The 114,481-nt window shown below is 52.5% G+C and carries 115 protein-coding genes, 3 pseudogenes, 1 riboswitch and 1 other annotated feature (2 of these 120 cut by a window edge); of the genes and pseudogenes, 79 read left to right on the top strand and 39 right to left on the bottom strand.

Going from position 1 to position 114,481, the window contains the following annotated elements; translation table 11 throughout:
- Positions 1 to 356, top strand: partial view of a sugar transferase gene (locus KNP06_RS01780; RefSeq protein ID WP_285800855.1) — the 3' portion only. The gene continues 259 nt to the left of window position 1, outside the view; 356 of the gene's 615 nt are visible here — the last part of the coding sequence; its start codon lies beyond the left edge, outside the window; it ends in the stop codon at positions 354 to 356.
- Positions 357 to 507: 151 nt separating this feature from the next.
- Positions 508 to 1,152, top strand: coding sequence for a thioredoxin domain-containing protein (locus KNP06_RS01775; protein ID WP_214710851.1), 645 nt, complete (start codon positions 508 to 510; stop codon positions 1,150 to 1,152).
- Positions 1,153 to 1,203: 51 nt separating this feature from the next.
- Here the strand turns inward: KNP06_RS01775 and KNP06_RS01770 are convergent, their stop codons facing one another.
- On the bottom strand, positions 1,204 to 1,593 hold the full coding sequence (locus tag KNP06_RS01770; RefSeq protein WP_214710852.1) for a hypothetical protein: 390 nt from the start codon (positions 1,591 to 1,593) through the stop codon (positions 1,204 to 1,206).
- A gap of 102 nt (positions 1,594 to 1,695) precedes the next feature.
- Positions 1,696 to 1,929 carry a hypothetical protein gene (locus KNP06_RS01765; protein ID WP_214710853.1) on the bottom strand — a complete coding sequence of 78 codons (234 nt, stop codon included), beginning with the start codon at positions 1,927 to 1,929 and terminating at the stop codon, positions 1,696 to 1,698.
- A gap of 126 nt (positions 1,930 to 2,055) precedes the next feature.
- Between KNP06_RS01765 and KNP06_RS01760 the strand changes: the two genes are divergently transcribed.
- On the top strand, positions 2,056 to 3,297 hold the full coding sequence (locus KNP06_RS01760; protein WP_214710854.1) for a UDP-glucose dehydrogenase family protein: 1,242 nt from the start codon (positions 2,056 to 2,058) through the stop codon (positions 3,295 to 3,297).
- A gap of 34 nt (positions 3,298 to 3,331) precedes the next feature.
- Here KNP06_RS01760 and KNP06_RS01755 read toward each other — a convergent pair whose 3' ends face one another.
- The gene (locus KNP06_RS01755) at positions 3,332 to 3,805 is read right to left on the bottom strand and encodes a DinB family protein (protein WP_214710855.1); all 474 of its coding nucleotides are present in this window, start codon (positions 3,803 to 3,805) and stop codon (positions 3,332 to 3,334) included.
- Positions 3,806 to 3,929: 124 nt separating this feature from the next.
- Here KNP06_RS01755 and KNP06_RS01750 point away from each other — a divergent pair, with 124 nt between their 5' ends.
- Together KNP06_RS01750 and KNP06_RS01745 are read left to right on the top strand one after the other, a co-directional pair.
- Positions 3,930 to 4,658: a DUF3784 domain-containing protein gene (locus KNP06_RS01750; protein ID WP_034778957.1), complete on the top strand. Its 729-nt coding sequence runs from the start codon at positions 3,930 to 3,932 to the stop codon at positions 4,656 to 4,658.
- Entirely contained in the window at positions 4,655 to 4,921 is a 267-nt protein-coding gene (locus KNP06_RS01745; RefSeq protein ID WP_214710856.1) for a hypothetical protein, read from the top strand. The genes KNP06_RS01750 and KNP06_RS01745 overlap by 4 nt, the downstream gene beginning before the upstream one ends.
- 31 nt (positions 4,922 to 4,952) lie before the next feature.
- Here the strand turns inward: KNP06_RS01745 and KNP06_RS01740 are convergent, their stop codons facing one another.
- Positions 4,953 to 7,661, bottom strand: coding sequence for an EAL domain-containing protein (locus tag KNP06_RS01740; protein ID WP_214710857.1), 2,709 nt, complete (start codon positions 7,659 to 7,661; stop codon positions 4,953 to 4,955).
- 114 nt (positions 7,662 to 7,775) lie between these two features.
- A complete protein-coding gene (locus tag KNP06_RS01735; protein WP_251129628.1) occupies positions 7,776 to 9,404 on the bottom strand; it encodes a C40 family peptidase in 1,629 nt (542 codons plus the stop codon).
- A gap of 299 nt (positions 9,405 to 9,703) precedes the next feature.
- Between KNP06_RS01735 and KNP06_RS01730 the strand changes: the two genes are divergently transcribed.
- From KNP06_RS01730 to KNP06_RS01715, 5 genes and pseudogenes are all read left to right on the top strand, one after another.
- Positions 9,704 to 11,557, top strand: a complete 1,854-nt coding sequence (locus KNP06_RS01730) for a sensor domain-containing phosphodiesterase (protein WP_214710858.1) — start codon at positions 9,704 to 9,706, stop codon at positions 11,555 to 11,557.
- A gap of 171 nt (positions 11,558 to 11,728) precedes the next feature.
- Positions 11,729 to 12,505, top strand: a complete 777-nt coding sequence (locus tag KNP06_RS01725) for a hypothetical protein (protein WP_214710859.1) — start codon at positions 11,729 to 11,731, stop codon at positions 12,503 to 12,505.
- A gap of 13 nt (positions 12,506 to 12,518) precedes the next feature.
- On the top strand, positions 12,519 to 12,683 hold the full coding sequence (locus tag KNP06_RS15250) for a hypothetical protein (protein ID WP_251129629.1): 165 nt from the start codon (positions 12,519 to 12,521) through the stop codon (positions 12,681 to 12,683).
- A 15-nt stretch (positions 12,684 to 12,698) separates the two neighbouring features.
- A pseudogene (locus tag KNP06_RS15245) lies at positions 12,699 to 12,863 on the top strand (YxeA family protein); the annotation flags it as partial.
- A gap of 154 nt (positions 12,864 to 13,017) precedes the next feature.
- A pseudogene (locus KNP06_RS01715) lies at positions 13,018 to 13,772 on the top strand (Fic family protein).
- Positions 13,773 to 13,801: 29 nt separating this feature from the next.
- Here KNP06_RS01715 and KNP06_RS01710 read toward each other — a convergent pair.
- Positions 13,802 to 14,242, bottom strand: coding sequence for a MerR family transcriptional regulator (locus KNP06_RS01710; protein ID WP_214710860.1), 441 nt, complete (start codon positions 14,240 to 14,242; stop codon positions 13,802 to 13,804).
- Positions 14,243 to 14,561: 319 nt separating this feature from the next.
- Here KNP06_RS01710 and KNP06_RS01705 point away from each other — a divergent pair, with 319 nt between their 5' ends.
- The 10 genes from KNP06_RS01705 to KNP06_RS01660 all read left to right on the top strand — a co-directional run bounded on the left by KNP06_RS01705 (position 14,562) and on the right by KNP06_RS01660 (position 23,785).
- Entirely contained in the window at positions 14,562 to 14,774 is a 213-nt protein-coding gene (locus KNP06_RS01705; protein WP_029594867.1) for a hypothetical protein, read from the top strand.
- 68 nt (positions 14,775 to 14,842) lie between these two features.
- Positions 14,843 to 14,983, top strand: a complete 141-nt coding sequence (locus KNP06_RS01700) for a YvrJ family protein (protein WP_016510821.1) — start codon at positions 14,843 to 14,845, stop codon at positions 14,981 to 14,983.
- Between the two features lie 26 nt (positions 14,984 to 15,009).
- Positions 15,010 to 15,222 carry a hypothetical protein gene (locus KNP06_RS01695; RefSeq protein WP_058764453.1) on the top strand — a complete coding sequence of 71 codons (213 nt, stop codon included), beginning with the start codon at positions 15,010 to 15,012 and terminating at the stop codon, positions 15,220 to 15,222.
- 29 nt (positions 15,223 to 15,251) lie between these two features.
- Complete coding sequence (locus KNP06_RS01690; protein WP_034778930.1) at positions 15,252 to 15,464, top strand: DUF2922 domain-containing protein; 213 nt, start codon at positions 15,252 to 15,254, stop codon at positions 15,462 to 15,464.
- 114 nt (positions 15,465 to 15,578) lie between these two features.
- The gene (locus KNP06_RS01685) at positions 15,579 to 18,320 is read left to right on the top strand and encodes an Ig-like domain-containing protein (RefSeq protein ID WP_214710862.1); all 2,742 of its coding nucleotides are present in this window, start codon (positions 15,579 to 15,581) and stop codon (positions 18,318 to 18,320) included.
- A 120-nt stretch (positions 18,321 to 18,440) separates the two neighbouring features.
- Complete coding sequence (locus tag KNP06_RS01680) at positions 18,441 to 20,264, top strand: methyl-accepting chemotaxis protein (protein WP_214710863.1); 1,824 nt, start codon at positions 18,441 to 18,443, stop codon at positions 20,262 to 20,264.
- Positions 20,265 to 20,428: 164 nt separating this feature from the next.
- Complete coding sequence (locus tag KNP06_RS01675; RefSeq protein ID WP_308162250.1) at positions 20,429 to 22,159, top strand: methyl-accepting chemotaxis protein; 1,731 nt, start codon at positions 20,429 to 20,431, stop codon at positions 22,157 to 22,159.
- 126 nt (positions 22,160 to 22,285) lie between these two features.
- A complete protein-coding gene (locus KNP06_RS01670; protein WP_214710865.1) occupies positions 22,286 to 23,032 on the top strand; it encodes an SDR family NAD(P)-dependent oxidoreductase in 747 nt (248 codons plus the stop codon).
- 97 nt (positions 23,033 to 23,129) lie between these two features.
- Positions 23,130 to 23,396, top strand: coding sequence for an AbrB/MazE/SpoVT family DNA-binding domain-containing protein (locus KNP06_RS01665; RefSeq protein WP_214706758.1), 267 nt, complete (start codon positions 23,130 to 23,132; stop codon positions 23,394 to 23,396).
- Entirely contained in the window at positions 23,393 to 23,785 is a 393-nt protein-coding gene (locus KNP06_RS01660) for a type II toxin-antitoxin system death-on-curing family toxin (RefSeq protein WP_236355712.1), read from the top strand. Before KNP06_RS01665 ends, KNP06_RS01660 begins: the two co-directional genes overlap by 4 nt.
- A 61-nt stretch (positions 23,786 to 23,846) precedes the next feature.
- Here the strand turns inward: KNP06_RS01660 and KNP06_RS01655 are convergent, their stop codons facing one another.
- Positions 23,847 to 24,731: a tetratricopeptide repeat protein gene (locus KNP06_RS01655; RefSeq protein ID WP_251129633.1), complete on the bottom strand. Its 885-nt coding sequence runs from the start codon at positions 24,729 to 24,731 to the stop codon at positions 23,847 to 23,849.
- Positions 24,732 to 24,855: 124 nt separating this feature from the next.
- Between KNP06_RS01655 and KNP06_RS01650 the strand changes: the two genes are divergently transcribed.
- A complete protein-coding gene (locus tag KNP06_RS01650; protein ID WP_058764445.1) occupies positions 24,856 to 25,083 on the top strand; it encodes a DUF3221 domain-containing protein in 228 nt (75 codons plus the stop codon).
- Positions 25,084 to 25,102: 19 nt separating this feature from the next.
- Positions 25,103 to 25,267 (top strand): hypothetical protein, encoded by a 165-nt coding sequence (locus tag KNP06_RS01645; RefSeq protein ID WP_034778922.1) that lies wholly within the window; start codon positions 25,103 to 25,105, stop codon positions 25,265 to 25,267.
- A gap of 12 nt (positions 25,268 to 25,279) precedes the next feature.
- Here the strand turns inward: KNP06_RS01645 and KNP06_RS01640 are convergent, their stop codons facing one another.
- The gene (locus KNP06_RS01640; protein ID WP_214787673.1) at positions 25,280 to 26,530 is read right to left on the bottom strand and encodes a hypothetical protein; all 1,251 of its coding nucleotides are present in this window, start codon (positions 26,528 to 26,530) and stop codon (positions 25,280 to 25,282) included.
- Between the two features lie 174 nt (positions 26,531 to 26,704).
- Here KNP06_RS01640 and KNP06_RS01635 point away from each other — a divergent pair, with 174 nt between their 5' ends.
- Positions 26,705 to 26,980: a hypothetical protein gene (locus KNP06_RS01635; RefSeq protein WP_308162252.1), complete on the top strand. Its 276-nt coding sequence runs from the start codon at positions 26,705 to 26,707 to the stop codon at positions 26,978 to 26,980.
- 161 nt (positions 26,981 to 27,141) lie between these two features.
- Positions 27,142 to 27,702 (top strand): AAA family ATPase, encoded by a 561-nt coding sequence (locus KNP06_RS01630; RefSeq protein ID WP_214710867.1) that lies wholly within the window; start codon positions 27,142 to 27,144, stop codon positions 27,700 to 27,702.
- Positions 27,703 to 28,023: 321 nt separating this feature from the next.
- On the opposite strand, the gene KNP06_RS01625 is transcribed toward KNP06_RS01630, so the two are convergent.
- Positions 28,024 to 28,959 carry an IS30 family transposase gene (locus KNP06_RS01625; protein WP_214710868.1) on the bottom strand — a complete coding sequence of 312 codons (936 nt, stop codon included), beginning with the start codon at positions 28,957 to 28,959 and terminating at the stop codon, positions 28,024 to 28,026.
- 219 nt (positions 28,960 to 29,178) lie between these two features.
- On the opposite strand from KNP06_RS01625, the gene KNP06_RS01620 reads away from it, so the two are divergent.
- The 5 genes from KNP06_RS01620 to KNP06_RS01600 are packed head-to-tail and all read left to right on the top strand — an operon-like array spanning position 29,179 to position 31,779.
- Positions 29,179 to 29,397, top strand: coding sequence for a DUF6440 family protein (locus KNP06_RS01620; RefSeq protein ID WP_214710869.1), 219 nt, complete (start codon positions 29,179 to 29,181; stop codon positions 29,395 to 29,397).
- Positions 29,397 to 29,930, top strand: coding sequence for a GNAT family N-acetyltransferase (locus KNP06_RS01615; protein WP_214710957.1), 534 nt, complete (start codon positions 29,397 to 29,399; stop codon positions 29,928 to 29,930). Before KNP06_RS01620 ends, KNP06_RS01615 begins: the two co-directional genes overlap by 1 nt.
- A gap of 15 nt (positions 29,931 to 29,945) precedes the next feature.
- Positions 29,946 to 30,650 (top strand): ABC transporter ATP-binding protein, encoded by a 705-nt coding sequence (locus KNP06_RS01610; RefSeq protein ID WP_214710870.1) that lies wholly within the window; start codon positions 29,946 to 29,948, stop codon positions 30,648 to 30,650.
- A complete protein-coding gene (locus KNP06_RS01605; RefSeq protein WP_034778899.1) occupies positions 30,647 to 31,420 on the top strand; it encodes an ABC transporter permease in 774 nt (257 codons plus the stop codon). The genes KNP06_RS01610 and KNP06_RS01605 overlap by 4 nt, the downstream gene beginning before the upstream one ends.
- A complete protein-coding gene (locus KNP06_RS01600) occupies positions 31,417 to 31,779 on the top strand; it encodes a VOC family protein (RefSeq protein WP_214710871.1) in 363 nt (120 codons plus the stop codon). Before KNP06_RS01605 ends, KNP06_RS01600 begins: the two co-directional genes overlap by 4 nt.
- Before the next feature lie 35 nt (positions 31,780 to 31,814).
- On the opposite strand, the gene KNP06_RS01595 is transcribed toward KNP06_RS01600, so the two are convergent.
- The 5 genes from KNP06_RS01595 to KNP06_RS01575 all read right to left on the bottom strand — a co-directional run bounded on the left by KNP06_RS01595 (position 31,815) and on the right by KNP06_RS01575 (position 33,989).
- Positions 31,815 to 32,228, bottom strand: a complete 414-nt coding sequence (locus tag KNP06_RS01595; protein WP_214710872.1) for a hypothetical protein — start codon at positions 32,226 to 32,228, stop codon at positions 31,815 to 31,817.
- 227 nt (positions 32,229 to 32,455) lie between these two features.
- On the bottom strand, positions 32,456 to 32,809 hold the full coding sequence (locus KNP06_RS01590; protein WP_214710873.1) for a nuclear transport factor 2 family protein: 354 nt from the start codon (positions 32,807 to 32,809) through the stop codon (positions 32,456 to 32,458).
- Positions 32,799 to 33,140: a DMT family transporter gene (locus KNP06_RS01585; protein WP_214710874.1), complete on the bottom strand. Its 342-nt coding sequence runs from the start codon at positions 33,138 to 33,140 to the stop codon at positions 32,799 to 32,801. Before KNP06_RS01585 ends, KNP06_RS01590 begins: the two co-directional genes overlap by 11 nt.
- Positions 33,141 to 33,151: 11 nt before the next feature.
- Positions 33,152 to 33,460, bottom strand: coding sequence for a DMT family transporter (locus KNP06_RS01580; RefSeq protein WP_214710875.1), 309 nt, complete (start codon positions 33,458 to 33,460; stop codon positions 33,152 to 33,154).
- Between the two features lies 1 nt (position 33,461).
- Positions 33,462 to 33,989 carry a TetR/AcrR family transcriptional regulator gene (locus KNP06_RS01575; protein ID WP_214710876.1) on the bottom strand — a complete coding sequence of 176 codons (528 nt, stop codon included), beginning with the start codon at positions 33,987 to 33,989 and terminating at the stop codon, positions 33,462 to 33,464.
- 111 nt (positions 33,990 to 34,100) lie between these two features.
- On the opposite strand from KNP06_RS01575, the gene KNP06_RS01570 reads away from it, so the two are divergent.
- The 8 genes from KNP06_RS01570 (at position 34,101) to KNP06_RS01535 (ending at position 41,527) form a co-directional block, all read left to right on the top strand.
- Complete coding sequence (locus KNP06_RS01570; protein ID WP_214710877.1) at positions 34,101 to 34,673, top strand: zinc dependent phospholipase C family protein; 573 nt, start codon at positions 34,101 to 34,103, stop codon at positions 34,671 to 34,673.
- On the top strand, positions 34,670 to 34,960 hold the full coding sequence (locus KNP06_RS01565; protein ID WP_214710878.1) for a hypothetical protein: 291 nt from the start codon (positions 34,670 to 34,672) through the stop codon (positions 34,958 to 34,960). Before KNP06_RS01570 ends, KNP06_RS01565 begins: the two co-directional genes overlap by 4 nt.
- 555 nt (positions 34,961 to 35,515) lie before the next feature.
- Positions 35,516 to 36,517 carry a siderophore ABC transporter substrate-binding protein gene (locus tag KNP06_RS01560; protein WP_214710879.1) on the top strand — a complete coding sequence of 334 codons (1,002 nt, stop codon included), beginning with the start codon at positions 35,516 to 35,518 and terminating at the stop codon, positions 36,515 to 36,517.
- A 24-nt stretch (positions 36,518 to 36,541) separates the two neighbouring features.
- On the top strand, positions 36,542 to 37,534 hold the full coding sequence (locus KNP06_RS01555; RefSeq protein ID WP_251129644.1) for an ABC transporter permease: 993 nt from the start codon (positions 36,542 to 36,544) through the stop codon (positions 37,532 to 37,534).
- Positions 37,531 to 38,646 carry an iron chelate uptake ABC transporter family permease subunit gene (locus tag KNP06_RS01550; protein ID WP_214710881.1) on the top strand — a complete coding sequence of 372 codons (1,116 nt, stop codon included), beginning with the start codon at positions 37,531 to 37,533 and terminating at the stop codon, positions 38,644 to 38,646. The genes KNP06_RS01555 and KNP06_RS01550 overlap by 4 nt, the downstream gene beginning before the upstream one ends.
- 156 nt (positions 38,647 to 38,802) lie before the next feature.
- Positions 38,803 to 39,894 carry an RNA-guided endonuclease TnpB family protein gene (locus tag KNP06_RS01545; RefSeq protein ID WP_214706798.1) on the top strand — a complete coding sequence of 364 codons (1,092 nt, stop codon included), beginning with the start codon at positions 38,803 to 38,805 and terminating at the stop codon, positions 39,892 to 39,894.
- Between the two features lie 164 nt (positions 39,895 to 40,058).
- Positions 40,059 to 40,811, top strand: coding sequence for an iron ABC transporter ATP-binding protein (locus KNP06_RS01540; protein WP_214706800.1), 753 nt, complete (start codon positions 40,059 to 40,061; stop codon positions 40,809 to 40,811).
- 17 nt (positions 40,812 to 40,828) lie between these two features.
- The gene (locus tag KNP06_RS01535; protein WP_214710882.1) at positions 40,829 to 41,527 is read left to right on the top strand and encodes a dihydropteridine reductase; all 699 of its coding nucleotides are present in this window, start codon (positions 40,829 to 40,831) and stop codon (positions 41,525 to 41,527) included.
- A gap of 3 nt (positions 41,528 to 41,530) precedes the next feature.
- On the opposite strand, the gene KNP06_RS01530 is transcribed toward KNP06_RS01535, so the two are convergent.
- Positions 41,531 to 42,109, bottom strand: coding sequence for an anthranilate synthase component II (locus KNP06_RS01530; protein ID WP_214710883.1), 579 nt, complete (start codon positions 42,107 to 42,109; stop codon positions 41,531 to 41,533).
- Positions 42,106 to 43,437 (bottom strand): anthranilate synthase component I, encoded by a 1,332-nt coding sequence (gene trpE, locus KNP06_RS01525; protein WP_214710884.1) that lies wholly within the window; start codon positions 43,435 to 43,437, stop codon positions 42,106 to 42,108. Before trpE ends, KNP06_RS01530 begins: the two co-directional genes overlap by 4 nt.
- Positions 43,438 to 43,480: 43 nt before the next feature.
- On the opposite strand from trpE, the gene KNP06_RS01520 reads away from it, so the two are divergent.
- Positions 43,481 to 44,053, top strand: a complete 573-nt coding sequence (locus KNP06_RS01520; protein WP_214710885.1) for a DUF3885 domain-containing protein — start codon at positions 43,481 to 43,483, stop codon at positions 44,051 to 44,053.
- Positions 44,050 to 44,282 (bottom strand) — a binding site (T-box leader). It overlaps the preceding gene by 4 nt.
- 73 nt (positions 44,283 to 44,355) lie before the next feature.
- Here KNP06_RS01520 and KNP06_RS01515 read toward each other — a convergent pair.
- Positions 44,356 to 44,637, bottom strand: a complete 282-nt coding sequence (locus tag KNP06_RS01515) for a hypothetical protein (RefSeq protein WP_214710886.1) — start codon at positions 44,635 to 44,637, stop codon at positions 44,356 to 44,358.
- A 180-nt stretch (positions 44,638 to 44,817) separates the two neighbouring features.
- Between KNP06_RS01515 and KNP06_RS01510 the strand changes: the two genes are divergently transcribed.
- The 5 genes from KNP06_RS01510 to KNP06_RS01490 all read left to right on the top strand — a co-directional run bounded on the left by KNP06_RS01510 (position 44,818) and on the right by KNP06_RS01490 (position 53,230).
- Positions 44,818 to 45,192: a nuclear transport factor 2 family protein gene (locus tag KNP06_RS01510; protein ID WP_214710887.1), complete on the top strand. Its 375-nt coding sequence runs from the start codon at positions 44,818 to 44,820 to the stop codon at positions 45,190 to 45,192.
- A gap of 198 nt (positions 45,193 to 45,390) precedes the next feature.
- Positions 45,391 to 46,971, top strand: coding sequence for a S8 family peptidase (locus KNP06_RS01505; RefSeq protein ID WP_214710888.1), 1,581 nt, complete (start codon positions 45,391 to 45,393; stop codon positions 46,969 to 46,971).
- Positions 46,972 to 47,795: 824 nt separating this feature from the next.
- Complete coding sequence (locus KNP06_RS01500; protein ID WP_214710889.1) at positions 47,796 to 49,571, top strand: 5'-nucleotidase C-terminal domain-containing protein; 1,776 nt, start codon at positions 47,796 to 47,798, stop codon at positions 49,569 to 49,571.
- 427 nt (positions 49,572 to 49,998) lie between these two features.
- On the top strand, positions 49,999 to 51,816 hold the full coding sequence (locus tag KNP06_RS01495) for a heparinase II/III domain-containing protein (RefSeq protein WP_214710890.1): 1,818 nt from the start codon (positions 49,999 to 50,001) through the stop codon (positions 51,814 to 51,816).
- Between the two features lie 25 nt (positions 51,817 to 51,841).
- Positions 51,842 to 53,230, top strand: coding sequence for an asparagine synthetase B family protein (locus KNP06_RS01490; protein ID WP_214710891.1), 1,389 nt, complete (start codon positions 51,842 to 51,844; stop codon positions 53,228 to 53,230).
- Here KNP06_RS01490 and KNP06_RS01485 read toward each other — a convergent pair.
- Positions 53,207 to 54,178: a glycosyltransferase family 2 protein gene (locus KNP06_RS01485; RefSeq protein WP_082665718.1), complete on the bottom strand. Its 972-nt coding sequence runs from the start codon at positions 54,176 to 54,178 to the stop codon at positions 53,207 to 53,209. The genes KNP06_RS01490 and KNP06_RS01485 overlap by 24 nt on opposite strands.
- Positions 54,171 to 54,428, bottom strand: a complete 258-nt coding sequence (locus KNP06_RS01480) for a hypothetical protein (RefSeq protein ID WP_214710892.1) — start codon at positions 54,426 to 54,428, stop codon at positions 54,171 to 54,173. Before KNP06_RS01480 ends, KNP06_RS01485 begins: the two co-directional genes overlap by 8 nt.
- A gap of 111 nt (positions 54,429 to 54,539) precedes the next feature.
- Here KNP06_RS01480 and KNP06_RS01475 point away from each other — a divergent pair, with 111 nt between their 5' ends.
- The 10 genes and pseudogenes from KNP06_RS01475 (at position 54,540) to KNP06_RS01430 (ending at position 65,600) form a co-directional block, all read left to right on the top strand.
- On the top strand, positions 54,540 to 57,245 hold the full coding sequence (locus KNP06_RS01475) for a glycosyltransferase (RefSeq protein ID WP_214710893.1): 2,706 nt from the start codon (positions 54,540 to 54,542) through the stop codon (positions 57,243 to 57,245).
- A gap of 17 nt (positions 57,246 to 57,262) precedes the next feature.
- Positions 57,263 to 57,529: a hypothetical protein gene (locus KNP06_RS01470; protein ID WP_214710894.1), complete on the top strand. Its 267-nt coding sequence runs from the start codon at positions 57,263 to 57,265 to the stop codon at positions 57,527 to 57,529.
- 159 nt (positions 57,530 to 57,688) lie between these two features.
- On the top strand, positions 57,689 to 58,981 hold the full coding sequence (locus KNP06_RS01465) for a nucleotide sugar dehydrogenase (protein ID WP_214710895.1): 1,293 nt from the start codon (positions 57,689 to 57,691) through the stop codon (positions 58,979 to 58,981).
- A gap of 11 nt (positions 58,982 to 58,992) precedes the next feature.
- A complete protein-coding gene (locus KNP06_RS01460; protein ID WP_214710896.1) occupies positions 58,993 to 59,790 on the top strand; it encodes an ABC transporter permease in 798 nt (265 codons plus the stop codon).
- A gap of 12 nt (positions 59,791 to 59,802) precedes the next feature.
- Positions 59,803 to 60,579, top strand: a pseudogene (tagH, locus tag KNP06_RS01455) (teichoic acids export ABC transporter ATP-binding subunit TagH); the annotation flags it as partial.
- Positions 60,580 to 60,659: 80 nt separating this feature from the next.
- Positions 60,660 to 61,769, top strand: coding sequence for a non-hydrolyzing UDP-N-acetylglucosamine 2-epimerase (gene wecB / locus KNP06_RS01450; protein ID WP_214710898.1), 1,110 nt, complete (start codon positions 60,660 to 60,662; stop codon positions 61,767 to 61,769).
- Positions 61,770 to 61,794: 25 nt separating this feature from the next.
- Entirely contained in the window at positions 61,795 to 62,331 is a 537-nt protein-coding gene (locus tag KNP06_RS01445) for a hypothetical protein (protein WP_214710899.1), read from the top strand.
- On the top strand, positions 62,321 to 63,751 hold the full coding sequence (locus KNP06_RS01440; protein ID WP_214710900.1) for an MBOAT family O-acyltransferase: 1,431 nt from the start codon (positions 62,321 to 62,323) through the stop codon (positions 63,749 to 63,751). Before KNP06_RS01445 ends, KNP06_RS01440 begins: the two co-directional genes overlap by 11 nt.
- A gap of 18 nt (positions 63,752 to 63,769) precedes the next feature.
- Entirely contained in the window at positions 63,770 to 65,002 is a 1,233-nt protein-coding gene (locus KNP06_RS01435; RefSeq protein ID WP_214710901.1) for a DHHW family protein, read from the top strand.
- A 94-nt stretch (positions 65,003 to 65,096) separates the two neighbouring features.
- Positions 65,097 to 65,600 (top strand): YdcF family protein, encoded by a 504-nt coding sequence (locus tag KNP06_RS01430; protein ID WP_058764363.1) that lies wholly within the window; start codon positions 65,097 to 65,099, stop codon positions 65,598 to 65,600.
- Between the two features lie 35 nt (positions 65,601 to 65,635).
- Here KNP06_RS01430 and chrA read toward each other — a convergent pair whose 3' ends face one another.
- Both chrA and KNP06_RS01420 read right to left on the bottom strand, forming a co-directional pair.
- Positions 65,636 to 66,820, bottom strand: a complete 1,185-nt coding sequence (chrA, locus tag KNP06_RS01425; RefSeq protein WP_214710902.1) for a chromate efflux transporter — start codon at positions 66,818 to 66,820, stop codon at positions 65,636 to 65,638.
- A gap of 5 nt (positions 66,821 to 66,825) precedes the next feature.
- Positions 66,826 to 67,134: a PadR family transcriptional regulator gene (locus KNP06_RS01420; protein ID WP_058764359.1), complete on the bottom strand. Its 309-nt coding sequence runs from the start codon at positions 67,132 to 67,134 to the stop codon at positions 66,826 to 66,828.
- Positions 67,135 to 67,335: 201 nt separating this feature from the next.
- On the opposite strand from KNP06_RS01420, the gene KNP06_RS01415 reads away from it, so the two are divergent.
- The gene (locus KNP06_RS01415) at positions 67,336 to 70,020 is read left to right on the top strand and encodes an HD domain-containing phosphohydrolase (RefSeq protein ID WP_308162254.1); all 2,685 of its coding nucleotides are present in this window, start codon (positions 67,336 to 67,338) and stop codon (positions 70,018 to 70,020) included.
- Positions 70,021 to 70,062: 42 nt separating this feature from the next.
- Here KNP06_RS01415 and KNP06_RS01410 read toward each other — a convergent pair whose 3' ends face one another.
- Genes KNP06_RS01410 through KNP06_RS01400 form a run of 3 tightly spaced genes read right to left on the bottom strand, consistent with a single transcriptional unit; the run spans position 70,063 to position 73,227 of the window.
- A complete protein-coding gene (locus KNP06_RS01410) occupies positions 70,063 to 71,163 on the bottom strand; it encodes an ABC transporter permease (protein WP_214710903.1) in 1,101 nt (366 codons plus the stop codon).
- Positions 71,150 to 72,289, bottom strand: coding sequence for an ABC transporter permease (locus KNP06_RS01405; protein ID WP_251129635.1), 1,140 nt, complete (start codon positions 72,287 to 72,289; stop codon positions 71,150 to 71,152). Before KNP06_RS01405 ends, KNP06_RS01410 begins: the two co-directional genes overlap by 14 nt.
- A gap of 5 nt (positions 72,290 to 72,294) precedes the next feature.
- A complete protein-coding gene (locus KNP06_RS01400; RefSeq protein WP_214710905.1) occupies positions 72,295 to 73,227 on the bottom strand; it encodes an ABC transporter ATP-binding protein in 933 nt (310 codons plus the stop codon).
- Between the two features lie 146 nt (positions 73,228 to 73,373).
- On the opposite strand from KNP06_RS01400, the gene KNP06_RS01395 reads away from it, so the two are divergent.
- Together KNP06_RS01395 and KNP06_RS01390 are read left to right on the top strand one after the other, a co-directional pair.
- Positions 73,374 to 73,772: a hypothetical protein gene (locus tag KNP06_RS01395; protein ID WP_058764353.1), complete on the top strand. Its 399-nt coding sequence runs from the start codon at positions 73,374 to 73,376 to the stop codon at positions 73,770 to 73,772.
- A gap of 55 nt (positions 73,773 to 73,827) precedes the next feature.
- Positions 73,828 to 74,025: a CsbD family protein gene (locus KNP06_RS01390; RefSeq protein ID WP_034778818.1), complete on the top strand. Its 198-nt coding sequence runs from the start codon at positions 73,828 to 73,830 to the stop codon at positions 74,023 to 74,025.
- A gap of 40 nt (positions 74,026 to 74,065) precedes the next feature.
- Here KNP06_RS01390 and KNP06_RS01385 read toward each other — a convergent pair whose 3' ends face one another.
- The 8 genes from KNP06_RS01385 to KNP06_RS01350 all read right to left on the bottom strand — a co-directional run bounded on the left by KNP06_RS01385 (position 74,066) and on the right by KNP06_RS01350 (position 82,162).
- Complete coding sequence (locus KNP06_RS01385) at positions 74,066 to 74,986, bottom strand: CAP domain-containing protein (protein WP_214710906.1); 921 nt, start codon at positions 74,984 to 74,986, stop codon at positions 74,066 to 74,068.
- 113 nt (positions 74,987 to 75,099) lie between these two features.
- On the bottom strand, positions 75,100 to 76,281 hold the full coding sequence (locus KNP06_RS01380) for an exo-beta-N-acetylmuramidase NamZ family protein (RefSeq protein WP_251129636.1): 1,182 nt from the start codon (positions 76,279 to 76,281) through the stop codon (positions 75,100 to 75,102).
- Between the two features lie 215 nt (positions 76,282 to 76,496).
- Positions 76,497 to 78,131: a C39 family peptidase gene (locus KNP06_RS01375; protein WP_214710907.1), complete on the bottom strand. Its 1,635-nt coding sequence runs from the start codon at positions 78,129 to 78,131 to the stop codon at positions 76,497 to 76,499.
- A gap of 113 nt (positions 78,132 to 78,244) precedes the next feature.
- Positions 78,245 to 79,003, bottom strand: coding sequence for an ABC transporter permease (locus KNP06_RS01370; protein ID WP_214710908.1), 759 nt, complete (start codon positions 79,001 to 79,003; stop codon positions 78,245 to 78,247).
- Positions 79,003 to 79,851 (bottom strand): ABC transporter ATP-binding protein, encoded by an 849-nt coding sequence (locus tag KNP06_RS01365; protein ID WP_214710909.1) that lies wholly within the window; start codon positions 79,849 to 79,851, stop codon positions 79,003 to 79,005. Before KNP06_RS01365 ends, KNP06_RS01370 begins: the two co-directional genes overlap by 1 nt.
- On the bottom strand, positions 79,848 to 80,051 hold the full coding sequence (locus KNP06_RS01360; protein ID WP_021066453.1) for a PLD nuclease N-terminal domain-containing protein: 204 nt from the start codon (positions 80,049 to 80,051) through the stop codon (positions 79,848 to 79,850). Before KNP06_RS01360 ends, KNP06_RS01365 begins: the two co-directional genes overlap by 4 nt.
- Before the next feature lie 106 nt (positions 80,052 to 80,157).
- Positions 80,158 to 80,571, bottom strand: coding sequence for a universal stress protein (locus tag KNP06_RS01355; protein ID WP_058764343.1), 414 nt, complete (start codon positions 80,569 to 80,571; stop codon positions 80,158 to 80,160).
- Positions 80,572 to 80,680: 109 nt separating this feature from the next.
- Complete coding sequence (locus tag KNP06_RS01350; RefSeq protein ID WP_214710910.1) at positions 80,681 to 82,162, bottom strand: SulP family inorganic anion transporter; 1,482 nt, start codon at positions 82,160 to 82,162, stop codon at positions 80,681 to 80,683.
- Between the two features lie 224 nt (positions 82,163 to 82,386).
- Here KNP06_RS01350 and KNP06_RS01345 point away from each other — a divergent pair, with 224 nt between their 5' ends.
- The 7 genes from KNP06_RS01345 to KNP06_RS01315 all read left to right on the top strand — a co-directional run bounded on the left by KNP06_RS01345 (position 82,387) and on the right by KNP06_RS01315 (position 88,746).
- Entirely contained in the window at positions 82,387 to 82,704 is a 318-nt protein-coding gene (locus KNP06_RS01345) for an ArsR/SmtB family transcription factor (protein WP_214710911.1), read from the top strand.
- Between the two features lie 13 nt (positions 82,705 to 82,717).
- Entirely contained in the window at positions 82,718 to 83,077 is a 360-nt protein-coding gene (gene arsD / locus KNP06_RS01340) for an arsenite efflux transporter metallochaperone ArsD (protein WP_214710912.1), read from the top strand.
- A 14-nt stretch (positions 83,078 to 83,091) separates the two neighbouring features.
- The gene (gene arsA / locus KNP06_RS01335; protein ID WP_483299230.1) at positions 83,092 to 84,849 is read left to right on the top strand and encodes an arsenical pump-driving ATPase; all 1,758 of its coding nucleotides are present in this window, start codon (positions 83,092 to 83,094) and stop codon (positions 84,847 to 84,849) included.
- Positions 84,846 to 85,124, top strand: a complete 279-nt coding sequence (locus KNP06_RS01330) for a Fe-S cluster assembly protein HesB (RefSeq protein ID WP_214710914.1) — start codon at positions 84,846 to 84,848, stop codon at positions 85,122 to 85,124. Before arsA ends, KNP06_RS01330 begins: the two co-directional genes overlap by 4 nt.
- Positions 85,125 to 85,154: 30 nt before the next feature.
- Positions 85,155 to 86,441 (top strand): arsenic transporter, encoded by a 1,287-nt coding sequence (locus tag KNP06_RS01325; protein ID WP_214710915.1) that lies wholly within the window; start codon positions 85,155 to 85,157, stop codon positions 86,439 to 86,441.
- Between the two features lie 12 nt (positions 86,442 to 86,453).
- The gene (locus KNP06_RS01320; RefSeq protein WP_214710916.1) at positions 86,454 to 88,112 is read left to right on the top strand and encodes an FAD-dependent oxidoreductase; all 1,659 of its coding nucleotides are present in this window, start codon (positions 86,454 to 86,456) and stop codon (positions 88,110 to 88,112) included.
- Between the two features lie 64 nt (positions 88,113 to 88,176).
- Complete coding sequence (locus KNP06_RS01315; protein ID WP_214710917.1) at positions 88,177 to 88,746, top strand: hypothetical protein; 570 nt, start codon at positions 88,177 to 88,179, stop codon at positions 88,744 to 88,746.
- Positions 88,747 to 88,773: 27 nt separating this feature from the next.
- Here the strand turns inward: KNP06_RS01315 and KNP06_RS01310 are convergent, their stop codons facing one another.
- On the bottom strand, positions 88,774 to 89,904 hold the full coding sequence (locus tag KNP06_RS01310; protein WP_214706919.1) for a GGDEF domain-containing protein: 1,131 nt from the start codon (positions 89,902 to 89,904) through the stop codon (positions 88,774 to 88,776).
- Positions 89,905 to 90,118: 214 nt separating this feature from the next.
- Between KNP06_RS01310 and pulA the strand changes: the two genes are divergently transcribed.
- The 6 genes from pulA (at position 90,119) to KNP06_RS01280 (ending at position 97,101) form a co-directional block, all read left to right on the top strand.
- On the top strand, positions 90,119 to 93,040 hold the full coding sequence (gene pulA / locus KNP06_RS01305; protein ID WP_214710918.1) for a type I pullulanase: 2,922 nt from the start codon (positions 90,119 to 90,121) through the stop codon (positions 93,038 to 93,040).
- Positions 93,041 to 93,239: 199 nt separating this feature from the next.
- Positions 93,240 to 94,313, top strand: a complete 1,074-nt coding sequence (locus tag KNP06_RS01300) for a nitric oxide synthase oxygenase (RefSeq protein WP_214706941.1) — start codon at positions 93,240 to 93,242, stop codon at positions 94,311 to 94,313.
- Positions 94,314 to 94,331: 18 nt separating this feature from the next.
- A complete protein-coding gene (locus KNP06_RS01295) occupies positions 94,332 to 94,748 on the top strand; it encodes an RDD family protein (RefSeq protein WP_251129638.1) in 417 nt (138 codons plus the stop codon).
- 133 nt (positions 94,749 to 94,881) lie between these two features.
- The gene (locus KNP06_RS01290; protein WP_214710920.1) at positions 94,882 to 95,733 is read left to right on the top strand and encodes a DegV family protein; all 852 of its coding nucleotides are present in this window, start codon (positions 94,882 to 94,884) and stop codon (positions 95,731 to 95,733) included.
- A gap of 20 nt (positions 95,734 to 95,753) precedes the next feature.
- Positions 95,754 to 96,077 carry a thioredoxin family protein gene (locus KNP06_RS01285; protein WP_214710921.1) on the top strand — a complete coding sequence of 108 codons (324 nt, stop codon included), beginning with the start codon at positions 95,754 to 95,756 and terminating at the stop codon, positions 96,075 to 96,077.
- A 106-nt stretch (positions 96,078 to 96,183) separates the two neighbouring features.
- Positions 96,184 to 97,101 carry a DUF5996 family protein gene (locus KNP06_RS01280; protein WP_214710922.1) on the top strand — a complete coding sequence of 306 codons (918 nt, stop codon included), beginning with the start codon at positions 96,184 to 96,186 and terminating at the stop codon, positions 97,099 to 97,101.
- An 8-nt stretch (positions 97,102 to 97,109) separates the two neighbouring features.
- Here KNP06_RS01280 and KNP06_RS01275 read toward each other — a convergent pair whose 3' ends face one another.
- The 4 genes from KNP06_RS01275 to KNP06_RS01260 all read right to left on the bottom strand — a co-directional run bounded on the left by KNP06_RS01275 (position 97,110) and on the right by KNP06_RS01260 (position 102,332).
- Positions 97,110 to 98,384, bottom strand: a complete 1,275-nt coding sequence (locus KNP06_RS01275) for an RNA-binding domain-containing protein (protein ID WP_214710923.1) — start codon at positions 98,382 to 98,384, stop codon at positions 97,110 to 97,112.
- A 105-nt stretch (positions 98,385 to 98,489) separates the two neighbouring features.
- Positions 98,490 to 99,218 carry a DUF4261 domain-containing protein gene (locus tag KNP06_RS01270; RefSeq protein WP_214706969.1) on the bottom strand — a complete coding sequence of 243 codons (729 nt, stop codon included), beginning with the start codon at positions 99,216 to 99,218 and terminating at the stop codon, positions 98,490 to 98,492.
- Between the two features lie 88 nt (positions 99,219 to 99,306).
- Positions 99,307 to 101,628, bottom strand: a complete 2,322-nt coding sequence (locus KNP06_RS01265) for an ABC transporter permease (protein WP_214710924.1) — start codon at positions 101,626 to 101,628, stop codon at positions 99,307 to 99,309.
- A gap of 5 nt (positions 101,629 to 101,633) precedes the next feature.
- Entirely contained in the window at positions 101,634 to 102,332 is a 699-nt protein-coding gene (locus KNP06_RS01260) for an ABC transporter ATP-binding protein (protein WP_214710925.1), read from the bottom strand.
- Positions 102,333 to 102,500: 168 nt separating this feature from the next.
- On the opposite strand from KNP06_RS01260, the gene KNP06_RS01255 reads away from it, so the two are divergent.
- Entirely contained in the window at positions 102,501 to 103,331 is an 831-nt protein-coding gene (locus KNP06_RS01255; RefSeq protein ID WP_214710926.1) for a DegV family protein, read from the top strand.
- A gap of 121 nt (positions 103,332 to 103,452) precedes the next feature.
- Complete coding sequence (locus tag KNP06_RS01250; RefSeq protein WP_214710927.1) at positions 103,453 to 105,135, top strand: GGDEF domain-containing protein; 1,683 nt, start codon at positions 103,453 to 103,455, stop codon at positions 105,133 to 105,135.
- 390 nt (positions 105,136 to 105,525) lie between these two features.
- Here the strand turns inward: KNP06_RS01250 and KNP06_RS01245 are convergent, their stop codons facing one another.
- Entirely contained in the window at positions 105,526 to 106,167 is a 642-nt protein-coding gene (locus tag KNP06_RS01245; RefSeq protein WP_233004553.1) for a homing endonuclease associated repeat-containing protein, read from the bottom strand.
- Positions 106,168 to 106,617: 450 nt separating this feature from the next.
- Here KNP06_RS01245 and KNP06_RS01240 point away from each other — a divergent pair, with 450 nt between their 5' ends.
- From KNP06_RS01240 to KNP06_RS15380, 6 genes are all read left to right on the top strand, one after another.
- Positions 106,618 to 107,430, top strand: coding sequence for an undecaprenyl-diphosphate phosphatase (locus tag KNP06_RS01240; protein ID WP_214710928.1), 813 nt, complete (start codon positions 106,618 to 106,620; stop codon positions 107,428 to 107,430).
- A gap of 93 nt (positions 107,431 to 107,523) precedes the next feature.
- Positions 107,524 to 107,666: riboswitch (FMN riboswitch) on the top strand.
- 152 nt (positions 107,667 to 107,818) lie between these two features.
- A complete protein-coding gene (gene ribD, locus KNP06_RS01235) occupies positions 107,819 to 108,898 on the top strand; it encodes a bifunctional diaminohydroxyphosphoribosylaminopyrimidine deaminase/5-amino-6-(5-phosphoribosylamino)uracil reductase RibD (RefSeq protein ID WP_214710929.1) in 1,080 nt (359 codons plus the stop codon).
- Positions 108,879 to 109,520 (top strand): riboflavin synthase, encoded by a 642-nt coding sequence (ribE, locus tag KNP06_RS01230; RefSeq protein WP_214710930.1) that lies wholly within the window; start codon positions 108,879 to 108,881, stop codon positions 109,518 to 109,520. Before ribD ends, ribE begins: the two co-directional genes overlap by 20 nt.
- Positions 109,520 to 110,704 (top strand): 3,4-dihydroxy-2-butanone-4-phosphate synthase, encoded by a 1,185-nt coding sequence (gene ribB / locus KNP06_RS01225; RefSeq protein WP_214710931.1) that lies wholly within the window; start codon positions 109,520 to 109,522, stop codon positions 110,702 to 110,704. The genes ribE and ribB overlap by 1 nt, the downstream gene beginning before the upstream one ends.
- Complete coding sequence (gene ribH / locus KNP06_RS01220; RefSeq protein ID WP_034778766.1) at positions 110,701 to 111,165, top strand: 6,7-dimethyl-8-ribityllumazine synthase; 465 nt, start codon at positions 110,701 to 110,703, stop codon at positions 111,163 to 111,165. The genes ribB and ribH overlap by 4 nt, the downstream gene beginning before the upstream one ends.
- A 95-nt stretch (positions 111,166 to 111,260) precedes the next feature.
- The gene (locus KNP06_RS15380) at positions 111,261 to 111,545 is read left to right on the top strand and encodes a ZIP family metal transporter (RefSeq protein WP_214710932.1); all 285 of its coding nucleotides are present in this window, start codon (positions 111,261 to 111,263) and stop codon (positions 111,543 to 111,545) included.
- 85 nt (positions 111,546 to 111,630) lie between these two features.
- Here the strand turns inward: KNP06_RS15380 and pruA are convergent, their stop codons facing one another.
- Entirely contained in the window at positions 111,631 to 113,175 is a 1,545-nt protein-coding gene (gene pruA / locus KNP06_RS01210; RefSeq protein WP_214710933.1) for an L-glutamate gamma-semialdehyde dehydrogenase, read from the bottom strand.
- 172 nt (positions 113,176 to 113,347) lie between these two features.
- Here pruA and KNP06_RS01205 point away from each other — a divergent pair, with 172 nt between their 5' ends.
- Positions 113,348 to 114,163: a nuclear transport factor 2 family protein gene (locus KNP06_RS01205; RefSeq protein ID WP_214710934.1), complete on the top strand. Its 816-nt coding sequence runs from the start codon at positions 113,348 to 113,350 to the stop codon at positions 114,161 to 114,163.
- Positions 114,164 to 114,175: 12 nt separating this feature from the next.
- Positions 114,176 to 114,481: the 5' portion of a thioredoxin-dependent thiol peroxidase gene (gene bcp, locus KNP06_RS01200; RefSeq protein ID WP_214710935.1), read on the top strand. Its footprint extends 132 nt past the window's final position; 306 of the gene's 438 nt are visible here — the first part of the coding sequence; the start codon lies at positions 114,176 to 114,178; its stop codon lies beyond the right edge, outside the window.

The raw sequence follows: 114,481 nt of genomic DNA, 5'->3' as shown, positions 1-114,481 counted from the left end.
AGACGCTCCGGTCGCTCAGTCTCGATGAGCTGCCGAGTCTGCTCAATATCGTCAAAGGTGACATCGCCATCGTCGGACCGCGCCCGTTGCTCGTCGAGTATTTGCCACGTTATAACGAGGAGCAGCGCCGACGACATGACGTCCGTCCCGGACTGACGGGCCTCGCGCAAGTGAATGGCCGAAACCGGTTGTCGTGGTCTGACCGTTTCGCGCTCGACGTGAAATACGTCGAAAACATCACGTTTTTCAATGACTGGAAGATCATCCTGCAGACGGTTGGAAAAGTCGTGAAGAAGGACGGCATCTCGTCAGATACGGCGGTGACAATGGAGGCGTTTATGGGGAATGAAAGATAACACGTCTTATAAATGAAACGAGCGGGCAGGGTCCGCTCTTTTTCTTGTGTGCCGTTTCTTTTGGCCATCTTCATCAGAACGTCACTCGAGTCTGCCGGGCAGACATGGTATAACTAAAAATGTGAATAATTGAACATAAGGAGGTTTATACATGAAACGATTTTATCTACTATTCGTCGGACTCATCCTAATCCTTTCTGCCTGCAGCCAAAGCGAGGCCGTCGAGTCGACGAAGCTGCATACATACACGAAGTACGAGCTCCCGCTCGAGGACAAGGTCGCGCTCGGAGAAGGGAAACACGAGATTGTGTTCGTCTTCGACTACAGCTGTCCGTGGTGCAAGAAGTGGATGGAAGAGGTACTACCGGAGATCGAGGAGCGCTGGATTGACACGGGCGAGGTGACGTTCAAAGGACAGCCGCTTGTCCTGTTGAACGAACAGTCACAACTGCTCGCGAACGTGGATTATAACGTGGAACGGCTCATCCCGGACCGTTACTATGAAGTGCAGCGCGCCATCGGACACGACTCGGGGTCGGACGGCTTCGGGACGGAAGACTACGCCCGAAAACTCGCGTCCGAGTTTAATCTCAATGCGGACGAGTTGCTTGCGAACCATGTCGACGTCGGCATCCAAAACTTACGCCTGTTCACGCGCGACTTCGGCGTCGCCTACGTGCCGACGGTGTACGTCGACGGCATCCAGCTCGTGGACGCGTTCAGCTTAGAGGAAATGGAACACGTCATGGATGGGACCATCAAATCCGGTAATCAAGTAGAATTGCCTGGAGACTAAAGTAACCCCTCGTCAATGCGACGAGGGGTTAAGTTATTTTGAAGTAGCGCATCATTTCAACTCTTTCACCGGTTTTTTCTCGAAGACGATGACTTTATCGGACTGGAGGCGATGGATGTCCTCCGGCTCCATCAAATCGAGGGCGAGCCAATCATCGAGCGTCGTATCTTTCGGCATCTGACGCCGGTTGAGCGGTCCATATTTCCGTTTGTTGTACGTCCGCCAAATGAACAGAAGGAGAGCGGCGACGAACGAGGAGACGAGCCCGAAGAAGAGCAGCTCGCGGATGTCGGCGTTCGTGACGTTCTTCTCTTTCTCTCGCGTCAAGCTGAACAAGAGGGCGCCCGAGATCCAAAACAGCGCCATGAAGAACGGATACCAAAACACGAACTGGGCCAGTGGTTCAATCCAAGGTGCGATGTCGAGCCCGTAAAAAGTCATAGAAGTCTCCCCTTATTTTTCAATCACCTATATCATCATATAAAATATTATTCCATATCTATTGGAAAAAATATACATATAAAAAAGCACTCGACGTTGCTGTCAAATGCTTTGTTTCTTTTGTCTGTCTCTGCGCCACTTCCAAACGAACAAACCGATGAGCGCGAGGACCGGGGCAGCGACCCATGGACGGGCTTCAATGATCGCAACGAGCTCGAAAATCGACAGCCATCCGCTGATCATGATTAAGATAAGCAGGAAAGTCTTGAGTCCACCTCGAATAGGAAACCAGTAGAATACGAACAGCGAAATCAAAAAGAAAGCGAGCAATCCCATGCGGTTATTCCTTTCTAGCCTCATTTTGACTCATTATAGCAGAGAATATTCACAGAGTGTTAGAGCCTTCCCTTGCTCGCCGCTTTTCGTTACTGTTAGGAGAAGACTATTGAAGGAGGAACTATCGTGAAATTTGGAATCATCGGCCTTGGCTATGTCGGACTGGCCACCCTGTGCGGACTGGCGAAAGCGGGGCATGAGGTCATCGGTGTCGAGAAAGATCAACCGAGACTGCTTCGTCTCATGAGCGGGGACGTTCCGTTCCACGAGCCGGGCATGGCAGATGTGTTACGTGACTATCCTGAATCGATTACGTTCACAGACTCGATCACCGACACAGAAACGGTCGACTACCTCATCCTTGCTGTCGGTACGCCGAGCAAGAGCGACGGCAGCTGTGACTTGACGTTCGTCGACGCGGCCTTGTCCGAGGTGAAGTCGAAACAAAAGATCATCATCCGTAGCACCGTGCCACCGGGGACGACCGACATGCTGTCGATCATGTACCCGGCCCACACGTTCGCCGTCGTCCCCGAATTTCTCCAAGAAGGGCGCGCGCTCGCCGACGTGTTGAAACCGCACCGTGTCGTCATCGGCAGTGACAACTTCGAGATGTGCGAGGAACTCGCGGGCATCTATGGACGCCTCGGTGTCCCGCTCGTCTGCACGTCGCCGATTGACGCGGAGTTCATCAAGTACGCCTCGAACGCGTTTCTCGCCACGAAAATCAGTTTCATCAACGACTTGGCGCGTCTCGCCGACAAGGCGGGAGCGGACATCACGACGATCGCCGACGGGATGGGTCTCGACCCGCGTATCGGACGTTCGTTCTTGAACGCCGGCCTCGGTTACGGGGGCTCGTGCTTCCCGAAAGACATGCACGCGCTCTTGAACGTCGCCCACGAGAACGAGCTCGACTTGCCGGTCATCAGTGCCGCCATGCACTCGAACGACGCCCAGATGGGTTACGTCGCCTCGAAAGTCGAGCACAAGAGCGGCCTCAAGGTCGCCTTCCTCGGTCTCGCCTTCAAACCGGGTACGGACGATATGCGTGACGCACCGTCGGTCACGCTCGCTCGCCACTTGGCGTTGCGTGAAATCGATATCGTCGGCTATGACCCGCTCGCCAAGTGGGACTATCCACAGGCGATGACGGTCGAGGCGGCGCTCAAAGGAGCGGACGTCGCCATCCTCGTCACGGAATGGGACGAGCTCGTCAACTTGAAGCCGGAAGCGTTCGACGGGATGCGGACAAAACGGTTGATCGACGCTCGTAACGCGTGGAAATATGCACGCGACCCGGGTACTGTCCAATACGAAGGGATTGGCCGGATGCAAAACAAGGCGAATACGCCGTCATCGATGTGACGAGAGGCGAGACCCCGCGGGGCCTCGCCTTTTTTCACGCCTTCATCTGTTCTTTCGTCGGGCCCATGGCGCCAGGGACCGTGAGTCCCGCTTGACGGAGGAGCACCGTCATTTGGCCGCGGTGTTCCGTCTGATGGTCGATCATCATGCGCAAGACGGCACCGCGCGGTTGCTTCGCGCCGTGGACGTCGACTTCTTCGAGCAGGTACTCGTCCGAGAACTGTTCGGCCGCCTTCGCAATCTCATCGGCGTAACGCGCATATTGATCGGCGATCAGTGCCGCGTCGGTCGGTTGTGTCAAACTCTTCAGGGCCGACAGCCGGAAGCCGAGCAAGTTCGTGAAATAACCGAGCGCGGTCGTCACGTGCCAACCGATCCAGCCGAGTGAGTTATGACCGGGAACGATCTCCTGGCCGAGCGCCTCGTCGGTGACGGCGCGAAGCACGTCGAGCGTGCCGGTCGAGGACTTGGTCCAATCTTGTAGAAAGTCTGCTTTTGTCCGATACATCGAATTCCTCCTTGAGCGTTCTGACTCCAGTATAAGATATCGTCCAAGTCATTGGCACGCCTTATGATTTTGAAACATTTGGTCCGTTTTTCTCGTACACTATAGTAGAAAGGGGGACACCTCTATGTGGGGACTCGTGATTGCAGCACTCATTTTATTCTTGCTCGGATTTGCCGTCCATCGCTTGGGCTGGCATTTCCTCATCTCGGGATATAACACGATGAAGCGCGAGGACAAGGCCCGTGTGGACATCAAGGCGGTGGCACGATTGCTCGGCTTCATGTGTTACGGCATCGCAAGCATCTTTCTCGTCATCGCCGCCATCGACATGTCTGGTCTCGACATTCCGCTCGAGCCGTTCTTCCTGCTCATCGTCTTGCTCGTCGTCGTCACACTTTGGCGCAGCCAAAAGTATGACGGGAATATATTTGATGAGCGCGGGAAACTTCGTCCCGGCGGCAAAAAACGGCTCATCCCGCTAGTCCTCGTCTTGACGCTCATCTTAGGCTTTGTCGGAGGTCTCTTGTTCTGGTTCAACCAACCGACCGAGGTGACGTTCACCGACTCGGCGCTCGTCATCGAAGGCAGTTACGGCGAGACGGTGCCATACGATGAAATCGAAACCGTCACGTTGACGTATCGGCCAAGTCTCGACCGCCGGACGAACGGTGCCGCCGTCGGCTCACGCTTGACCGGTCACTTCCGGACGACAGGCGGGGAAGATGTGCTCGTCTTTCTCGACCGGGACATCGAGGCCGCCGTTCGCATCGACTGGAGCGGCAAGCCGATCTACGTGAACGTGGAGTCGAACGAAGCGACGGAAGCGTTGTATGAGGAGGTACGATTGAAATGACCCACCCCTGGTATACACGGCATATGCCGTTCTTCTTCTTGACGTTTTTGTTCGCGCCGCTGACGTTACTGCTTCTCGTCTGGCGCTGGGAGAAGTTCGAGGGACACGAGCGAGGCGTCAAGCTGTTCTTCGCCATTGGGATGACGATGTTCATCGTGTTCGGTCTGTTGCCGCGCGGTTCGCTGCCCGTCATCCTGCCTGTTGTCGGACTGTTGATCGCGCTGAAGCTCGTCTTCAATCTCCTCAAACGAAAAACCGGCTGACATGTGTCAGCCGGTCGAACGGGGCCCTCGCTTAGGCGAGACGGCCTCTTTTTTCATTCACCCATGCCTCGAACGCAATCGTGTCGAGGGCCGGGGCGTAGTAGTAACCTTGGCCGAGCTCGACGCCTTCGGCGAGGATGCGGTCCAAGTCTTGCTTCGTCTCGATTCCTTCGGCGAGCGACGTCAGTTCTTGTTCGCTCGCGAATCGGGAGACGGCGCGGAGGAACGACGTGCTCTCCTTCGCTTTTCCGCTGACGTACATGCGGTCAATCTTCACTTCTTGGATCGGCAAGTGCCAAATCGCTTCGAACGAGGCGTAGCCGGTACCGAAATCGTCGATCGACAGGCAATAGCCGAGGTCGGCGATATCTTCGAGCCGCTCGAGCTCGTTCGTGTGTGACATGATGTCGGCCGACTCGGTCAGCTCGATTTTCAACCGGTCCGGGAGCCATGGATACGTCTCGACCAAGTCACGCAGCTTCGTGACGATCGACGGGTCGACGGAATGGGCCGACAAGTTGTACGACAACGAGATGTCGGCGAACGGGGTATCGCGCCAGGAAACGAGCTGTTGCACGACCAAATCAAGGATCGAATGCGATAACCAAAGGATTTGATCGGACCGCTCGGCGATGCGGACGAACTCGTTCGGCGGCACGTAGCCGATGTCCGGGTGCTGCCAGCGTGCGAGCGCCTCGGCCCCGACGACACGGCCCGTCTTCAACTCGACTTGCGGCTGATAGGCGACGGTGATATGGCCTTGTTCGATCGCCTCCGGGAGCGCCTGTTCGATCAAGGCGGCCCATTGGAGCTGGGCGAGGATGCTCGAGTCGTACCAGACGAACGGCGTCCGCGTCTCTTTGGCGTGTTGGAGCGCCTTCGTCGCCTCGAACAGGCAGTCGTTGTAGTTCGGCGTCGTATGGGTCGCCCCGATTTGAAGATGCACGGTCTGGCGTTTCTGGTTGATCAACAGCTCGGTCGGGAACAGCTCGAGCAACTCGGTCTCGTCGACGTTACGGAGCCCTTTCACGTACAGCATGAGCGTATCGTCACGGTAGCGGCCGAACAAGTGGTGCGCGTACTTCTCGAGCCGGTCCTCAACGTGCCGGGCGAACTCGGTCATGAGCAGGTCGGCATACGTCGGGTCATACCAGTCGACGAGGTGATGGAAGTCGTTCAGTTTGATCAACAGGAACGTGCCGTCGATGTCTTGTTTCTCCCATGCGCGGAGGAAACCGTACTCGTTATAGAGTTCGGTGGCGAGGTCGAAGCGGACGAGCCGGTCGACTTTGCGCTCACGCTCGACACGCTCGGTCTCATCTTCGAGGATGAGGTAATACGTGAGCGTCTCGCCGCGCTTGAGCGGGATGATTTTGACGTTCAAGAAGCGGACGTGCTCACCTTTCAAGTGCAAGATGAACTGCGCGCTCGTCCCGTTCTCCGTCACCCCGGCGAGCGCCTCGCGCAACAGGCGGCGTCCCGTGTCGGTGAACAGTTGGTTGATCTCATACAAGTTGCGTTCCCCAAAGAACTGGCGGAACACATCGTTTCGTTCGATGAAGTCGTACGTGTCATCGATCAAGGCGATGGCGAGTCCCGTCTCGGAGAAGAGCGACGACCAGCGCTCATGATACCGGAGCAGGTCGTCCGATTGTGTCTCGAGCGTGTGCACCGTCGAGTGGACACTGACGGCAATCTCTCGGAGTTCGTCCTCGATGCCGCGGAAGTCATGATTCGGCGGGAACGATTCTGCGACCGGTTCCGTGCTCGGGTCGATGGCGAGGGCACGGGCCTTCAAGTGTGCCAAGTCGTGGGCATACATCTTGCGTGTGTAGCAGAGGGCGAGCAGAAGACCCGCCGACAACAGCATCGTGATGAGAAGGGCGGCGATGGCGAGCGTACCGTAACGGTCACGCTCGGCCATGAGCGTGTCATCTGCCGTCGACCGCACGGTTTGAAGGGCGGCGTGTGAATCCTCATAAAAGCTCGTCCCGTTGACGTAACGGGCCTCGAGCGTCGAATTGGCGGCCGTCACCCGTCCGAGTGCGAGCGCGCTCTCGATCAAGTCTTCGACCGATTTGGTTTTCAGCGAGGGATCGGTCGCGACGATGTCTTCGATCAACCGGGCCTCGTTCGCGATCGTCGAGACCTCGAAGTCGAGCTGGTCTCGGTCCGGCGTCTCAGCGAGCAGGTTCGTCACACCTTCGACGAACGCCATCTGCATCCGCATGACGGCATCGGTCAATTCATAGGCGGTGTTCGCCTGGGCGGTCCGCTCGAGACCTTGGTAGAGCCAGCGCCGGTTGATCGACTCGATGACGTCGAACGGTACGGCCTCGAATCGGCTCGACCCGTCTTCGTTCAACGTGTCCTCGAGCTGTTCGGAGAAACGGAGCAGGGCGTCCCGTTCCCGTTCATCGACCCCGGTCTCGAAGTCGTCGAGCAGTTGAAGATTGTATTGGAGCGCCCGTTCACGGTACGGGGCCGACAACAGGGCGGTCGGTTGCTCGGAGTTCGTCTCGTACAGTTTGGCCGCGTGATGCAAGACGAGGTACGACTCGACCCCGGCCAAGTCAGAGGCATGATTCAAGTCGCGCACCGTTTCATCGACGGCGACGTGCTTTTCTTTCCAGTAATAGCTCAGTCCGAGCCCGAATAACAATACGCCGATGAGACAAGCGACGGCGAGGGCCATCGTGTAAGTTCGGTACGGAATTTTAGCGAATCGATTATTTCCCATCGGACACCTCCTTCTTTCTCTTCCCATTCTATCTTTCGTGTTCGAGTCTTTCGAGGGAAATCCTGCCCCACGAAAAAAACCCGACAAAGGTCGGGTCTTCCAATGCGCCGAAGGTCACGGTCGTTTGTAGCCGATGACGCGTGATTTCCAATATGGCTCTTTGCTGATCGTGTTGTAGCCGAGTCCGTACGTCCCGGCATGGATGAACGTGTCCGAATCGATCATGATGCCCATGTGTGACGGGCCGGCCGTGTACGTGTTCTCGAAGAAGACGAGGTCGCCTGCTTTCGGGACGAACGTCTTGCTGAGCTGTGTTCCGAAATAAGACCCGGCCCAATACGTGGCGACGTTCGTGCGGGGGACGCTGTAGCCTGCCTGATTGTAGGCGTAATAGATGAGTCCAGAGCAGTCGAACCCACCGTTAGCCGGGTTCGAGGATGCCCAGATGTAAGGCGTGCCGACATATTTCTTGGCGACCGCGATGGCGGCAAGACTCTTCGCTAGTCCATCAGACGAGCCTGAAGGTGCCGTCGTAGAACCTTTCGGCACCGCTTTGACGTATGAAGCAGCGACGAAACCGGTCGTGTTGCCGATATAGATTTGATGCCATCCGTTCGACGTTTGGACGACCCGGAGCGTCTGTCCGGCCGTGACGCTGCCGATGACGGCAGAGCTCGTTGAGGCTGAGGCGCGGACGTTGAGCGATGGCGTATTGACGACATAGTCGAACGATTCGTTGCCCGCACCGCCATCTCCGGCGTTCGGAGTGACCGGCGCGCTCGGTGCCGTCGTCGTCTGTTTCAAGTAACCGGTGCTAACGTATCCGCTCTTGCCGTTATACGTGACGTACACCCACGTGCCGCTCTGTTTCGTCGCTTTGACGGTCGTGCCGTTCGGGATGCTCGTGACGAGGGCGTAACCGATCCCTGGGCCTTGACGGACGTTCAAATTCGCCGTCGTGACGTAAGACTGGTTGATGCTCTCTTCTTTGATGGCCGGCTTCGACGGTGCGACCGGTTGGCTCGGCGTCGTTGGAGCAGTCGGTTTGACGGATGAATTCGTCAAGTAGCCGTTATGTACCCACCCGGTCTTCCCGGCATAGCTGACTTTCGTCCAAGTGCCGCTCGTTTTGATCGGTGTGAGCGCTTGACCTTTCGGGATGGTGACGAGTACGTCGTGCCACGTCCCAGCGGCGCGGCGCAGGTTCAAGTCGGCTGTCGTCACGGTAGCATCGCTTGATGTGACCGGTGTAGACGGTGTGGCTGGAGTCGGTGTGCTCGGTTTGACGGATGCGGTCGTCAAGTAGCCGTTATGTACCCAACCGGTCTTTCCGCCATAGCTAACTTTCGTCCAAGCGCCGCTTGTTTGGATTGGACTGAGCGTCTTGCCTTTTGGAATCGTGACGAGCACTTTATGTGATGTACCTGCGGCGAGGCGCATATTTAAATTGGCCGTTGTAACGGTACCTGGTCCTGGCGTGGCCGTCGTAGCGGCGGGTTTTAATGTGCTCGGGGCGCTCCCGCTCAATTTGAGCGTTTGGCCGATGGCGAGACGGTCAGAGCTTAAGTTGTTGCTTGCTTTCAACTGGGCGACAGACACGTTATGTGTTTGGCTGATCGACCAAAGCGTGTCACCGGCACGGACGACGTGTGTGCTGGCTGCAGCGGCTTCATCGGCCTGGGCGATGATGCTTACGGCGGCGATGGCTGCGAATGAGTACATGAGGCCGGACTTAGGGGACATGGGGTCACTTCCTTCTCTTGATTTCAATTGACAATTATCGACAGGTGAAACGATACATTTTTATTGTAGGGTTTACACATACGGCAAGCAATGGTAGAAATGGGTCAATTAGTGGATTCTGTTGAAAATAAGGTCAATAATTTTGGACGTGGACGAAGAAGAAGTACTAAAGAAACAGGGGAATCGAAAATTGACTTTCTGTTGAATTTTGGAAACCTATTTATATATCTTTTCGTGCTATCATGAATGCAAAACGTTTGAACGAGAGTAGGGGACTTATGAACGAGAGTAGGGGACTTATGAACGAGGGGAACAATTCATCACAAACATACCGACAACATCAAGAGAAACTGTTCGAACTCGTCCGGATGCCCGACGTGACGGAGGAAGCGGTGCGACAGACGCTTCATTACATGTGCGAAGTCGTCTCCGATATGCTCAACGTCGATACGGTCTCGATTTGGCACTTTGACGAGACGTACGCATCGATCAGTTGCCAAGTTGCCTATTCGAAAGAGAGTGGCCCGAGTGAACCGGCATTGACGGTCATGCGTGGGGACGCACCTGTCTACTTCGACGCCCTGCGGACGAACCGGGTGTTGCCGTTTGAGAACGTCCGGACCCATGAGTGGGTGAAGGACTTGTACCAGCAACATTTCGTGGAAGGGCAGCGGGTGTACTCGATGCTCGACGCGCCGATCTATGCGAACAATCGGGCCAAAGGGGTCATCTGTTGCGAGACGTTTGCCCCGCGCCAGTGGACGTTCATCGAGGAATTGATTGTCAGCACGCTATCCGATTTTATCGCCATCCTCTATCTCCGGCTCGACCGTCAAGAGATCGACGACCATCTCGCCAAGCTCGCCTATACGGATGAACAGACCGGACTCATGAACTTGAACGGCTTCATCGAACGGGTGGACGCGCTCCGGGAACAGACGCCGCATCAGCTCGGGTCATTGATTTATTTTCGGGCGGACGAGTTCCGCTCGGTTGAGACGGCAATCGGTATCCAACGGGCAGACGAGATTGTCCTCGAACTGTCAGAACGAATCCAGCAAGTCGTCGATCCGACATTACTCGCGCGCATCTCCCAGTCTGGCTTCCTGCTATGGACGCCTTACGGGGACCGAATCAAAGTCAAAGGATATGCCGATTTGATTTGCGAGACGGTGACGAGCGAGCCGTTCGCGGTCGGGGAACTCGATGTCGTCTTGACGATGAGCGCGTTCATCTCGATCGAGGACAAGTCGCGTTCGACGCTCGAGATGATGGATACAACTCGGATCACGGCCAATGAGCGTCACGTGCAACGTGGAGGGATCGCTTTTTACGAAGAAAAGATGAGCGAGAAGGCGACGGCACGCCTGACGCTTGAGATGAACCTCCGTAAAGGGCTCGCCTTGAACGAATTCACGCTCTATTATCAGCCGAAGATCGAAGCGGCGACCGGAAAACTGAATGGGTTTGAAGGATTGATGCGTTGGATTCATCCGAAACACGGATTGATCCCGCCGCTCGACTTCATCCCGATCGCCGAGTCGACGGGCGTCATCATCGCCCTCGAGGAATGGGCACTCGCCGAGGCATGCCGTCAGTTGAAAACGTGGCACGCCTCGGGACGGATGTATCAACTCGCACTGAACTTGTCGGCTCGTCATTTTCTATCGGACGGGGTCGTCGAGAAGTTGGGCCAAATCGTCAAAGAGATGGACGTCTGTCCGAACTATTTGACGTTCGAGATCACCGAAAGCGTCGGGATGGAGAATCAACAGCACGTCATCGAACGTTTCATCGCCTTCCGGGAACAAGGGTTCTCGATCTCGATTGACGACTTCGGGACCGGATTCTCGGCGTTCGTCTATTTGAAGCACTATCCGATCCACGAGATCAAAATCGATCGTCAGTTCATCCAAGTGACGGACAACGACCCGACCGGCAACGTCATCGTCCAGTCAATCATCGAGCTCGCTCGTGGGCTCGAATTGAAGACTGTATGCGAAGGCATCGAGACGCCGGAACAGCTCGACACGCTCCGTTCGCTCGGTTGTGACGAGATGCAAGGATATTATTTCTCGCGTCCGCTCCCAATCGACGAACTCGAGATGTGGATCGAGGATTATGAAACGACAAAAAAGGATTCGCTCCGTTGAGCGGATCCTTTTGACTGGACCGTAGACATATCAAATGTCTGCGGTTTTTGTTTGCCCCCTAGACACGACTCACTTTTCTGGGGCAAGCAGGTAGCCGCACCGCGACTTTGCCGCTGCTGGGTCTCCCTTTGCTTGCTAAGCCCCTAGAAGTCGATCCGTATCGCTGGAGAGATGGGAGAACGCGAATATGGCGTCATCGACGAGTCGACGTTCCGTGACGTCGCGTCCGACATGGGCTGGGATACACCTGAAACGCTAGCCTCCGACCAGGTCTACTTGATCGATCCGTTCTATGATGAGTGGTTCTCAGAAAACGTGACCGCGGTCGTGACCGCGGTCGAGCTTGATGGCGTGACACATGAAGTCGCCTCCCGTTATGAGAAGACACCGCTCAACCTCATGACATTTGACGGTTTGCTCCTCGTTACGCCAGACGACGTGTTCACGGCACTGCCGGGAGAGGCGTTGGCGTATCAGGCTGTCTCGGTCGCCGATTATAAAGAGCAGACCGCCTTATCCGAGTCGTTGTCGATTGAGGCGAACTTCTCGAGCGCGACAGCGTTGTATAGCGAGGCGATGACCGTGCACGGCGCGCTGTTGTTCGTCGGCAGTTTCCTCGGACTCATCTTCCTCGTCGCCACCGGCAGCATCATCTATTTCAAGACGATGACCGAGGCCGAAGAGGACCGGGCCAAATACGCGGTGCTGCGGAAAGTCAGCATCTCGAAGCGGGATGTGAAACGGACGATCCGTCAACAGATTGCCGTTGTGTTCCTGGCGCCGTTCTCACTCGGGATCGTGCACGCCTCGGTCGCCCTCGTCGCATTCTCACGATTGCTGGTGATGGATTTCACGGTGCCGGTGCTCGTCTGGATGGGTGTATACAGCGCGATTTATGCGCTCTACTACGTGTTGACCGTACGTCGGTTCACGAAACAAGTGATATGAAGGAGAGAACATCATGAAAAAAGGAATCATCGCGAGCCTCACGCTCATCGTCGTCATCATTGGGCTCGTCAATATCGATTGGCAACGGATTGGGAAGGATCATGTCTACGTGCAAGTCGGGGAGGTCACGGAAGTGGAAGAGACGACGCTCGACTCGGGTGACGTCGTCCGCCGCTAAGTCTACTCGACAGAAGCGCTGACGAAGGATGGGGACTCGCAAACGGTCACGTTCACGGCGGCGAAAGAGCTTCGGAACGGGGCGTACTTGAAGTTGTACGTCAAAAACAAGGATGAGGTCACGTCATACGATGAAGTGTCGGTCGCGGACGTTCCCGAAGCGGCACGAGAGAAGTTATAAAAAATAAAGTACGATGCATAACCCGTCTGTGGGAATTGAGGTGTCGTGCTTTTTCGCATGTGTCGTGAATTGGGGCGTTCCATCGAAATCGACTTGCTCTGGGTAACAAGCGTATAATAGAATCACTAACACTTTAAGAAAGGAAGCGGGCTATATGTTTGAGCAACTGACGAATAAAAAAGAGCAACTAGATCAAAGCCGACCGCTGCCGACGTATACGCTTCAAAGTTTGAGAGCAAAACTATTTTTAGAGTGGACATATAACTCGAATGCCATTGAAGGAAATACGTTGACAATCAACGAGACCAAAGTGGTGCTGGAAGGTATACGGTTGGCGGGAAGACAATGCGAGAGCATCTAGAAGTGATCAACCACCAAGATGCCATTTCCTACGTAGAAGAAATTGTTCGACGTGAAGAGCCGCTGACCGTATGGCAAATCAAAAATTTGCACCGTCTCGTCTTGAAAGGCATTGATGATGCGTATGCAGGCGTCTATCGGGATCAGCAAGTGTTTATTGCCGGAGCCGCTCATGTGCCGCCGCCTCCTTATCTCATTCAAGAACAGATGGAGCAGCTGATAAATTGGTATGAAACAGAGACGAATACGATGCATCCAGTTGAACGGGGTGCTTTATTGCATGCTAAGTTCGTGGGGATTCATCCGTTCATTGATGGAAATGGTCGTACGTCTCGGTTATTGCTCAATTTGGAGTTGATGAAGTCCGGTTATCCGCCTGTCGTCATCAAAGTCGAAAATCGCCTGAGTTATTACAATGCGCTAGATCGGGCGCATACGACAGAAATGTACAACGACTTTATCAATCTGGTCGCTACAGAGGTCGAAACATCGTTTGATTTGTATTTGAGCGCCATCGCCCCTCGTCCATCCAAAAACAGCCCTTCCTGAATCGTCAGGAAGGGCTGTCTCATGTCCGCTCATTCATGCGGCAGTTTGGTTTTTAATTCTAACTGGAGTATGTACGCCAATTCTTTATGGGCCAACTCGGAGAAGTTCGTCTTTTTGACGTGTGTCCGGGGCCGTAGTCCGCATTCCAATGCGATGTCGACGATAGTCCGAATCTGATTTTCCGTATAGAAGCGCTTGCGTCCCATCGTGAACGGGGTCGGTGGCAAGACGCCGTCGGTTTCCCATTTGATCAGCTGTTGCTGGCTACGGGGAATCCCGGCGACATGAAACGCACGGCTCAGTTCTTTGAGTGGATAGACGGTCAATGGGCGTTCGTTGTACAGGAGCGGCTTCGCGTTTTCCGGGCGATAAGCATCCCAGTCAGTCGCATAAAACGTCAGGTCGGTGTGGTCGAAGTCGAGTTGAGCGGAAGGAATAGAAGTGTTGAGTGCGAAGTCTAAGCTGTTCATCTAGAGTATCTCCTTCTTCAAGTCAAACTGGTCATTTCGAAAATGCCCTCCTCCGTATAGTAACCCATTTCTAAGCAATTAACTGCCAGTTTTTTCAAAGTGGGGAAATGAATTCGTGGGACTTTAGGCGTGTTTTCGAAATGCGATTGACGTCTATTAAGATACCCTAATTGGTATGATAATTCAAGGAATAACGCCGATTTTTACCGATGAATACGCCTTCATTAGAATAGGTCTATAGTCGTTACGAAAAGGTTACAAGGAAATATGAGCAAACATTCACCAACTTCGGTTAATAGGGGCGAAGGAGGTGAGACATATGGCAGTGTATCGAGAATACGCAAGCGTCTTTTATCTGGACACGAAGCGGCTCGTTGACGGCAAAGAAAAGCGTCAGCTCGTCCGGTTCGGTCCACTCGGTGCGCGGATGGAGACCGAGGAGATCAAGCAGTTCGGTGATCTGTTGATTCCGCTTCTCGCGGTCGAATCCGCCGCATACGTCGTGTCGCGTGAGTTCCACGTGACGTTCTAATTGGAGGAACCCCTGATGCGTGTACTAATGCGTTCCGCCGGAGCCTTGTCCGATGAGCGGGTGGGCCCATGAGCTGGCCCGAACTCATCTCGAACCTCGGCTTCCCGATCGTCGTCTCGCTCTATCTGCTCCACCGGATTGAGACGCGCCTTGAGCGCATGATTCAATTGCTCGAGCGTCTCGACTCGACCTATCCATCCGAATCGTAATCCATCCCTGAAAGGAGCCATCCACAATGGCCGTATTGACTGAAAAGAAAGCGACGCTCGTCTTGACGACGCACCATGATTTGAACAGCTTGAAACCGACGAAGAAAACGCAGCGCTTCGGTCCGATCCGGGCGGCGCTCACGGCTGACAACGCCGAGGCGTTCGGCCACCTCATGCTCGACTTGACCGAGCAAGAAGATTTCACCGTGTCGGTCGTTCGCGAATACGATCTCGTCTAATCACACCCACATCCAAGGAGGACTAACCCATGACTGAGACTAAAGTAGAAATCGCATTTTTGGATATGTTCAATAAAGTATCACGCTTCCGTTTGAATAACGTGAAACAACCGGTCGATCCGTTAAAAGTCCAAGCACTCGCCGACTTCATGGTCGCCAACGACCCGCTCGGCAAGAGCGTCGTCAAATGGACAGAAATCAAGATGATTGAAGGCACGCAAACCGTGTTGAACGTCCAATAATCCAAAGGCATCGTCTCTCAAAAAAAGAGACGGTGCTTTTTTCCTGTTTTGCTTCTAAAAATCACAAATTGAAGGTATATTTTTAATATATTGAATAAAAGGCAGGTATTGTAAATGAAGGAATGGCACTATGCAATTTTATTCGTCGCGCTGTTGTTCGTGATGTTCCCGATGGATCAAGCGAACGCGACTCCGAAGTTCGAGCTGGGCACGCTGCTCGAGCAAGAAGTGAAGACAATTGAAGGGTCTCCCTTCTATTTGGACTATCAAGACGGAGCCACGCGGCTTCATGATGTAGAACGACAGACCGTCGTACCCATCGATTACAACGGCAATCTGACGGCGGATCGGTCGCATGATGAAGAGGGGTCATATGGAGATTTCTATACGTTCAAGCCGAGCTTAGACGGTGAATCATTCATGGCGACGCATCATCGGACGGGGGATATGATTCACGTTAACCGTGATGGGTCGACGCGTACATTCAGCCCTCCATTCGACACAGAGTCGATTCGACTTATCACGTACGATGCGAGTCGCGACATCATGTTGTGGGAGAACAAAGGCTCGAAGCAACTCGTGACGACTGAGTCGGATGGCGTCACGAAGTGGGAGCGTACTCTCTCCGATCGTGAACAAGTGATATTGGCGACAAATTCGAACGAACTCATCGTTGCGGACACGTACTCGGACGTCCTGCTCCATCTGAATCCAGATACAGGCGAGATAATCGAGACAATCAAGATGCCGAATACGGTGACAGCGGTATTTGCTGAACCTACGACAGATCACCTTCTGTTAGAAGGGGTTAGTGACTTACACGTGTATGATTGGAAGCAACGTACCATCACGACGCTTGATTTGAAAAATCAGTCGTTCTATGAAATCGAGTCGTTTACCTATCACAACGGCACGTACTACGCGATGACGGAGTTCGATTATTTGCTCACCATCGATTTAGCCACGAAGACATTGAACAAACTGCGACTGGATTCATTCAATTCACGGCTTGACTACAAACTGTTGCACGGAGGCTACTTGCTTCGAAACGACCAGCGCTTACTGGCGGCAGAGCGTGCCCACCTCATTCCAGGTCAGCTGTACACCTCGCCGAAAGCTACAAAACCGTCTGGAGCCGGCAACACCTGGTTAGGCGAGTCCTATCAACTGATGGCGACCGTCGTGACAATCGATCGCGTCTACCATGAAATCCCTGTCGCCGACTTGGGATCAGACGCGGAAGTGGTCGATGCGACACGCTCATTCGAGGATGGATACATCGTTCCATCGTTCGATGAATCGTTCAGTTATGCGCTTCGATTCAGAAACCTCACGAGCAACAGAGTCACCTTGAATCCGGTGACGAAAGTGCCGCTTCAAATCGAAACATCATTTGATAACGGGCCGGTAGGGGATATCGTCGGTACGACAGCCCCAAACATGACGGTGTATGTGACTTGTGAAAACAACAAATACGCGAGCTGTGACGGTTCGGTCACGGCCGATGAGACAGGACGTTTTACGTTCTCACGCGGTATTCTCTGGGGAAATCAAACCATCACGGTTTGGGTAGCAGACAACGCGACGTATAACCAAGCTACAAAAGCATCGGTCAAACAGACGTTCCAAATGAATGAACCGACCGATACGAACATTGCCGAAGTGTTGAGCGAGACGGCGATGGAAGGTGTGACGATTCGGACAAAACCAAATGCCCGAGTCGAGGTGCGTCAATTGTTCTCACCGACAAACTATGAAGTTCGTGAAGTCCAAGCAGACGCATCGGGAGTCGCGAAGTTAACGGAGTACAATCGAGACAAGCCGATGTACTACCGTGTCATTTATCGCATTCTCGACACGAACAGTCAGTATGCGAATCTTTACGTATCAACAGATTATCCGGTGCCTGACGTCACGTGGACAAAACCACCGAAGACAGGTGATACGACTGTGACTGTTCATTATAACGGGACACTCTCTCCACTGCTCGCGGTAGCGCGAAATGGCCGAGATGAATCAGCAAAACGTCTCGTTCCTGGAACGAACGTCATCGCGTTGAAAGGACCACTCTGGGAAGGACAGACGATTCGACTCATCGCGAGTTTCCGCCCTGAACTCAGTACAACGTTCGAACAAAAAGTGACGAGTGACGCACCGAAGACACTCAGCATCAAAGATGTGCTCGTCACATCGTCTACTTCAACGTTTACAGTGTTGAAAGATACACCGGCATACTTGAACTTCATCGTGAATGGGAAGCCAATCTCATACACTGAGGTTGGAAAAGACCGCTACCGGATCTCGGTGAAACCAGGCACGTCGGTTGTCGTCGAGTCGACGATTGGGTCGAAGAAGAAGCGGACGACGTACAAAGTCCCGACGGCTTCGTTGACGTCGTTCGCGCCGTCTGACGAAGTGAGCACGTGGAAAGGGAAGACACTCCCGAACGCCACCGTCACCGTGAAGGCGGGGACGAAAGTGATCGGACGGACGAAGGCGAACTCGACCGGCAGCTATCAAGTGAAGTTCGCCCGTCAGCGTGCGGGCACGAAGCTCGTATTCGAGGCGAAAGTCGGAGTGGCCCGTGACGCGAAGAGCGCGACCGTCAAAGCAGGCGTTCGTCCGACGGTGAGCACCGGCACAATCCGCTCGACGACGAAATCGATTGCTGTTCGCACGAACGTCTCGTACGGCACGGTGACGATTTATAACGGGAAGACGCTCGTCGCGAAGAAGACGAGCACATCGACTTCGACGAACGTGTCCATCAAACCGCAAAAACGCGGCTCGAAGTTGACGATTAAAGTCGTGACGCCGGCCAACCGAAGCGGCCAGACTGTAAAGTCCGTATTATAATGTAGAGAAAAGGTGACTGATTTTTCAGTCATCTTTTTTTATTTTGGTCAATCCCCTTTAGATTCCTCGACGTCAAGACGATATAGGAAGAAACGTTGCATGCGAGAGGGGAAGATACATATGTCAGTGAAACAGAAGTGGATAGCGTTACGGAACCGGTTAAACGTCCGGCGCTTTCAATGGAAACCGAAACGACGAAAGCCAAGCACGCGTGAAGGGAAGCGGGTGACCGGCACGAACCTGACCATCCGTCAAAAGCTGTGGGGACTCGTCATCCTCGCGCTCCTCATGGTCGCAGGTGTCGGTGGCTACTCGCTCTTGTCGCTCGCCGATGCGAACCGTCAAGGCGATGACATCGTCAACAACTGGAACAAAGGGCTCGACTACGCCCACGAGCTGAACACGCTCGCGGCGAACTATCGCGCGCTCGAGCTCGAACACATCGTGACGGACGACATGGCCGCGAAAGAAGAATTGATGTCCGTGATGAAAGAGATTCGGACACGGATTAATGAAATTGCCCCGAAATATGAACAGACGGCGACAGGTGAGACGGACAAGGAGCTGTTCGCCAACTTCAGCCGCCAGTGGGAGATGTATCAACGCGTGTCGGACAATATGCTGATTTTCAGCACGTCCGGCAACAACGGTATGGCTCGCTCGTATTACGATGCCCAGTCCCAATCGACATACGATAACTTCACGCAACGCCTGACCGAGCTCGTCGACTACAACTCGGAAGGTTCACAACGTGTCGGCGCCGACATGGAACGTAAGTTTCAACAGTCGCTCATCGCACTACTCGCGGTGACGATCGGTGCGGTCGTACTCCTGTTGTTCCTCGGACTGAGCTTATTGCGCTCAATCATCAAACCGATGCGGGTGCTCCAAGAGAAGTTTGACGAGTTGACCTCACAAGGCGGAGACTTGACGATGGCCATCCCGGTCACATCGAACGACGAGATCGCGCAAGTGAGCCGCTCGTTCAACATGTTCCTCGCGACGCTACGCGACATCATGATTGACGTCGACAAGACGGCAAAAGTCGTCCTCGTCTCGTCAAAAGAAGTGGCAGCGGAAGTCATTGAACTGAGCCGTTACATGGAAGAAACGTCAGGCACGGTCGAGGAATTGACGGCCGGTATGGAAGAGACGGCCGCGTCCTCGCAAGAGATGAGTGCGTCGACGACCGAGATGGGCAGTTCCATCGATTCCATCGTCGACTTGTCGAACGACAGCGCGACGACAGCGGGCGACGTCGAACGTCGCGCTCACGCCATGCGTGAACAAGCCGTTGCATCGAAGACGGAAGCGAACGCCATCATCGAACAGAAACGCATCGAACTTGACGAGGCGATCAAAGGGGCGCAGTCGGTCGAACAGATTCGTGTCTTGACGAGCGCCATCTTGACCATCGCCGACCAGACGAACTTGCTTGCCTTGAACGCATCGATTGAGGCGGCCCGGGCCGGGGATGCCGGGCGCGGCTTCGCCGTGGTGGCCTCGGAGATTCGTAAGCTCGCCGAGAACTCGCGCCAGACGGTGAACGAGATTCAAGCGGTATCGCATACGGTCATCGACTCGGTCGCCCGGCTCAACACGAGCTCGGCCGATATGTTGACGTTCCTCGATACGAAAGTGCTCGCCGATTACGACCGGCTCGAGGAGTCGGCCACGCAATATGAAGCGGATGCGACCGTATTCGGGGAGACGGCACAGACGTTCGAGACGAACGCGCTCCAACTCCGCCATATGACCGACAGCATCCTCCACGTCATCCAAGAAGTCGCGACGACCGTGACGGAAGGGGCAGACGGGACGCAGTCGATTTCGGAGAAAGTCCAACTGTCCGTCGAGCGGTTCAACGACGTCCAAACTCGGATGCACGAAACCGAACAACAAGCGATCGAACTTTCGAATCGTGTGTCACAGTTCAAGTTATGAAACGAGGCCGCAGCCGTGAGGAGCTGCGGTTTTTTTGTGACAAAAAATGGAACATAAGACTCGCAAATAAGGTCAATCGATAAAAGAATTGGAAACAAATGTGGAAACCGTTTGCACAAACCGATAGAAATCATGTGATTCCAAAATTTGATAGAAATAGAGGTGTGAGAGGACGCGTTCCTCGAGAAGATGAAAAAAGGCTAAATCAACTCACATTGACGCAGAAACTGTTTGGCGGGATTGGAATGATTCTTTTACTCGTCGTAATCGGGATGGGTTACAATCTGATGGCGCTGAACGATGCGACGAGCCGATGTGAAGAAATGATTTCATCAGATGTCATGCGGATGAAGGCGGCCGATGAACTATCGTTAGGGATGGTCCGTCAGGCGTATGGCCTGCGTGGTTATATTCTTGAACAAGAGCCGGCCCGGCTTGAAGCAGAGCAGCAAGGGTCAGAAGAGAAAAAAGAAGCAATCAACGCCCTGTTAGAACTCTCGCCTTCGACAGAAGAGACGAAAGAACTAGAGAACTTGATGTCATACGCGTTAGGTTACGATGACTTAGCACAACAGTTGATTCAAGCAATCGACGCGGATGATCAAGAGACGGTGGACCGACTCGCGCTCCGGTTGATGCCGGATGTGACGGCATCGATCATTGAGTCAGGCGAGACGATGCAAGCCGAATCGGAAGCCGCGATGTTGGCGAAGCAAGCGCAGCTTGAGAGCCGACGTCAAAGTGCATTGATATACTCTGCAGTGATTGCCGTCATCATTTTCGTACTCACGCTTGGCGCCGGCTACTTTCTCCAACGCATGGTCACGGTCCCGCTCCGTCAACTATCGGACGAGGTCGGCATCGTCGCTGACGGTGATTTGACACGCGCCGACCTCCAGGCGCTCACGCGCGATGAAATCGGCGAATTGATGCTTGGCTTCAACCAGATGAAAGGCAACCTCCGTGAACTCATCGACGAAGTGAGCCGGAACGCCCAAGAAATCACGGCGCAGTCGGAAGAACTGTACGCGAGCACGGAAGAGATGTCGTCGCAGACAGAGGAGACGACGCGGATGATTGAACAAGTCGTCGGTGAGACGGTCAACCAAGCGGCAGCTGCCTCGAAGAGCGGACAAGCGGTCGCAGCGGCCGATGAGGGCGTCGAACGAATCGCCACGTCAATCGGGACGATCAGCCAAGACGTCCAGACGAGTCTGAAGCTCGCCGAACGCGGGGAACAGACGATTCAACAAGCGAAGCAAGAAGTGCTCGCGCTCGAATCGGAGACGGTCGTGACCGGCCAGTCGATCACGGCGTTGAAACAACAGTCAGACGAGATCGCCCTCATCACCGAGGTCATCCAGTCGATCACCGACCAGACGAACCTGCTCGCCTTGAACGCGGCCATCGAAGCGGCCCGGGCCGGGGAACAAGGGAAAGGCTTCGCCGTCGTCGCCGAAGAAGTGCGGAAACTCGCAGAACAGTCGAAACAATCGGCGTCGCAAATCGCCGGCTTGATTGAATCGATTCAAACGCAATCGAACGCTGTGCTCGAACGTCACGCCATCAGTGCCCGCCGCGTCGAGACGAACACGGTGCTGCTCGAAGAAGCGACGGAGTCGTTCCAACAAATCGTCGGGCAATTGCACGCCTCGGTCGAGAACACGGAACAAATCCGGGTCGCCTCGAGCGAGATCGCGACGACGACGAAACAAGTCGCGACAGCGGCAATCCATATGGCGAGTGACAGTGAAGGCACGGCCGAGACGATGCGTAGCGTCGGTGAGACAGCCGACGCCCAGCTCGCGATGATTCAAGAGTTGAACGGAGTTGCCGAGTCGCTCGGCAATATGACCGGAGACTTACAGACGCTCATCGGTCGCTTCCAAACGTAAGACGGACCGTCCTTTCCCGTTCAGGGGAGGACGGTTTTTGCGTGTTCCAAGGATTGAGGGGGCAGGGTTAGGGGAATTGCCGAAGAGAGATATCGATCTCGATTACAGTGAAAAGGGGACAGGATTATGAAATATACCGTCATCACCGGGGCAAGTTCAGGTATTGGCTATGAAGCGGCGAAACAGTTCGCCAAACAAGGGAAGTCGCTCGTGCTCGTGGCACGCCGCCACGACGAGCTCGAGAAGCTACGGAGTGAGATCAAATCGATTTCACCGAAGAGTGACGTCATCATCAAAGCGAAAGACTTGTCTTACAGCGAGAACGTGTACGGATTGTATGAGTCGCTCGCCAATCTCGACATCGAGACGTGGATTAACAACGCCGGGTTCGGGGACTCGAATCTCGTGAAAGACGTCGAGGTCGGAAAAATCGAGAACATGATCCGCTTGAACGTGGAGGCGTTGACGGTGCTCTCGAGCCTATACGTCCGCGACTATCACAACGTCGAAGGGGCGACGCTTGTGAACGTCGCGTCTGTCGTCGGCTATCACATCGCCAAAAAAGGTGTCACGTACAGCGCGTCGAAATTCTTCGTCAGTGCCTATACGGAAGGGCTCGCCCGAGAGCTCATGAACGACGGGGATAAGCTGCGGGCGAAAGTGCTCGCACCGGCCGCGACGGAGACCGGCTTTGCGAACCGTGCCCGTGAAGAAGAGGACTTTGATTATAGCCAAAACGTCGAGAAGTATCATACGGCTGAAGAGATGGCAGAGTTTTTGCTGCAGTTGCTCGAGAGCGATCAAGTCGTTGGCATCGTCAACCACGAGGACTACTCGTTCGAGTTGCGCGGACCGATTCATCCGTATATGTAATAAATGATTGGTTAGGTTTGAGTGCAAAAACGAGTTAAATCTGTTACATTTAATACATACAGTATGTATTGTAAGTATTTAATGTGGAGGTGTTTTTGTGCAAAAACTAAAAAGTAGTGAAAGAAAGTTAGTGAAACACGGAAATTCTGTTCATGTCTCAATTCCTATAAGTGAATTGCGGCATCTGAATTTAGAAGTGGGCGATACAGTTTCCGTAACTACGACAGATGAGGGCATTTTAATCAAACCGACTAATAAGATTGAAATTCCTCCTAACATGGATATCGCTCCGAACTTCTTTAAAGAAATGGAGCAAATTATGAGTCAGCACGATGAGACATTTAAAGGATTAGTAGATCGTTGATTCAGTATGTAACGGAAACAGAAGTGATTGCTATCAATCGTTTAATGATACTGAGGTATTCACCTGAAGAACCAATTGGTATAAAAGACAGAGGTTTATTAAGCTCGTCTGTTCAAAGAATGAACCACTCTGCGTTTGGTGAAGATGCTTATATTACTGTATTTGAAAAGGCGGCTGCCTTATTCCACTCATTGATTAACAACCATTGTTTTATTAATGCCAACAAACGCACTGCTTATGGAGCACTTCAATTGTTTTTAGCCCGTAACGGATTTGCGCTCGTATTAGAGTCGTCTCTTGCAATCGAATTATGTGTTCGAGTAGCGACAGAGCAAATGGATATTCAACAGTTGGCCAATAATATAGAAATTAACTCATCACCACTTTGATTAATTTGACGACAGCAAACAGCCCGAACTCTTTCAAAAAGTTCGGGCTGTTTGTTTACGTTTACGACGAACGCATTGAGTCCCCGTAACCCCCGGTCAAGCGGTGCGTGAGGCGATGGTACCAGTAGCGAAGACGTAAGCGATATACATACAGTCTGGACGTGTTCGGCAAGACGACGTTATCGATATAATCGGCGAACATGGCGCGGAACATATGGTCCTCACTGTCGTCATATGTCGCGCTCCACATGCCGTGCTCTTCGACCTCGAGCAGCATCGCAATCGTCTCGTCATCGAGCTGATGATTGTCTTCCGGCAACCGCTTGACGAGCATCTCGACCCGATGGCTGCAAATCGACGCATAGAGCGAGTGGGCGCGCGGGTTGTGCGGGTTCGCGTTCAAGTACCCGATGGCCACCTTGAGCAGTTCATCGTTCATCTCGAGCGGAATCTCATCGAACGCTTGGAAGAATTCGAGCAGCATCGGCACGGTCTCTTCGTTGAACCCGGCGAGCCGGACGTAATGCATCAAGTGGAGGCCGGCCTCCCCGTAAAACTTGCGGTTGAAGTAATGGACGGCAATCGCGCGCTGGACCATCGGCACGTCCGGATAGCGCTCGACGGCACGGAGGAAATACTGCTCGGCCTCGAACGTGAAATTCGTATCATCGCTCAAGAGGCCATGGAGGCAGTGGATCATGTAATGGTCACCTTTTTCGCCCGCTGCTTCGAGCACGGCGCGGGCCCGGCCGAACTCGCCTTCGCGGATGAGCGGATACGCCCGCATCGCCGGGAAGAACGGGTCCTCGGGAAAGTGCGTCTCGCCGCGGACGATGAGCGACTCGATGGAATCGGCGTTATAATCGTCAATCAGTTCTTCAAGGAGCATCATCTCGAGGAAGGTGCGTTGAAAGTCTGGATGGTGTAAATCGATGGTGTGTTTCATGAGGGTCCCTCCCAAGTTCATGAGTGTGGCTTCATTATACCGAGCAATCGGACGGACGAGTAGATTTTTTTCAAGAAATGGGAAAAGAAAAGGGAGGGATTTCCGAGGAAAGGGAGGAATGGAGATGGTCACGTTCACAGGGTATATCGTCGAGCTCGAGCCAACGCGGATTCGAGTCGCGCCGAACTTGGATGCCGAGCCGTTCGATGGGATCGTATTTCACTGGGAGGAGCCGTTGCGAGAGGACGAGACACCGCTCGCCGTCGGACAACAGGTGCGCGTCGAGCATGATGAGAAGATGACCCGCTCGCTGCCGCCACAGGCGACGGCGCATCGAATCGATGTGCTATGATGGTGTCGAGGTGAATTGAATGGGACAGTCGAATTTCTTATGGATGGGCGTCGTCATCGCCATCAGTGCGCTGATCGTCTGGTTGTTGCAGGACGTGATGCCGTTTTGGATGTTGTCGATCATCCTGCTGTTGTTCGGGGCCGCGGTCGGCAACGTGCAGCGACGCTCTCGAAAAGACACATGAAAAAGCACGTCATCATTCAGATGGCGTGCTTTCTTCGTCTTCTGCCGGTTTGTCCGGGACATCCTCGGTCGCGTCAGTTGCGCCCGGTTTCTCCTCGGTGACGGGCGGTGGTACCGGTTCATCGGTCTTGTCTTGTTTCGGCTTTGTGTCGGGCTGATCTGTCTTTAGTTTTGTGTTTGGTTTGTCTTGCTTATTGACCGGTGCCGCTGCTTCCGCTTCTTTCTCCTGAGCGGCTGGCTTCTCTGGCTCGACCGGTTCCGCCGGTTCGGTCACAGGGACGTCAGGCTCGGTCGGTTGTTCCGTGACGGGAGGCGTCTCAGGTTCTTCGGCCGGTTGTTCCGGCTCGGCTGGTGCTTCCTCTTCAACCGGTACCGGTTCTTCTGCTGGCTCCTCGGTTTCAGTTGGAGCTTCGGGAGCAGCTTCTGGTTCCGGTGTCGGTTCCGGTTCTGGAGCTGGAGCGGGTTCTGCCGGCTCTTCTCGTTTTGGGACCGGTGTGATCGGTGCGACCGGTGCGAGTTCAGCGGCCGGCGTACTGCGTTTTTTCGTCGGTGGCGGGGCCGGCGTGTCCGACTCGAGGAACGACAATACGTCTTGTTCGAACAAGGCGACCGGGAGCGTCTTCGTCACCAAGTGGATGCCGAGCACCCGGCCATTGGCCGTGACGATCGGGCTACCGACGGCGCGGTTCGGTAAATCGAATTCCCGCTTATAGCTGTCTTCTTCGAACGTGAGCGTTCCTTCGATCTGTTCATCTGGCGCGAGCGTTAACACCGGCTCGTCGGGTCCGACAATCGCGTGGTTGAACGAGAACGGGGTCGCCTTCACTTTCTCGATGCGGATGACGGCGATGGCGTCGGTCCGCCCGACGACGGTACCGTTCACGGTCTCGTCACCTTGTTTCAATGTGACGCGAGTGATGCCGGTGACGTTATGGGCCGCCGTCAACACGTCTTGCGGGCTAATCAAAAAGCCGGAGCCCGTTCCAATCGTATATAAGCTATCTTGCAACGTCTCGAGGTCGACGGTGTTAGCCCCGTTAGCCGAGACCGTATCTTCGGTGATGTTCAAATCGACTTTGTCGGCGAGCGATTCACTCGAGCGCGGAGTGTCGGTGAGATAGGCGTTCGTCAAAAACGAGACGAATGCGATGAGTGCGATGACGATAGGGACAGCAATCCATTTCAAGCGACGTGGGCGATGGCCACACGTCGGACAAACAGTGGTTTTCGAGCGGGTCTTCGCTCCGCAGCGTGGACAAGTCACGGGATGACACCTTCCTTTGTAAACATAGATTATATGCCTATTCCTCATATGAGGAAGGGGTAAACAATAATTGACCAGGTTTAGAAGTGGAAATCGGGAATTGAATGATGAGTGCTTTTTTGAGATGACTAGGATGAATCCAAATCTATGGATATGAGGTGACTTTCCCTGATTGTGAGATGTAGCCATTGCGGATATGAACAGTTCGTCAAAGACCATAAATTTGACCGTCTTTACCGCGAAGAGTATGAGATGGCGATTCTCGTATTTTGTGACCGCACATGTTGCGACTCGTCACACGTCCCAATCCCGAAAGGATATATCAAATCTACGATGTGGCTAGGCGGATGGTCACTCGTCCGATTGATGACGACAGAAGAGTACAAGGCCATGAAACGGGCAAGACGGATTTTAGAGGCCGGCCTCACGCAAACGGACACTGATTCTTAATTCGTGCACTCCGCCCAACGATTGTTACGGGTGAACGAGTTGGAACAAGATTCAGAAGACGGGCGGTCGATAGTACATTTTTCCCGACCTCCACAGTTCCTATTGGACGAGTCGAGCGATATGATATGCTGTTAAAAATGACAGTAGGGATGGGATTAGACATGAAGTTCCTCGTATTATTTGGTCCACAAGCCGTCGGCAAGATGACGGTCGGGCAAGAGCTCGCCAGCATCACGGATTTAAAGCTGTTCCATAACCATATGACGATCGATCTCGTCAGTCCGTTCTTCAGTTACGGGACACCGGAAGGGCGTCGGCTCGTCCAGCTGTTCCGCCATGAGCTGTTCGGCGCGGTCGCGAAAAGTGATTTGGACGGGATGATCTTCACGTTCGTCTGGGCGTTCGATTTAGAAGAGGACTGGGCGTATATCAAACAAGTGACCGACCTGTTCGAGTCGAACGGGGCCGACATCTATTATGTCGAGCTCGAAGCGGACATCGAAGAGCGCCTCATTCGCAACCAAACGGAGAACCGGTTGACCCATAAGCCGACGAAGCGGGACATCGCCTGGTCGGAAGGTGAGTTGAAGCAGACGGCGACGCTATACCGATTGAACTCACAGGACGGGGAACTCGACGTCGACAACTACTTGCGCATCAACAACACATATCTCGATGCGGCGACGGTCGCCGAACGAATCAAACAACATTTCCAGCTATGACGAAAACGAGTCTATTAGGAAAGGCGAGTGAGAATCTTGCCATGAATAGAATGATTTTCACTTTTCTTTCTTTTTTTCGGCTTGATCTCAAAAAATCTCTTTTTATCAAAAAACGGCGAAACTACGCCCGTTTCTAAGCGGTTTGGACGAGGACCCGGCGTAAGTGGGTAATGAATCGCCACGACCTTTTTTGGGTATAAATACCTAGAAAGTGTAGATGTGGGTAGTTCAATGCAATTACCGAATTTAAGACTAGGTAGTTTGCTATTCTAATGGTGATAGGAATGGATTAAACACATATTCATGAATTAGGACGGTTTGTCAAATTAAGCGCAACACTTCCTCCGTGAAGGCCTCGTGTGCGGTCTTCCAGCCCAGGCATTTGCGTGGGCGGCCGTTGATCTTGGCGAGCGCGTCCACGATCTCTCCTTGGCCGACCGTCGCGAAGTCCGATCCTTTCGGGAAGAACTCGCGCAGGAGGCCGTTGGCGTTCTCGTTGCTGCCGCGCTGCCACGACGAGTACGGGTCGGCGAAATACATCGGCACGCCGAGTGTCGCCCGGATGCGCTCGTGACCGCTGAACTCCTTGCCCCGGTCCGTCGTCGCCGTCCTGAACGTGCCCTCCGGGAAGGCGGCGTGGACCGTGTGAATCGCCTCCTCCATCGAGGCCGCGCTGCGGTCCGCGATCGGCAGCGCGAGGTAGAACCGGCTCTTCCGCTCGACGAACGTCGCGACGCACGCCCTCGATTTCCCTCGTCCGGAGACGACGGTGTCGAGCTCCCAGTGGCCGAATGTCTCGCGTGTGCGCACCTCTCTCGGACGTTTGGCGATGGACAGACCGATGTTGAACCGACCACGTGTCTCCATCGGTTTCTGGCGCTTGCCCTTTTGGCGGAGCACGGTCACCGGCACGTCGATCAGCCCCGAATAGATCCAGCGATAGATGGTCGAGAAGGCGATCCTTCCGTCGAAGAGCCGCCCCACGATCTGTTCCGGGGACCAGGTCGCTCGCAGCTTCCTGATGATCGTCCGACGCATCGTTTCGTCGAGCTTCATCTTGGCGCCGCAGTTCGCTTTCGCCCTCACGTAGCGTTCCTGTGCACGTTCCGACTTGTACCTGGGGTTCCTCCTGATCTCCCGCGAGACGGTCGAGGGCTGTCGCCCGAGCCGTCTCGCGATGGACCGGATGGACATCCCGAGCTCCAGATAGGTCTCTATTTTCACGCGTTCGGCTGTGGTAAGATGGGTGTAGCTCATAGCGATTCCTCCGTCTGAATGTTTGTGTGGTAACTTCATTCTACACGAGGCCGTCGCTATGGGCTTTTTTGCGTTCACGTTCAGGTGTTGCACTTAATTTTATAATTCATCGTATGGATTAAAGGGGTTTCGCATCCGGCAGTCATGGATACTTCTCATTCATTCATTGAAACGAGAAGATATGTTGCGTACAGTTAGAAGTAGAAAGGTAGGGGTAGGATGTTATTCAAAAAGAAAATAGCAGAAGAAGCGGCAGGATCGAAACGGTTTCACGTCAAGTTGACGGAACAACTGTCGGAACTTGGACAAATCACCATCCTCGTCGATACGGACACCGGCGTGAACTATATCCAGACGTGGGTCGGGCCAGGTGGAGGCATCACTCCGCTACTCGATGCGAATGGTGATGTTGTGGTCGAGGAAGGGTACCGATCGTGATGTCACTCAGCACCAATCGGCTGACGTTACGGCGGGTGACAGCGGACGATGCACCACACCTGTTGGCATATTTATCGAAACCTGAGGTCGTCCGCCATATGGGACTCGACCCGTTCACGTCGTTAGAGGATGCGTTAGAAGAGATTGCATGGTACGATTCGATTCTCGAGGAAGGGACAGGTGTCCGCTGGGGAATCACGTTGACCGGGCAAGACGAGGTCATCGGCAGTTGCGGATTTTTGAACGTGTCAGCGAAGCACCAGCGAGCCGAAATCGGGTTTGAGCTCAGCTCGAATCATTGGGGAAGAGGCATTGCCGGTGAGGCGCTCCGCGCGGTCGTTCGTCATGCGTTCACACAACTCGGGTTCCATCGTATCGAGGCGCTCGTCGAGCCGGCGAATACCGCGTCACAACAGCTACTCGAGCGGGTCGGATTTACGCGAGAAGGGTTGCTACGGGGGTATGAGTTCACACGTGGTAAGTACGACGATTTATATATGTATTCATTGCTTGAGACAGACAGCATGACATGATGGGAGGCGACGCCGATGCAGATTATTGAGTTCAAGAACGTGAGTCATGGAGACATTTTACATAGCGTGACGGGTTATTTTCGGGAAGGACGGATCACGACGTTCGTCGGTCCGAGCGGTGCCGGTAAGACGACGTGCCTGAAGCACATCAACGGCCTGTTATCGCCGGACACCGGCGCGATTTATTTTAAAGGGGAGAACATCGATTCGATTGATGTCATCGAGTTGCGCCAACGTGTCGGTATGGCGTTCCAAAGTGCGCCGATGATTGATGGCACGGTGTACGACAACATGAACCTGCCGAAAGCCATCTTCGGCGAGACGCTCGAACGGGAACGGGCGGCGGACCTGTTGCAGAAAGTCGACTTGGGCGGGATCTCGCTCGACCAACCGATCAAGACGTTGTCGGGCGGGGAACGGAGTCGTGTCGCCATTGCCCGGACGCTCGTCAACAAGCCGGACGTGCTGTTATTGGACGAGATTACGGCGAGCCTCGACTATCGGACCGTGAAAGAGATTGAGCGGTTGATTGTGAGACTGCAAAAAGACTTCGGGGTCACCGTCGTCTGGATTACGCACGACCTCGATCAAGCCCGTCGTGTCAGTGATGACATGTGGTTCTTGCGAAACGGGGAACTGATTGAGTTCGGCGACGCGACGTTCATCGACGAGTCCGACAACCCGATGATCGGTCGTTTCGTGAGGGGGGAAGAACTATGACGTTCATCGAACTGATGACCTCGTTGGTTTTCGTCGCCATCCCGCTCGGTTTGGCGCTGTTCTTAAAACTTGGGCTCGAACGCGACATCTTGATTGCGACGGTGCGGTCGATTGTTCAGTTGCTCATCATCGGCTATATTTTGACGTTCGTCTTCGAGAGCGACAGCCCGGTGTTCATGTTGCTCATGATCCTGCTCATGATCGGGGCGGCGACACAGAACATCATCAAAAAAGGGGACGGCATCCCCGGCATCACATGGATGATTCTGCTCACGCTCGTCACGGTCGAGACGTTGACGATGGGTCTCATGCTCGGGCTAGGCATCATCCCGTTTGAGCCGGAGAAAGTCATCCCAATCAGCGGCATGGTCATCGGGAACTGTATGGTGTTGTCGCTCCTGTTCTTGAACAAGTTCAAAGACGAGGTCGAGCGGAGCGATGAAGTGATTGAGCTCATCTTGTCGTTCGGTGGCACACCGAAAGCAGCGATTGAGCGCAGTTTGAAGAGCGCCATCCGCACGAGCATGATTCCGACGGTCGAGGCGCAGAAGACGATGGGGCTCGTCCAACTCCCGGGTATGATGAGTGGTCTCATCATCGGCGGGGCCGACCCGATGGAGGCGGTGCTCTATCAATTGCTCATCTTGTTCCTCATCTTGACGACCGCATCCATCTCGGCGGTCATGGTCGGCTATCTCGCGTACCCGCGCCTGTTCAACCAAAAACTTCAGTTCGTCGGGTTGACGTATCGAAAGGGGAAAACGACATGATTCAAGGCATCCATCACGTGCAAATCACGATCCCGAAAGGGGAGGAAGCCCGTGCCCGTGCATTTTATTGCGGCGTGCTCGGTCTTCCAGAAATCGAGAAGCCGGTGTCACTTCAAGGACGGGGCGGGTTTTGGCTCGAGGTCGGCGACCGTAGCGTCCACGTCGGGACCGAGGACGGGGTTGACCGACTGTCGACGAAAGGACACGTCGCCTATGCCGTGACCGATTTGGCGGAATGGGGACAGAAGCTCGAGGCGGAAGGGATCGAGCGGCTCACGGGCATCCCGATTCCCGGATTCGACCGGTTCGAGTTCCGCGACCCGTTCGGCAATCGAGTCGAGATGATTCAAGCCATCTAAACGGAGAGTGCCCACAGTGGGTGCTCTTTTTTTGTTCAAGAGATGCCGAACAGTTCGATGACAGCTTTCCAATTGGAAGGATAGGCGTTGCTGCCACTATGCTGGTGCAACAGTTTGCCGTGACGGTTCACGGTGAAGTTCCACTGCGTCCCGTCCATCGTGAAGCATCCTTTCTCTTCGAACACTTCAGGCCAGCGATGGGAGACGAGCGACACGAATCGCTCATGGACGCGGAAGGCATCTGTTTCGTTGTACCAACCGGACTTGGAGATCGCCGTGCTCAAGTCGAACTCTTCGCGCCAGATGATTTCCCGTTTGACCGCGCCATCTTCAAAAAACGTGAAGGTGGACTCGTTATGGACGCCGAAGCCGCCGACCGTGAACGTGACGGTGACGGTCGGTCGTTTTTTACGGATGGCATCGAGCGGGATGGTCGGCTCGAACGTCAATTTCGCTTCACGCGACGGCTTTGAGGGCCAGCTGTTCTTCTACGGAACGCCTCGGACGAACGGATTGAAACCATTGCTTTTTTGTGTGTTGACTCATGTTCATCTTCCTTTCACCTCATCGGATGGATTGATTATAAGCAAAATGAACATGATGGGTATGTACAAAAATGAATCAGGTACGACGAAAGGGAGTGTCGATTGGGACACTCCCTTTTGAGGTAACGTATTTAGTGTCGAGAAGGCGGAACGATTGTCCCTTGATGGAACCGCATCTTCCACTGGCCATCGACGTTCACCCAAATCGAACTGCGCAAGGCGATGCGTCCGGTGGAGTGGTCTTCGGTCCGATACGTGGCCAGGACGACGTCGTCTTGAACGGTATCCAGTGAGAAGTCGGATAAGGTGATGTGAATCTCGCCGAGGTCCATCGTGGCGGCAGATGCCGTCCGATATAACATGCGCCCCGAACTGCCGATTTCAAAAAAATCATCCGTGAGTAGACGGTGCAAGTGCTCAGGCGATGTGCGCACTTCGGTCGTCAGCAACGCCCGTTCCTGTCGTTCGATCAAGTCAGCCAGCATGTGGTTGCTCCTCCTGTTTTCCAAGATTCATGACGATGACGCCGAGTACGATAACGATCAGGCCGATGCTGTTCAAGGTCGACAGCACTTCCCCATACACGAACACCCCAATCAGCCCGGTCGCGACCGTGCCAAGTCCCGCCCAGACGCTATAGGCAATGCTGAGTGGGATGGTCTTCAAGACGATGCCCATCAACGTGAACGAGATGGCGAAGCTGATTAAGAGAACGAGACTCGGGAACAGATTGGTGAATCCGTCCGACAGCTTCAACATCGACGTCCCGAGCACTTCGAACGCAATCGATAACAGTAAGATTCCGTATGATTTCATGATTTCCCTCCTCATAGTTTCATCAAGACGAGCCCGATGATGACAAGCCCGATGCCCATGACGGTCTGAATCCGGACTTGTTCCTTGAAAACGAGGAAGCCGATCAGCGCCGTCGCCGCCGTGCCGACCCCGCTCCAAAACGCATAGGCGAAACTGAGCGGGATGGAAAGAAGGGCGAGCGACAACAAGTAAAATGCCGTCACGTAACCGAAGGCGACACCAAGGACGGGCAGGCGGCTCGTTGTCGTCGCGTTCAGCTTCAACATGCTCGAACCGAACAGTTCAGAGACGATGGCACCGACGAGATAGACGAAGCCCATGTTACGATTCTCCTTTTGACAGCGCGTCGCACTTTTGTCGGATGATGCGGGCGGCACGGTCTTTGAACGCAGCGCTATAGCCATATGTCAACGCGAACCAAAACCCGTCACAGAGCAGTCGAAGCTCGAGCACGCGATCAGCGTCAGGACCATCCACGGCGAACTGTTCATCCCAACGTTTGGCGGCGTCATTCCAAAGCTTTCCACTCGCATCTTCTTGGGATGAGATGAAGACGGCAATCAAGTCAGCATCACCTTCGCTATAATCGAGCGTCGCGAGGGCGTAGGCGCGTGTGAACGGATAAGGACCATCCAACCCCGTTTGATGATGGACGATTCGATTTTCAAATTCATCGAGCGCCATTCTATTCATCTGCTGCAACAGGTTGGCCTTGCTCTCAAAGTGGTATAAAACGCCACCTTTCGTAATACCGGCGCGTTTGGCTAAGTGGTCCATCGACAGTTGTTGAATGCCCTCGGCTTGAATGATCTGTGCGGCGGTCCGCAGTAACAGTTGTTTTTTATTCATGTGTGTCCCCCTCACTATACTGAACGGTCAGTACAGTGAGCGTATCAGACTAGAGGTGGGTTGTCGAGATGAATACTTGAATGGGATAATTAGGAAAAGGGGGGGAAGAGGATGGGTTCACATTTGATGCATCTCGTCATCGCGAATGAGGTGTGGGCGTATTTGACAGATGTCGATCGCACGGCTTTTTTGTTGGGGAATCTTGCGCCCGATGCGACGACTTCTAAACAAAACACCCACTATTACGCGGGGCGGCATGAGGATATGACAAGACGGCTCGACCTTAATCAATATTGGGTGGACAGTGTGGACGAGAATCAATCGTTCCGCCTCGGCTATTATTGCCATCTCGTCGCGGACGAGATTTGGCTACAAGGTTTCTACAAGGGATGGCTCAAGCAAGTCATCACGAATGACCCGGAAAAGCGGGCAATGTATTATGCCGATTTTGATGCGTATAACGCTCGTTTAGGGAAGCGATTGGATGCCTTCGATTTCGACGTGTTAACCGATGCCGCACGAGACGAGCTGCTGGCACTGATCCTCAAAATCAAGCAAGATGCGGAGGCGAAAGAGGAAGGGACGTATACGATGTTTTTGCCACACCAGCTCGATGGCTACGTCGAGACGTGCATCCTTCGTTGCCGACAGATAGTCCAACAGAAGAGTGAGGTGATTACATGATTCGACGCCACTATGCGCCGCTCTACGTAACGTTTGGACTTTCGATTCTGACAATCGTGGCGCTGTTCACCTTGAACGCTCGTTATTTTCCGAATTTGGACTTGATGATGGCCATCTGGGTGTACATCGCTTTAGATATCGCCTTGATCGCCACATTGATTTGGGGCCTATTCTCGAAAGAGAAGATGGTACGCGTGTTCAGCCTCGTTGGGAATCTTGGGTTGATCGTGCCGCTATCGATTTGGATTTTTCTGTTGTTGCTTGCTAATGGGATTTCGGAAGCATGAGGGGTGATAAATCAAACGTGCCATTTTTGATGCGTCCTGTTCCGTTTTTCATCTTGCTCGCATTGTGCGGACCGCTCGCATTAGCGCTTGTCTTGATTTATTGGCGTGATTTGCCAGAGGATAGGCGCGGTCCCCATGTGATTATGTCTATCTTGTTCTCACTCCTATTCATTTCAAAAATTCTTCCGAAGGGATGGTTGCGAATCCTCGTATTCTCATTCACGTACACACTTGTTTTATTTATCACCTACAGCATTTGGGGTCGGAGAAGAAAACGAAAAAAAGAATAGCTGTATAATTTGGAAAGTAGCCACACAAGCTGCTTTCTTTTTTTGTTCGCATTAGATAGAAAGAATAATATTTCGATTTCCAATTTGAAAAATTTGGCATTGCACAACCTATTTTTGTTTGTTATGCTTCTCAATGAAAACGACAATGATAATCATTATCAGTTAGAAAGCGTCAGTATCCATACATAGAGCAAAATTGTGAAACAGTTGCGGACTCACTGAGAAGGTCGTCATTCAAAAACAGATACACAGGGAGATGGAAAGAATGGGGAAATGGAAAGCAGCAGTCATGCTCACATCACTCGTCTTCACGCTAGCCGCATGCGATAGCACGGACGAAACGAAAGACGCAGGAAGCGCGGAAGCGGAGACAGCACCGAAAACAGTTGAAATCACGGACGCACATGGAACAATCGATGTGCCGGTCAACCCGGAGAAGGTCGTCGCGCTCGATAACCGAACGTTCGAGACGCTCTCAGATTGGGAAATCGACTTGGTCGCCGCCCCAATCGGATTAATTCCAGCGGACTTGCCTTATAAAAACGACAAAGACATCGTTGACGTCGGGATGCACAATGAACCGAACTTAGAAGCGATTGCCGGTGTGGATCCGGATGTCGTCATCGTCGGGCAACGATTCGCCGACTACTACGACGACATTAAAAAATTAGTTCCGGAAGCGGCCGTCATCGATTTGGACATCGAGCTCCCAGAAGATGCGGGCACTCCAGGTGAAATCTTGGTCGAAGGCTTTGAGACAACGACGCGCTCACTCGGACAAATCTTTGAAAAAGAAACGGAAGCAAATGAGCTCATCGCGAGCTTCGAAGCATCGATTGAAAGTGTGAAAGAGGCATACGACAGTGAAGACACGGTCATGTCAGTCATCGTCTCAGGCGGAAATATCGGCTTCTCGGCACCGAACACAGGACGTGTCTTCGGACCGATGTATGACATCTTTGACTGGACACCAGCCCTCGAAGTAGCGAAAACGACAGGGGACCATCAAGGGGATGAGGTCTCGGTCGAAGCGATTGCCGAGAGTGACCCGGACTGGTTGTTCGTCCTCGACCGTGATGCGGCCATTTCAAGCATGGAAGACGCAGTGCCTGCAGCGGACGTGATCGATAACGCACCGGCGCTCCAAAAAACGAAAGCCGTGACAGACGAAAAAATCGTGTATGCGCCGAACGATACGTACATCAACGAGTCGATTCAAACTTATTCTGAACTATTCAACGATATCGCAGCCGCGCTTTCGAAATAAGGGAGTCACGTTGTGCAAAAACCAATGACAGCAAGGGTTGAGACATTGTCTCAGCCCTCCTTTTCTAACATTTGGACGAAGTCCTTTATCGTAGCAATGCTCGTGGTGTTCATATTGGCGGGCCTTTCGCTCGTGACCGGCGTCTATGACATTCGTCAAGAAGGCGGGTCGGACATGTTTTGGATCACCCGCGTTCCGCGCACGGTCGCCATCATGTTGACCGGTGCCGCCATGGCGATGTCGGGGCTCGTCATGCAACTGATCACACAGAACCGTCTCGTCGAACCGACGACGACAGGTACACTCGAATGGGCGGGGCTCGGCCTGCTCGCTGTGTATCTGCTCGTCCCGGCTCCGACGCTCATGATGCGGATGACGGGGGCAATCGTCTTTTCATTCATCGGAACGATGGTCTTCTTCTGGTTTCTGCGCTCGGTCAAACTCCGCTCGTCGTTGATTGTCCCGATTATCGGACTCATGCTCGGGGCGGTCGTCTCGGCCGTATCGACGTTTCTCGGTCTATTCTTTCAAGCGAGCCAGACGATCGAAGGTTGGTTCGTCGGGTCGTTCGCATCAGTTCAGGTCGGACGGTATGAATATCTGTGGCTCATCATCCTCGTCACGTTCTTCATCTTCATCCTCGCGAACCGCTTGACGCTCGCTGGACTCGGAGAAGACATCGCGACGAGCCTCGGCGTCAACTACAGCCGTTTGATTTTGATTGCGACGGGATTGATCGCGCTCGCGGTCGGGGTCGTGGCGACGGTCATCGGCAATCTGCCGTTTCTCGGGCTGATCGTCCCGAACATCGTCTCGATGTTTCGCGGGGATGACCTCCGCAGCAACTTGCCGTGGGTATGCGTCATCGGGATGGGAACGGTCCTCGTCAGCGATTTGATTTCGCGGACGATTATCATGCCGTTCGAATTGCCGGTATCGCTCATTCTCGGCACGGTCGGGTCAATCGTATTTATCGTAATTCTCTTGAGACAACGGAAGATGGGAGGGGTACGATGAGCACACTTCTTGAAAATAAGACGAAGCATCGGGAAGCATACGATGTTGATGGTCGGTCCGTGCATACAGACGATCGGTGTGCGACGGCGTTCCGTTCGAGACGAGAACAGCGCCGCTATTGGTTGTTCCTTGCCTTCTTTATCGTCGGGGGACTGCTCTGTGCGTTCGGGTTACTCGTCTACAACAATCCGGTCCCGTTCGACTCACCGTCGTTCGTCCCGGTCGTCGAGCGTCGGGTTGTCGCCGTCATCACGATGGCAATCGCCGCGCTCTGTCAAAGCCTGGCGACGGTCGCGTTTCATTCGGTGACGAACAACCGCATCATCACACCATCGTTACTCGGGTTCGACGCACTCTACTCGACGATTCAGACGAGTATGATCTTCTTCTTCGGGGCGGGTGCGCTAATCGGTTTTTCGGGGACGGGTGCCTTTTTGACCCAGGTTGGCCTCATGGTGCTCATGAGTCTGCTCTTGTACGGCTGGCTCTTGTCCGGGAAATACGGCAACCTGCAACTGATGCTTCTCGTCGGGATTATCATCGGGACGGGATTGAATTCGGTGTCCTCGTTCATGCGACGCATGCTCGCGCCATCCGAGTTCGACGTCCTGCAGGCCCGTCTGTTCGGTTCGGTCATGCATGCCGATGCCGCCTACTTCCCGATTGTTATCCCGATCGTGATTGTCGTCGGAATCTTGTTGTATAGCTTCTCCAATCGCTTGAACGTCGTCGCACTCGGGAAAGACGTGGCGACATCGTTCGGGGTGAACCATCGCCGGAGCGTCATCTTTACGCTCGTCTTAATCTCGCTTCTCATGTCGGTATCGACGGCGCTGATTGGACCGTTGACGTTCTTTGGATTCTTGGTGGCGACGCTCAGCTATCAAGTCGCGGCGACATACGATCATAAATACGTGTTTCCGATGGCGTTCGCGCTTGGCTTCTTCGTTCTGACGAGCGCGTATTTCTTTATGTATCACATTCTCAATACACCGAGTGTCGTGTCCGTCATCATTGAACTGTTCGGCGGCATGGTTTTCTTAGCACTGATTATAACAAAATCAAACGAGAATTCTCTCTCCTCTAAGCGTCCAAGGCGCAGTCTAGCGTAGGTAGGAGATGAATCGATTAGCCTTGAATCCTTCAGCCAACCTGTGACAGATATAACGAACGAAAGTTCGTATTTCTGTCAGATTTCCTCTCCTCCTCCGCGGGTATGAAATGAGGAAGACGCACATCACGATTTTCTGCCGAGGGGAGGGATAGACGTGCTGAAGGGCTACAAATACCGGCTCCATCCGACGGCTGCGCAAGCCGAATTCCTGATCCGAACGATCGGCTGCGCCCGGTTCGTCTACAACAAACTGCTCGAGGACCGCATCACCATCTACGAGGAGGCGAAGCTCGGAGACGGACCGAAGCGAAAACCGCCGACACCGGCCTCCTACAAACCGTTATTCCCGTTCCTGTGTGAGGCGGACAGCCTCGCGCTCGCCAACGCGAAGCTGCACCTCGACGCGGCGTTCGCGAGCTTCTTCGCCGGGACGGCCGGTTTCCCGGTGTTCAAGTCGAGACGGAAGGCGCGTGCCTCCTACACGACGAACAACCAGCACGGCACGATCCGCATCGAGGCGGGAAAAGTCCGTCTGCCGAAGGTCGGGTTCGTCCGCTTCACACAGCACCGAGGCTTCCAAGGAGAAATCCGGTCGGCGACCGTGTCGATGACGAAAACGGGCAAGTTCTTCGTGTCGCTCCTCGTCGAGCAGGACGACGAGCCATGGGTCCCGGCCGAGCACAAAATCGGGATCGACCTCGGCCTCGGACACTTCGCAGTCATGACGAACGACGAGCTTGTCACGGAGAAGGTCCCGAACCCGCGCAACCTGCGCGAGGCCGAGACGCGGCTCAAACGGGCGCAGCGTGCGCTCTCCCGCAAGAAGTCAGGCAGCAGGAACCGCGAGAAGGCCCGGCTCCTCCTCGCGAAGAAACACGAGAAGGTTGCCAATCGGCGCAACGACTTCCTCCACAAGCTGTCGCGACGCATCGTCGACGAGAACCAAGTCGTCGTGATCGAGACGCTGAAACCGATGGAGATGATGAAGGATTGTCGCCTGTCAAAATCAATCGGGGACGCCGCGTGGGGCGAGTTCGCCCGCCAGCTCGCCTACAAATGCAGGTTCTATGGACGCACGTTGATCCTTGTCGACCAATGGTTTGCCTCGACTCAAGTCTGTTCGGCCTGCGGCGAGAACGGCGGCAAGAAGGAGCTAGACATCCGCGAGTGGACATGCGCCGCGTGCTTCGCGCACCACGACCGTGACGTCAACGCGAGTCTCAACCTGTTGCATCTCGCTGACTGAAAAAAATCAGGGCAGGGACTGTCCGACGAGCTTGGTCAACAACCGTGGCTAACAAAAGCACGGTCTTCCCAAGAAGCTCCCACTCAAGTTGCGAAGCAAACAAGTGGTAAGTAGTTCACGGAAGAGGTCACTATGATTCAGTTTAGTTCACGAAAGAGGTCGCTATGATTCAATTAGAACAAGTACAAAAATCGTATTCGGATAATGTCCAAATCGGACCAATCAATCTCGACATCCCGAAGGCTGGGTTCACGTCGTTGATCGGACCGAACGGGGCTGGGAAATCGACGACGCTCATGATGATCGGCCGTTTGCTCGATTTAGACGCGGGTCAAATCCAAGTCGCCGGCATGGACGTGTCAAGCACGAAATCGAAAGACTTGGCGAAAATCGTCACGATTTTACGGCAAGAGAATCATTTCGTGACGCGTCTCACCGTCCGTCAGCTCGCGGGATTCGGACGTTTCCCATACTCGAAGGGGCGGTTGACGCAAGAGGACGAACGGATCATCTCGAAATATATCGACTTCCTCGATCTGACGTCGCTCGAGCATCGCTATCTCGATGAACTGTCGGGCGGGCAGCGCCAACGGGCGTACGTCGCGATGGTGCTCTGTCAGGAAACGGATTACGTGCTCCTCGACGAGCCGCTCAACAACCTCGATATCGCTCGCTCGGTCCAGATGATGGAATACTTGCGGCACGTCGCCGACGAGTTTGGACGGACGATTGTCACGGTGCTCCATGACATCAACTTCGCGGCGAAATATTCGGACCGCATCTGTGCGATGAAAGACGGGAACATCGCCGCCTTTGGTACGGTCGAAGAGATTATGGACGCAGACATCCTATCTGACATTTTTGAGACGAAACTGGAGATCATTCAAGGGCCGTATGGACCGATCGCAGTCTATTAAAGAAAGGACGGGATTCGATGCTGATTTACTGGACACCGATTCAACAAGTCGTAGAGGAAGCAAAAGACACTTACACGTTCAAGCTTGAGCTACCGGCTGGCTTCACATGGGAAGAAGGCGCGCACACGCACTTCGCGCTCGAGGGCTTCAATCAAGAAGATAGACCGAACCGGACGTTGATTCGTCATATGTCGATCTCGACGTTGCCGCATGAAGGTGCGATCGGCATCACGACCCGGGTCAAACCGGAATGTTCGACGTTCAAATCAATCTTGCGTGACATGAACATCGGGGACAAGGTCGCCATCTTCAAGACGCATTCGAACGTGCCATTGAAGCGGGAAGGGAAGAACGTCTATCTGTTATCGTGCGGGGTCGGCATTGCGACGTTCCGCCCGCTCGTACTCGCGTATTTGGCGAACGGGGAAGGTGTGCCGCACCTCCACTCGTTGAACGTCGACTCGTCGAAAGAATATTTGTTTAACGATGTGTTCGCGTCAACGAATGGATTCACGGCCGAGTTCGTCGACAATCGTCCGGACTATTACCAGCTGGTCGAGACGCTCGCCGCAGACAAAGACGGACTGTTTTACCTTGTCGGCAGCGATGACTTCTTGCATGAGACGATTGCCAAATTGCGTCAAAATGGCGTGACGCCGGACCAAATCATGCTCGACAAACATTACTTCCAAATGGAAGATTTCTTGAAGGCCTGACGCTCAGACCGAGGACGCGTTCCTCGGTCTTTTTGCATGGCACAAGTCGACGAAGCGCTTGAACACGTCACGTCCGTTTGGCGTTCCAATCGATTCGGGATGGAACTGGACACCATATGTCGGGTGCTCGGGATGTTCGAGCGCCATGATGACCTCGTCATACGTACGAGCGGTCACGACGAGGTCCGTCTCCAAGACGACGAGCGAATGGTAGCGCATGACCTCACTCGGACTCCCGTCGAACAAGACGCCCGGGGTCGTCTCGATCACGGACGTCTTCCCATGCATGACTTGTTCGGCCCGACCGACCGTGCCACCGAACGCCTCGGCGATGACTTGATGTCCGAGACAGACGCCAAGGATGGGGATGGTGCCGGACAAGGTGCGGACGACATCGAGCGAGACACCGGCATCCAGCGGGCCACCTGGACCCGGAGAGATGATAATTCCAGCCGGATTGAGGTCGCGAATCGCATCGATTGTCAGTTCGTCATTGCGGACGACCAAGACGTCGCTGAACCGGGCGACATCTTGATACACGTTATACGTGAACGAGTCGTAGTTATCGATGAGTAGAATCATGCGAACACCTCCAAGAGTGATTTGGCTTTATGCAACGTCTCTTCATATTCTGACACCGGGTCCGAGTCGTAGACGATGCCGGCACCGGCTTGGACATAGGCCGTGTCACCTTGAACGACCATCGTCCGAATGGCGAGGGCGAAATCATAGCCGCCCCGGACGTCGAGATAGCCGACGGCCCCGGCATATACTTCGCGCTTCACCGTTTCCAATTCGTCAATCAGCTGCATCGCTCGAATTTTTGGGGCGCCCGAGACGGTACCGGCCGGGAGACAGGCCCGCAGCGCGTCAATCGGATTCAAGTCGTCGCGCAGTTCACCTTCGACCTCGGAGACGAGATGCATGACGTTTTTGAAGTGCTCGATTTCCATCTGTTTCGGAATCGTGACCGAGCCGACTTTGGCGACCCGGCCGATGTCGTTGCGACCGAGGTCGAGGAGCATCCGGTGCTCGGCGAGTTCTTTCTCGTCTTGAATCAGATCAGCAGCGTGACGCACGTCTTCTTCGATTGTCTTGCCACGGGGGCGGGTGCCGGCGATCGGGTTCGTCGAGACACGATTGCCCTCGACGCGAACGAGACTCTCCGGGGACGCCCCGAGGACGATCGCCTCGCCTAGGTCGATATAGAACAAGTACGGACTCGGGTTCTGTTTCCGGAGCGTCCGGTAAAAGTGGAACGGGTCGCCGGTGAACGTCGCATCGATTCGTTGGGATAAGACGAGTTGGAACACCTCACCGGCGAGGATGGCTTCTTTCGCTTTTAGGACGCGTTCGACAAATTCATCCTTGCCAGTCAACACCCGTTCACTCGTGCGGACGACGGGGGCAAGTTCGTGTGTCTTCGCCGTCTCGAGTGCCAGTTTGACGTGGTGGAGTCGCTTCTCAGCGGCATCATCCCCGGTGTCGATTACGATGACCTGCTCCTCGACGTGATCATAGAGAACGACCGTCTCATATCGTTGGAACAAGGCGTCCGGCAAACCACGCGTCTCGCTCGGGGTATTCGGGATCGGTTCATAGACGCGCTGCATGTCATAGCCGATATAGCCGACGGCACCGCCGATGAACGGATAGGGGGCGTCCGGTGTGTCCCGCGCAACCAGTTCCGATAACAAGGCGAGCGGATCTTCCGTGTGCATCGTGCCGGATGCGTCGGTCACTTCGTTGCCTTCGGCGCGAATCGTCTCGACTGGGTTCGAAGCGATGATCGAGTAGCGGCCGTGCTTGCCTTCGGCGCGACTCTCGAGCAACACTTTCCGTTTACCTTCTAAGCGGTGGAAGATTGCCACAGGTGTCAGTTCGTCGCCGTTGATGATGAGTTGTTTCATATCGATAACCTCCTTATAATTTGAAAGAAAAGGGGAAACTATGATGCACATCTTAAAACCGAATCAATTCTCAGGAGGTGCGCTCACTGAACACATCGAGCTAGAAGAAGAATTAAGTCCGTTTCTCGATCGATCGGATGAGTTGAATCAAGCGTATTTCGATGCCGTGATACGAAAAGCGAAGGGGTTGTTCGACACCTTGTTTCCGGACGGTGAGGGCTTCACGCTCGTGTATCATGTTTATGGTGATCACCCGGGCAACACCGGTATGTTTCGATTGATTCGCGACAAATCGCTCCGCTTTCAGACGGCGTTGATTCGTTCCGAAGAAGAGGAAGAGACGCTCTGGACGTATATCGTGCCGATTGCCGATCGAGACCAGATCCGGATGTCTCGTCTGTTGGAGGCGATTTGTCACCAAGACTTTCAACCATTGAGACCACGACTGCGTGGCTGGGCCATGTCGTATCCTGCCGTTCAGTTCATTCATCAGGAAGCAGGACATATACTATTTGTTTATGATGACCGTGGTGCCTATATCCGCGGAACATCACCCGAACACCTCCAAGCGATCAAACAAAAAATCTCCTCGTCCTTCATGCCCGATCGGACATGAAGGACGAGGAGATTTCCCCGTGTTGCCACCTTCGTTGAGAGACTTCGCACCTCCCCACTCATCGCGAACCATCATTCGCTATCCTCGGTAACGGGAGGACCCGTCAGAGCCTACGTATCGGTCTGAACGCTCAAAAGCCCATTCACGTGAGACACGTCACCGGTTCGCATCGACCACCGGCTTTCTGGAGACGTATCTTCACGCTACTCTTCTTTCTCATCGCGAGTTCGTATGAACGTTATCGTTACTTTAACGGGCTGAAGTCAGAATGTCAATATCGAAATTGTCAGAATGATTAAGGCTCAGGAATGTTTTTCTATCTGGCGCTCGGTCTTCCGTTTACTGAGCAACGTATAGGCGATGAGAAACGAGGGAATCGGAAAAAGACAATTCCAAGACGATGGAGAAGTGAGCGTCCCGTAGTACACGAGACCCATCGTCATTTCAATTGCGAGATTGAGCACCAACGTGATGAGCGGGGCGATATAAGCCTTTTCGAATCGTAACGCGACGAGGACACCGGTCCCGATGGTGAGTATAGGGATGATGACGAGTTGCCAGATGACCGGGTCGATGAAATGCATATGCTTAATCCTTTCGTAATGGAATAAACTGTATATTGCTAAGTATACAGGGGATAGAGGATAAGAAAAAGAATACTACCGATGTGGTTACGTACAATCGAACAATTGAGACGACCCTTACGAGTGAGACGACTCGAGCATACGAGTATGTTATGATGGACGCGAAAGGTAGGTACATCAATGGAAACAATCAACTTAAAACAACTTTCTGACGAACGGGCCGCACTTCAAGTCAAGGGCGACCTGGACGCGATGCGCAGCATCATGCACGACGAGTTTCGTTACGTCGACTCGAGCGGACGTCAGTTTGATAAAGAGACATTTTTAGATCAGTTCGTCGACCCGGCGTCGGTCCAGTGGATCACGCAGGAGACCGTCACGTTTGACGAGACGGTTTCAGGCGAGATCGCCCTCATCCAACTATTGCTGGAAGAACGCTTCATTCTTGGTACGAACGCCTATGAAGGCCGGTTTTGGGTGTTGCACGTCTATGTGAAAGAAAATGACACGTGGCTCTGGCAAGGTGGACAAGCGACAATGATCAACGAACTATAATATCATCTCCAAATGGCGATTATCTAATAAAGTTAGATCTCGAATCTAATTTTAAAAGGTAATTTAAATTTGGAGTTTTTTATTTGTTGAAACATTTTAAAAAAAGGTAAAAGTATTGATTTAAATCATATACTATTTATTGAAAAGAAATATAATAAACGATATAACGTTCTGTTGTGGAGATAGGAGGTAACGAGAGTGAAAAAAATAATGATTCTCTTATGTGTGTTTTGGGGTTGGAATACGTATGCATCGGCTGAAGATACGTTGATTGTTGAACGAGAAATAGGAGAGCCTCTCGCGGGTGAAGAAATTCTCTATGAAGGAATTGATCGTGTCATCGTATCAATTCCTGCCCCTTCTATCTCTACGAAAACGAATGTAGAACAGTTGGATGAAGTGTTAGACGTTTCGGAAGACGGTGTCATCAAGCGTGAAGGGGTAGTGAGTCGTTATCAACCTTACATCGGTTCTCTAAACATCTCACCAGTTTGGTCGAATCATCGTGGAGAAGGTGTGACTGTCGCGATCATCGATGACGGAATCGATGTGAATCACCCAGAGTTTAGGGGCAGAATCATTTCGCCTTACGATGCGACGAGAGATGTCTATCGAATTGTGGATAAAGGTGTACATGGGACGCATGTGGCTGGAACAATCGGTTCAACCTTTGATGATCAAGGAAGCGTCGGAGTCGCCCCGAACGTGAGTTTGATGCCGATTGATGTGTTTGAAGGTGATGACTCTTCGATCTCAGATGTGTTAAAAGGAATTCACCATGCGGTATTAAATGGTGCCCGGGTTGTCAATATGAGTTTTGGTACGTATGAACGAAATGCGGCTCTCGAATCAGCTATTCGTGACGCAAGACGTCAAGGGTTGGTATTTGTGGGAGCAGCAGGTAACGATGATACGGATGAACGCTTCTATCCGGCTGCATACAGTGACGTCCTGGCTGTAGGAGCTGTAACCGTGGACGACCAAATTACAGACTTTACGAACTATGGCACGTATATCGATGTCGTTGCACCGGGTGAAGATATTTATTCAACTTTACCGAACGGGCGCTACGGATTTATGTCAGGCACGTCCATGGCTACACCGATTACTTCAGGAATAGCCGCACTACTCATCTCGAAAGAACCGAAACTATCGCCTGGCATGGTATATGCAAGGTTGAAAGCAACCGCGGTTGATTTAGGAGAACCGGGCAAAGATGTACTTTATGGTTACGGCAGAGTGACGGGGATGGCAACCGATTTCGCGTTGTCTGATTTTGAACTTTTGCGAGACATCAATCCACCGGTCAAGCCGTCATTAGGTAAGCTAACGAACAAGAGTACTGCCATTACTGGGAAGTCAGAGAGTGGAAGCACCATTCAAATCTTCTATCGTGGGAAGATGTATACGCACTCTGCGAACAATGGCTCTTACCGAATGAACGTATCAAAATTGAAAGTAGGCTCGCAAGTGACGATTGTTGCCCGTGACAAAGCGTTCAATCCGTCCATTCCTATTACGCGAACTGTGTTTGGCGTATTCGATAAACCGAGCTTCCAGTCCGTATCTTCCACTTCGTCAATCATTCGAGGGAGCGGTAAAAAATACGCAACTGTTCAAGCGTTCGTTGGCAATAAACCAATTAGCCGTGTTGTACGAATTAAAGGTAACGGACAGTTCGCAATCTCAATCCCGAAACAACGAAAAGGAAAAGTCGTCGTGGTGAAAATGAAATCACCGCTCTACTTATCTGAGAGTTACTCACTTGTAGTCCGGTAATCAAAAAGCGGTGATGTCGTTTACTCCGACATCTGCTGACTACACAGTCAAAACAAATCATAAAACGTATACGTAAGATGACTCTTGATGGAAAGTGAGTCATCTTTTTCAATGGTCATTTTTGATCAAACCCCTTCAGTTATGTACTTGAGTGGAGAGGAATGAAAACAATTGCGAAAGTAAAGAAATATTTAGAAAATAAAAATAAAAAATCAAAAAAATAATAAAAGAGTTATTTTTTATTTATGCTATATTTATCATGTAAGCAAATTTTTTGGGGAGGTAGATTTATGAAGAAAAAATGGATGGTCACTTCGCTTAGCGCGACACTCTTGTTTTCAACAATTTCGCCAACGATGTCAGCTCCGGTCGAGGCCAGTCAAGTAAAGTCATCGGTCATTTCTTTAGGTTCTACAACAGTAAAGCAGGGGAAGCTTATATTACCAAAGTCATACAAGTCGGAAACAATTTACTGGTATAAATCGAAATTCAACGAGAAATTAGTAGGGAAACCTCAGGTTATTAATGGATACACAATCAACTCAAAAAAACGTGTATCCATTAAAGTGACAGTTGAAGCCGTAAAAGGTCAAACATCAGTGGCACCAATCTCATTTGGTTCTACATATGCTTACGGAGGCAAACTTAACCTTCCAAAAACATACAAGTCTCAACCTGTTCGTTGGTACAAGTCAAAATTCAATGCAAAGTTAATTAATCAACCGCAAGTGATCAATGGATACATCGTGAAATCGAAAAAGCCAGTTTCGATTGAAGTGACAGTGGATAACTATCCAATCCGTTTTGTGAATCGAGTCGTGAAGGTGAATGTCGAACAAGGGGAAACGGCACAACTACCAACTCGATTGAAAGCGAAATTTGCGAAGGGTACATATTTCGTCAATGTGAATTGGGGTCAGGTTGATACGTCAAAAGAAGGCGTTCAAACGGTGACGGGAACATACACACGAAATAAAACGACCATCACGATCGAAGCGCAAGTCAACGTGAAACCGATGAAGACGTTCAAAGTAAACATTATGCATACGAATGATACACACGGACGGGTTGAAGCGTTCCCGAAACGGATGACGGTAATCAAGGAATATCGTGCCACTCATCCTGATGCATTGCTTCTCGATGCAGGTGATGTCTTCTCAGGTACGCTTTACTTCAATGAGTACAAAGGACTTGTCGATGCTAAGTTAATGAACTATGCCGACTATGACTTGATGACGCTCGGTAACCATGAGTTTGATTTAGGCGGAGATGAGGACGGGAACCTCGAACTTCATAACTTCGTGAAAGTACTGAAGACGCCAATCGTCTCGTCAAACGTTGATTTTTCAAAAGATGACTTGTTGTCAAATCTTTACCGAGATCAAATTGCAGAAGATGCAAAAGGCGGTAAAATTTATAAAACTTACGTCAAGGAAGTAAAAGGCGAGGACATCGGATTTATCGGATTGACGACGATGGACACGGCTGTAATCGCAAGTCCAGGTTCGGTTCAATTCTTGAACTATATCGAAAGTGCCAAAGCTGCGGTTGCAGAATTGGAAGCGGCAGGTGTCAACAAGATTGTCGCGTTATCGCACCTTGGTTATAACGATGATCCAAAAGTAGACAACGACTTATTGCTTGCTAAACATGTAGAGGGTCTTGACGTCATCATCGGCGGTCATTCACACGATGAGTTGAAACAGCCTGTCATCGTAAATGAAGACACGGAACCGACGGCCATCGTGCAAGCATCAGAATACGGAAAACGTTTAGGGACACTTGAAGTCGAGTTTGATAAAAAAGGAAAACTCGTCGTCGTTCATGAAGAAATCAATGGAGTCGCTACCGTCGTCAAGCCGTTCGGACAGTTGGTGAACTTGGAAGGCGCGATTGCAGAAGATGCTGGAGCGAAGAAAATCATCGCCCCATATAAAGCACAAATCGACGCGATTATGACACAAGAGATCGGTGCGAACGCAACGGAGCCATTGGCTACTCACGACGAGAACAATGTCCGTCTCGTGCGTAAACAAGAGACTGGAATCGGTAACTTGATTGCGGACGGTATGTTAGCTAAGGCGAAAGAACTCAACCCAGAGGTATCGGTCGCCTTCACGAACGGCGGCGGGATTCGCGCGCCAATCGATGCGGGCGCGATCACAGTAGGTGAAGTCATCACGACATTGCCGTTTGGTAATACGTTGGCGACGGTAACGTTGTCAGGGGAAGAACTCAAGGAAGTGCTCGAACGATCGGTATCGAACGCACCAAATGAACTAGGTGCTTTCCTCTCTGTCGCTGGAATGCGTTTTGAGTATGATAGCTCGCTCCCGACTGGTGCACGTGTCACGAAAGTGGAAATTAACGAAGCCGGTACGTTTGTCGAACTAGATGCTGCTAAGACGTATACAGTGGCAACGAACGCGTTCACAGCAAAAGGTGGAGACGAGTTCAAGACACTCGAAAAAGCATATGCTGAGGGACGTGTGACTGACCTTGGTCTTTCGGATTGGGAAAACTTCCGGGATCACCTCGTCAGCATCGGCGAAGTGACACCGAAAGTTGAAGGACGCGTAGTCGATACAAAAACACCGTAATGCTTTAGTGCCGAAGAAGCCCCTTTTCATAGTGAGGGGCTTTTTTATATTCACTTTGCATGGGGAAATCACGCGGCCGTTGGTCAGAAAACTTGAAGCTTGAAAGGATTTAAAGAAAATGAAAATATCACGTAGTATTCGCTTCATACTAGGCATCCTCATTGTCAGTTGCATACTTGTTATCGTCCGTCTAGAAAATTTGGGATGGGTCAATCAAGATAAATCGCGCACTGAAAATGGGCTTCCTGTGTACATTGAAGTGACAAAAAACACACAGGCATATGTTTTAAAAGATGGGAAAATGGTAAAAACGGATAGGGTTAATAAAAACGATACGTTTCGTCCTCAACGCATTAATGGACGGTATTTCGAAGTCGATTCTGGGGATTCCACCCTCTATATTGAACAATCGGATAGTAAAGTGGTATTGCAAAACATCACGCCGGATGAGATGAACGATAGCCTGCTTGCCCCGTTCATCTTGTATTACTACGCGAAACAAGGTGAAAAAAACACGCCTTACTTTAATCATTCATATGAGCTGTCTAATGCGGTCTCACGAGCGGATGAGGCAATCACCGGAGCGTGGACGGTGCCGGCTCCGCCGCATCAGTTGACGGTGAACGATGTGGGTACTTTCGATTGGGTGAAACAAATCCCTGCTTCGACATCGAACTCTTTTCCGTTTCAAGTCCATGGATTTTATTTGCTTGATACATTGACGAACGCGTATATACAAAATTCGAATCAGGACTATTTGCACTACGGCCGAGATATGATTCGAAGTTGGGATTCAAAATTTCCAATCGCTGACCGTGAATCGGCTTATAAGTGGGCTTTTGATCAACACGGCACTGCCTTGCGCACAATCTCGTTCGTTAACTATTGGAATGAATCGCGCTTTTTAATGGACACTGAGAACGCCGAATTTCACTCGCAATTGATGCGGATGCTATACGAGCACGCAGACTTATTGGCTGATGAGGAATTCTATAAAGCGAAGCACAATCATGGTATTTTTCAAGACATGGCGCTGTTGATGATTGCGGAGTCATTCCCAGAGTTGGAACGTGCTGCTGAATGGAAGCGGATTGCCAATGAGCGCTTTACGACGCAAGTGAATCAAGGTGTCAGTTCGACTGGTCTACATTTGGAACATTCACCGACGTATCAACTATTCCTCTATCAAACGTTGATTGGGATGATTGACTGGGCGGAAGCGAATGGATATACGCTCGATGCCGAAGCGAAGCGTCGTGCCCGTTCGATGCCTGAACATATGGCGTTCATGATCAAACCAAACTCAACATTCGTTCAATTTGGGGATACGTCCGGAGACGTCTTGGCAACTGATTCATTTCCGTACATTCAAAACTATCCAGAGTTACTGTACAGCGTGACGAATGGAGAACAGGGGGACAGGCCGAAAGCACATATTGTCCAACAAGACGAACAGTATGTCTTCTTCCGACAACATTGGGGTGAGGAGGCTCCATTCAATCAATCCATTAACTTCGGCATGACCGCCGGATTTCATGGGATGCCCCATAAACACTTTGACGATTTGAGTATCGATTTATACGGTTTTGGGGCGGATTATATTGTCGAAACAGGCCGATATGGTTATGCAAGAGCACTTGAACGCTATAGTGTTTTCAAAGGAGACGCGCATAATTCGATTCAGATTGAAGGCGAGGACTTTCCAATTACCGCCGATAAAATAGGTATGAGTAATATCACCGAAGCGAAGCGACTTTCAAACGGTCAATATTACGCGTCTGGCCAACATCAATTAATGACAGGGACGACTCATATACGATCTGTTTGGTACGACACGCGGCAGACTTTCATTGTCCGGGACAAATTGACATCAAACAAGAAAAATCCATTTTTACAGCGATTTCATTTGGCACCGGATTTTGCGATAGTCAAACAAACAAATGACGAGGTTGTGGCGACCCACACTGATGGACGGACTCTCCACATGATTCAATTGCCTACATCGATATCAGGGACACTGGAGATTGGAACTAGTCATGTTTCGTATGCCGATTATACGTGGTTTGAACGTAAACAGATAATCACACGTAAAGTGATGCAAGCAGGCGAGTACGTGACCGTATTGCACATAGGGAAGACGCCTGAAGATCGTGTCCAATCGGCGGATTGGATTGAAGGCGAGGAAGGAAACGTGTTACGCTACACGTTGATGAACGGACACACAGAAAAAGTTCAAGTCGATTAAATGAGATGAAGGAGATATTCAACAGATGCAACAGACAGATGAATTAATGTACCGACGTGGCTATCTAGTATATGAGAAAGGAACGGCTCCTATACGAATTCCTGAGGCGTTGTCACATTGGGACGTACGCTATTTAAAGGAACACGTCCTTATCCACGATCCATGCATGCCGTTTGAATCGGTTGTGGACGATAACGTGTTTTTATTAGGAACAGCGTGGCACCTCCAAGGGAAACCTGTTGCGGAAGCGATGCGCCTGGCCTATGAAACGAGCGAAACAACATTATTGGACGAGTTGGATTATGTTGTTGGCCGTTATGTGTTGTTTTATCGTTCGCGCGCTAGCGGCACTTTACAAATTACCCAGGACGCACTCGGTCTGAAGAGCGTGTTTTACTCGGCCCACAGTCGCTGCCTAAGTTCTCATTATTCTTTGTTGCAAGACTTTACCGGCCGCAAAGAGCCGTTTGAAGAAGTTTTGGCTTTGTTAAAACGAAAAGTGACCAACAACATGATTCCCGGTCATTTCACCCCGGACCGTAACATTCATATGTTGACCCCGAACCAAGCGCTAGACTTGACGACGTTCGCCTGGCAGCGAATCTTCCCGCGGGAAGCGTATGAACCGATTTCGGTCGATGAGGCGGTCGAAGCGATTGACGAGGCAGTGAGCAATCTAGTTCGTCAAATCGACCAGCGTCTGCTCGTGCCGATCACTGCGGGTCTCGATAGTCGGTCGACGCTAGCGTTGCTGCGTTGTGAGCCGAACCATCAGTACTTCACGTACGGGAAAGAGTCGGTCAAATCATTAGAAATCGATATGCGAACGGCCCGGGAAATTGCGGGCGCGTTTCGATTGCCCCATGTGACACTTCTAATGAACGGCGAGTTTGGCAAAACAGACGACGAAATAACATTCACCTCACATCTTCGAAAAGCGACGATTCGCAGGCATTCTTTTGAGATTGCCTGGCAATATTACAACCATTTTGATGATGATTACTTACATATCCGCTCAAACGGATATGAGGTGGCGCGTCGCTTCTATCGACAAGCGTTCTCGTTACCAGAGGCGTGGTCTGTCGAAGGCATAGCCCGGACGTTCTCTAGGGCCGCGCAAACAGATAAGGACGTATTGGCATTGTCTGCGCAATTTGTCAAGCAGTCTCGGTTGGCCGACCATCTCAACTATGACCTATACGACTTGTACTATTGGGAACACCGGATGGGAACGTGGCACGCCTCGCTGTTGCTAGAAAGTGACCTCGCCCATGACTCGCTCATTTTAATCAATGCTCGTCACATTCTAAAATACTTGTTACATGTTCCGCTCGAGGCGCAGGAACAGGGACTTGTCCAAAAACGTTTGATTGAGCGCTATGCACCAGGCCTACTCGAGTTCGGCATCAATTGATTGAATAAAATGAATGACGTCGCAGTAGTCACTACGTTCGCTAGCGGGGACAGCGATGCGTGAGATGTCTCTTAATACGAGGTGCTTCTCATAGGCATTTTCTCCGGTATACCGCAATAAAATACGCCATTGGGCAGCAATTTTTTTGCGGAGCATCGTCGTGAGGGCGCCTCGGCTTGAAGCCAGCAGCGTGTATAACTCTTGAACGACAATAAGCCGTTCAGTGACCGCAAACGCATACGTCAGCCGTTGACGTGACACCGAGTGTTGACGTAGGCATCGAAAATAGACAGCGCTAGTTGGCGCGATTCGAATCTCGAACGACATGTGGGAAAACAATGTGGAAAAATAGACGACGTCCTCCGCGCTCCGTAAATGATGTTTGAATGCGACTGTTTGAGCGGCTTCGGTCGGAATCAATTTACAAGCTGTCATCGTCAAGACACGATGAAGTCGGCTGAGCGCGACATCAAACGAAGGACGTTCTCCCGCTTCAACTTGAAGGATGTCCTGCTCAATCGGACTCTCACGGATTGAACCATCTGGGAGAATGTCGGTCAAGTGCGCGATGGTAATCCCGAGCAACGAGGAATGATTCAACAAATCCTCGAGATAAGTGGGAGATACGGTATCATCGGCATCGACGAACGTCAGAAATTGGAACGTGGCTTTGGAAAGCCCTGCGTTCCGCGCGTGGCTCGCTGAAGCGACAGGCTTGGAGAACACACGTAACGGTAAAGTGTCATACGCCTTCACCATGTCGAGCGTGCCATCATCAGGACCGTTCACAACTACGATTACTTCAAACAACGCGCGGTCGAGCGTTTGTGACATTAGACTTGTCAACATAAACGATAGGTGTTCCCGGCTTCGGTAAGCGGGTAGGATGACACTGACACCGAATGGGCGCCGGCGAGATTGTCGAAGTCGCTTCATAGATTCATTCATCGGTGGCTTCCTTCAATTGAAGCACCGCTGCCAACGCGGCCTCAAGGTGCGCCTGTGTCGATTGTTGTCTTTCGAGTTGTCGGCGCAAGTCTCGAACGACGTTATGATGATTCCGCACATGTCGTCGCAACCGTTCATTCTCCATCTGCAGGTGTAACCGTGCACTCGCTAATGCTTCTTGTGAAATCAATAGATCATCAATCGTGTGACGCAATGAGCGAAGTTCCAACAACATTTTTTTTTCGTTCATGATAGCCTCCTTGTGCTTGATGAAAATTTGCTTCACTGTATAAAATTTGCTACGATACGAAAGATAATGTAAAAAAATCGAATGTGACGTAAAAGGAGAATTCATAGACAGATGAATTATAAAAAAATTCTCAACGATTTGACAGAACACGTAGCCTGGGCGCAAAGCGAAACGCGTCGTGTGAAAGATATGAGCCATCTAGATTCTGAATCATTGAAGCGAATCAAACGGTTGCCACGACTTGATTATTCGTTGGACCAATTTAGAAAACGTAAAGAACGGGCTCCTAAGAAGTTGGAAATCGTACAAAAATATCATAATGTCAGCAATCGACATTACCTCACTCAGTTCAAACAGTCTATGGCACTCATCGGTGAAAGTAACGGATCCCGCTATTATAAAGGATTGACGAAACCGAATGTCGCAATCGTTTGCTCTGAGTTTATGTATGAGTTTTATAAAGATGCAATGAACCTTCATTACGTCACTCCGACAAATGCGGAAGATATTTTCGCTGAACCGATCGACTTCTTCCTCATTCTAACATCTTGGAAAGGACTATATGAGGACGAATGGCGTGGGATTTCAAATCCAGACTCTGAAAAACGGGAAGCACTCTATCGCATTATCGACCATGCAAAATTACGTAATGTGCCTGTTGTCATGCAATCGACAGAAGATCCGAGTAACTATTCTCGCTTTATCGGGATTGCTCAACGGAGCGATGTCATCTTTACTGGAGATGAAGGGAAAATCTCGGAGTATCAATTAGATTGCGGTCATGATCGCATCGGGGTGCTTGAGTTTGGGGTAAACCCGAAATTACACAACCCAATCGATACGCGGTCTGTCGAGAAAATTGATGGTGCGTTGTTTGCCGGTAGTTGGATGGAGAAGTATAGCGAGCGGACCGAAGACATCATGAAGTTATTAAATGGCGTCTTATTGGCGGATAAACAACTCGATATTATCGACCGGAACTATTCGCTTAACGATCCACGTTACCACTTCCCGGAAGAGTTTGCTCCGTACGTAGCGCCAAGCGTAAATTACGTTGAATTGCAGAAGCTGAGCAAGAGCTATGACTGGGTGTTAAACGTCAACAGCATCAAATATAGTCCGACGATGTGTGCCCGCCGTGTCTACGAATCACAAGCACTCGGCAATTTGATTTTGTCGAACTATAGTGTTGCCGTGAATAACTATTTCCCGAATATCTTTATTGCGACAAATGAGGCGGATGCAGAGTCGATCATGTCTATGTTCACTGCGGATGAACGCTATGAGCATCAAATGCATGGCGTTAGAAATGTGATGTCGCAACATACCGTATATCATCGTCTTCAGACTATCTGGAGCGCTTTAGGTCATGAAGAAGCGCAACTTGAAAAATCTGTACTCGTCGTCGGTAGTGGCCAAAACAAATTGGTGCAACAAGATTTCGAGCAACAATCGTATTCAAATAAGACGTTTGTCCGCGAAGAAGAAGTTACAGCAGAGCTAGTCGCTGCCTATGATATGGTCACGTATTTTAATGATCAATTCGCGTATGGACCTTACTATTTAGAAGATTTAGTGAATGGCTTCAAATATACGGACGTTGATTTCATCACGCAAGTCGTGTATAAAGAAGGCCGTGAATGGAACGAAGGAATTGAGCATAGCTACACAGATTCATTCACGAGCCGTTATACGACACTCTATTGGACGGCGTCCGTACCTTATGACGTGATTTCGGGCCAAGAGAAGAATCATGATTTAAAAGGCTATGCCGTGGATCGTTTTAATTTGGAACGACGGATTGCTCAAGATGAGTCTGAACAAGAAATTCGTACAGACTATAAGATGACGGTCGTCATTCCGGTCTACAATAACGGAAAATACTTATACAATAAGTGTTTCTTAAGTTTAAAACGTAGCTCCATGTTTAAAGACATGGAAATCATTATCGTTGATGATGGATCATCTGACATTGAAACGATTCGTCAAATTCGTCACATCGAAGACAATTACGCGAATGTCACGACGCATTTGTATGAGATGGGTGGTAGCGGCAGTGCGTCAAGACCACGTAACAAAGGTGTCGAGATGTCGACGACCGACTACATCGTGTTCCTTGATCCTGACAATGAAGCAACGGAAGACGGTTACGCTTTCCTCTATCAACTGATGGAGCAAGACCCAGACCTCGATTTTGCAACCGGTCACATGAAAAAATTAGCGGAGAAAGAATCGCCAATCATGTTGCCGAAATCGTATCAGCAAGATCAACTTGTGTTGAATGATCCTCGCCAATACCTACTGGATCATAATTTCAGCGTACAGAGTATCCAGGCGATGGTAATTCGGAAATCATTCATCGAAGCGCATCAACTTGAACAAGTCGTTGGCGCAGTCGGCCAAGACTCGCTATTCTTTACGGAGATGATGCTAAAAGCCAAAAAAGTGTTGTTGGTGAATAAAGTGGTTCACGACTACTACGCTGCAGTCAGCGGATCGACCGTCAATGCAATCACGACCAAATACTTTGAGAAGTGTCTATTGCGTGAAGAGGCCCGGGCCAAAGTATTTAAAGAAGAAAACGTACTCGATGCCTTCAACGGTCATCGTTTTGAAGTCTTCTTCGAACTTTGGTATTTGCGTCACTTGAAACGCAGTAATTTACAAGACTTCAAACGTAACGTGACGATTTTGTATAAGATTTATGAATTGTTCCACCCAGAAACATTGAAAAACGAAAAGGTAGCCACATTCGTTGAATTGTACGAAACGAATCAGTTTGAACAATTAGCGAAACAATTTGGGCCTGAGCAATGAATATGGAGGAACGAGCAATGAACGAACAGAATGATGTATTAAACTTACAGCATGAAAACCAAAAGTTGCGTGAAGAGAAAGTGACAGTCGAGATGGAAAAAGAAGTGATTTACAATCACTACGAAGAATTATTGAAGCGCTATGAAACATTATCCGCGCTGTCTCAACATATGGCAAAAGAACTTTCAGAAATTGCGCCACGTTATGAAGCGTTGAACAAATCCAAACTAACAAAAGTGACCCGGAAGTATTGGGAATTGAGACGGAAATTGCGTCGGAAGTGACTTGGGTCATTGTGTGACAGGATAGACATGACTTTGTTATTAGTTTGTAGTTGCTTCTAAATATGACGCGGAGTATAATTGCTATTGTTTTAACGAAGAGAAAAAAATAGTATATGAAGCAATTCATTAAAAATGAACAGTACTTTGGAGGTAACAACAATGAAAGTTTGTACAATCGGATTAGGATATATTGGACTCCCAACATCAGCAGTATTTGCACAATATGGAGTAGACGTCGTTGGTGTGGATATCCATCAATCGGTTGTCGATAAATTGAACCGTGGAGAAATTCACATCGAAGAGCCTGGTCTTGGAGATGTTGTTAAATCTGTGGTCGAAAACGGTAAATTCCGTGCTTCAATGGAGCCGGAAAAAGCGGATGCTTTTATCATTGCGGTACCAACACCAAACAATGATGACGAGCATAAATCATGTGATTTGACGTATGTCCTAGATGCGACAAAACGTGTCTTACCTCATGTAGAGAAGGGGAACGTCATCATTGTCGAATCGACAATCGCTCCACGTACGATGGATGACTTTGTGAAGCCACTCGTGGAAGAAGCAGGGTTTGTAGTCGGAGAAGATATCTATCTTGTTCACTGCCCAGAACGCGTTCTTCCAGGCCAAATCCTTCATGAACTTGTTCATAACAACCGCATCGTCGGTGGATTGACGCCAGCATGTGCCGAAGCAGGAGCTCGTGTGTACGGCACATTTGTTGAAGGTGAAATCATTAAAACAGATGCAAAAACGGCAGAAATGTCGAAGTTGATGGAAAATACGTTCCGTGACGTCAACATCGCCCTTGCGAATGAACTCGCGAAAGTATGTAACGCCCTCGACATTAACGTTCTCGACGTGATTGAAATGGCGAACAAACATCCACGCGTTAATCTTCATAGCCCAGGACCAGGTGTTGGTGGACACTGTCTCGCTGTAGATCCGTACTTCATCGTAGCGAAACAACCTGAACTTGCGAAAATCATCAAATTGTCACGCGACACGAACGTATCGATGCCTGCATACGTTGTTGAAAACGTTCAAAAACTTGTTGGCGACTCGAAAGATGCCAAGGTTGCTGCTTTCGGCGTAACGTACAAAGGTAACGTGGATGACATGCGTGAAAGTCCTGCGGTCGAGATTATCGAATTGATGCTCGAACAAGGGATGAATGTCGCTGTGCATGATCCACACGTAGAAGTTTCATCATCGAAGCACTTCGATCTCGTTTCAAAAGAAGCTGCGCTACAAGATGCAGACATCGTCCTCATCTTAGTCGATCACAACGAATTCAAAGAATTGAATTTTGCTGAGTTGACATCAATGATGCGTCGCCCAATGATTTTTGATACACGAAATATTGTTAAAGCCGACCAAGATGAACAAGTCGATGTCGTGAACTACGGCAACCTCTATTCTTTTGTGAACAAGGCTAATCTCACTGTCTGAGAGGTGGGCTTATGTTAAAAGCTCCTAAACAAATATATTCTGAAATTCGGGAGAGTCTCTATTTAATATTGAGACTCTCTATGTATGAAACAAAAAGTATGTATTCCATGCAATACTTAGGGTTTCTATGGGAATTGGTGACACCGATTCTTCAAATCTCGGTCTACTGGTTTGTCTTTGGCTTCGGTATCCGAGAAGGAAGAGACATAGACGGTGTCGCATTTTTACCATGGTTGGTCAGCGGAATCATTGTATGGTTTTTCATCAGCCCAGCAATTACGACAACTGCCCGTTCCGTGTACTCGCGGATCGGGCTCGTTTCTAAAATGAGCTTCCCTCTTAGTACGATTCCTGCATACGTGTTACTATCGTTGCTTTATCGACATTTCGGAATGATCGTTGTCAGTTTCGTTTTGCTGGCTTTCTTCGGCTATTATCCGGGGTGGCATACGTTCTGGTTGATTTACTTGTTGATTAGCGCTGTCGCACTGCTTTATGCGCTCGCACTGTTAACGTCGGCCTTGACTACAATTATCCGCGACTTACAAAACTTGCTTATGTCTGTTATGCGAATGATGCTCTATTTGACTCCAATCTTTTGGCTGCCTACGGGATGGGTTCAACAAGTACTGCAATTGAATCCTCTTTACTATCTCGTGGAAGGGTATCGTTCGATGTTTCTTGGCACAGATTGGATTGTGGAGAACTGGGAATGGGGCTTCTACTATTGGGGCATCGTCCTCATTTTGTTCTTCGTAGGCTCGAATGTGCATATGCGTTTCCGTCGTTACTTTATCGATTACATTTAAGGAGGGTATCTGATGACGTCACAAGTGAAATTTGAAAATGTTTCTAAGCGCTATACCCTCTATCGAAAACAGAGTGATAAATTAAAAGAGATTTTTACAGGGAAGACGAATGGCACACAATTTTACGCGCTTCGAAACGTTAGCTTTGAGGTTCCTTCTGGTGAGGTCGTTGGGATCATTGGAATTAACGGTTCAGGTAAGTCTACCATGTCCAATTTGTTAGCAGATGTCATGCCTCCAACACACGGACAAATCACATTGCGCGGGAAAACCGCACTGATTGCCATTTCATCTGGACTAAACGGTCAACTGACTGGGATGGAGAACATTGAGCTAAAAGGTTTGATGCTCGGGATGAGTAAAGAACAAATAACCGAATTGACACCTGAGATCATTGATTTTGCTGATATCGGCGAGTTCATTCATCAACCCGTCAAAACGTATTCGAGCGGGATGAAATCACGACTTGGATTTGCCATCTCGATTAATATCGATCCTGACATTTTAGTGATTGATGAAGCGTTGTCTGTAGGTGATCAAACGTTCACCGACAAATGTTTAACGAAGATGAACGAGTTTAAGGATCAAGGCAAGACCATCTTCTTCATCAGCCACTCTGTATCTCAAGTCAAACAATTTTGTACACAGGCGCTGTGGTTGGAGTACGGAGAGATTCGTGAATACGGTCCTGTTGAAGAAATTGTCGGAGAATACAACAAGTTCTTAAAATGGTATCGTCAATTAACCAAATCCCAACAAAATCAATATAAAGAAAGCAAATTGACTCAACGTACGACAATCGTCGACTCGAATGATTTAGGTGAAACGATTGTATTACCAAGAACTCAACAAACAAAGGAGATGACGGGATGATTAAGGTAATGACTGTTTTTGGAACACGTCCTGAAGCAATCAAGATGGCCCCCCTCGTACTTGAATTGAAGAAACGTGAAGGGGTAGAGCCAATTGTTGTCGTCACAGCGCAACATCGACAAATGCTTGATCAAGTCTTAAACTTATTTAAAATCAAACCGGATTACGATTTGGATATCATGAAGGACAAACAAACGTTGTTTGACGTGACGACACGGGTGCTTCACGGGATGGACGATGTCATCAAAGAAGCAAAACCGGACATCGTCCTCGTGCATGGTGACACGACGACGACATTTGCGACTTCACTCGCGGCATTTTACAATCAAACGGCTGTCGGGCATGTTGAAGCAGGTCTTCGGACTTACAACCTATACTCTCCGTTCCCAGAAGAAGCAAACCGACAGCTAACAGGTGTATTGGCAAATCTTCATTTCGCGCCGACCGATGTTTCAGCAGGTAACTTAATTTCTGAAGGAAAGCAGCAGGACATGATTTACGTGACCGGAAACACGGCGATTGACGCATTGAACACGACGGTAAAAGATTCATACACGAACCCGATTCTTGACGAGATCACTGCACAAGGACGTCGTCTCGTCTTGTTGACGGCCCACCGTCGCGAAAACCTCGGAGAACCTATGCGCAATATGTTCCGTGCGGTTCGTCGTCTAATTGAAAAATATGAGGATATCGAAGTGGTCTATCCAGTCCACATGAACCCGATCGTGCGCGAACTTGCGAACGATATTCTTCACGACCTAGACCGTGTGCAATTGATTGAGCCACTTGATGTCTTCGATTTCCACAACTTTGCAGCGAAATCACACTTAATCTTAACGGATTCAGGTGGCGTCCAAGAAGAAGCCCCATCGCTCGGTGTCCCGGTCCTCGTGCTCCGCGATACGACGGAACGTCCGGAAGGTGTGGCAGCAGGAACGCTTAAGCTCGCAGGTACTGAGGAAGAAACCATTTTTGGATTAGCAGACGAATTGCTATCGGATGATACAAAACATCTTGAGATGTCGAAAGCTTCAAACCCATACGGAGATGGACAAGCTTCAGCACGCATTGTTGATGCGATTTTGACGCACTTCAATAAATAAGTCCTCTCATGAAGGAGTAATCACTATGATGATTCGTAAACGATATATCCGTCCAGCCATCTATCATTATTTTCCAATGGGGGATAAAGACATGATGCATGCGACGGAAGAACAGTACCGGACAAAAATCAGTTTTCGCGATTACGAGGCATCTTCCTCGTTGTACGTTCAAATGTTCGATCAAAATTTTGACGTACCACCGAGTAAAATTTATCGTCCTGACGCAAAATTGATGGATGCCAATCGTTTACTCGTGGAAGGCAGTTTTGAAGCGAATCTTCCGATTGGAACGCGCATTGAAGTGTATTATATGCAATACAATAAGACCAAACGAATTGTGACCTTGAAGAAACGGCACAGTTGGAAGAGCGATACGTTCTCATTCCGAGAGGAAATCGAATTGGAAGATGGCGCCCAATTCTTTAAGCTCGCATTCAAGTTTTTTTTGACCGACCTATCATACGCTGAACCGCACATCATCATGAATGATGTATGGCTTTCCTTATTTGCGGATGAACCTTTAGTAGAGAAAGACGAGGAGGACGACGAACATGTTATTTAGTTCATCGGTGTTTTTGTTTTATTTCTTGCCGATTGTTCTTGGTTTGTACTTCGTGTCTCCTCGTTTTTTAAAGAACTTCATTTTGCTCGCAGCTAGCCTGTTCTTTTATGCATGGGGCGAGCCGAGGTTCGTCATCATCATGCTTGTCTCAATCTTGATGAATTATCTGTTCGGGATTTTAGTAGACAAGTATCGGTATGACGCAAAACGTTTAAAAGCGACGATGGTTGCGATGGTCTTAGGAAATATCGGTATGCTTGGCGTCTTTAAATATGCCAGTTTTTTCGTGGAAAACACGAATTCGCTGTTCGGTCTGAATTTGAATGATCCAGAAATCCCGTTACCAATCGGGATTTCATTCTTTACATTCCAAGCGATGAGTTACGTCATCGACGTGTATCGGGAAGACGGAAAAGTTCAAAAGAATCCCCTAAACCTTGCGCTCTATATCGCATTATTCCCGCAGTTGATTGCCGGCCCGATTGTTCGTTATCAAACAGTGGCCGATGAAATCAATGATCGTCGCGAAACGTTAGACGATTTCGTTTCGGGCATTCAACGGTTCGTTATTGGACTCGGTAAGAAAATGGTTTTAGCAAATAGTTGTGGCTATGTAGCAGACCAAGTGTTCAATAGCCCAGCAGGCGAAATTTCAACGACGTTAGCATGGATTGGTATTATCGCATACTCGTTACAAATATACTTTGATTTCTCGGGTTATTCAGATATGGCAATCGGACTTGGCCGGATGTTTGGTTTTCACTTTCTTGAAAACTTCAATTATCCGTACATCTCAAAATCAGTCTCAGAGTTTTGGAGAAGATGGCACATTTCACTCGGAAGTTGGTTCCGGGACTATGTCTATATTCCGTTGGGTGGAAATCGTTCCGGCCCGTGGAAGACTTATCGTAACTTAGCGATTGTGTGGACGCTTACTGGAGTATGGCACGGTGCAAGTTGGACGTTCGTCGCTTGGGGTGCCTACTATGGGATTTTCATCATGCTTGAACGAGCATTTCTCGGGAAATGGTTGGCCCGGATTCCAGCTGCCTTGGCGCATCTATTTACATTGTTTGTAGTTGTCATCGGTTGGGTATTCTTCAGAGCAGACAATTTCCCATACGCCATCGAGTATTTGCAAACGATGTTCGCGTTAAATAACACGCCGTTGTTTGATTCGACGTCTCAGTTTTATTTAATGCAGTATGGAGCTGTATTGTTAATCGCTATGATTGCGGCTACACCGATTCCGAAATGGCTGACGATGAAGGTTCTAAAATATGAGGTCGAATCTACGAATGTCTCGTATCGAATCTTTACAGGTTTGATTCGAGCAGCAGGGATTTCACTTTTATTCGTCATCTCCATTTCATTTATCGTGTCCAGTACCTTCAATCCGTTTATTTACTTCCGTTTTTAATCAAAGAGGAGTGCTGATATGCCAAACTTAAAATTATCTGATGACAGAGGCCGGAGTCCTAAAGCGAGAAAAGGTCAAAAATCATCTACGGTGATCAATCTATTGATTATGATGATTTTTCTTGGCACCCTTTTGTTAGGTCTTGCCGTGTATACATTAGGAGATGACCGTGAAATCTCTCATGTTGAAGGCCGTGAATTGGCTCAAAAACCAGACTTTTCTTTTACTAGTCTCTTTGAAGGTGACTATACGGAGCAATTTGAAACGTATACGAACGACCAGGTGTTTCAACGTGATCGTTGGGTATATATTAACGGTTTTGTGAGGAAAAATGGATTGCTTCAACCGCTGAGTAACGGCATCTATGGTCTTCCAAGTGGCATGTTGCTTGAACCGGCTGAGAAAGTTCAGAATTTCGATGGGTTCAAAGAACCGTTCGGTCAATTTTCAAATGACATGAACCAAGCAGAGGTACCAGTCTGGTTCGCATCAGCTCCTAGTAAGGCATCTTTTGCGGATGCACAAGGACTGATTCCGAGTCATATCCCTTCGTACAATGATGAATCGCGAAAGGTCATGCATGGGGTTTTAGATGAAGTCGGGATTGAAGTGATTGATTTGTATGATTCATTAAAAGAAAACGATATAGAAGATGTTTACTTTAAAACAGATCATCACTGGTCGATCAATGGAGCCTATGTAGGATATGAGCAAATTATGTCCACGCTTCAACAAGAGTTTCCGGAATTAGAGACGTTACCGAAAGAACATTGGCAGTCAAAAAGCATGACCACTCCGTATTATGGGACGTATGCTCGAAAAGCTTCACTTCCTTACGTGAAATCAGCAGATTATTTAGAGTACTGGGAACCTACGGAAGGTTTTAATTCGCAAGTGTGCATGAGTTTTGAGTCATGCAACCGCGAAGTGATCGATCGAAATGAATTAAAAAAGACGGATCCATTTGAAGATTACTATGGTGTGTTCATGGGTGGAAATTACAGCCATTTAAAAATCAAGCAAAAAACGAAAAAAAATGATCGTCACATCGTCGTCCTTAAAGATTCTTATGCCAACCCATTGCTTGGATTGTTAGGGGAGTCTGTTGGAGAAATTACCGTGTTTGATGTGCGGTATACAGAGGATATCGATATTTCTGAATATATCGTTGAAGAAGACGTAGATGGTGTTATGTTCATGCACAATGACGTCATTAGTGGGCTAGCCCAAGACTATTCGAAGAGTTTTTAAATATGTTAGCTTTCACAACGTGCCAATCATCCACGCGATGATTGGCTTTTTTTTATGGGGACCCGCTATACTAACAGATAGGCAGGTGAGGTGAATGAAACGACAAAACGCTGACGGCACGTATCGTTACGTGCTCGTCCTCGGTGCGAAAGTGAACGGGATTCAACCGTCCCGGGCCTTGATGCACCGGATTGAAGCGGCGGCCGCATATGCGAACAGACATCCACACGTCGAGTTGATCGCCTCCGGCGGGCAAGGACCCGATGAAGGGATGGCGGAAGCGCGCGTCATTGCCCGGGAGTTGATGGCACGTGGCGTCGACGCGGCGCGAATCCATATCGAGGCGGAGTCGACGTCGACGTACGAGAACTTTCTGTTCAGCCGTCCGATTTGGGATGGGGAGCCTGGACTAACGATCGTCACGAACGATTTTCACGTCAGGCGGGCCCGGCTCGTCGGTAAGCTGTATTTTGGCCTAGCAATCGATGCGCTCTACGCAAAGACGCCCCCGGCAACGAAATTGAAGTACGTCGTCCGTGAACAGTTGGCGTACGTGAAGCTGTTCATCAACTATATGCGCTGGAAATGGCGACCATGACAAAAGGGACTTCGCAATGAAGTCCCTTTTTCGTGTTATAACGTGCCGATAATCATCCCACCGATGACCCCGACGATGACGAGCGCCCAAGGCGGCATCTTCCAATACGCGATCATGGCGAACAAGAAAGCGGCGAAGACGAAGTCGACCGCACCGTTCACCGTGCTCGTGAAGATCGGCTGATAGAAGGCGGCGATCAAAATCCCGACGACGGCAGCGTTGACGCCGATGAGCGTGCCGGCGACTTTCGGGTTACGACGGAGCGCATCCCAAAACGGCAAGGCACCGAGGATCAACAGGAACGCCGGCAAGAAGATGGCAAGCGTGGCGAGCAGTCCGCCCGGGACGCCATTGATGACCGTCCCGAGATAAGACGCGAATGTGAAGAGCGGTCCCGGTACGGCTTGGGCGGCCCCGTAACCGGCGAGGAACGCCTCTTCGCTTAAGAAACCGGCCGGTACGAGCTCACGCTCGAGCAGCGGCAAGACGACATGACCACCACCGAAGACGAGTGCTCCGGCCCGATAGAAGCTATCGAACAAGGCGATTGATTGACTTTCAATCGTCTCACGTAAAATCGGCAAGATGACGAGCAACGCACCGAATAGACCGAGCAGCGTCGCCCCGAGTCGTTTCGAGAGCGGGAACGAAGCCGACTTGACGTCGAGGTTTTGCGGTTTGAACAGCAAGAACCCGGCAAGTCCGGCGAGCAAGATGACGAGCACTTGGCTATAGGTCGTCTGCCATAACAGGACTCCGGCGAGTGCGAAGAACGCGATTGTCCGCGTCTTCGCGTCCGGCGTCAATTTACCGGCCATTCCGAGAATGGCGTGGGCGACGATGGCGACGGCGACGACTTTCAATCCATAAAGCCAGCCCGCGTCTGAGACGTCGAGTCCCGATACCAATAGGGCGAATAAGATGAGGGCAATGACGGACGGGGCCGTGAACCCGATGAACGACGTGATCCCGCCGAGGATGCCGCCACGGACGATCCCGATGCCGATACCGACCTGGCTGCTCGCCGGACCCGGCAAGAACTGACAGAGGGCGACGAGGTCGGCATAGGCGCGTTCGTCCATCCATTTGCGACGGCGGACGTACTCCTCATGGAAATAGCCGAGGTGGGCGACCGGTCCGCCGAACGAGGTCAGGCCGAGCCGGGTTGATACGAATAAAATCTCAAGTAACGTTTTGAACGTTACGCGTTGGTTGGACATGTGCTTCACTCCTTAATTTCTTTGAATAGTTCATACGCTTTTTGACGGGCTTCCGCCAAGACGACGAGGCCTTTTTCGGTCGTCGTGTAATTCTTCCGGATATGACCCTCGACGAGCTCGTTCGTCCGGACGAGCAGCCCATCTTGCTCCATCGAGTGCAAAATCGGATAGAGCGTGCCGGCGCTAATCGAGTAGCCGTGCTCGCGGAGCTCCTCGACCATCCATGCTCCGTACACCGGGTGTTCAGAGGCGTGGTGCAAGATATGGATATGGATAAAACCGAGAAACAGTTTTCGAAGAACGCGGTCTTCCACGTGCATCATCTCCTTAATATCGGTTTTCGATATCGGTTTTCGTAATCATACTAACAATAGTGGTGGTGAGGTGCAAGCCGAGAGGTGTCATTTACAAAAACTTAATGTGCGCATATTGGCGAGAATCGATTCGGAAAATATAGGGAATTTGTAAGAAATGAGGTAAACTGAAAAGTAGAATTGAACGGAGGAGGGACCGACGTGGCAGACTTAGACCAGAACAAATTTCAATCCTTGTTGCGCCATATGCCCCAAGGCTACGTCGAGTTTAAAGTGCTCTACGATGAGGCGGGGGAGCCCGTCGATTACGAGTTTCATGAAGTGAACGAAGCGTTCGAGCGCATCATGAAAGCAAAGCGCGAACAGTTTCTCGGTGGACGGATCACCGACAAGTTGAAAGATTTTGAATACAGCGAACGGGAATGGATCGTCCAAGTCGCGCGTGCTGTCAGTAGTGGCGAAGCCATCACGTTCGAACATTTCTCACGTCGCAACAAGGCCTGGTATGAACTGTCTGTCTTTAGCGAGCGTCCGGGTCATGTGTCGACGCTGTTCCACGACATCACACCGCACGTCCAAGAAAACAATGCGCTGAAACAACTCGTCAACGTGTCGCACCGCTTCGTGACGACCGGACGAGAATTGTTGATGAACCAACATTTCCTAGACCAGATTCGAGGGTTCACCGGTGCCAAGGCCGTGATGCTCAATTTAGTCGACGATGATGGACAGACGTACTCGACCGTAGCGCTCTCGTGCATTGATGAACTGCTCGAGCGCAGTCTCGATGTGCTAGGCTTCCATCCGGTCGGCCGCAAATGGCCGATGAGCCCGAAACGGTCCAAGTTACTCGAGGCACCGAGCCCAATCGTGTTCGACGACATTTTACCGCTCGTCGACGGGGTGTTGCCGAAACGACTGATCAAAAATATTTTACGGATTTTTGACCTTGGCCAAGTCGTCTTGTTTAAAATCGAGAAGGACGGTGTCTTTTACGGGGATTTGACGATTGTCATGCAAGGAAATAAAGAGGCGAGCCGCCTTGGGCTCGTCGAATTGTATATCGTGCACATCCTCGAACAGATGACGAAAGCGGACCGGCAAATCGGGGATGCGAAAGAGTCGATGTTCGAAGGGTTCGCGACCGTCGACTTGGAGTGCATCATGTCCCTGACCAATCATGAGATTTTCCATTTGAACGTGGCGTGGGAGCGTGTGCTCGGGTTTCCGCTCGAAGAACTCGAGAACATGGACTTCACGAGCCTGATTCATCCCGATGACGTCGAGAAGACGAATGAAGCGTTCGCCTTGCTCGAAGCTGGCCAAGACATCTTCCGTTTCGTCAACCGATACCGGACGATCGATGGAGACTATCGATCAATCGAGTGGCATTCAAAAGTCCAAGGCAACTATATTTACGCCGTCGCCAAAGACGTGACGGAACGCGTCCAACTCGAGGAAGAACTCGCCGAGCGGGACCGATTGCTCACGAAGCTGTCCGATCAAGTGCCCGGTGCCATCTATCAGTTCGAGCGGCGCCGGGACGGCAGCTTCCACTTCCCATTCTTTAGCCGAGGATTCGAGGTGCTGACCGGTATTACGTTCGAGGAGATGAAACAAGACCCGGGTCTCGTGTTCTCAAAAATCCATCCCGAAGATTATCCGAACGTGATGGCGAGCATTGAGACGTCGTACGAGAACTTGACGATTTGGGATGCGGAGTTTCGTGTCCTGACGCCCGACGGCCGGACGACGTGGATCTTAGGATCGTCGCGTCCAGAGAAGCTTGATGAAGGGCATGTCCTTTGGCACGGCTATATCGGTGACGTGACCGAGAAGAAGAAATACGAGATGGAAATCGAGTATTTGAGTTATCACGACCAGTTGACCGGGGTGAAGAATCGCCGTTACTTCGATGAGGCGCTCATCACGTACGACGAGCCGGACTATTATCCGCTCGCCTTGATCGTCGTCGACGTCAACGGGTTGAAGCTGACGAACGACGCGTTCGGTCATCTCGTCGGGGATCGCTTGTTGATCGAGGCGACGTTGACGCTCAAACGTGAGATTCGAGGGAAGGATACGGTCGCTCGAATCGGTGGGGATGAGTTTGTCATCATCATGCCGAATACGTCACTTGAAGAGGCGAACCGATTGTCCGATCGCCTGAGCCAACTGTTCCTCGCCAAATCGATTGAAGGGCTGCCGATTTCGGCATCGTTCGGGGAAGCGGTAAAGGAAGATGACGCGCTCTCCATCGCGGAAGTGTTCAATTTGGCCGAGGATCGGATGTATCACCATAAAGTGTCTGAAAAACAAAGTCGGAGGCATTACTCGATTCAGCTCATCATGCGAACGCTTTATGAGAAAATCCCGCGAGAGGAAGCACATTCGCAACGCGTTGCCGAGCTGTCGCGGCAACTCGGACAGGCGATGGGCTTCACGAGTGCCGATGTGAACGAACTCGTCACGGCGGCGACACTGCATGATATCGGCAAGGTCGCAATCAGCAATGAGATTTTAGATAAGGAAGGAACGTTGACGGAGTCCGAATGGCGTGAAATCAAACGTCATCCCGAAGTGAGCTATAACATCTTGAGTACGGTGCCGGAGTATGGGCCGCTGTCCGAAATTGTACTCGCCCACCATGAACGATGGGACGGGAACGGTTATCCGAAAGGAATCAGCGGAGAGCAGATCCCGCTCGCGTCACGCATCATCTCGATTGCGGACACGTTCGACGTCATGATGACGGGACGCCCATACCGGAAAGCGAAGACGCTCGACGAAGCGCTCGCGGTCATCGCAGAAGAAGCAGGCCGACAGTTCGACCCGGAACTCGTCGAGGTGTTCTTCAAGAAAGTCGTGCCGACGTTACAGAGGTGATTGAAGCATTATAAAAAGGAGAGCCCGCGATGGCTCTCCTTTTTATATGAGCGGCCGTTTCTTCAACGCCGAGGCGCTGAGGAGAAAGACAGCGAGCGCCATCCCGAGCATGATGAGGACGGATTGGAGTGGGAAATGGTCCTCGTACATTTGGGCGACCCCGTAATTGAACCAGTACGTCGGCAAGAAGCGTCCGACGACCTGAAGCGTATCAGGTAGCCACGTCAGACTGATGAAGGCGCCGCCGGTGATGGCAGCGGCCATCGTGACGGACGTCTGCCAAATGTTCGCCTTCTCCCGGTTCGTCGCCAGGATGGCGATGAGCGACCCGATGGCGAGACAGACGAACAAATAGACGATGAACAACAGCGTGAGGACAGGTAGGTGCGCGAGTATGTCTTCTCGATAGAGGACAGCGCTGAAGGCGAGCAACATGAGCACGTAGAGCAGCCCGACCGCGCAAAACGACACGAACAGCGAACCGATGTAACACCGGGGCGTGACCGGGGCCGCAAACAGGCGCGAATAAATCTTCTCGTCCCGGTCGTCGGCGACGAACAACGGGATGAACTGAAGGAACGCCGACATCGTGACGAACGACAAGAGGCCGAGGAACGCCTGCGTCCGCGCCGTCGTCGCCACGCTCTGTTGGAACGGCTCGCTTGAGAGGGTATAGCCGTTTTCCGTCTCACGTTCGGCGAGCTCGGTGAACCGTTCCTCGTCAAACTCACTTGCGATCAATAGTTGTCGCTCACGGGACAAGTGTGAATTGAGCGCTTGTTCAATCAATGCGGCGTCACTCCCTTCGGTCGCACTGAACGACAATCGCGGTGTCTCGCCATCCAAGAGCGCCTCGCTGAATCCGTCCGGAATCACTAAGACGATATCTTGTCCTTGTAGCAACGCCTCATCGGTCTCATCCGTCTCAAGCGGTGTCACCGCTCCGAACCGTCCCGCCTCTTCAATCACGCGACCGGCGAGTGTTCCGCCGTCGCGGTCAAGAACACCAATCGAGGCGTTCAAGGCGGACGTCGAGCTGAGGAACGACAGGATGAGGGCGAACCCGAACACGGAGACGAACGTGAACACCCATAGCCCTTTTTTACGGAGCATACGTTTGGCGACATGTCTAAATAGCACCACGGCGGTTCACCCCTTTCCATAACAACAGGCTGATCCCGGCAAAGACGAATAGATGGATGGCGAGCCAACCGAGACTTTGCCAAAACACGGACGTGTCCCCGCCGCGCAGGAGTACCTGAAGCATCCCTTCCCGCATGAAGATCGGCATGAAGACGTACTTAGCCCACGGCACGACGCTCAGCGTCACTTGGTCGAAACCAGGGACATAGCCGCCAGAGAGAATCATGATGATAGCGACGAACCCGTTGACGATCGCGTCTTTCGTCGCGCGCGAGAGACGGGGTAAGCTTGAGATGAAGAAACCGAATGCCGTACCGTATAAAGCGAGGGCGAGCCAAGAAACGAACAATAGACTGAAGTGAACGTAGTCGAGCGAGAAGCTGCGATAGACGAAGTGACTGAACCAAAACACGAGCACAAGTTGCAGGAAGATGAGCGTGTATCGGCTCAAGCTGCGGGCCAGGCGATATTCGATTCGTTTGACGGGAGCGGCTTGGATCCGAAGGTAGCTTCCGGTCATCGGTTGCTCCTCACTGAGCATGCCGGTGATGTAGAACGCACCGAACAGCGCTGTCATGATGGAAATCGTGACGGTGAAATATTCGAGTGACGTCGGGGTCCTGCCCGACAAATCGACGCTCTCGCTGTCGATGAACGACTCAGGCGTAAACGGGGCGGAGACGCCCGCCTCAGCGAGTGTGATTTGCTGATTGGCGACGTCCGTATATTGCCGGAGCACGGCCTCGAGCACATCGAACTCGATCGTCGACGGTTCCTCGTAAAGCAGACGGACGTCGGGACCGTCCAAATGGAGGATGACGTCGGCGTCACCATCGTTCACGCCGGTTTCCGCAGCGGCGATACTATCGTATGGGACGAGATTGATGAATGCTTTGATGTCGTCGTCGGCGAGGAACGTCTCGAGCGGCACCCGGTAATCATCCGTCGACTGTTCGACGTAGGCGACGTCCGTGACCGGGAGCGAGAAGTTGCTATTGAAGATGGCCGACAGCATCGTCCCGAGCCCGAAGATAAGAATGATTGGGAAGATGAGCATCCAAAACAAGGTCGAGCGGTCCCGCAGTTGCTGTTTGACATCATATTTGATGAACGTCCATAGTTTCATCGTCATCACTCCCTAAGTGTCTTACCGGTCAGCGCCAGGAAGACGGTATTCAAGGACGGACGGTCGACCGTGATTGAGGTGAAGCGAACCCGCTCGTCATGGAGGACGTCGAGCAGCGGGGCGAGCGGGGTGTCTTTCTCGAGTGACACGTCGAGGAAAGGTTCCTCGTAATCGACTTTCTTCACCCGCTCGAGTGATTCGAGTCGTTCCAAGAGGCCCGGAGTGAGGGCGTCGACTTTGATGCGGGCCGTCTCGAGCGTCATGACTTGATCTTTCAGCTCATCTTGCGTGCCCTCGGCGATAATTCGTCCCTCATCGACGATGGCGACACGGTCGCAGAGCATCTCGACTTCCTCCATATAGTGGGACGTATAGATGATCGTCGCCCCGCGTCGATTCAACTCGCGGATATTCTCGAGGATGGTGTTGCGTGACTGCGGGTCGATGGCGACGGTCGGTTCATCCATAAAGATAAGTTCTGGTTCATGCACGATGCCGCAGGCGATGTTGAGACGACGAAGGAGCCCCCCGGACAGTTCCGGCGGACGTTTCTTTTGGTGCGCGGTGAGTTCGACGAAGTCGAGGGCGGCCACGGTCTTTTGTTTGGCCTCGGCCGGTTTGAACCCGTACAGCTCGGCGAAAAATTGAATGTTCTCGAACACCGTCAGCTGGTCGTACAGGGAGACATGCTGCGGGACGATACCGACGCGCCGTTTAATCGTTTGCTCGTCTTTTGGCATCGAATGATCGAAAATACGGATGGTACCGCTGTCGGCAGGATATAAGTTCAGCATGACAGAAATGGCGGTCGTCTTTCCGGCCCCGTTCGGTCCGAGCAAGCCGAACAGTTCACCGGCCTCGACGTGAAGTGAAAAGTCGTTCAAGGCAATTGTCTCACAGAACCGTTTCGTGACATGGTCGAGCGCGATGATAGACACGTGGACGCAACTCCTTTCAAATCAGGAACGTGAAAAAGCATACAATGTTTTGTTCCCGTTTGCAGGAATTTCCGAACCCGTTGCCGAATGAAATATAATAGTCGAATTATTCAGACAATTAATGGAAGTCGAAGTGGGGGATCGCGATGAAAAAGTGGCAGTTTAATAAAGAAGAGTCGAGTGAGAAGTTTCCAGATGAGATGGCGTGGGCGTTGTTTTGTACGGTCGAGCCGAAACGGATGGACACGACACTCCCGTTTTATTACGACGAGTCGGTGTTCCGTTTCTCGAACGGGGCAGAGTCGTTCTACTTCAAAATCTCACCAAGTTATCACGAGTTCGAGGTGAACGTGAAAGACGCGACGGGGGAGTTGCTGTATTATCAGCTTCTCCGCACGGTCGGGAAAGTCGAGGTGCTCGAAGATCGGCGCGACCATGGTGAGCTGTTGATCGTCATGAACGAGGATCGTAACCGCACGGTGACGACGATCGAGCTTACCGTCCGACCGCGTTTCCGGGTGCTCGTCAAAGAGCACTATGTTTGAGTTTTTCTCACAGTGGTATATGAATTAGACATGATATCACGAGGAGGAGATTCACATGAAAGACGGACTTAACAAAAAAGTCGATGGCTTAATCGATAAGGCGGCAGGCAAAGCGAAAGAAGCGGTCGGCAAAGCGTCGGACAATCAATCGCTCAAACGTGAAGGACAAAAAGACCAAGTGAAAGGGACGGCCAAAGAGAAGACCGGCCAGGCCCAACAAAACCTTGAAAGCCTGAAAGACGAACGCCGCTAAAAAAACCGGGAAATCGCGATCAATGCGACTTCCCGGTTTTTCATTTCGTCAAAAAGACTTGGACGTGAATCGTCGACCCTTGTGCGTTCTTGGCGTCGCCGACACCGAGGTGGGTGAAGTTTCCGTTCAAGATGTTGGCGCGATGACCTGTCGAGTTCATCCAGGCACTGACGGCTTGCGTGGGGTCGCTCGACCCCATGTAGATGTTTTCACCCCAACCGCGATAGCTGACGTTATAGGCGTCGAGCGTATTCCCTGGGCTTCCGTTCTCACGGAGCTGGTGGGAGAACTGTCCCGTCCGTGCCATCTCGTCGGCCCGGACCTGGGCGACGCGGTTCGCCTCGCTCGACGCGGAGAGCGCTGACAAACCGGCCGCCTGGCGCTCTTCATTCGTCTCACCCAAGACGCCGCTCGCCGGTGCTCTAAATGTGACGTGCTTCGCTAAGATATAACCCGTCTTCGTGCCGACGTTCACTTTATACCAGCGCGTCGTGCCCGTGTACCGATACGAAATCGTCTCAAGCTTCATCCCTTGGCGCAGGAACACGACGTTCGGCGAGGTCGTGAGCGGACGCGACTTCAAGTAGACGCTCGACGGGGCGACGTACGTTGTCTTCGTGAACGCGACTTCGGATGTCGATAGCTTGACGTATGCGGCCGGAACGTATGCGTAACCTGTGCCCCATTGGATCTTGTACCATCGTGCCCCGTTCGTCGTGAATGACGTCCGGACCATCATCGTGCCATTGCGAACAAGTTTACCTACACTTGTCGCTGAGCTTGATGGTGTTTTCCGGATGTTGATTTGACTGATTCCCGTGACGGAACCTTTCGTATTGACGGCCGTCTCACGATAAGACGCTTCGACCGTCGTCGGATTGACGGTGAGCGGGGACGACGGGGTAAATGTGAACGCGGTCGCCAAGGCGGCAGCGAGCAAGATTGAGGCAGATTTTTTCAAAATGGGAAGCTCCTTTTTCGATCATATAACCGTATAATATATTGAATAGGGCGATAATGGGTAGTAACATTTGATTACAAAAAGAGGCAGACTCCGTTGAGCCTGCCTGGTTGTCATTTGTACAGCAAATACTCTTTCCGAATCGGCAAGAACGCATCGCGCTCGGCGTCGACTTTGTCCATGATCGCCTCGAGCGAATCGCCGGCGAGGATCATGTCTTTCACGTAGGCGTTCCCGGTCAGCTTCGTGATGAAGTCGTTGGCGAGGAACTCGAACTCGTCCGGATACAAGTCATGCGCCGTCTTGACCATGGCAATGCCGGTCTTGACCGCTTCAAACTTCGACGGCTCGGTGACATACACTTCGACGCCGTGCGACAGTTTGCCCGCGTTCTTCGAGAACGTCGGCGTGAACGAGGCAGCGCGGAACGTGACGCCCGGAAGCTCGAGTTCGTTCAACGTCTTGGCGTAGTCATGCGCCTTCACGTAAGGGGCACCGATCAACTGGAACGGCTTCGTCGTGCCGCGTCCTTCCGACAAGTTCGTCCCTTCGAACAAACCGGTCGCCGGATAGACGTTGACCGTGTCCGTCGTCGGCATGTTCGGGGACGGCATGACGAACGGAAGTCCCGTATCTTCATACAGCATCGAGCGCTTCCAGCCCTTCATCTTGACGACTTCGAGGTCGGCCTGAAGCTGATATTCTTTGTTGAACAAGCGTGCCAGCTCACCGACGGTCATGCCGTGCTTGAGTGGGATTGGATAGAGGCCGATGAAGCTCGAGTAGGCCGGGTCGAGCACGGGACCTTCGACGCGAAGGCCGCCTTGCGGGTTCGGCCGGTCGAGGACGACGAACGGGATATCATTCTCGGCTGCGGCTTCCATCGCGTACGCCATCGTATAGATGTACGTATAGAAGCGGGTCCCGACGTTTTGGATATCAAAGACGAGCACATCGACGTCTTTGAGCATCTCGGCCGTCGGTTTTTTCGTCGCCCCGTACAGACTATAGACCGGAAGGCCCGTCACTTCGTCGATATAGGAACTGATCGTCGATCCGGCTTGCGCATCACCGCGGACACCATGCTCCGGTCCGTACAGTGCCGTCAATTCGAAATCATCGGAGTTGTGGAACAAGTCGACGATGCTCGTCATGTTGGCATCGATCCCGGTCGGATTCGTGATCAGTCCGACTCGTTTACCGGCCAAGATTTCAGGACTGTCCATCAACCGGTCGACCCCGAGTTCGACTTTCGGTTTTTTCGGGACGGACTTGGCATCTGCATCGAGCAACATGACAGATGACGTGACGAGCGTGAGGGCGGCGAGGCCGCCAATCCATTTCTACATAAGTATTCCTCCTTCATGAATGTAAGCGCTTTACTACTTACTGGAAAGTGTAGCATTATGTATTTTTAATTCAATACAAAGTAACTGAAATAGGAAATTTTATTTCTATATTTGATTCATTGTACCTAAAAAGCCATCAGATTTCTCTGATGGCTAGATGCTTAGCGTACCGCGAGTGCTTTCCATCCCGTCGCGCCCATGACAGAGCTGACTTGGCTTTTCGGGATGACGAGGCGACCGCGATACGGGTCGTTAATGTAGAGGTTATTCTTGTCATAGCCCGTCGCGAGCATGACATGATAGTTGGCGAAACCGGTGAACTTTTGGTTCGACGCGGTATACCAATTGAAGTGACCGTACGGCTGTTTGAAGTCGACGCTCGCCCAGACGATGACCGGGTTGCCGAGTGACAGCTCGCGCTCGATCGACCCGAGCCCTTGGCCGGACAAGTCTTTCACAGGCCGGTACTTGCTCGAGAAGGTAATCATGCCTTTCGGATAAATCCCATAGTTGCGATATTTGCTGAGCTTGCCTTTCGGATCGCCCGTGAACATGACGTTCGGGTCGACCCAGCGATAGAGCCGGTTCTCATAGCGAGCGTTCCACATGCTTTTCGGCATCTCCCGATACAGCGTCTCGGCGCTGACGACGCGTCCTTTTTTCTCGAGCGCCATCTTGAGCGAGAAGAACTCGCATCCGGACGGGTAGCCCATCTGGAATTGACGATAGAGCGGCACGCTCATCTTGTAGCTGGAGAGCGGGTTGCTATAGGCGCCTCGGGCATCGAACGCGGCGTTACCGATGCGTTTGTTCTTATACATCACGCCCGACGAATCGAAGAAATACCATTTGCCGCTGATGACTTGCCAATCCGTCTTCTTCGTCAAAGTCGGTGCGAAGTATTCGTATTGCGTCGTATACTTCCAACCGGTCTCACGGACGCCGGTCGAGTGGAAGTAGTAATAGCGGGTCCCGACCTTGTGCTTGCCTTGCAGGCGATAACCGTAGACGGGATGGAACCCGTATACCTTACCTTCAATCGTCTGCAGACCGTAGCGACGTTTTCCGTCCGTCCCGAAATAGTAATAGCGAGAGGCGACTTTTTGGACGCCGGCCAACCGATAGCCGTACGTCTCATGGAAACCGTAAACGGTCGTCCCAATCTTTTTCAGCCCGTGCTGGCGTACACCGCTTGTACCGAAGTAGTAGTGGCGCGTGCCGATTTGTTGCCAGCCGGTCGCGACCTGTCCGTCTTTCAAGAGCAAGTATTTCTTGCCGTTAATCGTGTACATGCCCGACCGGATCGTTCCGTTTTCGAATATGTAATGCTTCACGCCGTTGACGGTTTGCCAACCGCTCAACCGTTTCCCTTCAAGAGAGAACAAGTAGCGTTTCCCGTCCACGGTTAAAAAGCCGGTCGCCATGACGCCGTTCGATTTGAAATAATAGAGACCGTCCGTGAGTTGTTGCCAGCCTTTCAGCTGCTTCCCGTCGGCGGCGAACAAGTAGGTCGCCCCGTCAATCGAATAGCGTCCGGTGACGAGCGCACCGTCTGTTTCAAAATAATATGTAGCGCCATCGATGGCCTGCCAACCGACGGCCATCGTCCCATCTGCTGCGAAATAGTACGTCTTGCCATCAATCACTTGCCAGCCGGTCAGCACCGTGCCGTCTTCTGTCGTATAGACTGTTCCCGTCGCTGTCGTTTGAAACCCGGCCGCGGCATAGACATGGTCGTAACTGAGCATGATGCTCATACTGATGGCCAAACCTGCCCCCACATGACTCCACTTCATAGTCGTTCCTCCACAATCGAATTGAAAAATTGGTATTATTTTGTAAATTAAGTATACATGAGAAAAGCCGCCTTGACTCGACGGCTAAAGGACTATTTTGAGAAGGTGCTACATCAGGACGAACGGCTGATGAACAACAACCGTCTCGAGGCGATGAACAACGTGGCGGCGATCAACAAGATGCCGCTGACAATCGGCCAAACGAGTAAGCTCTCGCCCATGAGCACTTCGGCCGATAACGAGCCGAGCCGCCATGGCATCCAATCCCATTCGAGCCAACCAAGGAGGAGCGACATGATGAAGTGGAGACCGAGCGTGATGACGAAGGCGACGAGGCCGCTCTCGAGCAACGCCGCGAACAAGAAGAAAATCGATAGCTGGACGACGAAATGGAGCATGAGCAGCCCGGTCGCGATCAAGAAATCGGTGACGTCGAACGAATCGAACAAGACGATTGTATAGTAGGCGGCGCTCAATTGGGCGAGCCCGATGGCGACGACGGCGAGTAGCGAATAATGTCCCCATTTGCTGAGGACGATGCGCGTGCCTGGAATCTTGAGCGACTTGAGCCAGGCGAGCGTACCGAGCGACCGTTCGTGACTGAACGTATGCATGGCGGATAACAGCACGACGAGCAGGCCGATTTGTCGCAACTGTTCGCTCGCCGACATGAGCACTTCTTCTGGTGACGGGGTCGGAATTTCGATGACCGCCCCGTCCGGCAAGTTGCCGCCCGAGGCCAAGATGTCCGGGAGGAAATAATGCGTGAGCGGTTGCATCGCCGCAAGCAACATCAAGGCGATTGGTACCCAGATGAGTCGCTTATTGCGCCATGACTCTTTCCACTCTTGTTTGAAGATGGCCAGTTTCATCAGGCGTTCACCTCCAAAAAGAGTGACTCGAGCGATGGATGCCCGACATGGAGCGATTGGAGTCTTAGACCGCGCTCCAGCAGCAGCTGCAGCAACGCTCGTTCCGTCACGTCTTTCGCGTCCGTCTCCAGTTCCCATGTCGTCCCGGAGCGGGTGACGTGGCTGACACCCGGGAGCGTTCGCCACTCATCCTTCGTCACGACGTCATTGAACAGACGGACTTGAATCGAGGACTTCGAGCCGAGTAAATCGGTCACGGTCCCTTCCATGAGCAGGCGCCCTTGCCGGAGCAGGAGCACCCAGTCACTCGCTTCCTCGGCGTCAGGGAGCACGTGCGTCGAATAGAGAATCATCCGCTCCCGCTTCAAGTCGCTCAACAGGTCGAGTACTTCCCGGCGGCCGCGCGGGTCGAGCGCCGAGACGGGTTCGTCTAACAACAACAGCTCGGGGTCATGCACGAGCGCCTGGGCGATGCCGAGTCGCTGTCGCATGCCGCCGGACAAGTGCGCTGCTGGTCGATTGACAGGCTCGAGTCCGACCCGTTTCAACAGATGGACCGGGTCGATAGTCGTGACGCCGGTCAACTCGGCCGCATAGCGAATCGTCTCGACAGGGGTGAGCGAGGGATAGAGCGCCGGACGTTGTGGCAGATAACCGATGCGGATGGCATCGTGTCCAACAATTTGTCCGGACGTCGGTGTCGTCACGCGGGCGATCATGTTGAGCAGTGTCGTCTTGCCGGCCCCGTTCTCACCGAGAAGCGAGGTACAGCCAGGGCGGAGCGAGAAGCTGACGTCGTCGAGCGCGGTGAACGTGCCGAACCGTTTCGTCAGTTGAGTGACGTTCATCGCTTCGTCCGTCCCCATAGGAAGTAGACAATTGGGCCGAGGATGTTGATGAATAGGATGACGAGGAGCCATACCCATTTCGGTCCATTCGTTTCTTGCCGTTTGAGCAGGTCAATCAAGGCGACGACGAGCAAGATGAGCTGCAGGACGAGCAACGGCAAAAGGATGAGCAATAAATTTGAGTCATTGGTAATGTCCAATTATGTTCCTCCTTCATAAATGAGTTCACTACTCCATTCCACATATAGGACCTATTTCCTGTATAGAACAGAAAAATGCCCTTTCTCCGTAAAGAAAGGGTGACGATCATTTGACGATGATGACCGGGGCGAGAGCGCGTTTGGCAAGCTTATGGCTGACGCTGCCAAGCACGAACTCTTGGAACGTGTTCAGTCCGCGTGAACCGACGACGACGTACTCGTACGGCTGATGGTTCGCGTATTTGACGAGTTCGACGTCGGGTTCGCCGCGAAGTTCGATATATTCATATTCGAGCCCGGCCGCGACCACTTGGTCGAACAGGGGTTGTAACATCAATTTTCGCTTCGCTTCGAGATCGAGTTTTCCGGTCGAGTTGAGCGCGGCTTCTTTCGATTCTTTGGCGCTGACGACATGGACGATGTCGATCGATGCGTCTGATGCCTTGGCGAGCTGGATCGCTTTCTCAAGCGCTCGCTTCGAGTGGGCAGATCCGTCTGCCGCTAAAAATACCTTTCCCATAAAAACGTCCTCCTCTTTCACACAATCTACTTTTAGTATATGCGATTTTGTAGAGCCATGGATAAAAAAATGGGAGTGAACGCGATTGTCCACTCCCGTAGAGACCAAATCAATGGCCAGCGTTTGCTTCTTGTTGTTTCAAGTGAAGCGCGAGCGTATTGAGCAGTTTCTCTGAATCTTTGTTCAAGTTTAATAGTTCCGGCTCGATCCCGACTTCGCGATACTTGAAGACGACTTTATCGATGGCACCGATGGCCGAGTCGTCCCAAAGATGGGTGTTCGAGAAGTCGATCGTGACGTGTTTGACACCGGCTTCGGCGTCTTCGGTCACATCGAACTGATTGACGAACTCAGACGTCGAGGCGAAGAAGAGCTGACCGTTCACGATGTAACGAGCACGATCGGCGTCTACACTGCGATCGAGTTCGACTTTCGAGATTTTTGCGGCGAAGAGAATCGCTGCCGTCAAGATCCCGGCGAAGACACCGAGTGACAAGTCGTGGGTGACAACCGTGACGAGCACCGTCACGAGCATGACGACCGTATCTGATTTTTGAGCGGTGCGCATCGCCTTAAGCGAGCCCCAGTCAAACGTCGCGTACGAGACGAAGAACATGACACCGACGAGGGCGCCGACAGGGATGAGCATCAATACATCGCTCATCGTTATGATCATGATAAATAACGCGAGTCCGGCGACGAACGTCGACAGTCGGCCGCGAGCACCGGACGAGACGTTGATGACCGATTGACCGATCATCGCACACCCTGGCATCCCGCCGAAGAGACCGGCGATGATGTTGGCGATACCTTGTCCTTTTGATTCTCGGTTCTTGTTCGAATCCGTGCCCGTCATGTCATCGACGATTTGTGCCGTCAACAGCGATTCGATCAATCCGACGAAGGCGAGGGAGATTGAGTAGGGGAGGATGATCATCAACGTCTCAAACGTCAACGGGACGTTCGGGAATAAAAATTCCGGGAGCGTTGCTGAAATCGTACCCATGTCGCTAATGTTTTTCGTCTCGAGCCCGAGCGTGACCGCCAGAATCGTCATGACGACGATGGCGACGAGCGGTGCCGGGATGACTTTGTTGATGCGTGGGAACAAGAAGATGATGGCGAGCGATCCAATGACGAGCGCCCAGATAATCCAGCTCTCACCTTCAAAGTTCGTCAACTGTGCCTGGAAAATCAAAATCGCGAGCGCGTTGACGAAGCCGACCATGACGGCGCGCGGGATGAACTTCATCAAGCGGGCGATGCCGAAATAGCCGAGCGCAATTTGAATGATTCCGGCGAGAATCCCCGCAGCGAGTAAATATTGTAACCCGTAGTCGGCGACGAGCGAGACGATGACGAGCGCCATCGCCCCGGTCGCAGCCGAAATCATGGCCGGACGACCACCGGCAATCGAGATGACCATCGCGATGATGAATGACGCATATAACCCGACCATCGGATCGACTCCAGCGATGAGCGAGAACGCAATCGCCTCAGGGATGAGGGCGAGTGCGACGACGAAGCCGGCTAGGACGTCGGCCCGGACGTTGCCGAGCCAATCTTGTTTGATCGTATTCAATTTTTCCAAAAGAACACACCTCTCTATATATTTTTGACTTTGATCTCCGAGTCTCACGAAGATCAAACGCCGCATTATATGAAAGAAGTCGTTCGACCGACACATGTTTTCACAACGTGTTTCATCATACCGAACTTTTTATGAGAAGACAATTGCTCCGCATGAGAAACTATGGTATTTTCATAACGTAAAGGTTATATAACGGATTTGTTATACAGAGAAGGAGAATGACGATGCATACGGTAGATGATTTAAGTAAAGTGCTCAAAGTGCTCGCCGACCCGACCCGTTTGACGATGCTCAAGCAAATGCAGGCAGGGGAGCAGTGTGCCTGCAGTTTTGTCGACTGTTTTGACATTTCGCAACCGGCAATCAGCCGCCACTTGAAGATGATGCGGCAAGCAGGGCTCCTGTTAGAGCGCCGCGACAAGCAATGGATTCACTATCGGTTGAATGAGACGAGCCCGTTCTATGCGATCGTCGTCGAGTTGCTCGACAACATCGAGACGGTCGAGGCGAATTGTGACTGCGAAACGGACTGTGCGATTTAAGGAGGAGTCAACGATGAAACTTGAAGTATTCGAACCAGCCATGTGCTGCCCGACCGGACTTTGTGGTCCTTCAATCGATCCGGAGCTGACGCGGATTGCGACCATCCATTACGTATTAAAACAACGCGGCTTTGATGTGGCCCGTTATAACCTTGCCTCCGAGCCGAACCGATTCGTCGAGAACGTCCATGTTCAAGTTGAAATCGCGAACGGTCTTGAGACGCTCCCACTTACGGTCGTCGACGGTGCCGTCGTCAAACGAGGCGCTTACATGACGAACGAGGAGATTGCCGAGTTGACAGGACTCCCGGTCGAAGCGTTCGCGAAACAAGATGGCGAAAAGCCGAAAGTCCGCATCACGCTTAAAAAATAAGGAGGCGGGTCATGATGAATCGCTTTGATTTCACGACAATCGAACCAACGCGCTATGTGTTTTTGACCGGTAAAGGCGGTGTCGGCAAGACGTCGACCGCTTCGAGCCTCGCGTTGACGCTTGCTGACCGCGGTAAGCGAGTCTTGCTCGTGTCGACCGACCCTGCGAGCAACCTTCAGGACGTGTTCGAGATGGAGCTCGACGAGACACCACGCCTCGTCCCGGAAACCGGTCTGTTCATCGCGAACTTCGACCCGGAAGAGGCGGCGAAGCATTACATGGAACGCATGGTCGGTCCTTATCGCGGTGTCCTTCCGGACGTGGCCATTCAGTCGATGGAAGAACAGCTGTCCGGCGCCTGTACGGTTGAGATCGCGGCGTTCGACCAGTTTACCGAGTTACTGACGTCTGAGTCGGCACGTGAGACATACGATCACGTCATCTTTGACACGGCACCGACCGGTCACACGCTACGGTTGTTGACGTTGCCAAGTGCGTGGGACGAATTTTTAGAGACGAATACGACCGGCGCGTCTTGCCTTGGTCCGCTTGCTGGTCTGGCCGACAAGCAACAGCAATACAAACGGGCTGTCGAGACGCTCACCGACAGCAGCGAGACGACATTGTTGCTCGTCGCCCGTCCCGAGACATCGACGCTCGTCGAGGCGGCGCGTGCCGCGACCGAGCTTCACGCGATTGGCATCGAGCGGATGCAACTTGTCATCAACGGCGTCGTCGCATCAGACGAAGAGACTGACCGCTATACGAAACGGTTCATCGAGCGTCAACAACAGGCGCTCCGTGAACTTCCGAAAGGTGTCGCCGACCTCGAGACGTTCACGCTGTCATATGCGTACGAGAACCTCGTCGGTGTCCCGGCGCTCCGACGCTGGGTGAACGGGGAGACGGCCACCGTCCCAAATACACGTTATGACACGAGTCATTATGGCTCGATTGACCGACTCGTCGATGAAATCGAGCTGGATGGACCGAGCGTCATTATGACGATGGGGAAAGGCGGTGTCGGCAAGACGACGCTTGCCTCGCTCGTTGCCGTCGCGCTCAGTGAGCGAGGGCACGCCGTCCATTTGACGACGACGGACCCGGCTGCACGTGTGGCTTTCACAATCGGTCTGGACGTCCCGGATACGTTCACCGTCGATGCGATTGACCCGAAAGTCGAGATCGAGAAGTACCGGATGGATGTGTTCCGGGAAGCGGGGGATCTGAACGAGGAGCAGCGCATGATGCTCGAAGAGGACTTGCGTTCGCCGTGTACCGAGGAGATTGCCGTCTTCCGTGCCTTCGCTGATCAAGTGGCGAAAGCGAAAGACCGCTTCGTCGTCATCGATACGGCGCCGACAGGTCATACGCTTCTTTTGTTGGACGCGACCGAGAGTTATCATCGCGAACTCGAACGGTCGACAGGGGTCGTCCCGGAAGCGGTTCGCGACCTGTTGCCGAAACTGCGCGACCCGAAACAGACACACGTCGTCATCACGACGCTTCCTGAAGCGACACCAGTGTATGAAGCCGAGCGGCTCGTCGCTGACTTAGAACGGGCCGAGATTCAACCGTTCGCCTGGGTCGTCAACCAATCGTTCACACCGCTCGACGTGACAAGCAAGTTGCTGACGGCGAAAGTCGCGAGCGAGGCGCCTTGGCTCGAGCGTGTGAGCGCCTATCCGCGCCCGACGTTACTCGCATGGCAAGAACAGCTGCCGGTCGGTTATCCGGCACTGTCACAACTACTCAAGGAGGAAGTTACATGAACATCACGAATGAAGCGATCGACTTTATGAAAGCGGCACTGGCCGAGGAAACGACGAAATCGGTCCGCATCTGTACCGAAGCCGGGTGCTGTGGCCCAACGCTCGGTCTAGTCGTCGCGGCTCCGGAAGCGACAGATGACGTGAAAGACTTCGACGGCCTCAAGTTCGCCGTCGCAAATGACGCAGAAGCGATGGCGAAAAACGTCACGCTCGACGTCGAGTCGACAGAAGACGGCGTCAGCCTCGTGCTTCGCGGCTTACAACAGACGTGCTAAACAAATAGAGAACTATTGGAGGAACTCATTGTGCAGTGGATTGCTAGTATCATCTTTTTGGTGACGCTCTTCCTCATCATTAAGCAACCGAAAGGCCTCGGCATCGGTTACTCGGCGATGGGGATGGCGGTCATCGCCTTACTCACTGGTGTTGTCAATTTGGACGACGTCGGTACCGTTTGGGGCATCATTTGGAACGCGACGTTCACATTTATCGCCATCATCATCATCTCGCTCATCTTGGACGAGATCGGATTTTTTGAATGGGCTGCCTTACATATGGCCCGCATCGCCAAGGGCGGCGGCGTCAAGCTGTTCGTCTATATCACGTTGCTTGGTGCGCTCGTCGCGGCGTTGTTCGCCAACGACGGAGCGGCGCTCATCTTGACACCAATCGTGCTCGCCATGGTGCGAGCGCTCAAGCTTCCGGACGCGGTCGTGTTGGCATACGTCATGGCGTCCGGGTTCATCGCCGATACAGCGAGTCTGCCGTTCGTCGTCTCGAACCTCGTCAACATCGTCTCGGCCGACTTCTTCGGCATCGGTTTCGCCGAATATGCGGCGCGGATGGTGTTCGTCAACGTATTCGCCGTAGCCGGAAGTTTGCTCGTCTTGTATTTGTATTTCAAAAACGACATTCCGAAGCAATACGATTTATCGAAACTCGTCGAGCCGGCCTCGGTCATCAAAGACCATAAAATGTTCCGTTTGTCGTGGGTCGTGCTCGCACTTCTCGTCATCGGATACTTCACGAGTGACGTCATCGGCATCCCGGTCTCGCTCGTCGCAGGCGTCATCTCGTTGTTCTTCCTCATCATGGCGAACCGTTCACCGGCCGTGCCGACCCGGTCCGTCCTACGCGGTGCGCCTTGGGCGATCGTCTTCTTCTCGCTCGGGATGTACATCGTCGTCTACGGTCTGCAAAACGCGGGACTGACGCAAGTGCTCGCCAACTTCATCGACTGGTTCGCCGTGAACGCCTTCAGCGCCACGTTCGGGATGGGCTTCTTGGCCGCCATCTTGTCATCGGTCATGAACAATATGCCGACCGTCATGATTGACGCGCTCGCCATCGATTTGACGAATACGACCGGTCAGATTCGAGAAGCGCTCATCTATGCGAACGTCATCGGGTCCGACCTTGGTCCGAAGATTACACCAATCGGGTCACTCGCGACGTTGCTATGGCTTCACGTGCTTCGTACGAAAGGTCTTAAAATCGGTTGGGGTCAATACTTTAAAGTCGGGATCATCTTGACGATTCCGACGCTCGCCATCACGTTGCTTGGACTCTATATCAGCCTAATACTTTATTAAGGAGTGTTTTTTATGAAATTGGTCATCATCGGTTCAGTCGCCGCCGGTACGTCGGTCGCGGCAAAAGCACGTCGTAACAACGAAGACGCACAGATCACCATTTACGACCGCGACTACGACATCTCGTACTCGGGTTGCGGGATTCCGTACTATGTCGGCGGCGAAGTCGAATCGCGTGACGATTTGACACCTCGTGATGCGGCATTCTTTAAAAAACGCTACCAACTTGACGTCATGACACGCCATAACGTGACGGCAATCGACGCCGACGCACAGACGATCACAGTCGAGAATCTCGAGACGGGTGAATCGTTCACGGACAGCTATGATTCGTTGGTCCTCGCGACAGGCGCCTCGAGCATCATTCCGCCGATACCGGGTGTCGACTCGGACAACGTGTTCCCGATCCGCAACATTCAGAATGCGGAAGCGACGCGAAACTTCGTCGACGCGACGAACCCGAAACACGCGACGATCATCGGTGCCGGCTTTATCGGTCTTGAGATGGCCGAGCAGCTTAAACTGCGCGGCATCGATGTGACGGTCATCGAGCGTTTCCCGCAAGTGATGCCGCCGCTCGACAAAGATATGGCGTGCCGGGTCGAAGATCACCTCGAGAAGAACGGCATCGAGCTCATGCTCGGCGAGACGGTGACGGAACTCATCGGTGACGGCCACGTCGAACGTGTCGTCACGGAGAGCGGCAAGACGATCGACACGGACCTCGTCATCCTGTCGGTCGGCGTCCGTCCGAACACGGAACTCGCGAAGTCAATCGGGGTGACAATCGGGGAGACGGGTGCGATCGCCATCAACGAGCGCATGGAAACGAACGTGAAAAACGTCTATGCGGCCGGCGACGTCGCCGAAAGCTTCTCGCTCGTCACGGGTAAACCGATTTGGCGTCCGCTCGGTTCGACGGCGAACAAGATGGGGCGCGCTCTCGGTGACCTCATCACGGGCGGCGATCTTGAACATCGCGGCATCCTCGGGACGGGCATCTTCAAAGTGTTCGGCCAAGCCGTCGCGCAGACCGGTCTATCGGAACGTGAGGCCCGCGAACTCGGCTACGACATCGAAGTGCTTCATAACACGAAACCGGACAAGCCGGCCTATATGGGCGGGAAAGACATGACAATTAAAGCGATCGGTGACCGGGCGACACGCCGATTGCTCGGCGTTCAAATCGTCGGGTTCGAAGGTGTCGACAAGCGTATCGACGTGTTCGTCACGGCCATCACGTTCAAGGCGAAAGTCGATGACTTGTTCCATCTCGACCTCGCATACGCGCCGCCGTTCTCGACGACGAAAGATCCAGTCATGTACACGGGCATGGCGCTAGCGAACAGTATGGATCAATCGGCGCGACTCATCACGCCGGCCGAGCTGCAGAAGCGGATCGATGCGGGTGAAGACATGCAGATTATCGATACGCGTAAAGCGGCACAGTTCGAGAAAGCGTGTGTCGACTGTGCGGTCAACATCCCGCTCGGTAACTTGCGCGAAGCCGCCAAGGACATGGACAAAGACAAGCCGACCGTCGTGTACTGCAATGGCGGGGTGACGGGGAACGCGGCCCAAAACGTGCTCCGTAACTTCGGTTTCACCGACGTCTACAACTTGTCAGGTGGGAACAAGAATTATCAACTCTTTAAAAAATACGGGAACTAACACAGACGGCGTCCGAACCATTCGGACGCCGTTTTTTGGTATGCTGGATCATGAGGTGAATCAGATGAACTATAAGCTGTTACATGAGAAGTTCGAACGGAGAAAGCAGTGGCTCGTCTTTGAGAAGGAAGAAGTCGTCCGTCGGGTGATGGTCCGCTACAAGGCACGAATCATCCCGAAGACGGACATCATGGATTTGGCGAACGACGACCAGTTGTCGTATGACCATATCTTCTGTTGCTTGACGATTGATGATCCGCGTATACTCGATAAGATTTTTACAGCGAAGGAGAAAAAAGACCACCGTTGGGAACGTGACGATAACGCGCGACGTGGGATGGTGTACAACCATAAGGACGAGGCGCACCGGCGCTACAACCAGTTGATTCTCGATGAGATGGAAGGACGCCGGCTCGACATTATCTTTGAAAGCAAGGACGGAAAGTTCGTGACAGGTTTTTTGACGAGAGATATGTCGACCCAAGTCGCCTCTTATATTTATGCGCATACGGGAGGGGCAAAGTTCACGGGGCTGATCCCGCGCTCGATGTGGCCGCCGGATGTGACGGACGAGGAGTTCAAGCTGAGCTATCGATGGTATTTGGAAGCACTTGACGAATGGAACAAACTGTAATTAGCCCTTGATGCTGCGCGTCAAGGGCTAGTTCGCTTTCTTTTCATTCCACTTGCCGAGTCGGTTCCGTCCGCTCCGCTTGGCGACGTATAGTCCGATATCGGCTTTTTTGACCAATTGGCTTGATGTGACAACTTTCGCTTCTGACGTGCTCGCGATCCCAATCGAGACGGTGACGTCAATGAAGGATCCGTCCGGCAATAAGAACGGCGTTTCGGCGATTTGCCGCAAATAGCGTTTGCCAATGACGAACCCTTGCGACAACGTGCAGTCAGCCAATAAAACCGAGAATTCTTCGCCGCCGTTGCGGCAGACCATGTCATCGGTCCGCGCCGTCTTCGTCAAGCGAGTACCTAATTCGACTAAGATGGCGTCCCCGGCATCATGGCCGTACGTATCGTTAATCGATTTGAAATGATCGATGTCGAGGAAGAGCAAGGCGACGTCTTGCGTTCCATTGATCACTTCTTCGTCGACGCGCTTCATCTCTTCCTCGAAGCGGCGGCGATTGCCAAGTCCGGTCAATGCGTCGGTGAAGGCCGCTTCTTTATATTTCGAGATGAGCCGTTCCGAGCGTTGGATTTTATGGATGCCCCCGTAGACGATATGGAGCAGGAATCCGGCCGAGTACCCGATGGTGATGAAGGCGAGGAGCGTCATCACATACGTTTCGATTTGATTATAATTGCTGACGTTTAACAATGAGAATAACGAGATGAATCCGAGGCTGATCGCATTGACGATTCGGATGTCCCGCGCCGGCTTGATTCGTTCACGGAACCATAGGAAAGCGACAGCGACCGATGCGGCGAGCGTGTAGTCGAGAAACGTGATCAACAAAAGCGTCTCGGTCAAGATGAACGGCAAAACGAGAATGCTCGCGACATATGTGATGCGTACACCCGGCAGGCCGAAGTAGAGCGCCGACATGATGATGGGGACAAACCCGTATTGAAAGTCGGCTTGCGCGTTCCACAACACGCCGTGGAGGGTGATCACAATCGACAGCCCGGCGAGTAAGAAGGAGATGGTGACTTGACGCCGGAGCGGGAGCTTCGTCGTCACGCCCAGCTTCGTGAGGCGCGAGATGATATAGAGGCCGACTAGCAACAGACTGGCGTTGGCGATCAAGTTGTTAATGAGGTTCGTAAGTGACATATATTTAAAATTCCTCCCCTAACTTCTATATACAGTCCAATCGACCAATAATGCAATCGTTTTTCAAATGGAAAATAGAGGGGGTTTCCCAACCGATGGCGCAAAGTGGAAGGGGTTAGGTGTTTGTCTAGAAAAACATTGAATTCCGAAAAGGAAACGTTTACAATTTTTGTGTAAGCGTTTTCCTAAATTAATGCTACAAGGAGGGACCCACATGGTCAACAAGCGATGGAAACAGGCATGGGCAGTTGTGCTAACGTTTGCATTAGTGTTCTCAATGTTTCCGATGTCATCGTCCGCTCTCGATAAAGGCAAGTCGACGCTCGTCGTCGTTCACTATCAAGAGGCCCCGTACAATCAAACGGATTGGAACTTATGGCTTTGGGCGAATAACCCAGATTATTTCCCGAATAAAGCCTTCGCCTTCAACGGCGAGGACGATTTCGGAAAGGTGGCGGCCTACGAATTCCCGGTCGATTCACCTGAAAAGCTCGGTCTCGTCGTCCGTACGGACAACTGGGAGAAAGATAAAGGATCGGAGAACGACCGCTTCATCACGAGCGATATGATCAAAGACGGCGTTGCCGAAGTATGGATCAAGTCAGGGGACTCGAAAATCTATACGTCGAACCCAGACGGGGAGACGGCAGCAACGGACGTAGATATGAAAGTTCATTACTTCCGTTACGACAATACATACACGGACTGGGGTCTTTGGACATGGCCAGACGGTGGCGACGGTCAAAACATCAACTTCGATGAGACGGACGCCTTCGGCGGTGTCGCGAACGTGAAGTTTGCCAACCCGGACGCGAAGAAACTCATCGGACTCGTCACGAAAAAAGGCGAATGGGCCGAAAAAGACGGCACAGACCGTTTCGCGCTCAGCACGGCGAAAGAGATTTGGCTCGTCGAAGGGGATTCGACGATTTACTATTCAGAACCAGAAATCGATCGTTCACCGAAAATCGTCTCATTCGAGGCGGACACGTTCCGTCAAGCGGAGCTCACGCTCAACCGCGTCATCGACAATAAGTTCTTGAGCGAATTGACGGTCGAAGGTGCGACCGTTGAATCGGTTGAGAAGTCAGGCGACAAGTCGGTCACCGTCCGTTTCAGTGCAGACATCGATTTGGCGGCGGTCATCACGGCGAAGCACCCGACGTTCGGAGATAAAGTACTCCAAGCGGGCGACGTCCTTCGGTCACCGGAGTTCGATGCGAAGTATGCCTATGACGGCAAACTCGGCGTGACTTACAAGCAGTCAAAATCACAATTCGTCCTTTGGGCCCCGACGGCACAAGACGTGAAGCTCGAACTATGGAACATGCCGAAAACGCGTCCAGCTTCAGATAAAGACTTGAAGAAGACGATCTCGATGAAGCGTGGCGAGCGCGGCACATGGGTCGCGGACGTCCGTGGCGATTTGGACGGCATCGGCTACACGTACAACGTCAAGCACGCGTCAGACAGCGTCCGCGCGGTCGATCCGTACGCGACAGCAGTCGGTGTGAACGGGGACCAAGGGGTCGTCGTCGACTTGAACGAGACGAAACCGAAACGTTGGAACTCGATGAAGCCGAAATTGGCGAAACGAACAGATGCGATCATCTATGAGACGCACGTCCGCGACTTGTCGATTTTCGACGTCACGTCAGACAAGTACGACTCAGGCATCAAAAACAAAGGCAAATATCTCGGTGTCGTCGAGCCAGGCACACGCCTCCTCGTCAACGGCAAGAAAACGGCCACAAAGACTGGCCTCGACCATATGAAAGACCTCGGTGTCACACACGTCCAGTTCATTCCGGTGTACGACTATAACACGGCCTCGGTCGATGAGACGAAACCGGATGCATCATACAACTGGGGGTATGACCCGAAAAACTATAACGCGCCGGAAGGCTCGTATTCGACGAATCCATATGATGCGAAAGTCCGGATTCGTGAGATGAAACAAATGATTCAAGGGCTCCATGACAACAACTTGCGCGCCGTCATGGACGTCGTCTATAACCACATGTTTGATGCGCAGGCGTCGAACTTGCATAAGATCGTCCCAGGTTACTACTACCGTTACACAGAGGGCGGCGACTTCGCGAACGGAACGGGTGTCGGCAACGACACTGCGTCTGAACGCAAGATGATGCAGAAGCTCATCGTCGACTCGGTCGTCTATTGGGCGCAAGAGTACCATTGGGACGGGTTCCGTTTCGATCTCATGGGCATCCATGACGTCAAGACCATGAACCAAGTCCGTTCGGCGTTGAACAAAGTGGATCCATCCATCCTCGTCTTCGGCGAAGGTTGGGACCTCAGCACGCCACTCGACCCGGCGAAAAAAGCGAACCAGAAGAACGCCTATAAGATGCCAGGCGTCGCACACTTCAACGACAACATCCGCGACGGCTTGAAAGGCAGTGTCTTCGTCGACACGGACAACGGCTTCATCAACGGGAAAGCCGGCCTTGAGAACCGCATCAAGACAGGCATCGTCGGTGAAATCGATTATAGCGCCGACATCAAAGGCTTCACGAAAGAACCGACGCAAGCGATCACGTACGTCGAAGCGCACGACAACCACACGCTCTGGGACAAGCTTGAACTCACGAACCCAGAAACGTCGGAAGCGGACCGTACGAAGATGCACCGTCTCGCGTCGAGCATTCTCTTGACAAGCCAAGGAACGACGTTCATCCATGCCGGTCAAGAGTTCATGCGCACGAAAGAAGGCGACCACAACTCGTACAAATCACCGGATCGCATCAACCAAATGGACTGGAAACGGGCCGCTGACCGTAAGGCGGACGTCCAGTACATGAAGGGCTTGATCGAGATGCGTAAAGACAACCCGGGTCTTCGCATGACGAAAGCGGTGGACGTGAAGAAAAACTTGAAATTCTACAAAGCCGAAGCGAACGTCATCAGCTACTCAATCGATGACAAAGCGCCAGGCCAGAAGAAAGACTTGTTCATCACGCACAACGCCAACGCCAAGACGGTCAAAGTGAAATTGCCGAGCGGGCAATGGAACCTCATCGTCGATGGGAAACAAGCGGGCACGAAGACGATTAAACGCGTCTCGGGCTCGGTCGATGTACCAGCCTACGGCTCGGTCGTCGTGAAACAACGCTAAGTAGTTCACCAGAGGTCAAACGACCTCTGGTTTTTTTTATATGTCCATCCGGTTCGATGTGCGATTCCGAAAAATCATTCCCATGCTTGTTCAATCGAACAGCCCGCACATCGTCCTGCTTTTTTATCGCGTCCGGGTAGAAAACGGGTGTGGTTTCCCTTAAGATGGGAGGGACAGAACGAAAGAGGAGATACATGAGATGGACATTCAGGCAGCCCGACACTTTTTCTCACAACTAAAAGGCGATCAGACGGACCGGCTCGATGAGATTGCGAAAGAAATCGACCGTACGGGAACGTATACGCTCACGACCGACGAGTTGACCGAGGGCGCGAAACTCGCCTGGCGGAACTCAAACCGATGCATCGGCCGTCTGTTTTGGCAGACGCTCACCGTCCGGGATGCCCGCGGCGCGGAGACGTTCGACGATGTGTTCGAAGCACTCATCGACCACTTGCGTTACGCGACGAACGGCGGGAAAATCCGCTCGACGATGACGGTGCTCCCGAACGAGTTCCGTCTCTTGAACACGCAACTCATCCGGTATGCGGCATATGAGACAGAAGACGGCATCATCGGTGATCCACTGTCTTTGACGATGACGCGTCAGGCCGAACGGCTCGGTTGGAGCGGGGCTAGGACTGCGTTTGACATCTTGCCGCTCCTGATCACGGATGGGAGTGACGTTCGGCTCTATGAATTGCCGGACGATGCGGTATTCGAGGTCGACATTCAGCACGAGGCGTACGACTTGTTCGGCGGACGGCCGATTAAATGGCACGCTGTTCCGGCCATCGCCGACATGGAACTGGAAATTGGTGGACTGCGCTTCACCTCGGTCCCGTTCAACGGCTGGTATATGGAGACCGAGATTGGGGCGCGCAACTTGGCCGATACGGACCGTTATGACCTGTTGCCGCTCGTCGGCGCATCGCTCGGGCTCGACACGTCGAAAGAGCGGACGCTTTGGCGCGACCGGACCCTCGTCGAATTGAACGTCGCCGTCTTGCAGTCGTTCGAACGGGCCGGCGTGACGATTGTCGACCACCATACGGCGGCGAAACAGTTCAAACGGTTCGAGAAGAACGAGCAGGACGCCGGGCGCGACGTGACCGGGCAATGGAGCTGGCTCATCCCACCGCTGTCTCCGGCCGCGACGCACGTGTTCCACCGCCACTATGATGACAAAATTGTGACGCCGAACTTGTTCGCGCGCTCGGGTTGTCCGTTTTCGGCGTTTCAAGCGAAGGCAAAAGAGGAATCTAAAGCCTAGAACCGAAACGAGAGGATGATGAACGTGGCAGTCACAATTTGGAAACGTGCCGTCGCCAGTCAAATCGACCAACTCATTCTTCAAACACCAGCGAAACTTGTCGAGAAGACGATTCGGAAGAAGTTGCTTCCTGGAAAAGAAGTGAAACGTTACTATTTACCGACGCTCGTGACGATGGCCGGGGAAGTATACTTCCTGCTCAATAAAAATGGCCAAACAATCGGCGACCAGGTCGTTGGGATTAAAGTCGTCAGTCAAGACGGGCGCTCGCTCTCGCTCGAACAAGTCGTGAAGCGGACGCTATATAAAGACGTCGTCTATCCGGCCACGCTCGGTCTGCCGCTGTTAAAAGCGCTGCAACAGATCAAGTCGGGCAAGAACATGGAATTGCCGCATGATGAGTTTGCTCATACGAAACTGATTTCGACACGATGAGTCGAAGCCGAAGACAGCGCGACGACGAGTCGGGCTGTCTTTTTTCGTGCGAATGAGTCGGAAAGGAACGAATCCGGAAAATAAGGTATAATGAGAAAGGAAAAAATTGAACGACCATTGGAGGATTTTTGTTATGACCAAAATCGCATGGATTACCGATAGTATGGCCAATTTCTCGAAGGAAGAGGCGGCCCGTCTCGGTGTCGATATCGTCCCGATTCAACTGATTGTCGACGGCAGCGGCTATAGCGAAGTCGACTTGTCGCTCGAAGACTTGCACCGCTATATGATCGACCAAAAGAAAGAGGCGAAGACGTCACAGCCGATTTTCGGCGACTTCATCGCCCGCTATGAACGTTTGAAAGAAGAAGGATATGATTGCGCCATCGCCGTCCATTGCTCGAACGGTTTGAGTTCGACCGTGAAGAACTCGAGTGCAGCGGCCGAAGCGGCCGGCTTCAAAGTATATACGGTCGATTCGCACGCAGCGCTCGAGGCGCAGCAAGAACTCGTCCGTCTCGGTCTTGCCGCCGAAGCTGAAGGCAAGTCGGTCGAAGAGATTGTCGCCTTGCTCGAAGCGTGGCGCGATAAGAAGAACTTCTTCATGATTATCGGCAACATGGAAACGATGCGCCGCGGCGGCCGCGTCTCGTCAGGCGAGATGTTCCTCGCCAACATCCTCAACATCAAACCGATTATCACGCTCGATGAGACGGGGAAAGTCATCCCGTTCAAAAAAGCACGTTCGCTTAAAAAAGCATACGCCGAGATGGTGACCGAGCTCGAACGTCGCCACGCCGCGAACGGCATCCACAACAACCGTGTCTTCGTCCAGACGGCGCTCGCTCCGGAGATGCAAGACAATCTCGTCGCGCTCATCCAGGCGAAATTGCCAGACATTGAAGTCGTCAAGACGCGCTTCTGCCCATCAATCGCGGTCCACGCCGGCTTTGAGACGGTCGGGGTGCTTTGGCTCGACGCGTAATCAAAAAAGGAGGGAGTTCGATGGAAGCTGTCACCACACTTTCGGCGTTACACGACCGGATCGCGAATACAGACCAATTGCTCGTCTACGTCTCGCATCCGACCTGTAGCGTCTGCCACTCGCTCAAACCGCAAGTCGAGGAGATGTTGACGGAGTTCCCCGATATCGAGGCGGTCGCCATCGATTCGGATCAGGTGCCGGAGATTGCCGGTGCCTACTCGATTTTCACCGTCCCGGTCGTCCTGTTTTTCCTCGACGGCAGAGAGACGCTCCGCCGGGCCCGGTTCGTCCCAATCGGCGAGCTGACCCATCAACTCGAGCGTCTCCAAGAGATGCGAGGCTAAATCCACAGACACGTGTCTGTGGATTTTTTTGATTGTCGGAGCCGGACACGGAGAATCAGGATAGTAGCTGTGTCACTTGTTCGAAGGAAGAAATGGGGAAACGCTCATGAATCTGATCCGCCACTCCGACTGGGCCGACACGAAGCTCACGCTGCATCTTTTGTCACAGATTCTAGGAAAACTAAAGCTTGCACTCGCCCCGCAAGAACCGCAATGGGCTCACGTCACACTGCCGCTCACCGTGAACGGGTTTTCGACCGGGCCGCTCTGGAGCGGGGAGACGTTGTTCGAGGTGGACATCGATGTCGTGGCCGGAATCATTACGGTGCATGTCGAGTCCAATCGAACGATGTTCTCGCTTGAGGACGGGAAAACGCTCAAAACGTATTACATGGAAATCATCGATACGCTTCAAGCGTCCGGCGTTCGACTCGAGTTCAATCCGAAGACGCAGGAGATGCGAGAACTCAGATACTTGGACCGGGATGAGGCGCCGCTCGCTTACGATGCCGATGCCGCGCTGAAAGGGCTGCGTTTGTTCCAATACGCCGCACGGGAACAAGCGGTGTTTCTTGCCCCGCTCCGGTGCCTGAAAGTGAAACCGGCCTTGTTTTGGGGCACGTTCGACGTCTCGTCGATGATCGTCTACGGGAAGTCCGAGCCGTTCCTGGAAGACAAACTGATTGAGAAGGCGGCGTTCGATGAGCACATGATTGAGTTCGGGTTTTGGCTCGGCGACGAGTCCGTCGACGTGCCGACGTTCTTCATCTTGCCGTATCCGTTTCAATACACCGACCTCGGCTCGGAGCGGCTTCAACCTGTGGACGCCTACTACGACGCCAAGATGAGCGAATGTTTTTTGTCGATTGAGAACGTGAGTCGGGCAGATGACATCCAAGCCTTCTTCCGGACGTCGTTCGACCTGTTGAGTGATCGACTCGGGTGGGAAGGGCGCGCACATTATTTCTTGCCGCTCGATATGCCGGCGCAACCAAAACAAGAGCCCACAGACGAAAGTCTGTGAGCTCTTGTTTAGTTTAACGTACGGTAGCGCGTCGTTCGACCGTTTCCGACACGGGTCACTTTTCGTTCGGCTATCAACTGTTCGATCAGTTTTCGGACAGTCCCTTTGCTTTTATTCAAATAGGCTTCGAGTTCTCTTGTCGTAAATTCGGACTGTTGACTAAGCCATTGTTCGAGTTCGTTTTCGTCAGAGTCTGGTGTCGTTAGCTGTTGTTTAGGCAACGTCACGACAAAGGCGTTCGGACTCGTAGTCCAGAATGGTCGTTCGAGACTTTCTTTGTAGCTTTCTTTGATTCGTTGTAACCCGGTACCATAACTTTCAATCCATTTCAGACGATACAATACATTGGCTAGTTTTGGATTACGGCTCTGAGAAATACCTAAATTGATATCCTCGATCGTTAAGCCCTTCACGAGTCCGCCCACCGAGACGATTTCGATTCGGTTTTGGAATAAATGAATCAAGATGCTACCGCTAAAACTATAATCGCGATGTGTAACGGCATTTACAAGAGCTTCTCGCAAAGCAGGACTAGGATAACTTTCGGTCTCGAGCCGTTTTAGACCGACGAAGCGTGCTGACGTGGCATTGTTCAGACTAAGGTATTCATAAACGGATTCGACTTGCGTGAGAATGGAGCCACTAAATTCTTTACGATCTTGAAATTCAAGCTTGTCGTTCCCTAAATAGCGGGCGCATTTGATTGAGTGTTCGCATTGGTCAGAAAGAAGGAGCCCTAAATTTGTGTAATAGCCATCATCTGTCATCAGGCCAAGTGTACGTTGTTGCTCGACACCAAATTTGATGTTCGTTTGAGCAAAAAAGTGAGAAGCTTCCTCGAAAGTCAGTTCCTGTTTCAAACTACGCATCGTTTCAAAGTTCGTCCCATCTGATTCGATAATCATTTGGCGGATGTTTTCTTCAGAGGCATTTGTGACAGACGTACCGTACCGAATGAAAACACCCGACGATTTCATGCCTTTTCTCTTCAAATGATAAGGGCGTCTCGTTCCGCGGGCCACAGCTATCTTTATGACCTCTTTTTTGTCGAGCTCAACCACTTCTAAATATAAATGGACTAGAATATCTGGTTGGATGTTGTCATGTAGCTTGTTTGATACTGCTTCGAGTTGTTTATGTGCGTTAGGGACACCGAGGACGGTACCATCATCTTCTATACCGATATAAAGAACACCACCTTGCGTGTTGGCGAACGCAATCACTTCGTGAACGACAGCGTCTGTAAGTTCTCGCTTGAACTCAACCGTAGGCGACTCTTTCATATGATTCACCTCTAATCTATTATTTGTATAGATTAATTATAATCGATTATAATCGATTAATCAAAAAAGATCGATTTGGACGGGAGTCCGAATCGATCGCCATGTTCAATCTTCAGTTGTCTGCGGCACGAGGTAAATCAAGCCGAACGGGTTATGGAGCAAGTTGTCGATTGACGTCCGCTCGTCTTCACCCATCTCGACCGTGAACGTCTTGCCATCTTCGAACGTGAAGCTGTCCCCGTCCCCGAACATCGATCCACCCGAGATGAGGTGGAAGTTGAACGAATGGACGACGTGAATCGCGTCTTCAATTTCGAGCGTGGCCGGTACGGCGACGTCGGCGTGACCGAACGCTTTCATGCCCCACGAGACGTAGGCGTCTTCTTCTTCCGTGATGGCTGTGAGAAGCGAGTAATCGAGAGCGAGGTCTTCTTCTTTCGACTCTTGCCATTCGTCTTTCGAGTAGGCGACCCCAGCCGTCTCGACCATGACGCCGAGTCCGCCGGCGTTCAAGATGGCATTGGCCGCACGGCGGGCCGCCGCGATGTCCGTCACGTCATTGACGTCGACGATCAAATAGACGATATGCGTGTGGCGGGTAAGCCCTTTCGCGATTTTCGGCGTGAAACCGCCCGAGCTGGCATGAATCATCGCTTCGGCGAGAGCCGGGTCGCGCTCGACGACTTCGACCGTGAACGCTTTTCCGGTCTCATCTTCTAACAGCAGTAGGCCAGCCATCGTGTAGCCTTCGCTATGTAAACTGATTTGTTCGCTGACTGCCTCGGCCGATGACCAGTTTCCTGGAATGGCGAGCAACACTTGTGTACGGTTCATATAAGAATCATCCTCTTCTTCAAATAGTCAGGCCTCTCACAGGGAGAGGCCTGGTCTCTTCTCTTATTATGCCCTATTTGGCGAAAAATTATTCTTGATACGTCTTCAATACTTCTTGGAGCGGAATCTGATCGATCTTGCGACGGCTGATGAACGTGCTTGCGAAGAAGAGGAGCGTCACCGCACCGAGTGTATAAAGCAGATAAATCCACTCGAACTCGAGCGGCAAGACGAGTCCATAATCTTCCGCGAACACGACGATGATGACCCGCAAGATGACGAGGGCGATCGGGATGCTGAGCAGGGCCGAGATGAGCGCGTAGATGAAGTAGCTATTGAGAATCATCGAGCGGACCTCGCGCCGGTCGTAGCCCATCACTTTCAAGAGCGAGATGACGTAATAATTTTTCTCGACCGTGAGTGCGGTCAAGACGAACAGGATGCTGAAGGCGATCAAGGCCGATCCGCCAATCATGACGTTCATCATCAAGTTCATGTACTCATTGATCGATTGGGACTGCTTAATCAGACCGCTTCGTGAGATGACCGTCGGATAGTCCGTCTCGTCCGGCCGTTCGGTTGCATAAATCCCGTTGAACAAATCACGTGTCGTCCCGCCCGATAATTGTTCGCTGAGCATTGCCCGAGGCAGGTAGACGACATCGCCCGCATATTCGTCGGCGATACCTCCGATCGGGTACGACAACGTCTCGTTGTCGAGTTCGATGTCAAGCGTGTCCCCGGTCTCGAGGCCGAGCTTCAAGGCGAGTGAGGCGTTGACGATGATCTCATCCGCTTTCGGTACCAGTTCGTTCCCGTCTTCGTCTTCGAGAGGATAGAGTGTGTTCGTCGCATCGAGCCCTTTCAACGTGACAAGGTTGTCTTGAGCGAAGGCGAACGGGTAGGTGAGGAACGGCTCTTGTCCATCTTCGAGCACAGGTTGCGTCGTCGTGTACGCCTCATATTCATAGTCGGCCTCGTTCAACTCGCCGACCGTCATCCGGTCGACCGCCCCGTTCATCATGAGGGCGAAGACGATGAGGAGCGTCGAGAATAGGATACCGAAAAAGAAGATGATGAAGCTGCCCGTGCTTTTGACGGCGTATAAATATTTGAATTTCGTCTTGCCGCGGGCGTTCCGGAGCAGACGGCTGACGATGCGGCTCAGTCGATTGAGTGAGGCGTTGTCTCGAGGCGACAGCAAAGCGAGAGCGCTCTCGCCCATGATTTTATAGATGACGGCTCCCGCCACGAGCGCGAAGAACAGGAGCGGGGCGAAGACGGCCGTGAGAAAGACGAGCGGGCTTTGGGCGATGGTGATGGACGGCAATAGATAGAAATCGAGATACAGGTTTTTGAGCGGCTCGGCGAAGTAGAGCCCGAGGAAATAGCCGATGACGAGCATGAGCGTCGCGAACAACAAGATGAAGACTAGGTACGGGACCGCGATTTGGCGGCGGTTGTAGCCAATCGCTTTCAAGAGCCCGATTTGTCCGCGCTCGGCCTCGAGCATGTTCGAAATCAGGATGGCGACGATGATGACGGCAATCGAGACGATGAACAGGCTCAAGCCGAGCGCCATCGCTTTACCAGATGAGATCTCGCTATAGATGGCGCCGCTGCGCATGATGTTTTCCGTTTCCATGACCGAGATGACGAACGGGAGCTCGACGTCGGTCACGACCGTCCCGTCAGTGACACCGGCAAGGCGGAACGATTCGGTTCCAATCACCTCGTCGTAGGCGGCGTCCGTCATTAAAAGGAGTGTCTGCGTGCCGGGATCCAAATTGAAGAAGTTCTCATCAAACAGCGGGAGCGTGTAGTCCGGGAACAAGACGAATCCGCTCACCGTGAAAGGGGTACCGAGGTCGAGCGAATCACCGATTTCAATCCCGTTCTTCTCGGCGTATTTCGCGTTGATGGCGACCTCATCGTTTTGCTCAGGCCGCTTGCCAGCCTCGAGATAAGACACGTTGATCGTGTCCGCTTCTTTCAAGACGAGTCCGCGGTGTTCGCTCGAGCCGAACGGGTAGGTCAATAGCTTCGAGGCGCGGAGCTCAAGCGTCGCGCCGTCCATCTCGCCCTCGACGGCGTCGATGCGTGCCGCGATCAAGTCATCGAACGCCGCCTCGTCGACACGTCGCAAGTCCGAGAGCGTGTAGCGGCCGGAGGCGATGAAGTCCGCCAACTCAGGCAAGGCCGCCTCTTCTTCCGTGACCCGGTTCAGCATCTCGACGGCAAAATCCTCTTGATTCGATGAGGCGAGATACTCCTCGGTCGGCACTTCGATGCCGCTGATGCCATAAAACATCATCGTATACGTGAGCGAGCTCATGACGATGATGACGGCGATGGCAAGGAGCTGCATCCATTTGCCGGCGAGCGTCTTCCATACGTTTTTATACAGCATCTGTCTCACCCCCAGTGGATGTCGCGAGCGGCTTTTCGGACCGGGTTGTGCGTGTACTCCACGATCCGTCCCGAGTTCATTTTGATGACGTCATCGGCCATCTCACTGATGCCCGTGTTGTGCGTGATGACGACGACCGTCTTGTTGTACGTCTCGTTCAAGCGCTCGAGCAGTTCGAGCACCCGTTTTGAATTGTCCTCATCGAGCGAGCCCGTCGGTTCGTCGCAGAAGATGATGGACGGATTTTTGGCGAGACTCCGGGCGACCGAGACGCGTTGTTGCTCGCCGCCCGACAATTGGTACGGGTATTTGTCACGGGCAGCCGCTAACCCGACTTGATCTAACAACTCTTCGATTGGGAGCGGGTCGGTCGATAAATCGGCCCCGATTTGAACGTTCTCGTAGACGGTCAAGTTTTGGAGTAGATTATATTGTTGAAAGATGAAGCCGAGATGATCGCGTCGAAACGCTGTCATCTGTTCGGACGATAAGTCCGTCAAGACGGTGTCACCGAACGTGATCGTCCCGGACGTCACCGTGTCGAGGCCGCTGATGACGTTCAACAGCGTACTCTTGCCGCTCCCGCTCGGGCCGAGGATGACGACGAAGGCCCCGTTATTGATCGTCAAATCGATGTCTTTCAACGCCGCGGTCTCGACGTCCCCGGTCTTATAGACTTTATTGACGTGCTGAATGTGAATCATACCGATTCCTCCTTTGTCCGATGTTATCTTTTACCCGTTTCGAGCGCATCGCGGACGGGAATATGTGAAACTTCATAGGATTTCAATTTTGAAAAAATAGTGAAACCGCTTCACCTGTGATAAAATAATATTACCAGGTACTAATCTTGATTTAAGGAGAATCCTACTATGAAAATTGCTTATATTACGGACAGCACGGTCGTCCTTCCTGATTCGATTCAACACCACCCGGACATCCATATCGTTCCGCTCTACGTCGTCAAAGGCGACCAGCCGTATAAAGACGGGGTCGAGGTCGATGCCAAGACTGTGTACGAATGGATCGACGCAGGTGAACGCGTCTCGACGAGCCAACCGGCCATCGGCGACCTCGTCACTTTGTATGAGAGCATCAAAGATCAATATGATATGGGCATCGCCGTCCACTTGTCGTCGGACTTGAGCGGGACGTATTCGGCATCGGTTCAAGGTGCAGAGATCGCCGAGTTCAAACTGCTCGCTATCGACTCACGGGCCGGCATCTACACGATGGGGCTCATGCTCGAAGAGTTGATTGAACGCGTCGAGCGTGGAGATACGCTCGAGGACGTCGAAGCGTATATGAAACAACGAACCGAGGACGTCCACATCGAATTGATTTTGCAAAACTTGACGCAAATGCAAAAAGGCGGCCGGATCTCGAAGTCGAAAGCGCTCATCGGGAATATGTTGCAATTGAAGCCGGTGCTTCGCTTCGAAGACGGTCTTATCGTTCCGTATCAAACGGTTCGGACGTATAAGAAGGCGCAAGCCCAGTTGTTCGAAGCGCTCCGTCAAGTCATCGATTCGGGTGAATGCACGGACGTCTCGATTTTCCACGGGAACGTGCCAGAACTGGCCGAGTCGTGGAAACGTGAGCTCGGCGACAAAGCCAAAATTCGGGTCGACACACTCGCATCGCTCCTTGGGGCCCACACGGGGTCAGGCTCGATCGGTTTTTCGTTCTTAAAAGCAAAGTGATGACAGGATCGTGACGTGAGTCGCGATCTTTTTTCATTGTCACAACTTTCAAACAACGGCTGGAATCTTCCACCAAAACCCTTCATACTATGTAGGAATGATAATGAAAAGGGGGGAGACGATGCGATTTCGGAAGTACCTCATCAGAAGCTGGTTCTCGTGGTCGCTCGTCTTCATGGGAATCCTCGCCTACATGTGGCTCGGCATCGGTACGTTTGATTGGTCGTTATTTTGGTTCATCTTCACGCTCGGCGCCTTGTTCGTCATGAACCCGCTCAAGCGGCGGCACCTTCACTTTACGTTCCATGAGATGTTCGTCTTCATGACGTTCTTCTTGTACGGCCTGTTGCCGGCCTTGTTGATGGGACAGCTCCTCTTACTCACGTTTCAGGCCCGGACGTTCACGAACAAAGTCGGACGTCGGCGTTTTTTGCATTTCTATCCGCTCAATACGTTGATCGAGGCGATGCTCCTCGTCTTGCCGGGGCTCGTCTATTTGCGGCTCGGCGGACAGATTGGACCGAACGTTCATTTGCTCGAACAAGGTACGGCGCTGATTGGGTTCTTTGCCGTCTTGTTCCTCGTCCTCGGCTTCAGTTTCCTGCTATCGCGGTTCTTGATTGGGGAACGGATCCCGCTCCCGATCATGTGGCGTTTGCTCCGTTTTGACTGGCTCGTCATCTCGCTCGAGCTGTTGTTCACGATGGTCGCCATCGAGGCGTTCCAACTGTTCGGATACACGGGGCTGATGGCGACGTTCCTCATCCTGTCGCTCCTCAAGATGGGCTTATCGAAAGCGACGGAGACCGAAGAGACGCAGTCGAAAATCGATCAAGTCGAACGGTTGAAAGAGCAACTGTACCGCGTCGACAACGAGCAACTGCTCATCGAGAAGTTTTGGAACGGGCTCCGGGAAGTCGTCGAGCTCGAGCGCGGCTGGCTCCAAGTCAATCGGGACGGGCACCGGATGTTTTATGATATCAGCGGCCGTACGTCCACCCCCGTCGCCGACGCCTCCACACTCGAACGGCACCGCGACGCGGAAGAACCGTACTTTGTGTATGATTCGCTTCATGAGTGGCATCCCGACCTGCAGGCACATCAAACCGAGCTCCATCATTCGGCACTCGTCATCCAACCGGTGTCGAGCACGACGAACGCGGTCAGCTGTATGATCTCGACGACGGCGAACGGGGCTTACGACGGGGCGATCGCCGTTGAGCTCCATCGCCTGTTGAAGACACTGTCCTGGTCGCTCGAACGGATCGACGAACGGAACCGTCTCCAACATGAAAGTTTGACCGATCCGATGACGGGACTCCCGAACCAGCGGGCGCTCAAGCGGTGGACGAAAGAGCGGTTGAACGATGTCGCATCGTATCCGTTGTCGGTATTCTTGGTCGACCTCGATCATTTCAAGGCGATCAACGACACGTACGGTCACGCGTTCGGGGATGAGGTGTTGATTGAGGCCGGCGTGTTGTTTACGCGTCTCATCCGGAGTGGGGACCTCGTCACCCGTTACGGCGGCGAAGAGTTCGTCTTCGTCTTCCCACGGATGGATGAGGCCGCGGCCATCGTGACGGGGGAGAAGATTCGTCAAGCGCTCCGCAACCATCCGTTCGGATCGGAAGGGATTCGCGTCCAGGTGACGGCGAGCATCGGCATCGAGACGATTCACGAGTATGAGGACCTCGACACGTTGCTGCGTCACGCAGACCGGGCCATGTACGTCGGTGCGAAATTCAACGGCCGTGACCGTGTCGCCCATTATCGCGACACGTCGACGGAACGGATTCAATGATGAAGGAGAACACCGGCTCATCGGTGTTCTCCTTTTTTGTCTGATCAACATGAACGATGCTTGGGCCGATGCCCTCCGTTCCTGGGGCGATGCGGATGCCTCCGCAGCGCGTGCCGCGCTTTACGGGGTCATCCTTGCATCGCCCTCCCCTAGGAGTTCGGGCACCGGCCTAGGCGCCGTTGAACGAATGTTAAATCGAATTCGATTCGCTCGTCCCTCGGCGCCCCGACTCTTGCAGAACAGCAATCCGACGGAGACCCAGCAGCGTAAGCGATGCGGCTCCGGGATTGCCTGCAGAAAGCGTGGACGCCGAAAGGACGAGCGACAACGGTACACCTACAAAATAAAGGAGGACACCGGATACCCGGCGTCCTCCTTATGAATGAAAGATTATAATTTCTGATTGAAGATTTCTGACTCGACCGCGTGAATCGCAGCCGACCACGAGCCGTAACGATGAAGGATGGCTTTCGTGGATGGTTTGTTGTTTCGTTTTGCCCATTCGCGATACGCTTCAAAGGAAAGAGAGAAGCCCATCTCGTGAATCGCTTCACGGAGTGCGTTCGAGAGCTCGGATTTGGAATAGGTCACACTCGCTTCAAGTCCGGCCTCGGCACACGCATCGTGCCATGAGCCGAACGTCTTGACGATATGGTAATGGCTCGGTGCTTTCGGATGAAGCTTGCGCCATTCCTGATATTTTTTGAGCGTGATAATCGATCCCATGTCACGCGAGTAGAGGGCAAGCGTCTCGATGATATCTTCGCGCGTGTACTTCGGCATTTTATCCGGGAGGTCGACGGTCGCCTCTCCATGCCATTCGTAGCCGGCGATGGCGAGCGCCTCGGCCCATGACCCGAACTGTCGAATAATCGACTCGGGAGATGGCCAGCTTTGTTCCATCGCGAAGCGACGATACACAGAGCGACGTGGACGTTCCTTCAACAAGTCGCCGAGTAGACGGATACAGTGAATCATCCTCTGTTGCTCGGTGGACAAGTGGTGGGATTTAGTGGATAGCGTTTGACTCAATGATGGTTCCTCCTTCCATGGACTCATATCTGAACCGACAAAGATTACGAAATTGCTTCTACAATCATACTATCGGCCAGTTTTTACAATTTATAAGTGCATTTTTCAAGTTTTTCATACCAAATTTGAAACGGGATAGGTCTAAGGTCTGGTATGAAATTAGAAAAAATGGTAACAGTTCTATTAAAAATTTAATATTAAATGGGTTCAATTGTAAACAAAAAGTTTTATGGTGGCTGAAATGTCATATTCTGTACGAAAAAGTACCCAACTGGCCAATGGGGTCATCACCGTTGCACCAGTTGAGTACTCTTCTATAATAAATTTAATTTTCAGACTAATCAATGAAAGTTTTGAAAATAACGAATTTTTTTGAAAGGGTGGTCAGTGGAATAGGCGGTCTGCTAAAATAATGGAATTGATGTAAAAAAGAAAAGAGGATATTACGATATGACAATATGGTTGTTCTACTTACTGCTCGGTTTGATTCAAGGCTTCACGGAGCCGATCCCGATTTCGTCAAGCGGTCACTTGGTCATCTTCCAAGAGCTGTTCGATATCGAACTGCCGGGACTCTCGTTCGAGATATTCGTGAACTTTGCCTCGCTGCTCGCCGTCTTGACGATTTATCGGAAAGACGTCGTCCGTCTCGTCGTCAGTCTGTGGACGTTCTTATTTAAGAAAGATCGCAGTGACGAAACGATGATTGATGTTAAGTTCATCGGGCTCTTGCTCATCGCGACCGTCCCGGCTGGTTTGCTCGGTGTCTTGTTTGGTGATTGGATCGGGGAGACGCTCGGTGGAGTCGCCACGGTCGGTTACACGCTCATCTTGACTGGGCTTGCGCTCTGGTTCATCCGCAACATGCGCGGGAACAAAGGCGACGGCGGCATCACGCTCCGCGACGCGATTTTGATTGGACTTGCTCAAGCGGTCGCACTCATTCCAGGGATCAGCCGCTCCGGCGCCACGATCGTCATGGCGATGCTCCTCGGCATCAAGCAAGAGTCGGCCCTCCGCTTCTCGTTCTTCTTATTCATCCCGGTCAGTCTCGGGACGATGATTTTAGATGGACCGGCGCTGTTCACGAATCCGGAAACGCGTGAACTGTTCGGACCGCTCATCTTGGCGTTCACCGCCTCGTATGCGCTCACGGCCATCTCGCTCAAATGGTTCCAACACATCATGGCAAAAGGCGAACTCAAATATTTCTCGTTCTATTGCTGGATCGTCGGTCTCCTCGTCGTCCTATTCTTGGCATGATTCTGAAGGCGCTGCTCACTCGAGCGGCGCCTTTTTGCGCATTTCGTTTTGCCATCGATTTATTTTTGCGCTAAAGTGGAGACGTACAAACAAATATTCCTTCGGGGTCGGGTGAAAGTCCCAACCGGCGGTGATGGGCGCGAGCCTTAAGTCCGTGACCCGGGCGCACGTGTGCGAACGGTGGATCTAGTGCGATTCTAGAGCCGACAGTATAGTCTGGATGGGAGAAGGAAACATGACAGGTCCACGCGACCTGTAGTTCGTCGTACGTTTTTCTGTAAAGAAAACGCTTATTTGGCTTGCCCAAATGACGACCGACACCTCCCACCGAGACCTTGAGGATCATTCCTTGAGGTCTTTTTGTTTGTGCGAAACAAGGAGGGAGATTATGAATCAGTACATGCAACAAGCCATCCAATTGGCCAAGTTCGCCTCATCGACCGGCATCAACCCGCGCGTCGGCGCCGTCGTCGTCAAGGACGGCCGGGTCGTCGGGTTCGGTGCCCACTTGAAGGCAGGAGAAGCGCACGCCGAGGTGCACGCCATCCGCATGGCCGGCGCTGCCGCGTACGGTGCGACGATTTACGTCACGCTCGAACCGTGCTCGCATTACGGCAAGACGCCACCGTGCGCCGATCTGCTCGTCGAGTCCGGCATCAAGCGTGCCGTCGTCGCGATGGAAGACCCGAACCCGCTCGTGTCAGGGCGCGGCATCGCCCGGTTGAAAGCGGCCGGGATTGACGTCGAGGTCGGGCTACTCGAGCGTGAGGCGCGGGCGCTCAATACGGCGTTCTTGCGTTCACTCGAGACGAAGCGGCCTTATGTCATCTTGAAGACGGCGACGAGCCTCGACGGCAAAGTCGCGCTCGATCACGGTGACAGCAAGTGGGTGACCGGGACAGTAGCGAGACGGGACGTCCATGAACTGCGGGCGACGGTCGACGCCGTTTTGACCGGTGTCGGCACCGTCCTCGCCGACGATCCGGCACTCACCGTCCGGCTCGACCGTGAGACGACACAACTGCTCCGAATCGTGCTCGACCGTGAGTTGCGTACGCCGCTCTCGAGTCAGCTCGTCCGAACGGCGACCGACGTACCGGTGCTTCTGTACACGACTTCGGACGACCAAACAAAACGTGACGCGCTGACAGCGAATGGCGTCGAAATCGCCGACTACACATCGCTCGAAGCTGTCCTGCAAGACGTCTACGCACGCGGCATCGGTCGTATGCTCGTCGAAGCGGGACCGACACTCGTCACTTCACTCTTGGACGGACAGTTCGTCGACGAGTGGGTCATGTACCAGTCGCCACGCGTATTCGGCGGCAAGGGCGGTTTCTACCGCTCGCATCATGATGGGCCGCTCGATGCGGTCGAACGGTATGAGGTTCAATCGGTCGAGACGGTCGGCACCGATATCAAACTGATCATGCGAAAGGAGGAGTCCGATGTTCACGGGAATCGTTGAAGAGATTGGCAGTGTCAAGGCAGTAAAGCGGAACGGTCCGTCTCTCCGGCTCACGCTCGCCGGACAGGTCGTCCTCGAGGATGTGAAGCTCGGTGACAGCATCTCCGTCAACGGCATCTGTCTCACCGTGACGACGTTCGACCGCGACAGTTTCTCGGTCGACGTCATGCCGGAGACGCTCAAGGCGTCGAGTCTCGACGGGGTCCGCCCCGGTACGAGCGTCAACTTGGAGCGGGCCATGCCCGCGAACGGACGCTTCGGCGGCCATTTCGTCTCGGGTCACGTCGACGGGGTCGGACGCATCGTCAAAAAACGGTCGCTCGCGAACGCCGTCTATGTCGACATCAGCTGTGAGCCGTCGCTCCTCCGCTATATCGTCCCGAAAGGTTCGATTTCGGTCGACGGGACGAGCTTGACGGTGTTTGATGTCACCGAACGCGGATTCACGTTGTCGCTTATCCCGCATACGTACAGTGAGACGGTGCTCGGGATGAAACAGGCAGGAGACGCGGTCAATTTGGAATGTGACATGTTAGCTAAATATATGGAAAAACTCGTAAGTCAAAAACCGATGACGCTCGAATCGCTGGCGTCGCAAGGGTATGGAAAGGCGGGATGGTAATGTTCCACACGATTGAAGAAGCAGTCGAAGACTTGAAGATGGGACGACCGATTATCGTCGTCGACGATGAGGACCGTGAGAACGAAGGGGACTTCGTCGTGCTCGCGGATAAAATGACCGCAGAGACGATGAACTTCCTCATCACGGAAGGGAAAGGACTCGTCTGCGCCTCCCTCGCCGAAGAAGTGGCCGTCCGGCTCGACTTGCAGCCGATGGTCGCAAACAGCACCGATCCACACGGGACGGCGTTCACGGTCAGCGTCGATCACATCGATTCGACGACGGGCATCTCGGCGAGCGAACGGGCCCATACAGTGCGCGAACTCGCGAACATCAACGCCCGTCCGGCTGATTTTCAACGTCCGGGACATATCTTCCCGCTCATCGCGAAAAAAGGTGGCGTCTCGGTACGACGTGGACATACGGAAGCGTCGGTCGATTTGGCGCGACTCGCCGGAAGTGAACCGGTCGCCGTCATCTGTGAGATTATCCGCCCGGACGGCGAGATGGCCCGGGTGCCGGACCTTGAACGCGTCGCGGAAGCGCATGGTTTAAAGTTCATCACGATCGAGGCGCTCGTCCGCTATATGGAGACGGACCTCGCCAGTCGAGAGGCGGACGTCTCGCTCCCCTCGGTGAAAGGGGACTTCCGATTGATCGGGTATCGGAACGTCCTCGACCGGGAAGAGCACGTCGCACTCCTGAAAGGTGAACTCGAACATGCGCCGCTCGTCCGCATCCATTCCGAGTGTCTGACCGGCGACGTGTTCGGCTCCTATCGTTGCGATTGCGGGCCACAACTCGACACAGCGATGGCGAAAGTGGAAGCCGAAGGCGGTGTCATCTTGTACATGCGACAAGAAGGGCGCGGCATCGGTCTGCTCAACAAGTTGAAGGCGTACGAACTACAAGAACAAGGGCTTGATACGGTCGAGGCGAACGTCGCGCTCGGTCTGCACGCCGATTTACGCGATTACCGGGTCAGCGCGGCGATGCTTCGTGACCTCGGGATCACGAAAGTCCGGCTCATGACGAACAACCCGGAAAAAGTCGACGCCTTGGAAGCGTGCGGGATCACGGTCATCGAACGTGTCCCGATTATCGTCGGCGCCCATGCAGCGAACGAGAAGTACCGAATGACGAAACAACAAAAAATGAACCACTTTGGAGGAGAAGAATCATGATGCATACATTTGAAGGAAACTTGGTCGGAAAAGGCTTGAAAGTCGGAATCGTCGTCGGACGGTTCAATGATCTCATCACGATGCGCTTGCTGGACGGGGCGAAAGATGCGCTCAAGCGCCACGGCGTCGAACAAGATGACGTCGAGATCGCATTCGTCCCGGGAGCGTTCGAACTCCCCCTCGTCGCCAAAAAGATGGCGATGAGCAAGAAATATGACGCCGTCATCACACTCGGTGCCGTCATCCGCGGGGCGACGCCGCACTTCGACTACGTTTGCAGCGAAGCGGCGAAAGGTGTCGCCCAAGCAAGTTATCAGTCAGAAGTACCGGTCATCTTCGGCGTCTTGACGACCGAGACGATCGAGCAGGCCATCGAGCGCGCCGGCACGAAAGCCGGGAACAAAGGCTGGGAAGCGGCAACGGCGGCCATCGAGATGGCGAACTTGATGCGCGCGTTTTAATAGTATGGAGGAGAGCGAACCGGCTCTCCTCTTTTTTTGTCGTTAGCAACGCGTGTGTCCCGGGAAAAGAATAAGGTGAAAAGGGGGCGACGGTGATGTGGGAATGGGTGGCTCAACTGAGCCCGGCCATGCAGGCACTGCTCGGGACGATGTTCACGTGGGGGATGACCGCGCTTGGGGCGGCCATCGTCTTTATGACGAAGTCGATCAACGCGCGGTTGATGGACAGTATGCTCGGGTTTGCCGGCGGGGCGATGATTTTCGTCGTCGTCGAAGAGGTCATCCCTGGGTCGCAAGAGAACGGGCATAAAGATATGGCATCGATGGCATTGATGCTCGGCTTCACGATCATGATGATTTTAGATGTAGCGCTCGGGTGAGGGCATGACAAAAGGAGCGCTGACGGTTGCGTCGACGCTCCTTTATGTAGTGAACAGCCCGACTCCAATGAGCCGGGCTGATGGATTAAAACGTCTCAGACGTCGTTTTTGCTTGCATGTGGAGCTGGATGTAATCCGGTCCGCCTGCTTTCGAGTCTGTTCCTGACATGTTGAACCCGCCGAACGGCTGATAGCCGACGATGGCGCCTGTGCAGCCACGGTTGAAATACAAGTTGCCGACGTGGAAGTTCTGACGCGCGTACTCTTGGTTTGAGCGGTCACGCGTGAGGACGGCACCCGTCAAGCCGTACTCCGTGTTGTTAGCGATGTCGATCGCTTCTTTGAAATCTTTCGCTTTCGTGAAGGCGACGATCGGTCCAAAGATCTCTTCTTGCATGAGACGTGCTTTCGGTGCGACGTCGGCGACGACCGTCGGCTCGACGAAGTAGCCTGTCGAGTCGTCCGCTTTTCCGCCGGCGACGATCTTGCCTTCTTCTTTGGCGACATCGAAGTATGACGTGATCTTCTTGAACGCGGCCGCATCGATGACCGGTCCCATGAAGTGTTCGTTCTGCTCGGTGTTGCCGACCGAGAGTTCGTTCGTCAATTCGACGACGCGATCGAGCACCCTGTCATACACGCTGTCGACGATGACGGCACGTGAACAAGCCGAACATTTTTGACCTGAGAAACCGAATGCTGATTTGACGATCGATTGGGCCGCGAGTTCGAGGTCCGCTGATTCGTCGACGACGATCGTGTCTTTTCCGCCCATCTCAGCGATGACACGTTTGAGCCAGATTTGGCCGTCGTTCAATTTCGAGGCGCGCTCGTTGATGCGCAAGCCCACGTCACGTGAGCCTGTGAAGCTGATGAAGCGTGTCTTCGGATGGTCGACGAGGTAGTCACCGACTTCAGCGCCTGGTCCCGGGATGAAGTTGAGGACACCTTTCGGCAAGCCTGCTTCTTCCATGACCTCGACGAATTTCGCAGCGACGATCGGTGTCGTCGAAGCTGGTTTCAAGAGGATCGTGTTACCGGCGACGATGGCCGCGACGGCCGTCCCTGCCATGATCGCGAACGGGAAGTTCCAAGGGCTGATGACAATCCCGACCCCGAGTGGGATGTAGTCATAGCGGTTGTATTCGCCCGGACGGCTCTCGACTTTTTTACCTGGTTTGAGCTCGAGCATTTGACGTGCGTAGTACTCCATGAAGTCGATCGCTTCTGCTGTATCTGCGTCTGCTTCGTTCCACGGCTTGCCTGCCTCTTTGACGAGGTAGGCCGAGAACTCGTGCTTGCGTTTGCGGACGATGTTCGCCGCTTTGAACAAGACGTCGGCACGGACGGCCGGGTCGACGTGACGCCATGAGTCGAACGCAGTGAGCGCTTCTTGCATCGCACGCTCCGCGAGCTCTTGGTTCGCTTTCGAGACGTGTCCGATGACTTCTTCTTTGTTAGCTGGGTTGTAAGACGTGATTTTGCTTTCCGTCGTAACTTTTTCCCCACCGATTACGAGCGGATAGTCTTTCCCGAGCTCACCGTTCACCTTCTCGATTGCCGCTTGGATGGCTGCGGCGTTCTCTTTGTTTGTAAAGTCTGTGAATGGTTCATGTTTGTATGGAATCATTCTCGTTCCCCCTTAAAAAGTGATCAAGCAGTTAAGCGCTTACGTCTGTATTGTATCGAAAATCTTGGTGAAATCCTAGTGAAACAATTTTCCAGAAAAGCGTGTCGTTTTCGCTCGAAATCGAGTCGTGGTAGGATGAGGGTACAGGACGACTTGCGAAGGGAATGATTGAATGAACAAGTGGATGATGCCGCTCGCGCTGACCGTGTTGCTCGCGGGATGCGGGACGGCGGACGAAACGCCGACGGAAGAGGCGGCCGAAGAGACGAAAACGCCGCTCCCGGAAGCGGTCGAGACCTTGTATACGTCATACCAACAAGCGCTCGAAAACGGTGATGCGGCGGCACTCAAAGCCATCGACTATGCGGGCGAGTTGACTGACATCCCGGCAACGGGCGCGAAGACGCGCGAGCTCACACCAGGCGATATGTACGAGAGCTGGGTGAACGAGGACGGGGACGTCGCGTTCATCGTCCATGAGATGGAGGACGCGGACGGCAATGAACTGCCGAACCGACTCTCGAAAGTCGCTATCAAAGAAGGGGAGGACTGGAAACTCGTCGTCACCCCGGCTCTTATCCCGGCCGACGTGATTGGGGAAGTTGGCGACATGTTGACGGGAATCGAGGCGAACGAGTACGGCGTGAATGCAGAAGCGAACGCCCGTCTCGCCGAAGTGCCGGAAGACGAGGCTGGCCCGATTTATGACCAAGTGAACGCCCAAACCGACTACGTCGCGCTCGAGGCCGACAATAACGTCTTCTTGCTCATGGCCGAGACGCTCACGGTGCCGGAGAACCAAGACACGATGGCCAACTACTTCGAGGCGTACCGGACGTGGTATACCGACAATGAGGCGGCACTTAAAAAGGCCGCTGCAACAGAAGATCCGGTCGAGTATCTCGAAGTGCTCGAACCGCTCAAACAAAAATTAGAACAAGCGATCGACGGTTATGACGAGAATCTCGTCGACCCGTCGTTCGGATAAGGAGGAAGCAACATGTTAGCACCGACATTCACATTACCGAACCAAAATGGGGACATGATCTCGCTCGAGGACTACCGGGGGCAGAAAGTCGTGCTTTATTTCTACCCGAAGGACGCGACACCGGGTTGTACGACCGAGGCATGTGACTTCCGCGATGCGACACCGCGATTGAACGGGGCCGTCGTCCTCGGCATCTCGGCCGATAGCCAGAAGAAGCACCAAAACTTCATCGCCAAACATGAGCTGCCGTTCGATTTGCTCGTTGACGACACGCATGAGGTGTCGGAGCTATACGGCGTTTGGCAATCGAAAAAGAAT

The organism is Exiguobacterium sp. s21 (genome assembly GCF_018617975.1).
Taxonomy (GTDB): Bacteria; Bacillota; Bacilli; order Exiguobacteriales; family Exiguobacteriaceae; genus Exiguobacterium; species Exiguobacterium mexicanum_A.
The sequence above is the reverse complement of the archived record's forward strand: the minus strand, read 5'-3'. Positions and strand labels throughout refer to the sequence as shown.

Bases quoted from the DNA above. Each gene is read 5' to 3' on its own strand.
- KNP06_RS01775 (WP_214710851.1), top strand. From the start codon at position 508: ATGAAACGATTTTATCTACTATTCGTCGGACTCATCCTAATCCTTTCT.
- KNP06_RS01770 (WP_214710852.1), bottom strand. From the start codon at position 1,593: ATGACTTTTTACGGGCTCGACATCGCACCTTGGATTGAACCACTGGCC.
- KNP06_RS01765 (WP_214710853.1), bottom strand. From the start codon at position 1,929: ATGGGATTGCTCGCTTTCTTTTTGATTTCGCTGTTCGTATTCTACTGG.
- KNP06_RS01755 (WP_214710855.1), bottom strand. From the start codon at position 3,805: ATGTATCGGACAAAAGCAGACTTTCTACAAGATTGGACCAAGTCCTCG.
- KNP06_RS01750 (WP_034778957.1), top strand. From the start codon at position 3,930: ATGTGGGGACTCGTGATTGCAGCACTCATTTTATTCTTGCTCGGATTT.
- KNP06_RS01745 (WP_214710856.1), top strand. From the start codon at position 4,655: ATGACCCACCCCTGGTATACACGGCATATGCCGTTCTTCTTCTTGACG.
- KNP06_RS01740 (WP_214710857.1), bottom strand. From the start codon at position 7,661: ATGGGAAATAATCGATTCGCTAAAATTCCGTACCGAACTTACACGATG.
- KNP06_RS01735 (WP_251129628.1), bottom strand. From the start codon at position 9,404: ATGTCCCCTAAGTCCGGCCTCATGTACTCATTCGCAGCCATCGCCGCC.
- KNP06_RS01730 (WP_214710858.1), top strand. From the start codon at position 9,704: ATGAACGAGGGGAACAATTCATCACAAACATACCGACAACATCAAGAG.
- KNP06_RS01725 (WP_214710859.1), top strand. From the start codon at position 11,729: ATGGGAGAACGCGAATATGGCGTCATCGACGAGTCGACGTTCCGTGAC.
- KNP06_RS15250 (WP_251129629.1), top strand. From the start codon at position 12,519: ATGAAAAAAGGAATCATCGCGAGCCTCACGCTCATCGTCGTCATCATT.
- KNP06_RS01710 (WP_214710860.1), bottom strand. From the start codon at position 14,242: ATGAACAGCTTAGACTTCGCACTCAACACTTCTATTCCTTCCGCTCAA.
- KNP06_RS01705 (WP_029594867.1), top strand. From the start codon at position 14,562: ATGGCAGTGTATCGAGAATACGCAAGCGTCTTTTATCTGGACACGAAG.
- KNP06_RS01700 (WP_016510821.1), top strand. From the start codon at position 14,843: ATGAGCTGGCCCGAACTCATCTCGAACCTCGGCTTCCCGATCGTCGTC.
- KNP06_RS01695 (WP_058764453.1), top strand. From the start codon at position 15,010: ATGGCCGTATTGACTGAAAAGAAAGCGACGCTCGTCTTGACGACGCAC.
- KNP06_RS01690 (WP_034778930.1), top strand. From the start codon at position 15,252: ATGACTGAGACTAAAGTAGAAATCGCATTTTTGGATATGTTCAATAAA.
- KNP06_RS01685 (WP_214710862.1), top strand. From the start codon at position 15,579: ATGAAGGAATGGCACTATGCAATTTTATTCGTCGCGCTGTTGTTCGTG.
- KNP06_RS01680 (WP_214710863.1), top strand. From the start codon at position 18,441: ATGTCAGTGAAACAGAAGTGGATAGCGTTACGGAACCGGTTAAACGTC.
- KNP06_RS01670 (WP_214710865.1), top strand. From the start codon at position 22,286: ATGAAATATACCGTCATCACCGGGGCAAGTTCAGGTATTGGCTATGAA.
- KNP06_RS01655 (WP_251129633.1), bottom strand. From the start codon at position 24,731: ATGAAACACACCATCGATTTACACCATCCAGACTTTCAACGCACCTTC.
- KNP06_RS01650 (WP_058764445.1), top strand. From the start codon at position 24,856: ATGGTCACGTTCACAGGGTATATCGTCGAGCTCGAGCCAACGCGGATT.
- KNP06_RS01645 (WP_034778922.1), top strand. From the start codon at position 25,103: ATGGGACAGTCGAATTTCTTATGGATGGGCGTCGTCATCGCCATCAGT.
- KNP06_RS01630 (WP_214710867.1), top strand. From the start codon at position 27,142: ATGAAGTTCCTCGTATTATTTGGTCCACAAGCCGTCGGCAAGATGACG.
- KNP06_RS01625 (WP_214710868.1), bottom strand. From the start codon at position 28,959: ATGAGCTACACCCATCTTACCACAGCCGAACGCGTGAAAATAGAGACC.
- KNP06_RS01620 (WP_214710869.1), top strand. From the start codon at position 29,179: ATGTTATTCAAAAAGAAAATAGCAGAAGAAGCGGCAGGATCGAAACGG.
- KNP06_RS01615 (WP_214710957.1), top strand. From the start codon at position 29,397: ATGTCACTCAGCACCAATCGGCTGACGTTACGGCGGGTGACAGCGGAC.
- KNP06_RS01610 (WP_214710870.1), top strand. From the start codon at position 29,946: ATGCAGATTATTGAGTTCAAGAACGTGAGTCATGGAGACATTTTACAT.
- KNP06_RS01605 (WP_034778899.1), top strand. From the start codon at position 30,647: ATGACGTTCATCGAACTGATGACCTCGTTGGTTTTCGTCGCCATCCCG.
- KNP06_RS01600 (WP_214710871.1), top strand. From the start codon at position 31,417: ATGATTCAAGGCATCCATCACGTGCAAATCACGATCCCGAAAGGGGAG.
- KNP06_RS01590 (WP_214710873.1), bottom strand. From the start codon at position 32,809: ATGCTGGCTGACTTGATCGAACGACAGGAACGGGCGTTGCTGACGACC.
- KNP06_RS01585 (WP_214710874.1), bottom strand. From the start codon at position 33,140: ATGAAATCATACGGAATCTTACTGTTATCGATTGCGTTCGAAGTGCTC.
- KNP06_RS01580 (WP_214710875.1), bottom strand. From the start codon at position 33,460: ATGGGCTTCGTCTATCTCGTCGGTGCCATCGTCTCTGAACTGTTCGGT.
- KNP06_RS01575 (WP_214710876.1), bottom strand. From the start codon at position 33,989: ATGAATAAAAAACAACTGTTACTGCGGACCGCCGCACAGATCATTCAA.
- KNP06_RS01570 (WP_214710877.1), top strand. From the start codon at position 34,101: ATGGGTTCACATTTGATGCATCTCGTCATCGCGAATGAGGTGTGGGCG.
- KNP06_RS01565 (WP_214710878.1), top strand. From the start codon at position 34,670: ATGATTCGACGCCACTATGCGCCGCTCTACGTAACGTTTGGACTTTCG.
- KNP06_RS01560 (WP_214710879.1), top strand. From the start codon at position 35,516: ATGGGGAAATGGAAAGCAGCAGTCATGCTCACATCACTCGTCTTCACG.
- KNP06_RS01555 (WP_251129644.1), top strand. From the start codon at position 36,542: ATGACAGCAAGGGTTGAGACATTGTCTCAGCCCTCCTTTTCTAACATT.
- KNP06_RS01550 (WP_214710881.1), top strand. From the start codon at position 37,531: ATGAGCACACTTCTTGAAAATAAGACGAAGCATCGGGAAGCATACGAT.
- KNP06_RS01540 (WP_214706800.1), top strand. From the start codon at position 40,059: ATGATTCAATTAGAACAAGTACAAAAATCGTATTCGGATAATGTCCAA.
- KNP06_RS01535 (WP_214710882.1), top strand. From the start codon at position 40,829: ATGCTGATTTACTGGACACCGATTCAACAAGTCGTAGAGGAAGCAAAA.
- KNP06_RS01530 (WP_214710883.1), bottom strand. From the start codon at position 42,109: ATGATTCTACTCATCGATAACTACGACTCGTTCACGTATAACGTGTAT.
- trpE (WP_214710884.1), bottom strand. From the start codon at position 43,437: ATGAAACAACTCATCATCAACGGCGACGAACTGACACCTGTGGCAATC.
- KNP06_RS01520 (WP_214710885.1), top strand. From the start codon at position 43,481: ATGCACATCTTAAAACCGAATCAATTCTCAGGAGGTGCGCTCACTGAA.
- KNP06_RS01515 (WP_214710886.1), bottom strand. From the start codon at position 44,637: ATGCATTTCATCGACCCGGTCATCTGGCAACTCGTCATCATCCCTATA.
- KNP06_RS01510 (WP_214710887.1), top strand. From the start codon at position 44,818: ATGGAAACAATCAACTTAAAACAACTTTCTGACGAACGGGCCGCACTT.
- KNP06_RS01490 (WP_214710891.1), top strand. From the start codon at position 51,842: ATGCAACAGACAGATGAATTAATGTACCGACGTGGCTATCTAGTATAT.
- KNP06_RS01485 (WP_082665718.1), bottom strand. From the start codon at position 54,178: ATGAATGAATCTATGAAGCGACTTCGACAATCTCGCCGGCGCCCATTC.
- KNP06_RS01480 (WP_214710892.1), bottom strand. From the start codon at position 54,428: ATGAACGAAAAAAAAATGTTGTTGGAACTTCGCTCATTGCGTCACACG.
- KNP06_RS01475 (WP_214710893.1), top strand. From the start codon at position 54,540: ATGAATTATAAAAAAATTCTCAACGATTTGACAGAACACGTAGCCTGG.
- KNP06_RS01470 (WP_214710894.1), top strand. From the start codon at position 57,263: ATGAACGAACAGAATGATGTATTAAACTTACAGCATGAAAACCAAAAG.
- KNP06_RS01465 (WP_214710895.1), top strand. From the start codon at position 57,689: ATGAAAGTTTGTACAATCGGATTAGGATATATTGGACTCCCAACATCA.
- KNP06_RS01460 (WP_214710896.1), top strand. From the start codon at position 58,993: ATGTTAAAAGCTCCTAAACAAATATATTCTGAAATTCGGGAGAGTCTC.
- wecB (WP_214710898.1), top strand. From the start codon at position 60,660: ATGATTAAGGTAATGACTGTTTTTGGAACACGTCCTGAAGCAATCAAG.
- KNP06_RS01445 (WP_214710899.1), top strand. From the start codon at position 61,795: ATGATGATTCGTAAACGATATATCCGTCCAGCCATCTATCATTATTTT.
- KNP06_RS01440 (WP_214710900.1), top strand. From the start codon at position 62,321: ATGTTATTTAGTTCATCGGTGTTTTTGTTTTATTTCTTGCCGATTGTT.
- KNP06_RS01435 (WP_214710901.1), top strand. From the start codon at position 63,770: ATGCCAAACTTAAAATTATCTGATGACAGAGGCCGGAGTCCTAAAGCG.
- KNP06_RS01430 (WP_058764363.1), top strand. From the start codon at position 65,097: ATGAAACGACAAAACGCTGACGGCACGTATCGTTACGTGCTCGTCCTC.
- chrA (WP_214710902.1), bottom strand. From the start codon at position 66,820: ATGTCCAACCAACGCGTAACGTTCAAAACGTTACTTGAGATTTTATTC.
- KNP06_RS01405 (WP_251129635.1), bottom strand. From the start codon at position 72,289: ATGAAACTATGGACGTTCATCAAATATGATGTCAAACAGCAACTGCGG.
- KNP06_RS01395 (WP_058764353.1), top strand. From the start codon at position 73,374: ATGAAAAAGTGGCAGTTTAATAAAGAAGAGTCGAGTGAGAAGTTTCCA.
- KNP06_RS01390 (WP_034778818.1), top strand. From the start codon at position 73,828: ATGAAAGACGGACTTAACAAAAAAGTCGATGGCTTAATCGATAAGGCG.
- KNP06_RS01380 (WP_251129636.1), bottom strand. From the start codon at position 76,281: ATGTTGCTCGATGCAGATGCCAAGTCCGTCCCGAAAAAACCGAAAGTC.
- KNP06_RS01375 (WP_214710907.1), bottom strand. From the start codon at position 78,131: ATGAAGTGGAGTCATGTGGGGGCAGGTTTGGCCATCAGTATGAGCATC.
- KNP06_RS01370 (WP_214710908.1), bottom strand. From the start codon at position 79,003: ATGAAACTGGCCATCTTCAAACAAGAGTGGAAAGAGTCATGGCGCAAT.
- KNP06_RS01365 (WP_214710909.1), bottom strand. From the start codon at position 79,851: ATGAACGTCACTCAACTGACGAAACGGTTCGGCACGTTCACCGCGCTC.
- KNP06_RS01355 (WP_058764343.1), bottom strand. From the start codon at position 80,571: ATGGGAAAGGTATTTTTAGCGGCAGACGGATCTGCCCACTCGAAGCGA.
- KNP06_RS01345 (WP_214710911.1), top strand. From the start codon at position 82,387: ATGCATACGGTAGATGATTTAAGTAAAGTGCTCAAAGTGCTCGCCGAC.
- arsD (WP_214710912.1), top strand. From the start codon at position 82,718: ATGAAACTTGAAGTATTCGAACCAGCCATGTGCTGCCCGACCGGACTT.
- arsA (WP_483299230.1), top strand. From the start codon at position 83,092: ATGAATCGCTTTGATTTCACGACAATCGAACCAACGCGCTATGTGTTT.
- KNP06_RS01330 (WP_214710914.1), top strand. From the start codon at position 84,846: ATGAACATCACGAATGAAGCGATCGACTTTATGAAAGCGGCACTGGCC.
- KNP06_RS01320 (WP_214710916.1), top strand. From the start codon at position 86,454: ATGAAATTGGTCATCATCGGTTCAGTCGCCGCCGGTACGTCGGTCGCG.
- KNP06_RS01315 (WP_214710917.1), top strand. From the start codon at position 88,177: ATGAACTATAAGCTGTTACATGAGAAGTTCGAACGGAGAAAGCAGTGG.
- KNP06_RS01310 (WP_214706919.1), bottom strand. From the start codon at position 89,904: ATGTCACTTACGAACCTCATTAACAACTTGATCGCCAACGCCAGTCTG.
- pulA (WP_214710918.1), top strand. From the start codon at position 90,119: ATGGTCAACAAGCGATGGAAACAGGCATGGGCAGTTGTGCTAACGTTT.
- KNP06_RS01300 (WP_214706941.1), top strand. From the start codon at position 93,240: ATGGACATTCAGGCAGCCCGACACTTTTTCTCACAACTAAAAGGCGAT.
- KNP06_RS01295 (WP_251129638.1), top strand. From the start codon at position 94,332: ATGAACGTGGCAGTCACAATTTGGAAACGTGCCGTCGCCAGTCAAATC.
- KNP06_RS01290 (WP_214710920.1), top strand. From the start codon at position 94,882: ATGACCAAAATCGCATGGATTACCGATAGTATGGCCAATTTCTCGAAG.
- KNP06_RS01285 (WP_214710921.1), top strand. From the start codon at position 95,754: ATGGAAGCTGTCACCACACTTTCGGCGTTACACGACCGGATCGCGAAT.
- KNP06_RS01280 (WP_214710922.1), top strand. From the start codon at position 96,184: ATGAATCTGATCCGCCACTCCGACTGGGCCGACACGAAGCTCACGCTG.
- KNP06_RS01275 (WP_214710923.1), bottom strand. From the start codon at position 98,384: ATGAAAGAGTCGCCTACGGTTGAGTTCAAGCGAGAACTTACAGACGCT.
- KNP06_RS01270 (WP_214706969.1), bottom strand. From the start codon at position 99,218: ATGAACCGTACACAAGTGTTGCTCGCCATTCCAGGAAACTGGTCATCG.
- KNP06_RS01265 (WP_214710924.1), bottom strand. From the start codon at position 101,628: ATGCTGTATAAAAACGTATGGAAGACGCTCGCCGGCAAATGGATGCAG.
- KNP06_RS01260 (WP_214710925.1), bottom strand. From the start codon at position 102,332: ATGATTCACATTCAGCACGTCAATAAAGTCTATAAGACCGGGGACGTC.
- KNP06_RS01255 (WP_214710926.1), top strand. From the start codon at position 102,501: ATGAAAATTGCTTATATTACGGACAGCACGGTCGTCCTTCCTGATTCG.
- KNP06_RS01250 (WP_214710927.1), top strand. From the start codon at position 103,453: ATGCGATTTCGGAAGTACCTCATCAGAAGCTGGTTCTCGTGGTCGCTC.
- KNP06_RS01240 (WP_214710928.1), top strand. From the start codon at position 106,618: ATGACAATATGGTTGTTCTACTTACTGCTCGGTTTGATTCAAGGCTTC.
- ribD (WP_214710929.1), top strand. From the start codon at position 107,819: ATGAATCAGTACATGCAACAAGCCATCCAATTGGCCAAGTTCGCCTCA.
- ribE (WP_214710930.1), top strand. From the start codon at position 108,879: ATGTTCACGGGAATCGTTGAAGAGATTGGCAGTGTCAAGGCAGTAAAG.
- ribB (WP_214710931.1), top strand. From the start codon at position 109,520: ATGTTCCACACGATTGAAGAAGCAGTCGAAGACTTGAAGATGGGACGA.
- ribH (WP_034778766.1), top strand. From the start codon at position 110,701: ATGATGCATACATTTGAAGGAAACTTGGTCGGAAAAGGCTTGAAAGTC.
- KNP06_RS15380 (WP_214710932.1), top strand. From the start codon at position 111,261: ATGTGGGAATGGGTGGCTCAACTGAGCCCGGCCATGCAGGCACTGCTC.
- pruA (WP_214710933.1), bottom strand. From the start codon at position 113,175: ATGATTCCATACAAACATGAACCATTCACAGACTTTACAAACAAAGAG.
- KNP06_RS01205 (WP_214710934.1), top strand. From the start codon at position 113,348: ATGAACAAGTGGATGATGCCGCTCGCGCTGACCGTGTTGCTCGCGGGA.